The organism is Streptomyces sp. NPDC047981 (genome assembly GCF_040653315.1).
Lineage (GTDB): Bacteria > Actinomycetota > Actinomycetes > Streptomycetales > Streptomycetaceae > Streptomyces.
In genome coordinates, this window is the sequence record NZ_JBEZNQ010000023.1 from 1 (window position 1) to 111,340 (window position 111,340).

General features: G+C 72.6%; 73 protein-coding genes and 1 pseudogene. 44 read left to right on the top strand and 30 right to left on the bottom strand.

Annotation, left to right across the window (positions count from 1 at the left end; translation table 11 throughout):
• Window positions 1-187 precede the first annotated feature (187 nt).
• A complete protein-coding gene (locus AB0E14_RS16015) occupies window positions 188-1,177 on the bottom strand; it encodes an alpha/beta hydrolase family protein (protein ID WP_362417179.1) in 990 nt (329 codons plus the stop codon).
• A 335-nt stretch (window positions 1,178-1,512) separates the two neighbouring features.
• Between AB0E14_RS16015 and AB0E14_RS16020 the strand changes: the two genes are divergently transcribed.
• The 5 genes from AB0E14_RS16020 (at window position 1,513) to AB0E14_RS16040 (ending at window position 10,169) form a co-directional block, all read left to right on the top strand.
• A complete protein-coding gene (locus tag AB0E14_RS16020) occupies window positions 1,513-3,996 on the top strand; it encodes a penicillin acylase family protein (RefSeq protein ID WP_362417182.1) in 2,484 nt (827 codons plus the stop codon).
• A gap of 67 nt (window positions 3,997-4,063) precedes the next feature.
• Window positions 4,064-5,110 (top strand): alpha/beta hydrolase-fold protein, encoded by a 1,047-nt coding sequence (locus AB0E14_RS16025; RefSeq protein ID WP_362417368.1) that lies wholly within the window; start codon window positions 4,064-4,066, stop codon window positions 5,108-5,110.
• Window positions 5,111-5,268: 158 nt separating this feature from the next.
• Complete coding sequence (locus tag AB0E14_RS16030) at window positions 5,269-8,628, top strand: CHAT domain-containing protein (RefSeq protein WP_362417184.1); 3,360 nt, start codon at window positions 5,269-5,271, stop codon at window positions 8,626-8,628.
• Window positions 8,625-9,161, top strand: coding sequence for a hypothetical protein (locus AB0E14_RS16035; protein WP_362417187.1), 537 nt, complete (start codon window positions 8,625-8,627; stop codon window positions 9,159-9,161). The genes AB0E14_RS16030 and AB0E14_RS16035 overlap by 4 nt, the downstream gene beginning before the upstream one ends.
• A gap of 3 nt (window positions 9,162-9,164) precedes the next feature.
• Window positions 9,165-10,169: a hypothetical protein gene (locus tag AB0E14_RS16040; protein WP_362417191.1), complete on the top strand. Its 1,005-nt coding sequence runs from the start codon at window positions 9,165-9,167 to the stop codon at window positions 10,167-10,169.
• 16 nt (window positions 10,170-10,185) lie between these two features.
• Here AB0E14_RS16040 and AB0E14_RS16045 read toward each other — a convergent pair whose 3' ends face one another.
• The 4 genes from AB0E14_RS16045 to AB0E14_RS16060 form a co-directional block, all read right to left on the bottom strand.
• Entirely contained in the window at window positions 10,186-11,859 is a 1,674-nt protein-coding gene (locus AB0E14_RS16045; RefSeq protein ID WP_362417194.1) for a peptidase M23, read from the bottom strand.
• 74 nt (window positions 11,860-11,933) lie between these two features.
• Entirely contained in the window at window positions 11,934-12,995 is a 1,062-nt protein-coding gene (locus AB0E14_RS16050; protein ID WP_362417197.1) for an AfsR/SARP family transcriptional regulator, read from the bottom strand.
• 119 nt (window positions 12,996-13,114) lie between these two features.
• Window positions 13,115-14,044 (bottom strand): ADP-ribosylglycohydrolase family protein, encoded by a 930-nt coding sequence (locus tag AB0E14_RS16055; protein WP_362417371.1) that lies wholly within the window; start codon window positions 14,042-14,044, stop codon window positions 13,115-13,117.
• An 84-nt stretch (window positions 14,045-14,128) separates the two neighbouring features.
• Window positions 14,129-15,319 carry a cytochrome P450 gene (locus AB0E14_RS16060; RefSeq protein WP_362417200.1) on the bottom strand — a complete coding sequence of 397 codons (1,191 nt, stop codon included), beginning with the start codon at window positions 15,317-15,319 and terminating at the stop codon, window positions 14,129-14,131.
• Between the two features lie 309 nt (window positions 15,320-15,628).
• Here AB0E14_RS16060 and AB0E14_RS16065 point away from each other — a divergent pair, with 309 nt between their 5' ends.
• The 9 genes from AB0E14_RS16065 (at window position 15,629) to AB0E14_RS16105 (ending at window position 33,352) form a co-directional block, all read left to right on the top strand.
• On the top strand, window positions 15,629-16,639 hold the full coding sequence (locus AB0E14_RS16065; RefSeq protein WP_362417203.1) for a LacI family DNA-binding transcriptional regulator: 1,011 nt from the start codon (window positions 15,629-15,631) through the stop codon (window positions 16,637-16,639).
• A gap of 260 nt (window positions 16,640-16,899) precedes the next feature.
• The gene (locus tag AB0E14_RS16070; protein ID WP_362417206.1) at window positions 16,900-20,274 is read left to right on the top strand and encodes a CARDB domain-containing protein; all 3,375 of its coding nucleotides are present in this window, start codon (window positions 16,900-16,902) and stop codon (window positions 20,272-20,274) included.
• Window positions 20,275-20,384: 110 nt separating this feature from the next.
• Entirely contained in the window at window positions 20,385-24,674 is a 4,290-nt protein-coding gene (locus tag AB0E14_RS16075; RefSeq protein WP_362417209.1) for a discoidin domain-containing protein, read from the top strand.
• Window positions 24,675-24,881: 207 nt separating this feature from the next.
• Window positions 24,882-26,300 carry an extracellular solute-binding protein gene (locus tag AB0E14_RS16080; RefSeq protein WP_362417212.1) on the top strand — a complete coding sequence of 473 codons (1,419 nt, stop codon included), beginning with the start codon at window positions 24,882-24,884 and terminating at the stop codon, window positions 26,298-26,300.
• A 98-nt stretch (window positions 26,301-26,398) separates the two neighbouring features.
• Complete coding sequence (locus AB0E14_RS16085; RefSeq protein WP_362417215.1) at window positions 26,399-27,358, top strand: sugar ABC transporter permease; 960 nt, start codon at window positions 26,399-26,401, stop codon at window positions 27,356-27,358.
• A 17-nt stretch (window positions 27,359-27,375) separates the two neighbouring features.
• On the top strand, window positions 27,376-28,251 hold the full coding sequence (locus AB0E14_RS16090; protein WP_362417218.1) for a carbohydrate ABC transporter permease: 876 nt from the start codon (window positions 27,376-27,378) through the stop codon (window positions 28,249-28,251).
• Window positions 28,252-28,363: 112 nt separating this feature from the next.
• Complete coding sequence (locus AB0E14_RS16095; protein ID WP_362417221.1) at window positions 28,364-29,968, top strand: glycoside hydrolase family 13 protein; 1,605 nt, start codon at window positions 28,364-28,366, stop codon at window positions 29,966-29,968.
• 151 nt (window positions 29,969-30,119) lie between these two features.
• Window positions 30,120-32,102 carry a sigma-70 family RNA polymerase sigma factor gene (locus AB0E14_RS16100; RefSeq protein ID WP_362417224.1) on the top strand — a complete coding sequence of 661 codons (1,983 nt, stop codon included), beginning with the start codon at window positions 30,120-30,122 and terminating at the stop codon, window positions 32,100-32,102.
• Window positions 32,103-32,188: 86 nt separating this feature from the next.
• Complete coding sequence (locus AB0E14_RS16105; protein WP_362417227.1) at window positions 32,189-33,352, top strand: alpha-hydroxy-acid oxidizing protein; 1,164 nt, start codon at window positions 32,189-32,191, stop codon at window positions 33,350-33,352.
• A 9-nt stretch (window positions 33,353-33,361) separates the two neighbouring features.
• Here AB0E14_RS16105 and AB0E14_RS16110 read toward each other — a convergent pair whose 3' ends face one another.
• Both AB0E14_RS16110 and AB0E14_RS16115 read right to left on the bottom strand, forming a co-directional pair.
• On the bottom strand, window positions 33,362-34,174 hold the full coding sequence (locus AB0E14_RS16110) for an SDR family oxidoreductase (protein ID WP_362417230.1): 813 nt from the start codon (window positions 34,172-34,174) through the stop codon (window positions 33,362-33,364).
• An 81-nt stretch (window positions 34,175-34,255) separates the two neighbouring features.
• A complete protein-coding gene (locus AB0E14_RS16115) occupies window positions 34,256-35,080 on the bottom strand; it encodes a VOC family protein (RefSeq protein WP_362417233.1) in 825 nt (274 codons plus the stop codon).
• 308 nt (window positions 35,081-35,388) lie between these two features.
• Between AB0E14_RS16115 and AB0E14_RS16120 the strand changes: the two genes are divergently transcribed.
• Entirely contained in the window at window positions 35,389-36,132 is a 744-nt protein-coding gene (locus AB0E14_RS16120) for a class I SAM-dependent methyltransferase (RefSeq protein ID WP_362417236.1), read from the top strand.
• Between the two features lie 212 nt (window positions 36,133-36,344).
• Window positions 36,345-37,652 (top strand): serine hydrolase domain-containing protein, encoded by a 1,308-nt coding sequence (locus tag AB0E14_RS16125; RefSeq protein ID WP_362417239.1) that lies wholly within the window; start codon window positions 36,345-36,347, stop codon window positions 37,650-37,652.
• 117 nt (window positions 37,653-37,769) lie between these two features.
• Here the strand turns inward: AB0E14_RS16125 and AB0E14_RS16130 are convergent, their stop codons facing one another.
• Window positions 37,770-38,753 carry a LuxR family transcriptional regulator gene (locus AB0E14_RS16130; RefSeq protein ID WP_362417242.1) on the bottom strand — a complete coding sequence of 328 codons (984 nt, stop codon included), beginning with the start codon at window positions 38,751-38,753 and terminating at the stop codon, window positions 37,770-37,772.
• A gap of 122 nt (window positions 38,754-38,875) precedes the next feature.
• Here AB0E14_RS16130 and AB0E14_RS16135 point away from each other — a divergent pair, with 122 nt between their 5' ends.
• Together AB0E14_RS16135 and recQ are read left to right on the top strand one after the other, a co-directional pair.
• Window positions 38,876-40,288, top strand: a complete 1,413-nt coding sequence (locus AB0E14_RS16135; RefSeq protein WP_362417245.1) for an aminopeptidase P family protein — start codon at window positions 38,876-38,878, stop codon at window positions 40,286-40,288.
• A 90-nt stretch (window positions 40,289-40,378) separates the two neighbouring features.
• The gene (gene recQ / locus AB0E14_RS16140; protein WP_362417248.1) at window positions 40,379-42,409 is read left to right on the top strand and encodes a DNA helicase RecQ; all 2,031 of its coding nucleotides are present in this window, start codon (window positions 40,379-40,381) and stop codon (window positions 42,407-42,409) included.
• Window positions 42,410-42,488: 79 nt separating this feature from the next.
• Here recQ and AB0E14_RS16145 read toward each other — a convergent pair whose 3' ends face one another.
• On the bottom strand, window positions 42,489-43,667 hold the full coding sequence (locus AB0E14_RS16145) for a winged helix DNA-binding protein (protein WP_362417251.1): 1,179 nt from the start codon (window positions 43,665-43,667) through the stop codon (window positions 42,489-42,491).
• A gap of 101 nt (window positions 43,668-43,768) precedes the next feature.
• Window positions 43,769-44,716, bottom strand: coding sequence for a methionyl-tRNA formyltransferase (locus AB0E14_RS16150; protein ID WP_362417254.1), 948 nt, complete (start codon window positions 44,714-44,716; stop codon window positions 43,769-43,771).
• 248 nt (window positions 44,717-44,964) lie between these two features.
• On the opposite strand from AB0E14_RS16150, the gene AB0E14_RS16155 reads away from it, so the two are divergent.
• The 4 genes from AB0E14_RS16155 (at window position 44,965) to AB0E14_RS16170 (ending at window position 62,157) form a co-directional block, all read left to right on the top strand.
• Window positions 44,965-46,317 (top strand): lysine N(6)-hydroxylase/L-ornithine N(5)-oxygenase family protein, encoded by a 1,353-nt coding sequence (locus tag AB0E14_RS16155; protein WP_362417257.1) that lies wholly within the window; start codon window positions 44,965-44,967, stop codon window positions 46,315-46,317.
• A gap of 197 nt (window positions 46,318-46,514) precedes the next feature.
• Complete coding sequence (locus AB0E14_RS16160) at window positions 46,515-47,561, top strand: iron-siderophore ABC transporter substrate-binding protein (protein ID WP_362417260.1); 1,047 nt, start codon at window positions 46,515-46,517, stop codon at window positions 47,559-47,561.
• Between the two features lie 92 nt (window positions 47,562-47,653).
• Window positions 47,654-61,948: an amino acid adenylation domain-containing protein gene (locus AB0E14_RS16165; RefSeq protein ID WP_362417263.1), complete on the top strand. Its 14,295-nt coding sequence runs from the start codon at window positions 47,654-47,656 to the stop codon at window positions 61,946-61,948.
• Window positions 61,945-62,157, top strand: a complete 213-nt coding sequence (locus AB0E14_RS16170) for an MbtH family protein (RefSeq protein WP_362417266.1) — start codon at window positions 61,945-61,947, stop codon at window positions 62,155-62,157. Before AB0E14_RS16165 ends, AB0E14_RS16170 begins: the two co-directional genes overlap by 4 nt.
• Before the next feature lie 177 nt (window positions 62,158-62,334).
• On the opposite strand, the gene AB0E14_RS16175 is transcribed toward AB0E14_RS16170, so the two are convergent.
• Window positions 62,335-62,862, bottom strand: coding sequence for a hypothetical protein (locus AB0E14_RS16175; RefSeq protein ID WP_362417269.1), 528 nt, complete (start codon window positions 62,860-62,862; stop codon window positions 62,335-62,337).
• Window positions 62,863-63,044: 182 nt separating this feature from the next.
• Between AB0E14_RS16175 and AB0E14_RS16180 the strand changes: the two genes are divergently transcribed.
• On the top strand, window positions 63,045-67,109 hold the full coding sequence (locus AB0E14_RS16180) for a hypothetical protein (protein WP_362417273.1): 4,065 nt from the start codon (window positions 63,045-63,047) through the stop codon (window positions 67,107-67,109).
• Between the two features lie 238 nt (window positions 67,110-67,347).
• Window positions 67,348-69,063, top strand: a complete 1,716-nt coding sequence (locus AB0E14_RS16185) for an ABC transporter ATP-binding protein (protein WP_362417374.1) — start codon at window positions 67,348-67,350, stop codon at window positions 69,061-69,063.
• Between the two features lie 79 nt (window positions 69,064-69,142).
• On the opposite strand, the gene AB0E14_RS16190 is transcribed toward AB0E14_RS16185, so the two are convergent.
• Both AB0E14_RS16190 and AB0E14_RS16195 read right to left on the bottom strand, forming a co-directional pair.
• On the bottom strand, window positions 69,143-70,933 hold the full coding sequence (locus AB0E14_RS16190; RefSeq protein WP_362417377.1) for an ABC transporter ATP-binding protein: 1,791 nt from the start codon (window positions 70,931-70,933) through the stop codon (window positions 69,143-69,145).
• Window positions 70,934-71,160: 227 nt separating this feature from the next.
• Complete coding sequence (locus AB0E14_RS16195) at window positions 71,161-72,867, bottom strand: ABC transporter ATP-binding protein (RefSeq protein WP_362417276.1); 1,707 nt, start codon at window positions 72,865-72,867, stop codon at window positions 71,161-71,163.
• Between the two features lie 349 nt (window positions 72,868-73,216).
• Between AB0E14_RS16195 and AB0E14_RS16200 the strand changes: the two genes are divergently transcribed.
• From AB0E14_RS16200 to AB0E14_RS16225, 6 genes are all read left to right on the top strand, one after another.
• Window positions 73,217-74,209 (top strand): iron chelate uptake ABC transporter family permease subunit, encoded by a 993-nt coding sequence (locus tag AB0E14_RS16200; RefSeq protein WP_362417380.1) that lies wholly within the window; start codon window positions 73,217-73,219, stop codon window positions 74,207-74,209.
• Window positions 74,206-75,303 (top strand): iron chelate uptake ABC transporter family permease subunit, encoded by a 1,098-nt coding sequence (locus tag AB0E14_RS16205; RefSeq protein WP_362417279.1) that lies wholly within the window; start codon window positions 74,206-74,208, stop codon window positions 75,301-75,303. The genes AB0E14_RS16200 and AB0E14_RS16205 overlap by 4 nt, the downstream gene beginning before the upstream one ends.
• Before the next feature lie 11 nt (window positions 75,304-75,314).
• On the top strand, window positions 75,315-76,190 hold the full coding sequence (locus AB0E14_RS16210; protein WP_362417282.1) for an ABC transporter ATP-binding protein: 876 nt from the start codon (window positions 75,315-75,317) through the stop codon (window positions 76,188-76,190).
• A gap of 39 nt (window positions 76,191-76,229) precedes the next feature.
• Window positions 76,230-77,810, top strand: coding sequence for an amidohydrolase (locus AB0E14_RS16215; protein ID WP_362417383.1), 1,581 nt, complete (start codon window positions 76,230-76,232; stop codon window positions 77,808-77,810).
• Window positions 77,807-78,058 (top strand): hypothetical protein, encoded by a 252-nt coding sequence (locus AB0E14_RS16220; protein ID WP_362417285.1) that lies wholly within the window; start codon window positions 77,807-77,809, stop codon window positions 78,056-78,058. The genes AB0E14_RS16215 and AB0E14_RS16220 overlap by 4 nt, the downstream gene beginning before the upstream one ends.
• A gap of 164 nt (window positions 78,059-78,222) precedes the next feature.
• Window positions 78,223-78,771: a GNAT family N-acetyltransferase gene (locus tag AB0E14_RS16225; protein ID WP_362417288.1), complete on the top strand. Its 549-nt coding sequence runs from the start codon at window positions 78,223-78,225 to the stop codon at window positions 78,769-78,771.
• A gap of 85 nt (window positions 78,772-78,856) precedes the next feature.
• On the opposite strand, the gene AB0E14_RS16230 is transcribed toward AB0E14_RS16225, so the two are convergent.
• The 7 genes from AB0E14_RS16230 to AB0E14_RS16260 form a co-directional block, all read right to left on the bottom strand.
• Entirely contained in the window at window positions 78,857-79,990 is a 1,134-nt protein-coding gene (locus AB0E14_RS16230; RefSeq protein ID WP_362417387.1) for an acetylornithine transaminase, read from the bottom strand.
• Window positions 79,991-80,049: 59 nt separating this feature from the next.
• Window positions 80,050-81,030 carry an acetylglutamate kinase gene (argB, locus tag AB0E14_RS16235; RefSeq protein WP_362417291.1) on the bottom strand — a complete coding sequence of 327 codons (981 nt, stop codon included), beginning with the start codon at window positions 81,028-81,030 and terminating at the stop codon, window positions 80,050-80,052.
• Complete coding sequence (argJ, locus tag AB0E14_RS16240) at window positions 81,027-82,178, bottom strand: bifunctional glutamate N-acetyltransferase/amino-acid acetyltransferase ArgJ (RefSeq protein WP_362417294.1); 1,152 nt, start codon at window positions 82,176-82,178, stop codon at window positions 81,027-81,029. Before argJ ends, argB begins: the two co-directional genes overlap by 4 nt.
• 88 nt (window positions 82,179-82,266) lie before the next feature.
• Window positions 82,267-83,304: an N-acetyl-gamma-glutamyl-phosphate reductase gene (argC, locus tag AB0E14_RS16245; protein WP_362417297.1), complete on the bottom strand. Its 1,038-nt coding sequence runs from the start codon at window positions 83,302-83,304 to the stop codon at window positions 82,267-82,269.
• A 77-nt stretch (window positions 83,305-83,381) separates the two neighbouring features.
• Complete coding sequence (locus AB0E14_RS16250; RefSeq protein ID WP_362417300.1) at window positions 83,382-84,050, bottom strand: isochorismatase family protein; 669 nt, start codon at window positions 84,048-84,050, stop codon at window positions 83,382-83,384.
• Window positions 84,051-84,202: 152 nt separating this feature from the next.
• Window positions 84,203-84,937, bottom strand: a complete 735-nt coding sequence (locus AB0E14_RS16255; RefSeq protein WP_362417303.1) for a DUF2470 domain-containing protein — start codon at window positions 84,935-84,937, stop codon at window positions 84,203-84,205.
• Between the two features lie 172 nt (window positions 84,938-85,109).
• Complete coding sequence (locus AB0E14_RS16260) at window positions 85,110-85,517, bottom strand: RidA family protein (RefSeq protein ID WP_362417306.1); 408 nt, start codon at window positions 85,515-85,517, stop codon at window positions 85,110-85,112.
• A 98-nt stretch (window positions 85,518-85,615) separates the two neighbouring features.
• Between AB0E14_RS16260 and AB0E14_RS16265 the strand changes: the two genes are divergently transcribed.
• A complete protein-coding gene (locus AB0E14_RS16265) occupies window positions 85,616-86,005 on the top strand; it encodes a helix-turn-helix domain-containing protein (protein WP_362417308.1) in 390 nt (129 codons plus the stop codon).
• Window positions 86,006-86,015: 10 nt separating this feature from the next.
• On the opposite strand, the gene AB0E14_RS16270 is transcribed toward AB0E14_RS16265, so the two are convergent.
• The gene (locus tag AB0E14_RS16270) at window positions 86,016-86,489 is read right to left on the bottom strand and encodes a VOC family protein (protein ID WP_362417311.1); all 474 of its coding nucleotides are present in this window, start codon (window positions 86,487-86,489) and stop codon (window positions 86,016-86,018) included.
• Between the two features lie 214 nt (window positions 86,490-86,703).
• Here AB0E14_RS16270 and AB0E14_RS16275 point away from each other — a divergent pair, with 214 nt between their 5' ends.
• A complete protein-coding gene (locus AB0E14_RS16275; RefSeq protein WP_362417314.1) occupies window positions 86,704-87,471 on the top strand; it encodes a DUF6215 domain-containing protein in 768 nt (255 codons plus the stop codon).
• A 6-nt stretch (window positions 87,472-87,477) separates the two neighbouring features.
• Here the strand turns inward: AB0E14_RS16275 and glsA are convergent, their stop codons facing one another.
• The gene (glsA, locus tag AB0E14_RS16280) at window positions 87,478-88,605 is read right to left on the bottom strand and encodes a glutaminase A (RefSeq protein ID WP_362417317.1); all 1,128 of its coding nucleotides are present in this window, start codon (window positions 88,603-88,605) and stop codon (window positions 87,478-87,480) included.
• A 160-nt stretch (window positions 88,606-88,765) separates the two neighbouring features.
• Here glsA and AB0E14_RS16285 point away from each other — a divergent pair, with 160 nt between their 5' ends.
• Window positions 88,766-89,257, top strand: coding sequence for a DUF1269 domain-containing protein (locus AB0E14_RS16285; RefSeq protein WP_362417320.1), 492 nt, complete (start codon window positions 88,766-88,768; stop codon window positions 89,255-89,257).
• Between the two features lie 224 nt (window positions 89,258-89,481).
• On the opposite strand, the gene AB0E14_RS16290 is transcribed toward AB0E14_RS16285, so the two are convergent.
• The gene (locus AB0E14_RS16290) at window positions 89,482-90,576 is read right to left on the bottom strand and encodes a chemotaxis protein (RefSeq protein WP_362417322.1); all 1,095 of its coding nucleotides are present in this window, start codon (window positions 90,574-90,576) and stop codon (window positions 89,482-89,484) included.
• Window positions 90,577-90,788: 212 nt separating this feature from the next.
• Between AB0E14_RS16290 and AB0E14_RS16295 the strand changes: the two genes are divergently transcribed.
• From AB0E14_RS16295 to AB0E14_RS16310, 4 genes are all read left to right on the top strand, one after another.
• On the top strand, window positions 90,789-91,259 hold the full coding sequence (locus AB0E14_RS16295) for an SRPBCC family protein (RefSeq protein ID WP_362417325.1): 471 nt from the start codon (window positions 90,789-90,791) through the stop codon (window positions 91,257-91,259).
• A complete protein-coding gene (locus AB0E14_RS16300) occupies window positions 91,256-93,568 on the top strand; it encodes an FdhF/YdeP family oxidoreductase (RefSeq protein ID WP_362417328.1) in 2,313 nt (770 codons plus the stop codon). The genes AB0E14_RS16295 and AB0E14_RS16300 overlap by 4 nt, the downstream gene beginning before the upstream one ends.
• 103 nt (window positions 93,569-93,671) lie before the next feature.
• On the top strand, window positions 93,672-94,679 hold the full coding sequence (locus tag AB0E14_RS16305; protein ID WP_362417331.1) for a Dyp-type peroxidase: 1,008 nt from the start codon (window positions 93,672-93,674) through the stop codon (window positions 94,677-94,679).
• Complete coding sequence (locus tag AB0E14_RS16310; RefSeq protein WP_362417334.1) at window positions 94,676-95,491, top strand: family 1 encapsulin nanocompartment shell protein; 816 nt, start codon at window positions 94,676-94,678, stop codon at window positions 95,489-95,491. Before AB0E14_RS16305 ends, AB0E14_RS16310 begins: the two co-directional genes overlap by 4 nt.
• Before the next feature lie 66 nt (window positions 95,492-95,557).
• Here AB0E14_RS16310 and AB0E14_RS16315 read toward each other — a convergent pair whose 3' ends face one another.
• Window positions 95,558-96,016, bottom strand: coding sequence for a GreA/GreB family elongation factor (locus AB0E14_RS16315; RefSeq protein WP_362417336.1), 459 nt, complete (start codon window positions 96,014-96,016; stop codon window positions 95,558-95,560).
• A 66-nt stretch (window positions 96,017-96,082) separates the two neighbouring features.
• Here AB0E14_RS16315 and AB0E14_RS16320 point away from each other — a divergent pair, with 66 nt between their 5' ends.
• The gene (locus AB0E14_RS16320; protein ID WP_362417339.1) at window positions 96,083-96,718 is read left to right on the top strand and encodes a DUF1345 domain-containing protein; all 636 of its coding nucleotides are present in this window, start codon (window positions 96,083-96,085) and stop codon (window positions 96,716-96,718) included.
• Window position 96,719: 1 nt separating this feature from the next.
• Here the strand turns inward: AB0E14_RS16320 and AB0E14_RS16325 are convergent, their stop codons facing one another.
• Together AB0E14_RS16325 and AB0E14_RS16330 are read right to left on the bottom strand one after the other, a co-directional pair.
• Complete coding sequence (locus tag AB0E14_RS16325; RefSeq protein ID WP_362417341.1) at window positions 96,720-97,640, bottom strand: LysR family transcriptional regulator; 921 nt, start codon at window positions 97,638-97,640, stop codon at window positions 96,720-96,722.
• A 63-nt stretch (window positions 97,641-97,703) separates the two neighbouring features.
• Complete coding sequence (locus AB0E14_RS16330) at window positions 97,704-98,903, bottom strand: MFS transporter (RefSeq protein ID WP_362417344.1); 1,200 nt, start codon at window positions 98,901-98,903, stop codon at window positions 97,704-97,706.
• Window positions 98,904-99,256: 353 nt separating this feature from the next.
• Here AB0E14_RS16330 and AB0E14_RS16335 point away from each other — a divergent pair, with 353 nt between their 5' ends.
• Together AB0E14_RS16335 and AB0E14_RS16340 are read left to right on the top strand one after the other, a co-directional pair.
• On the top strand, window positions 99,257-99,460 hold the full coding sequence (locus tag AB0E14_RS16335) for a cold-shock protein (protein WP_033201600.1): 204 nt from the start codon (window positions 99,257-99,259) through the stop codon (window positions 99,458-99,460).
• Window positions 99,461-99,545: 85 nt separating this feature from the next.
• Window positions 99,546-100,934, top strand: a complete 1,389-nt coding sequence (locus tag AB0E14_RS16340) for a DEAD/DEAH box helicase (RefSeq protein WP_362417347.1) — start codon at window positions 99,546-99,548, stop codon at window positions 100,932-100,934.
• A gap of 14 nt (window positions 100,935-100,948) precedes the next feature.
• Here the strand turns inward: AB0E14_RS16340 and AB0E14_RS16345 are convergent, their stop codons facing one another.
• The 3 genes from AB0E14_RS16345 to AB0E14_RS16355 all read right to left on the bottom strand — a co-directional run bounded on the left by AB0E14_RS16345 (window position 100,949) and on the right by AB0E14_RS16355 (window position 104,163).
• Window positions 100,949-101,557: a hypothetical protein gene (locus AB0E14_RS16345; protein WP_362417350.1), complete on the bottom strand. Its 609-nt coding sequence runs from the start codon at window positions 101,555-101,557 to the stop codon at window positions 100,949-100,951.
• Window positions 101,554-103,194 carry a serine/threonine-protein kinase gene (locus tag AB0E14_RS16350; protein WP_362417353.1) on the bottom strand — a complete coding sequence of 547 codons (1,641 nt, stop codon included), beginning with the start codon at window positions 103,192-103,194 and terminating at the stop codon, window positions 101,554-101,556. Before AB0E14_RS16350 ends, AB0E14_RS16345 begins: the two co-directional genes overlap by 4 nt.
• Before the next feature lie 168 nt (window positions 103,195-103,362).
• On the bottom strand, window positions 103,363-104,163 hold the full coding sequence (locus AB0E14_RS16355; protein WP_362417356.1) for a DeoR/GlpR family DNA-binding transcription regulator: 801 nt from the start codon (window positions 104,161-104,163) through the stop codon (window positions 103,363-103,365).
• 151 nt (window positions 104,164-104,314) lie between these two features.
• Here AB0E14_RS16355 and AB0E14_RS16360 point away from each other — a divergent pair, with 151 nt between their 5' ends.
• Complete coding sequence (locus AB0E14_RS16360) at window positions 104,315-105,274, top strand: sugar isomerase (RefSeq protein WP_362417359.1); 960 nt, start codon at window positions 104,315-104,317, stop codon at window positions 105,272-105,274.
• Window positions 105,274-106,128, top strand: coding sequence for a class II fructose-bisphosphate aldolase (locus AB0E14_RS16365; RefSeq protein WP_362417362.1), 855 nt, complete (start codon window positions 105,274-105,276; stop codon window positions 106,126-106,128). Before AB0E14_RS16360 ends, AB0E14_RS16365 begins: the two co-directional genes overlap by 1 nt.
• On the opposite strand, the gene AB0E14_RS16370 is transcribed toward AB0E14_RS16365, so the two are convergent.
• Window positions 106,076-107,896, bottom strand: a complete 1,821-nt coding sequence (locus tag AB0E14_RS16370; RefSeq protein ID WP_362417365.1) for a VanW family protein — start codon at window positions 107,894-107,896, stop codon at window positions 106,076-106,078. The two genes, AB0E14_RS16365 and AB0E14_RS16370, sit on opposite strands and share 53 nt — an antisense overlap.
• A gap of 1,347 nt (window positions 107,897-109,243) precedes the next feature.
• Between AB0E14_RS16370 and AB0E14_RS16375 the strand changes: the two are divergent.
• Window positions 109,244-111,229, top strand: a pseudogene (locus AB0E14_RS16375) (EAL domain-containing protein); the annotation flags it as partial.
• Window positions 111,230-111,278: 49 nt separating this feature from the next.
• Window positions 111,279-111,340, top strand: a 62-nt coding sequence (locus AB0E14_RS16380; protein ID WP_362417390.1) for a hypothetical protein, incomplete at its 3' end; no start/stop codon positions are given.

The window sequence follows — 111,340 nt, forward strand, 5'->3', positions numbered from 1 at the left end:
GACCGCCCCGCGGGCGGCCGCGGCGGGCGCCGTCGCGGCCGGGGCCGGCGTGGTCGGGAGCAGCAGGGCGGCGGTCGCCGCGAGAACACAGGTCAGTGCGCGTCGGGAGAGTCCACGGAACACGGGACGCTCCTCCCCTCGGCGGTCTCGGGGTGGCTGGGACGGGGGTGCGGCGCGAGGCGCGCGGTCACGCCTTGCGCAGCCGGGCGATGACACCGTCGATGTCGCGCACCAGCATGTCGTGGCGTACGAAGTGGCCGCCGGGCAGCTCGTGCCACTCGTGCGGGATGCCCGCCTGGCCCAGGGCGGCACGGAACTCCCGCTGCCCCGCGAGCACTTGGGTCTCATTGGCGGTGTCGAACCAGCTGACCGGATCAGGGCTGGTCCCGGCGACCATGAAGACCCGCTTGTGCCGGTAGCTCTCGATCCGCTGCATCGGGTTGTCGGCGTTCACCCGGGCCTCGTCCCAGAACGGCGCGCCGTAGACCGTGCCGCCCGCCAGGTCCAGGCCGGCGGACGTGGCGTTGGCCCAGTGGACCACGAGACCGTTGTCCCGGCGCAGGCTGGCGGGTCCCGAGTGGGAACTCACCGAGGCGAAGTGCCCCCAGTACTTGGCGGCGTACTTCAGCGCGCCGAAGCCGCCCATCGAGAAGCCCGACACGGCACGTCCGTCGTACTCCGCGAAGGTGCGGAAGTTCGCGTCGATCCACGGGATCAGCTGCTCGATGTGGAACGTCTCCCAGTTGCGCGGGCCGACGTTCGAGCTCACGGGGTTGGAGTACCAGCCGGCGCTGCCGCCGTCGGGCATGACGACGATGAGCCGCTTGCCCGCGGTCCAGTCGCGGATGCGCTCGCGGTCGAAGGTGATGAAGTCCTGTCCGTGGCCGCCTCCGTGGAAGAGGTACAGCACGGGGTAGGTGCGCCCGCTCCCGTGGTAGTCGTCCGGGAGGAGCACGTTCACGGCGGGGTTCCAACCGATCGCGTTCGTCTGGAAGCGGTAGTACCACATGCGGGGGTCGGCCTCGCCGCGCTCCACGATGCGCAGACCGAAGCCGTCACCGACGGCGGCGGCGGAGGACGCGCTCGCGAGGACGCCTCCGGCGCCGAGGGCCAGAGCGGCCGAGAGGCCCCCGGCGGACTTGAGAATGCTCCTGCGGGTGGGCTGCTGCGCGGTCAACGTGTCCTCCTGGTCGGGCGGGCGGCGTGGGGTCCGAAGCGGCGGGAGACGGCCGTGGGGAACGGGCGTCTGGAAGGTAGCAACGCCGCGGCGCCGGGGGACTCCGGAAGGTTACGGACTGACAGGCGGGAGACCCGTCGGCTACGGCCCCGCCCGCACGACCGTTCCGCTACGGCCCCGCCCGCGACGACCGTTCCGCCACGACCGTTCAGCGACGACCGTTTCGCGACGGGACCGCGGGCGGTCCGGTCGGTCGGGTCATCGGTATTTCATCGCGGCTCCCTAGCGTGTCCGCGTTCGGACCAAGGCCCGTACCCCAGGGGAAGGACGGCTCGATGGCACGGAGGAGACGTGGAGCGAGGCTGCCGATGGCGGTCCTGGCCGTCGTCGCGATGATGAGCACCTTGGCGGCCACCGGATCGGAGGCCGCGGAGCCGGCCGCAGCCGAGCCGGGGTCGCTGAAGCCGACGATCCGCTACACCGAGTACGGCATCCCGCACATCGTCGCCTCGGACTGGGAGGGACTGGGCACGGGCTACGGCTACGCGGCGGCCAAGGACAACATCTGCACCCTGGCCGACACCTATCTGATGGTCAACGCCCAGCGGTCCCGCCACCTGGGGCCCGACGGCAGGGCGAGCCCCGGCCAGAACCAGAACACCACCAGCAACCTCAACAGTGACCTGTACTTCCAGCGGATCAAGGACGACCGGGTGGTGGAACGGCTCCTCGCCGCGCCCGCGCCCGACGGCCCCGCCCCGGAGGTGGTGGAGGGCATCCGCGGCTACGTAGAGGGGTACAACAGGTACCTGGCCGAGACCGGCGTGGACAACCTCTCGGACCCCGCCTGCCGCGGCGCGGACTGGGTCCGCCCGATCACGGAGCTGGACGTCTACCGGCACGCCCATGCGGAGATCATCATGGGCAGCGCCGACGCGCTGCTCGACGGCCTCGTGAACGCCGCGCCCCCGGGTGCGTCGGCCACGGCGAAGCCGGCGTCCGCGCCGGAGGGGAAGTCGGTGTCCTCACCCGCCGTCACCGCGGCGAAGATCCGTGACGCGATGGCGGTCAGCCGCGAGCAGAGCATGGGCAGCAACGCCCTCGCCGTCGGATCGCAGGGCGTGTCCGGCGGCACCAGCATGCTGCTCGCCAACCCGCACTTCCCCTGGCAGGGCAAGAACCGCATGTGGCAGAGCCAGCTGACGATCCCGGGCAAGGTCAACGTCTCCGGGGCCAGCCTGCTGGGACTGCCCGCCGTCAACATCGGCCACAACGAGAACGTCGCCTGGAGCCACACGGTCGCGACCGTCGCCCCGTTCGGTCTCTTCGACGTCCAGGTGGATCCGCTGAACCCCACGAAGTACCTGGTCGACGGCGCCTGGGAGCAGATGACCTCGCAGAAGGTCACGGTCGACGTGCGGAAGGCCGACGGCACCCTCTCCCAGATCACCAGGACCCTCTGGTCCACCCGCTACGGCCCGGTCACCACCTCCCTGCAGGGCGTACCCCTGCCGTGGGTGGTCAGCGCGCACGCGGTGCGCGATGTGAACATGGGCAACCTGCGCGCGCTGAACACCTGGTTCCGGCTCGACCAGGCCAAGGACGTCCACGAGGTCGTCGACACGCTGGAGAGCACGCAGGGCGTGCCCTTCTTCAACACGCTCGCCTCCGACCGCAAGGGCAACGCCCTGTACGCGGACATCCAGGCCACGCCCAACATCACCGACGACCACGCCCGGTCGTGTCTCACCGAGACCGGCAAGCTGCTGTTCCACCAGTCGCTGCGGCTGCCGAACGTCCCACCGATCTCCGTCCTCGACGGCAAGCGCAGCGCGTGCGACTGGCCCGACGACCCGAACGCCGTCGCGCCGGGACTCCTCGACCCGAAGAAGCAACCACGCCTGATCCGGGCCGACTTCGTGGCCAACGCCAACGACAGTCCCTGGCTTGCCAACCCCGAGCAACCGCTGGCCTTCCCCCGGGTGATGGGCGACACCGCGGCGCCCCGCTCGCTGCGCACCCAGGAGCTGCTCCTGACCGCTCAGCGCCGGATCGACGGCACCGACGGGCTGCCGGGCCGGGGCTTCACCCCGCAGACCATGGGGCAGTTGCTCTTCGCCGACAACAGCAGGGCGGCCGACCTGGCCCTCGGCGCCACGGTGTCGGCGTGCCAGAGCGTCCCCTTCGGGCTCGTCCTCGTCGACGGCAACCTGGTGAACGTGAGCGAGGCGTGCCCGATCCTGGCCGCCTGGAAGAGCCACGACTTCACCTCGGACAGCAGGGGATCCTGGCTGTTCGCCCACTACTGGTCCTTCCTGCTGGGCGGACAGGGGATCGAGAAGCTGCCGTGGCGGGTCCCCTTCGACCCCAAGGACCCGGTGCACACGCCGAATTCACTGGACTCCGGGAGTTCGGCCGTCCGGGACGCGCTGGCCCGGGCCGTCCACGCGCTGCGCACGGCGGGCGTCGCCTTGAACGCTCCGCTGTCGGACGTCCAGAAGGTCACCCGTGGTGGTGAACAGATCCCCATTCACGGCTCGATCGGTCAGCTCGGCGTGCTGAACGTGATCACTCCGGGCCAGGTCGACGGCAGGTTCGACATCGTGTACGGGTCGAGCTTCGTCCAGCAGGTCCGGTTCACCGCCGACGGCCCGCCCGAGGCGTTGTCCGTCCTGGCCTACTCCCAGTCGGCCGACCCGAACTCACCGCACTACGCCGACCAGACGAAGCTCTTCTCGGCCGGGAAGTGGGTGACCGAGCGCTTCACCGAGGAACAGATCGCGGCCTCGCCGGAACTGCGGATCAAGATCCTGAACTGACAGGAGGGAGAGCACAGTGAAGAGAGCGACAGGACGAACGAACTGGTGGCGCGTGGGGGCTGCCTGGCTGCTCGCCACCGTGGCGGCGACGGTCGCCCCCGCGGGTTCGGTACAGGCCGCCGACGACGGCACCGTACCGCCGCCGATGGCGAACGGCTTCGGCCTGACCCAGGTCGACACGGCGAAGGGCAGCGCGACCGACTTCTACCTCACGGTCACCACACCCGAGGTCGCCGGCGAGCAGCACATCAAGATCATTCTGCCGCGCGGCTACGACGACGACCCGGCCCGGCGCTATCCGGTGATGTACTTCCTGCACGGCTCGCCCGACGACCCGGTCCGGCAGAACTACCCTGCCCTGTCCATGTCGGACTCCATGATCACCGTCATTCCCGGCGGGGGAGCCCGCGGCTGGTACGCGAACTGGCTGAACCAGAAGACCGCGGCAGGCGCCCAGAACTGGGAGAACTTCCATCTCAAGCAGGTGATCCCGTTCATCGACGCCAACCTGCGGACCATCCCGACGAAGCAGGCGCGGGCCGTCACCGGTGTCTCCATGGGCGGCTTCGGTGCCTTCCACTACGCCCAGGCCCGTCCCGACCTGTTCAGTCAGACCGCGTCCCTGTCCGGCGACATCGACCTGTCGGTCAGGTCGATGGACCTACGGCTGGCCGTCGTCGCCTCGCTCATCGACGCGCAGGGCGCCATCTGCGGCTCGGCGTCCAGTGTCTGCGACCCCGACGACTCCCCGTACAAGCCCGCCGTCGACAGTGACGCCGCGTTCGGCTCGCCGTACCCGGTGTTCAACGCCGACCGGCGGTGGAACGAGGTCGACCCGTCGCAGCACATGGACCGGCTCAAGGCCGGCGGAGTCGGCGTCTCCCTGTACGTGGGCAACGGCGGCGGCTCGCCCACCGACATCGAGTTCTGGCTGGAGGGAGCGGCCAAGCACGTCAAGAACGCGATGGACGCCCTGGGCATGTCGTACCACTACGTCAACTACGGCGACGGCTCCGGCTGGGGCACACAGTGCAACGGCGGGCACAACGGAGGCTGTTGGGAGGAGTCCCTGCGGGACCTGATTCCCCGGCTGGAGCGGGCCTTCGCCTCCTGATCCGGCACCACCCCTGACCGGGCGCAGCCGGCCCAGGCCCGGCCCGCCCGGCCCCTGTGCCCCGATCGGGTCATCTGCTCCTGTGTGCCGGTTACGGGGACGGCGGGCCCCCTAGCCTGGTCGTTGGTGGATCTGCGTCCAGGCGGGGGAGTTGCACGATGTGGTTGCGCGGCCCGGATCGGCTCTGGCGCTACAGGGACGTCCATGCCGAACCCACCGGTCTGCGCGATCGGGGGTGGCGGGTGGTCCGCCTGGCCGCGGCGGCCGCGCCGCTGCTGGTCGTGGTGTGGACGGACCGCACCGCCCCAGGGTCGGCGTTCGAGGTCCTGCGGTGGGTGCTCGCCGTGCTGCTGCTGGTGCGCGCGGGCATCGGGGAACGGCGCATGCGCGTGGTGAGCCGCGCGGTGCGGCGGAGGTGGTGCCGTAAGGACGCCTTGCTGCTGGCGGCCGCGACGGCGCTCGCGGCGCAGCTGCCTCCGGGTGACGCGTCTCCCTCCCCGTGGGCGACCCTGCTGTGCGCGGTGCTCGCCGTCCTGATCACCGCCCTCGGCTGTCTGCACGACTACCGCACCTGGCCACAGGTACGGGGACTCTCGTCACCCTGGGTCCGGGGCTTCGGCGGGCTCCGGGGCTGGTTCTCGTACGGCTGGGCCCCTTCCCTCATCGCCGTGGTCCAGCCGGACGTGGGCGTGCTCCTGCCGGCGGCCACGGCCATGACCGTCCTGGAGATCGGCTTCGCCCTCTGCGCCGCGCGGAGCGGTGACTGGGCCCTGCGCGCGGACGCGGCGGTCGCACTCCTGGCGACCCGGATCGCCCGCGACCGCTACCCCCTGGGGCTGACCGCGATCGCCCGCGAGCGGTGGTGGGGCACGACGACCCGGCCACCGCACTGGCCCGACCTGGCGTTGTGGGAACTCTGGGTGCGTCACGCCGAACTGCTCTCCTCACGCCCGCAGTACGGCCTGGTCCCGATCCTCTGGCGGCCCGTGACCGCCGTACCCGCCTCGGAGGGGGAGCCGTGGATCAGCGCGGCCGAGTCGGCCGCCGAGTCGCTGCGCTGGCTCTGCCACCAGCGGGTCGGCATGAACCCCGCCCGGCACAAGGAACTGTGGGACACCACGCGCGTCGTGACGGCGATGACGTCCATGGCGCGAGCGGAAGCGAGCTGCGCCTCCGGGGAGTTCGACCACGCCATCAACAATCGTCGGCGTGCCGCCGAGCTATTCGACGCGGCCGGACTCGGCGGCAACGCGGCGGCCGCACGCTGCCTCGCCGCCGACGTGCTCCTCTTCGACCTGCGCCGACCGGACGAGGCCCGACGCGAGCTGGCGCAGGTCGACCTCCGAGGAGATCTGCCCAAGGCCGTGGTCTGTCTGGCCCTGACCCTGAAGGGGGCCGGTGGTGACGTGGCGTCAGGAGGTGCCGCCGCGCGCATGATGCCGCTCGACCTGCTGTGCGCCAAGGGGCTGTTCGACGCGTTGCCGACCTGGCTGCCGTTCGGAGGTGGTGGCCGGCTGCGGGAGGTCGCGTTCGTACGGCTGGTCGAGCAGCGTTTCGCCCGCATGGCCGAGGGACTCGGGCCGCGACTGCCCGCCCAGGTCAGCGCGTATCGCAGCATGTACACCACGGTCCTGGATCGTTACGAGCTGCCTGCCGCCCATGACCTGCGTGAGGCCTTGCGGCACGCGCGGGAGTGCGAGGCGGCCCGCTCCCCGGCCGCACGGAACATCGCCGAGGACGTGGTTGCCGCCGCCCGCTCCCTCGGAGACCTCCCGCACGAGGCGGAGGCCCGTCGGCTGCTGACCCGGCTCGCCGAGTCCGAGCGGCGCTGGGCGGACCTCGCCACCGAACTCCTGGCGCTCGTGGACCTCGTCGAGCGGCTGAGGGAACGCGTCAGTCACGGCGACACACGGATCGACCTCGATCTCACGCCCGCCTGCGCGCGGTTGATCGAGCTCATCGTCGACGGGCGGGCTCCCGCGCTCACCCCGGCCACTGCCGTCGAACTGGCCGAACGCAGCCGCTCCCGTCTGCTCCTCGAGGAGTCCGGCTCGGCTGTCGCCCCCGAACTTCCCGTGCAGCTTGATCAGTTGCGGGAGCGAGAACGGAATACGGGGAAGGGGTTGGTACGGGAGGGGGTCCTGCCCCGTCCGGTGGGGAACGACCTGTCGCCCATGGACGTCGACCCTTCGTACCAGCGGCGGTACCGGGCGGTCCGCGAAGCGGTCTGGGCGGACCTGGAGGCATCCGGGCCGCTCGGCGCCGCCTACGTCAGGCACCGGCGCGGCGCCCCCGCCACCTTCGAGGAACTGCGGGCGGTGCTGCCACCGGGCGTCGTGCTCTGCGAACTCGTCCGCCGCGAGACGCGGATGTTCGTGCTGGTGGTGCGCGCGGACCGGTCGGCGCCCACCCTCTTCGCCGTGCCCCTGGACGGGCGTCCCGAGCAGCTCGAACTGCCCGCCCCCGACGGCCCGGAGTCCTGGGGCGAGCCCCTGCGACCGCTCCTGCGCGCGGTGGCCGACCACTGCGCACCGGGGGAGACCCTGTGGCTCGTCCCCGACGGGCCCCTGCACGACCTGCCGCTGCACGCCGTCGAGGTGGACGGCGCCCCGCTCGGCGACCGCCGTCCGATGTGTGTCACCCCCAGCGCCTCGCTGTTGCGACTGCGGCTCGGCCGGACCCCGGACTCGGGCGTCCGTCGGGCGCTGATCCTGGCCGACCCCGACGGCGACCTGCCGCACGCCCGCGCCGAAGCCCATCTCGTCGGTTCCCTGCTGCCCGAAACCGACGTGCTGACCGGAGCCTCGGCGACCCGCGGGCGGCTGCTGGAGAAGCTGGGCGCGGAGCGGTACGACGTACTCCACCTCGCCTGCCACTACGGCTTCGACCGCGACCGGCCCTCCGGTTCGGGAGTCCGGCTCGCCGACGGGCGGCTGACCGTCGAGGACTTCCTCTCGGTACGCCTTGACGATTCACTCGTCGTCGTGAGCGGCTGCGAGACAGGGGCCCAGCAGCACCGGCGGGGCAACGAACTGATCGGCCTCACCAGGGCACTGCTGTATGCCGGAGCCCGTGCGGTGGTCGTCAGCCAGTGGGCCGTGAACGACGTCTCCACCGCCCTGCTGATGGCCGGCCTCTACCGGCGGCTCGCCCGCGACACACCCGTCGGAGCCGCCCTCTCCGCCGCGCGGAGCGAGGTGCGCGGGATGACCTTCCAGGACGCCGTCGAACGGTGCGAGCGGCTGAGGGACCTGCCGGCGAACCGGACCATCGCCACGCGCCTCGGCCGCGACCTCGCCCAACTCAAGCTGCGCGCCGGCGACACGACGGCAGCCATGAGCGAGATCGACGCGCTGCTGCCGCGCATCGCCCGGGGCTCCGCGGAACACCATGCCCTGATCGACCTGAAACGACAGACCCGGTTCCAGCACGGCCGGCTGCGCGCGGACTTCACGCGGCCCGCGTTCGCCTCCCCGTTCTTCTGGGCCCCGTTCACCCTGGTAGGAGACTGGCGTTGACCCTCGCCGAACTGACCCTGGTTCCCGTCGCACCGCTGCCCGAAGCGGAGACCTCCGGCTACGTCATGACGGTGGACGCGGAGGGCTGGCCCACCGCGCTCGGCAGGACGGAGGACGTGGACACCGGCCTGCCGCCGGCCGTTCTGCTGCCCGCGCCGATGACCCTGCCCGAGCTGTGCGCCGGCGGCACGCTCGACCTGCTCGCTCTCAACCCGTACGGCGCCCTGGTCCACGACCGCGGGCGCGTGCTGGGCGTGCTGGAGCAGCACACCGTCTCCGCTCACCTGGTCACCCTGTCGGCTCGCGGCACGCTGCGCGGCGACACACCGTCGCCCCTGGACGCCGTACTCGCCGGCACGTACGCCACCCCGGTCGCGCGGGTCGTCTGCCGGTGCGGCCGGCTCGCCACCCTGACCGCCTACGATCCCGATCTCCCGCCTCTCTGCCCCGGACCGGGGGCCGGACCCGCGTCGGGTCAGGGCGGCCCGGAACCGGAGGCCGCACCCCATCCGCTGGTCGTCAGGACGCGGTGACCGATGTTCACGACGACGCTGGGCGAGGCCGCCCAGTTCGCGGGCCGTCGGTTCGTCCGCGTCGCGCTGCTGCCCAGCCTGGTCTTCTGCGCCTCGCTGATCGTCGTCGCCGTCCTCGGCGGAGAGCGGCCTCCCCGTTCCGTTCTGACGGCCTGGCAGGCACAGCCCATCGAGGTCAAGGCCCTCCTCGTGGCCGGTTTCCTGACCGCCGTCCTGGTCGTCTCGGCGTTCCTGGACTCGGCGCAGCTCGCCCTGGTGAGATGCGCGGAGGGGTACTGGGGCCGGTTCGCGGACCTGTCGTTCGGACGTTTCGGCCGCAGCTGCCACCGGCTGCGGCTGCTGAGGCACGCCGACGGACCGGCCCACCACCTCTACCCGCCGCGCTCACGGCTGCACGAGGTGCGGCCGACGCGCCTGGGAAACATCCTCAAGGCCGCGGAGCTGTACCCGCAACTGCGCTACGGCATCGACGCCGTCCTCGTCTGGCCCCGGCTGTTCCACCTGCTCCCCGACGGCCTGCTCGGAGCCCTGGCGACCGCGCGGGCGGACCTCTCCGCGCTCCTGGTCCGCTCCCTCCTCTCCTGCGCCTTCGCCGTACTGGGCGCCGGCTACGTGGCCGCCCACGGCGGCCCGCCCGAACTGCTCCTGTTCTGCCTGTGGGGCGGAGTCCTGCTGGCCTGGGCGTCCTACCGAGGCGCCCTGAACGCCGCGGTCGTCCACGGCCAGCACGTCCGGGTCGCCTTCGACCTGCACCGCAACGACCTCCTGGAGGCCCTCGGCGAGGAACGACACCCCGGTGCGGAAGCCGAACGGGACCGCTGGCGGCGGATCTGCCTGTTCTGGCACCGGGGTGTCCCCACCCACCACGAGGCCCCACCGCCCGAGAGGCCCCGGACGGCTCCGGAACTTCCCGTCGGGCAGGTGGGGCACGGCTTCTCTCTCACGCAGCTGACGCTGGCGACCGCCGCCACCGCGGGCATCGTGGCGGTCCTGACACCGTACGGGTGAGACCCGTGATCAGGCCCTAGTTCATCGCCGGTCCGGAGTCGTTCAACCAGCCCCACTCCGACCAGGTGGTGAAGCCGGTCTGCCACCGGTGGTAGACGCCGGCGTGGCTGGTGCCGAACACCTCGATGCGGCCGTCGGCGTTGTTGCTCGCGCCGATCGTCGTGCCGCCGCCGCCGAACGTCTCCCACTGCGCGTACGCCGCGTTCGGGCCGGTCTGCCAGGCGTGGCTCGCGGTGGTGGCGTTGATCGCGAACACCTCGACCCGGCCGTCCACCGACCGTGAGGTGGCCAGCTCGGCGTCGGGGATCCCGCCGGTGCCCGTCCACGCGGACCAGGAGGTGGGGCCGGTCTGCCAACGGTGGAAGACACCCGTGGAGTTGGACGCGAACACCTCGAGCCTGCCGTCCTGGTTGTGGCTGACCGCGACCGCCTTTCCGCCGGTGCCGAAGTCCTCCCACGCGGACCAGCCGCCGTTGACGCCGGTCTGGTACAGGTGCCCGAACGTCGCGTCCGAGAGGGCGAACACCTCCAGGCGACCGTCCGGCGCGTTCTCCATGGCGAGGCGCGCGTTCGCCGGCCCGCCGCCCGTGCCCTCCCAGGCGGCCCAACCGCCGCTGGGCGCGCTCTGCCAGCGGTGGAACACGCCGTCGGCGTTGGAGGCGAACACCTCGATACGGCCGTCGGCATTGGTGCCGGCCGCCACTCGGTACCCACCGGTGCCGAAGTTCGCCCAGCCGGACCACCCCGCGCTGGGCCCGGTCTGCCACATGTGGTCGAAGGTGCTGTCCGACAGCGCGAACAGCTCCAGCCGGCCGTCCGCGTTGGAGGCCACCGCCAGCTGCGCGTTGCGCGGGCCGCCGGCGAAGCGCCACGGCGACCAGGCGCCGTTCACGGCCGTCTGCCACGCGTGGTACACGCCGTCGGCGCCGGCGGCGAAGGCTTCGAGACGGCCGTCCGCCGACCGTCCGGAGACCACACGGCCCGAGGCGTACGGGTGCTTGGGCCCACCACCCGTACCGGCCCACAGCGCGTTGGCGATGAGCGCCGCGTCGCCGGCTTCGAGGCCGTACAGGTGGCGCAGGTCCTCACGCGGCCGCTGGACGTTCCAGGCGACGTAACCGATCTCGTGGTCGTTCCATGAACCCCCGGGGAACTGCTGCTCCATCGCGTCGAGGAAGGCGTTGGTGGCGTAGGTCGGGTTCAGCCGCTGCTCGCGGGTGCCCCACCAGTCCTGCTGCTGGAACAGGCCGAGGCTGGTGTGGTCGACGGCCTGCGAGTAGTTGTTCATGCTCGCCTCGACGATGATCGTGGCGATGGAGATCGTCGCGGCCCTCGGGTTGAGCCCGCGGTCCTTCACCGCCTGCGTGACCATGCGGGCGCAGGACATCTTGTACGCGTCCAGATAGCCGGCCATCTTCGCGCCGAGCTGCGGGTTGAGCTGGTCGGCCAGGACGCCGTCGGTGGCCGACGGGCCGGCCGGATCACACGGGACGGTGGGGATGGCCGTGCCGCCGACCGTTCCCTCCGGGCCCATGAAGTACCGGGAGACGCCGTACCGGTCGTCTCCCGGCCGGGGGACGGGGACCGGCCCGGCGGTGGCGGACTGGGCCGTCATGGCGATGACCAGGGCCCATAAGCCGGTGATGACGGCGAGTCTGGAGAGCGCGCGGGACAAGCCGGTTCGTGTCATGGTGTGCCTCTCTGTCGTGAGGTGAGGTACATGGGACGCGGGGGCGCGGTCGGGCTACGGCCGACGGCGTCGCGTCATCGAGGCGGTGCCGTGCGGCCCCGGGCCGAGGGGTCCTCGCCGCGCAGGATCATCCGCCGCGTCCGGCGCAGCAGCCGACTCGGTGGTACGCCCAGCTCGTCGGCGAGGTGGCGGCGGGCGAGGTCGAAGACGGCCAGGGCGTCGGCCTGCCGGCCGTTGACGGACAGCGCCCGCATCAGCGTCGCGGCCAGCGGCTCGTCCAGGGGGTGGGCCGCCGTCAGGGCGAACAGCTCGGCGATTGCGTCCGCGTCCTGGCCGAGCCGCAGCTGCCCCTCGGCCTTCCGCCGGGCGAGGGCGATCCGGCGCTCGGTCAGCCTCAGCCGCTCCAGTTCGGCGAGCGGCCCCGGCAGCCCGGCCAGGGGTTCGCCGCGGAAGAGTTCGAGAGCCTGGGCGCACAGGCGGACCGCCTCGGCCGGCTCGCCCGCGCGCTCGGCCGCCCCGGCGCCCGAGACCAGCTCCTCCATCCGCGCCAGGTCGACGGCGACGGCTTCGGCGACCAGGCGATAGCCGCACCGGGTGTGCTCGATGACGGAGTCCGGGGTGTCCCCGAGGCGCAGGGCCTTGCGCAGCCGGTAGACGTAGACAGGGATCACGTTGGCGGTCGGCGGCTCCATCCCCCAGACGTCGTCGAGGAGTTCGCGCCGGGTGAGCGTCCGGCCCGCGCTCAGCGCGAGCGCCGCGAGCACGGCCTGCTGCCGGAGGTGCCCGAGCTCCAGAGGGCGCCCGTCCCGCGTGGCGGCCCGCACCGGCCCGAGCAGCGAGATCCGCACCGGTGGCCCGGACGGCGAGGACGGGCCCGCCGCACCCGAACGGGGCCCGCGCCCGGGAACGCTCAGCCCGCAGTCGAAGGCGTGCACGATGGCGGCGGCCCGGTCCCGCAGCCCGAGCTTCCCGAGGATCCGTGCGAGGTCCTCGGCCACGACGCGCTCCGGGAGCGCGAGGGCGGCGGCGACCTCGTCGTCCCGCAGACCGCACCCGACCGCGGCGAGCACCGCACGCTCCCGCCGCCCGAGCACGGCGGTGGTCGGGCGGTCGGTCGTGGCGGCGGTCGTCGGCATCACTGCTCCCCGGCTCCCTGCCGGTCGGTCCGGCGGGCGCCGCCGACAACGTAAGGGGAGTGGCGCGGGGGAAGGCATCCGGAACGCTCCGGAGTGACACGCGCCGAGGAAGCCCCGGTTCAGCCTTCCAGTCGCCGGGCGAGCCGGACCAACTCCGCGAGGCGCAGGACCCGTCCGTCGCATCCGGGGAGGGGGACGTGGAGCGGCCGGGTCCACCGCTCGGGAATCGCGTCGAGCCCGTAGTACGCCCCCGCGAGGCCTCCGGTCACGGCCGCGACGGTGTCGGTGTCCCCACCGAGATCGATCGCCGCGCGCAACGCGTCCTCGTATCCCGCTGTCGTACGCAGGGCCCACACGGCGGACCCCAGGCAGGGCCAGACGGCACCGTTGAACTCGGTCGCCCGGTCGGGGTGCCAGTCGGGCGCGAGGACGACCGCGTAGCGCTCGCGGTGGCCCGGGGGGACCAGGTCGAGGACGCCCGGGAGCGCGGCGAGCGGGTCGGCGCCGTCGAGCGTGACGCGGACGAGTTCGTGGAAGATCGCGGTGCCCTCCCAGGCCGCGCGGTCCCCGTGGGTGAGCGCGGCGATGCGGCGGGCCGCGTCCATGGTGGCCGCCTGTCCGGCCGCGGCGAAGCGCACCGCCGAGGTCGAGGCACGCATCAAGGAGCCGTTCCCTGCGGCCCGTCGGTTGATCTGGAAGTGGACCGCCGCCGCGAGGTCCCAGGGCGCGCCGTTGGTCAGCACGTCCTCGGTCTGCAGGCCGATGTCCTTCGGCTCCGCCGCCGCCCACCGCTGGAAGCGGGCGAAGATGTCGGGCAGGTCGAGCCCGCCCCGCTCCAGCAGCGACTCCGCGACCAGGACGGCCATCTGGGTGTCGTCCGTGGCCTCGCCCGGGTCCCAGCCCCCGCCCCCGCACATCTCGCCGCCGGCACCGGGCGCGGGAAACCGGGCGGAGAACGCTCCCGGTGGACCGAACTCGAAGGGCGCCCCCAGCGCGTCGCCCACCGCCGCGCCGACGATCGCGCCGGCCGTCCGCTGTGTTCGCCGCATCCGCTCCATGCGCGCAGGCTATCGATGCCTCGTACGGCGGTGGGTGAGGGTGCCCGGTGCTGCCTCACCCACCGGCGGGAGGTCTCAGGCGTCCCAGGTGACCGGGAGGCTCTTGACGCCGTAGATGTCCGCGGTCTCCGGGCGCAGCGCGACCTCCTCGGCCGGGACGGCGAGGCGGAGGGTGGGGAAGCGCTTGAAGAGGGCGGCGAACGCGACCCGCATCTCGACCCGGGCCAACTGCTGTCCCAGGCACAGGTGGATGCCGTGGCCGAAGGCCAGGTGGCCGCCGGCCTCCCGGCGGATGTCGAGCACATGGGGGTCGGCGTAGCGCTCGGGGTCGCGGTTGGCGGCGTTGTACGAGAGGACGACCGTCGTGCCGGCCTCGACGGTCACGCCGCCCACCTCGACATCCTCGAGCGCCGTCCGCATGAACGTCTTGGCGACGCTCAGGTACCGCAGCAGCTCCTCCACGGCCTTGTCGGTCAGCTCGGGGTCGGCACGCAGCGCGGCCAGCTGCTCCGGGTTCCGCAGCAGGGCGAAGGCGCCGAGGGAGAGCATGTTGGCGGTGGTGTCGAACCCGGCCGCCAGGAGGATCAGGCTGATGCCCTTCAGCTCCTCGTCGGTGAGGTCGCTGTCGGTGAGTTCGCTGAGCACGTCGTCGGTCGGGTCGGCGCGCTTGGCCACCACCAGCTGCGCGAGGTACTCCTGGGTCGCGGTGTAGGCCGCGATCAGCTCCTCGTCGCTGGTCTCCCCGTTCATGAACTTGTCGATCTGCTCCTGGAACGAGTCCCGGTCCTCGTAGGGCACACCCAGCAGTTCACAGATGATGATCGTGGGGATGGGCTTGGCGAACGCGGCCACGAGGTCCGCCGTCGGCCCGTTCTTCTCCATCGCGTCCAGGCAGGCCGTGGTGATCTGCTCGACGCGCTCGGTGAGCAGGCGCATCCGCCGCGCGGTGAACTTGCCCACGAGCGGCTTCCGGTAACGCCCGTGATCCGGCTCGTCCATGAGCAGGAACTCGCCGGGCGGCGCCGGAGGGAGCTGGAAGTCGACGACGTTCATGAGGTCCTTGCGCGAGCTGAACCGCGGGTCGGCCAGGACCGACCTGACCAGGTCGTACCCGGTGATCACATAGCCGGGTTTGCCGCCGGGGTGGGTGAATCGGCTGATGGGGCCGTGTCCCTGGGCAGCGATCAGCTCGGCCGGCGGGTCGAAGGGGCAGCCGGCCGGGCGCTCGGCCGGCAGCGACGTGACGTGGTGCAGGGTCTCACTCATGGCTGGTCCTCATCTCGCGACATAGCGTGTTTGACGTATGTCGAAAGCTACGTTGCGTTCATGGTGTCGTCAATCAGTGGCGCTGCACAACTGCAGGTCATTGGGGGTAAATTGATGCAATGACGTGTGGAGTGAACGCAATGGAGCGTTGCAATCGGAGGAGGGCGAAGGCAATGCGCGCGCGTCGGGCGGGGCGCGGGAAGGCGGCTCGTCGCCGCGGGGGTCGTCGCGTGACCGCCGCCCCGTCGTGAGCGATGCGGCGACCTGTCAGCGCAACAATCTTGCGGAATTTGCGATACTCTTGCGTTCATGACGCGACGACTTGCTCAAGTGGCCAAGAAGGTGGGAGTCAGCGAGGCGACGGTCAGCCGTGTGCTCAACGGCAAGCCCGGTGTCTCCGAGGCGACGCGGCAGTCCGTCCTCACGGCCCTCGACGTGCTCGGGTACGAGCGGCCGACGCAACTGCGCGGCGAGCGCGCCCGGCTGGTCGGCCTCGTCCTGCCGGAGTTGCAGAACCCCATCTTCCCCGCGTTCGCGGAGGTGATCGGCGGCGCGCTCGCGCAGCAGGGCCTGACCCCCGTCCTCTGCACGCAGACCAAGGGCGGTGTCTCCGAGGCCGACTACGTGGAACTCCTCCTCCAGCAGCAGGTGTCCGGCGTGGTCTTCGCCGGCGGCCTGTTCGCGCAGGCGGACGCCCCGCACGAGCACTACCACCAGCTGGCCGAGCGCAACATCCCGGTCGTCCTCATCAACGCCTCGATCGAGGGCCTCACCTTCCCCTGCGTCTCCTGCGACGACGCCGTCGCCGTGGACCAGGCGTGGCGCCACCTCGCCTCGCTCGGCCACGAGCGGATCGGGCTCGTCCTCGGCCCCAGCGACCACGTCCCCTCGCGGCGCAAGCTCGAAGCCGCCCGCGCGGTGGCCGAAGCGGCCGGCACGAAGCTGCCCGACGAGCACGTCGTCCGCTCGATCTTCTCCCTCGAAGGCGGCCAGGCCGCAGCCAACCGGCTCCTGGAGCGGGGCGTCACCGGCATCGTGTGCGCCAGCGACCCGCTCGCCCTGGGTGCCATAAGGGCCGCGCGCAGGCGCGGGCTCTCCGTGCCCGAGCAGGTCTCGGTGGTCGGATTCGACGACTCCGCCTTCATGAACTGCACGGAACCGCCGCTCTCCACGGTCCGCCAGCCCATCGAGGCGATGGGGCGCGCGGCCGTCGAGCTGCTCAGCGCCCAGATCCAGGGCACGCAGACGGACCCCACTGAGCTGCTCTTCGAGCCCGAACTCGTCGTACGGGGCTCGACGGCGCCGCCGCCGCTCGGCTGACCCCGGCACTCCTCACCCCTTCTCCCGGCTCCGGCGCCGGGGAGGCACCCCGCCTCCCCGGCGCCGGAGCCTTTTCGTGCCACGGCTGTTGACAAAGCGGTGACCTGATAGAAACCTGACACCCCGACGGCTGCAAAAGATTAACGAAAAAGCTCAATAAGTCTGTAGGTAGCCGTCATTCATTGTCAGAGTTCCGCTCGGTTCCTGGCGTGAGGTTGTTTCGGGGCGGCGCCGGGGCCCAGCACGGTGGAGAGGCCCATATGAGAGGCAAGATCCTGAGCTGGCGGTGGACGATCGGCATGCTCATAGCCGCACTGGTCGCCGTCGGACTCCTCCCGGTCACCGCACAGGCCGCGGCGGAAGCCGCACCCGACCTGGCACTCGGCAGACCCGCCGCCGCCGGCGGCGCCCACGGCGCGTACCCGGCGAGCAACGTCACCGACGGCAGCCAGCAGTCGTACTGGGAGGGCCCGGCCAGGTCCTTCCCCCAGTGGGTGCAGGTCGACCTCGGCGTCGCGACCCGCGTCGACAGCGTCGTCCTGAAGCTCCCCACCACGTGGGAGGCCCGCTCGCAGACCCTCGGCGTGCTCGGCAGCACCGACGGCTCCACGTTCACCACCCTCGTGGCCGCGCAGCCCCGGGCGTTCGACCCCTCCCAGGCGAACGCCGTGACCATCGGCCTCGCCTCCGTCACCACGCGGTACGTCCGGATCCAGGTGACCGCGAACTCCGGCTGGAACGCCGCCCAGCTCTCCGGACTGGAGGTCTACGGCGACGGCGGAGGAGGCCCCGTCGACCCGCCCACGGGGACCGACCTGGCGCGCAACAAGCCGATCGAGGCGACCTCCACCACCCAGACGTACGTCGCCGCCAACGCCAACGACGACAGCGCGACCACCTACTGGGAGTCCGCCGGCTTCCCGGCGAGCCTGACCGTGAAGCTCGGCGCGAACGCCGACGTCACGGCCGTGGTCGTCAAGCTCAACCCCGACCCGGTGTGGGGGCCGAGGACCCAGTCGATCGAGGTCCTCGGCCGGGAACAGGCGGCCGGCGGCTTCACCTCGCTCAAGGCGCGGGCCGACTACGCCTTCAGCCCCTCCTCCGGCCAGAACACCGTCACCATCCCGGTCACCGGCCGCTACGCCGACCTCCGCCTGACCTTCTTCTCCAACACCGGCGCCCCCGGCGCCCAGGTCGCGGAGTTCCAGGTGGTGGGCACCGCCGCGCCCAACCCCGACCTGACCCTCACCGACCTGACCTGGAGCCCGTCCGCCCCCTCCGAGACGGACTCCGTGACGGTCGACGCGACGGTACGCAACGCCGGTTCGGCCGCCGCGGCCGCCACCACCGTCCAGGTCAGCCTGGAGGGCGCCGTCGCCGGTTCCGCCCCCGTCCCGGCCCTGGCCGCCGGAGCCTCCGCGACCGTCCCGGTCGCCGTCGGCAAGCGCCCGATGGGCTCGTACACCGTCTCGGCCGTGGTCGACCCGAACGACACCGTCGCCGAGCAGGACAACAGCAACAACAGCCGGACGGCGGCGGCGAAGCTCGTCGTCGGCCAGAGCCCCGGCCCCGACCTGCGGGTCACCGGCATCACCACCAGCCCGGCCAGCCCCGCCGTCGGCTCCGCCGTCACGTTCACCGTCGCGGTGAACAACCGCGGCACGACCGGCGCCCCGGCCGGCACCGTCACCCGGCTCACCGCCGGGACCACCACCCTGAACGGCACCGCGGGCGCCATCGCCGCGGGCCAGACCGCCACCGTCGCGATCTCCGGCACCTGGACGGCCATTAGCGGCGGCGCCACGCTCACCGCGACCGCCGACGCCACCGGCACCCTCGCCGAGACCGACGAGAACAACAACGTCTTCACCCGCTCCCTCGTCGTCGGACGCGGCGCGGCCGTGCCCTACACCGAGTACGAGGCGGAGGACGCCCGCTACGACGGCACCCTGCTCACGACCGACCCGAAGCGGACCTTCGGCCACACCAACTTCGCCACCGAGTCCTCGGGCCGCGAGTCGGTGCGCCTCACCGCCCAGGGCCAGTACGTCGAGTTCACCTCGACCAACCCCGCCAACTCGATCGTCGTGCGCAACTCCGTCCCCGACGCGGCCGCGGGCGGCGGCGCCGACGCCACGATCAGCCTCTACGCGGACGGCGTCTTCGTCCGCAAACTGACCCTGTCGTCCAAGCACAGCTGGCTCTACGGCACCACCGACGACCCCGAGGGCCTCACCAACCGGCCCGGCGGCGACGCCCGCCGGCTCTTCGACGAGTCCCACGCGCTGCTCACCCAGACCTACCCGGTGGGCACGAAGTTCCGGCTGCAGCGCGACGCGGGCGACTCGGCGGCCTTCCACATCATCGACCTGATCGACCTGGAGCAGGTGGCGCCCCCCGCCGCCAAGCCCGCCAACTGCACCTCCATCACCGAGTACGGCGCCGTCCCGAACGACGGCATCGACGACACCGACGCCCTCCAGCGCGCCGTCACCGCCGACCAGAACGGCCAGATCGCCTGCGTGTGGATCCCCGCCGGGCAGTGGCGCCAGGAGCAGAAGATCCTGACCGACGACCCGCTCAACCGCGGCCAGTTCAACCAGGTCGGCATCCGGGACGTCACGATCCGCGGCGCGGGCATGTGGCACTCCCAGCTCTCCACCCTGACCCCGCCGCACCAGGCCGGCGGCATCAACCACCCGCACGAGGGCAACTTCGGCTTCGACATCGACCACAACACGCAGATCTCCGACATCGCCATCTTCGGCTCCGGCCAGATCCGCGGCGGTGACGGCAACGCCGAGGGCGGAGTCGGCCTCAACGGGCGCTTCGGCAAGGGCACCAAGATCAGCAACGTCTGGATCGAGCACGCCAACGTCGGTGTCTGGGCCGGCCGCGACTACTCCAACATCCCCGAACTCTGGGGCCCCGGCGACGGCCTGGAGTTCACCGGCATGCGGATCCGCAACACCTACGCCGACGGCATCAACTTCGCCAACGGCACCCGCAACTCCACCGTCTTCGACTCGTCCTTCCGCAACACCGGTGACGACGCGCTGGCCGTCTGGGCCAGCAAGTACGTCAAGGACACCTCGGTGGACATCGGATCCAACAACCACTTCCGGAACAACACGATCCAGCTGCCCTGGCGCGCCAACGGCATCGCGGTCTACGGCGGCTTCGGCAACACCATCGAGAACAACATCATCGCGGACACGATGAACTACCCGGGCATCATGTTGGCGACCGACCACGACCCGCTGCCCTTCTCCGGGCAGACCCTGATCGCCAACAACGCCCTGCACCGCACCGGCGGCGCGTTCTGGAACGAGGACCAGGAGTTCGGCGCGATCACGCTCTTCGCGCAGGGCCTGCCCATCCCGGGCGTCACCATCCGGGACACCGACATCCTCGACTCCACATACGACGGCATCCAGTTCAAGACCGGTGGCGGTGAGATGCCGGACGTGAAGATCACGAACGTCCGGATCGACAAGTCGAACAACGGCTCCGGCGTCCTCGCCATGAGCGGCGCGCGCGGCAGCGCGACGCTGACCGGCGTCACGATCACCGACTCGGCCGAGGGCGACGTCCTGATCGAGCCCGGCTCGCAGTTCGTCGTCAACCGGAACTGACCCTCCCGCACCCCCCCGAGCGGCGGTCCCGTCCCGACGGGGCCGCCGCCGCTGAGCCGTGCCTCGCCGCCGGCCGGGCGCGAGGCCGAGACCGAGGACTGAGAGGACAGATGAGCATCTTCCACCGGAGACCACGCTTCCTGAGCGCCGTGGTCGCGACGATCCTCCTGACCCTGGGGGCGCCGTTGGTGACCGCCCGGGCGGCGGGCGGACCCGACATCGCCGTGGGCGACCCCGCGGCGGCGAGCAGCGCCCTCGCCGCATACGGCGCCGCGAACATCACCGACGGCAACCAGGGCACGTACTGGCAGAGCGCGGGCAGCAGCCTGCCCCAGTGGGTCCAGACCGACCTCGGCACCACGACCCGCGTCGACGAGGTCGTCCTGAAGCTCCCCGCGGGCTGGGAGAGCCGCAACCAGACGCTCTCGGTCCAGGGCAGCGCCGACGGCACGAGCTTCGCCACCCTCAAGAACTCCGCCACCTACACCTTCAGCCCGGGCGCCGCCAACACCGTCACGGTGAGCTTCCCCGCCACCCAGACCCGGTTCGTGCGGGTCCACATCACCGCCAACACCGGCTGGCAGGCCGCGCAGCTCTCCGCGCTCGAGGTGCACGCGGCCGACGGCTCCTCCGTCGACCTCGCGGCCGGACGCACCCTGACCGCGAGCAGCCACACCCAGTTGTACGGAGCGTCCAACGCCAACGACGGCAACCGGGCCACCTACTGGGAGAGCGCCAACAACGCGCTCCCGCAGTGGATCCAGGCGGACCTCGGCTCCGCCGTCCGCGTCGACCGGGTCGTGCTCCGGCTGCCCTCCGGCTGGGAGTCGCGCAGCCAGACCCTGAAGATCCAGGGCAGCACCGACGGCGCCGCCTTCACCGACCTGACCGCCTCCCGGGCGTACACCTTCGACGCCGCCGGCGGACACACCGCGACGATCACCTTCGACGCGACCACAACCCGGCACGTCCGCGTCCTGGTCACGGCGAACAGCGTCCAGGCGGCGGGCCAGCTCTCCGAACTGGAGGTCTACGGCCCGCAGACCGGCGACACCCAGGCCCCGTCCGCGCCCGCGAACCTCGCCCTCACCCAGCCCGCCACCGACCAGATCAGGCTCACCTGGAACGCGGCCACCGACAACGTCGGCGTCACGGGCTACGACGTCTACGCGGGCGGGACCCTGCTCAGCAGCGTGGCCGGGAACGTCACCACGTTCACCGACACCCGGCCGGCCAACCAGACCGTCACCTACCTCGTCCGCGCCAGGGACGCGGCGGGCAACCAGTCGGCCGACAGCAACACGGTCACCCGCACCGGCGACACCGGGGACACCCAGGCACCCACCGCGCCCGCGAACCTCCAGCTCACCGAGCCCGCGGCCGGCCAGATCAGGCTGACCTGGAACGCCTCCTCCGACAACGTGGGCGTCACCGGGTACGACGTCTACGCCAACAACACCCTCCGGGGCGGCGTGGCGGGCAACGTCACCACGTACACCGACACCCAGCCGGCCTCCGCCACCGTCACCTACCACGTCCGCGCCAAGGACGCGGCCGGCAACCAGTCGGCCGACAGCAACGCCGTGACCCGCGACGGCACCGGGGGCACGGGGTCCGACCTGGCGGTCGGCAAGGAGATCGCCGCCTCCTCCACGGTGCACACCTACGCCGCCGTCAACGCCAACGACAACAACCTCTCGACCTACTGGGAGGGCGCGGGCGGCAGCTACCCGCAGAACCTCACCGTGAAGCTGGGCTCCAACGCCGACGTCGACCGGCTCGTCCTCAGGCTCGACCCGGACGCGGCCTGGGCCACCCGGAGCCAGACGATCGAGGTCCTCGGCCGTGAGCAGAGCACCTCGGGCCACACGAGTCTCGTCGCGGCGAGGAGCCACACCTTCGACCCGGCGAGCGGCAACACGGTCACGATCCCGGTCTCCGCGCGGGTCGCCGACGTCCAGCTGAGGTTCACCGCCAACTCCGGCGCCCCGGCCGGTCAGCTCGCCGAGTTCCAGGTCATCGGGGTCCCGGCGCCCAACCCGGACCTGGAGGTCACCGGCCTCACCGCCACGCCCGCCTCCCCGGTCGAGTCGGACCCGATCACCGTGAGCGCGACCGTCCGCAACAGCGGACCGGCCGCCGCGCCCGCGAGCACGGTCGCGCTGCGCCTCGGCGGTACCAAGGTCGCCACCGCCCAGGTCGGGGCCCTGGCCGCGGGCGCCCAGACGACCGTCGGCGCCTCCATCGGCGCACGGGACGCCGGTTCGTACGCACTGAGCGCGGTCGCCGACGAGGCGGGCGCGGTCATCGAGCAGAACGAGTCCAACAACACCTTCACCAGCCCGACCGCCCTGGTGGTCAGGCCGGTCTCCAGCTCGGACCTGGTCACCTCCGCCGTGACCACCTCGCCCTCCAGTCCAGCCGCCGGGCAGGCGGTCACCTTCAAGGTGGCCGTGAAGAACCAGGGCACCGTGGCCACCTCCACCGGCAGCCACGGCGTCACCCTCACCCTGCTGGACTCCACGGGTGCCACGGTGAAGACACTGACCGGGGCGCACAGCGGGGCGCTCGCGGCCGGCGCCACGGCCGAGGTGAGCCTCGGTCCCTGGACCGCCGCCAACGGCTCGTACACCGTGGAGGTCGTCCTCGCCGACGACGCCAACGAGCTGCCGGTCAAGCGCGCCAACAACACCTCCACCCAGCCGCTGTTCGTCGGCCGCGGCGCGAACATGCCGTACGACATGTACGAGGCGGAGGACGGCACGGCCGGGGGCGGCGCGCAGGTCGTCGGCCCGAACCGGACCGTCGGCGACATCGCGGGCGAGGCCTCCGGCCGCAAGGCCGTGAACCTGGACGCGACGGGCGAGTACGTCGAGTTCACCACCCGCGCCGACACCAACACCCTGGTCGCCCGGGTCTCGCTGCCCGACGCCCCGGGCGGCGGGGGCGTCGACTCCACGATCAACGTCTACGTGGACGGGGTGTTCAAGAAGGCTCTCCCGGTGACGTCCCGGTACGCCTGGCTGTACGGCGCCGAGACCGCGCCCGGGAACTCCCCGGGCTCGGGCGCCCCGCGCCACGTCTACGACGAGGCGAACGTCATGCTCGGCGAGACCGTGCGGGCGGGCAGCCGGATCCGGCTGCAGAAGGACGCCGCGAACAGCCAGCCGTACTACGCGATCGACTTCGTGAACCTGGAGCAGGTCGCGCCCGTCGCGAACCCGGACCCGGCGACGTACACGGTGCCGGTCGGCTTCGGCCACCAGGACGTCCAGAACGCGCTCGACAAGGTACGGATGGACACCACGGGCACCCTCGTCGGGGTCTACCTGCCGCCGGGCGACTACCAGACGGCGAGCAAGTTCCAGGTGTACGGCAAGCCGGTGAAGGTGGTCGGCGCGGGCCCCTGGTACACGAGGTTCCACGCGCCCGCCACGCAGGAGAACACCGACGTCGGCTTCCGGGCCGAGGCGGCGGCGAAGGGCTCGCTCTTCAAGGGCTTCGCCTACTGGGGGAACTACACGTCGCGGATCGACGGCCCCGGCAAGGTCTTCGACTTCGCGAACGTCACCGACATCGTCATCGACGACATCTGGAACGAGCACATGGTCTGCCTGTACTGGGGCGCGAACACCGACCGGATCACGATCCGCAACTCCCGGATCCGCAACATGTTCGCCGACGGCATCAACATGACCAACGGCTCGACGGACAACCTGGTGACCAACAACGACGCGCGGGCCACCGGGGACGACAGCTTCGCGCTGTTCTCCGCGATCGACGCGGGCGGCGCGGACATGAAGAACAACGTCTACGAGAACCTCACGTCGACGCTGACCTGGCGGGCCGCGGGCGTCGCCGTCTACGGCGGCTACAACAACACCTTCCGCAACATCCACATCGCCGACACCCTCGTCTACTCGGGGATCACGATCTCCTCGCTGGACTTCGGCTACCCGATGAACGGCTTCGGCACCGATCCCACGACCTTCGAGAACATCTCGATCGTCCGCGCCGGAGGGCACTTCTGGGGCGCGCAGACCTTCCCGGGCATCTGGGTGTTCTCCGCCTCCAAGGTCTTCCAGGGGATCAGGGTCAACCATGTCGACATCGTCGACCCGACGTACAGCGGCGTGATGTTCCAGACGAACTACGTGGGCGGACAGCCGCAGTTCCCCATCAAGGACACCGTGTTCACGGACGTCTCGATCACGGGCGCCCGCAAGAGCGGCGACGCGTACGACGCGAAGTCGGGGTTCGGCCTCTGGGCCAACGAGCTGCCCGAGTCCGGTCAGGGGCCGGCCGTGGGGGAGGTGACCTTCAACGGCCTCGAGCTGAGCGGCAACGCGGTGGACATCCGTAACACCACCTCCACGTTCAAGATCAACATCAACCCCTAGCGGGTCCGGTGGCAGTACGGCTCCGGTGAGGCCGGTGCAGGCGGCTTGCAGCTGCTTGCACCGGCCTCCTTCTGCTTTCTGTCAGCCAATTACGAAATCAGCGCGATATCTTGCGTTCACTTGTTGATGGTGGTTGAGTGTGGCGCGCCCCACACAACGCACCGGCGGTGGGGAGACCTCCACGTTCAGGCCCGAAGGGGACCACTCATGAGAAGTGCCCGGATCCGCCGTACGCGCCGCGCCGGCGCGGTCACCCTCGTCTCCGCGCTCACGCTGACCCTGCTCGCCGCCTGCGGCACGAGCAGCAGCGACAACAACAACGGCGGCGGGTCCGAAGGCGGCGGGTCGTCCGACCCCGCCGCCCCGCTGGACCCGAAGACCAAGGTGACGCTCACCATCGACTGCATGCCCCCGACGGCGAAGGCGGCCGAGCTCAAGCAGTGGAAGGAGGACGTCGCCACCTTCAACAAGACGTACCCCAACGTCACCATCGAGGGCCGCTCCACCGCCGGCCAGTGCCTCGAACCGCCCCGCTTCACCGCGATGCTCAAGGCCAAGTCCCAGCCGGACGTCTTCTACACGTACTTCACCGACCTGCAGCAGGTCCTGGACAACGACGGCGCCGCCGACATCACCGCCTACGTCAACGACAAGACCGTCCCGCTCCTGAAGGACATCGACCCGAACGTCCTCGGCTCCCTCAAGCAGGACGGCAAGCTCTACGGCCTGCCCACCAGCAACTACACGATGGGCCTGCTCATCAACCGCAGGCTCTTCCAGCAGGCCGGCCTCGACCCCGACGCCCCGCCGCGCACCTGGGAGGAGGTGCGCGCGGCCGCGAAGAAGATCGCCGGCCTCGGCAACGGCATCTCGGGCTTCGGCGAGTACAGCGCGGGCAACACCGGCGGCTGGCACTTCACCGCGCAGCTGTACAGCCTGGGCGGCGACATCGTCGACGCGAGCGGCAAGAAGGCCGCCTTCAACAACGACCTCGGCAAGCAGGTCGCGAAGAACCTCCACGCCATGCGCTGGGAGGACGACAGCATGGGCAAGACCCAGCTGCTGCAGTGGGGCGACCTGCAGAAGCAGATAGCGGGCGACAAGCTCGGCATGTTCCTCGCGGCGCCCGACGACATCGCGTACATGGTCCAGCAACTCGGCGCGAAGTACGAGAACTTCGGCATGGGGCCGATCCCCGGCGAGAAGGCCACCCTGGCCGGCGGCAACAACTACATGGTCAAGAAGGGCATCTCCGACGACAAGATCAAGGCCGCGGTCGCCTGGCTGAACTTCAAGAACCTGACCGTCGGCAAGGGCCAGTTCGACTGGTCCCGATCCAAGGCGGACGGCCTGCCGGTCGGTGTCCCGCAGCCCAACTTCTGGCTGAACGACTCCAAGGCCAAGGACGACGCCGCCCGCGTGGAGCACGCCACCATGCCCGTCGCCAACTTCAGGACCTTCATGGACAACCCCGTCGCGGGCAAGGCCGAGCCGCCGAAGGCCCAGGAGATCTACAAGGTCCTCGACACCGTGATGTCCGGCATCCTCACCAACAAGGACGCCGACGTCGACAAGCTGCTCGCCACCGCCGAGACGCAGGTCAACCAGGTCCTCGCCAACCAGTGACGGGAACCCCGGGCAGGGGCGGACCGCCCTGACGCCGCCCCGCCCGGGCCCCTCCCCGGCCCGACCCCCGGCAGACCAGCACCAAGGAGCGAGCGACGATGTCGGCCCCCAGCCTCACCCCGAGCAAGGCGGGATCCCCCCGCCCCTCCCCGCCGCACGAGGCGGACCACGCGCCCCCCGGCGGGCGGTTCGCGAGGAGCCTGCGGCGCAATCTCACCGCCCACGGTTTCCTCATCGGCGCGGTCCTCTGCTTCGCGGTCTTCTCCTGGTACCCGATGGTCAGGGAGTTCTTCCTGGCCTTCCAGAAGACCGAGAGCGGACAGACCACCTGGGTCGGATTCGACAACCTCGTCACCGTCTTCAACGACCCCGCCTTCTGGCAGGCCTGGCGCAACACGCTCCTGTTCACCGTGCTCGCCCTCGTCCTCGGCTTCGCCGTGCCGTTCGTCGTGGCGATCGTCATCAACGAGTTCCACCACGGACAGGGCTACCTCCGGCTGCTCGTCTACCTCCCCGTGATGCTCCCGCCGGTCGCCTCGGTCCTCCTCTTCAAGTACCTGTACGACCCCGGCTACGGCCTGCTCAACGAGCTCTTCCGGCTCCTTCACCTGCCCGAGCAGCAGTGGCTCCAGGACCCCGACCTGTCGATGCTCTCCGTCGTGATCGCCTCCACCTGGATGAACATGGGCGGCGCGACCCTCATCTACCTCGCCGCGCTCCAGTCCATCCCCGGCGAGCTGTACGAGGCGGCCGAACTCGACGGTGCCGGGCTCTTCCGCAAGATCTGGCACGTCACCGTCCCGCAGACCCGCCTCATCCTCTCGCTGATGCTGCTCATGCAGATCATCGCGACCATGCAGGTCTTCGTCGAACCCTTCCTCCTGACCGGCGGCGCGGGCCCCGAGGGCTCCACCACGACCGTCGTGTACCTCATCTACCAGTACGCCTTCAACTTCAACAACTACGGTGCCGCGGCGGCGCTCGGCCTGCTCCTGCTCGTACTGCTCGCCGGATTCTCGGCCGCGTACGTGAAGCTCAGCCACGCCGAGGACGAGTAGGACCGGGGGAGACCAGCATGTCGACACGCACACTCATCTCGCCGGCCCAACTCGCCCGCCCCCGCGGCCGGATCGTCTACTGGACCGTCTTCGCCGTGGTCGTCGGCGGCTTCACGCTGGCGTTCCTCGGCCCCCTGTACTGGCTGGTGACCAGCGGTTTCAAGGACGCGCAGGAGGTCATCCAGACCCCGCCGACCCTGATCCCCGGCAGCTTCGAACCGGCGAACCACGCGCGGGCCTGGGAGGTCATGGACCTCGCCACCCTGCTCTTCAACACCCTCTACTACGCGTTCGGCGCGCTCGCCTTCCAGCTCGTCCTCGACGTGGCGGCCGCCTACTCGCTCTCCAAACTGCGGCCCGTCCTCGGCAAGGCGATCCTCGGCCTGATGCTGGCGACCCTGATGATCCCGGCGACCGTCCTCGTCGTACCGCAGTACCTCACGGTCCTCGACGTGCCCGTCATCGAGCGCAACCTGCTGAACACGCCCTGGGCGATCTGGCTCCCGTCCGTGACCAACGCCTTCAACATCTTCCTGCTCAAGCGGTTCTTCGACTCGATCCCGAGGGAACTCCTGGACGCGGCCTCGATGGACGGCGCGTCGCCGCTCCGCGTCCTGTGGTCGATCGTGCTGCCGATCTCCCGGCCGATCCTGGGCGTGGTGTCGATCTTCGCCGTCGTGGGGGTCTGGAAGGACTTCCTCTGGCCGATGCTCACCCTCCCCGACCCCGCGACGCAGACGCTCAACGTCGGCATCTACTCGCTCTCCAACGGCGTCCCCGTGAACGTGCTCATCGCCGCGCTCACCATTGCCTCCGTGCCGACCCTGCTCATCTTCCTGGTCTTCCAGCGCAACATCATGAGCGGTCTCACCGCCGGCGGGCTCAAGGGCTGACCGCGCCCGTCCCCGCCTCCGCACCCCCAAGAGCTTCGCCGCCGGCCCGTCCAACGCCCCGCAGCAACCGGGCCGGCGGCGAAGAACCCGACCTGCCCGAAAGGACCGTCACGTGGCAGCCCCTCACACGCACCGCACCGACGACTGGTGGCGCGACGCCGTCATCTACCAGGTGTACCCACGCAGCTTCGCCGACGGAGACGGCGACGGCACCGGGGACCTCGCGGGCGTCCGGGCGAGACTGCCCTACCTGGCCGAACTGGGCGTCGACGCCGTCTGGTTCACCCCGTGGTACCTCTCACCGCTGGTGGACGGCGGCTACGACGTCGCCGACTACCGCACCATCGACCCCGCCTTCGGCACCCTCGCCGAGGCCGAGAAGCTGATCGCCGAAGCCCGCGAGCTCGGCATCCGCGTGCTCGTCGACATCGTCCCCAACCACGTCTCCGACCAGCACGCCTGGTTCCGCGCGGCCCTGGCCGCGGGCCCCGGCAGCCCCGAGCGCGAACGGTTCCACTTCCGCCCCGGCCGCGGCGAGCACGGCGAACTCCCGCCCAACGACTGGCCCTCGCAGTTCTCCGGCGCCACCTGGACCCGGGTCGAGGACGGTGAGTGGTACCTCCATCTCTTCACCCCCGAGCAGCCCGACCTCAACTGGGCCCACCCGGAGGTCCGCCGCGAGCACGAGGAGGTCCTGCGCTTCTGGTTCGAGCGCGGCGTCGCGGGCGTCCGCATCGACTCCGCCGCCCTGCTCGCCAAGGATCCGGCCCTCGCCGACTTCGTCGAGGGCGTCGACCCCCACCCGTACATCGACCAGGACGAACTCCACGACATCTACCGCTCCTGGCGCGCGATCGCCGACAGCTACCAAGGGATCTTCGTCGGCGAGGTCTGGCTGCCGGACTCCGAGCGCTTCGCCCGCTACCTCCGCCCCGACGAGCTGCACACCGCCTTCAACTTCAGCTTCCTCTCCTGCCCCTGGGAGGCGGACCGGCTCCGTCGCACCATCGACGACACCCTGGCCGAGCACGCGCCCGTCGGAGCCCCCGCGACCTGGGTCCTCTGCAACCACGACGTCACCCGTACCGTCACCCGCTACGGGCGGGCCGACACCGGCTTCGACTTCGCCAAGAAGGCCTTCGGCACCCCCACCGACCTCCGCCTCGGCACCCGGCGGGCCCGTGCCGCCGCGCTGCTCACCCTCGCGCTGCCCGGATCGGTCTACGTCTACCAGGGCGAGGAGCTGGGACTCCCCGAGGCCGACATCCCCCTCGACCGCATCGAGGACCCCATGCACGCCCGTTCCGGGGGCGTCGACCCCGGCCGCGACGGCTGCCGCGTCCCGCTGCCCTGGACCGCCGAAGCGCCCTGGTTCGGCTTCGGCTCGACGTCCGAGCCGTGGCTGCCCCAGCCTCGGGACTGGGCGCGCTACGCGGTGGACCGCCAGGACACCGACCCGGAGTCGATGCTCGCGCTCTACCGGACGGCCCTGGCGCTGCGGGGCACCGAGGCGGGGTTCGGCGACGGACCCATGACCTGGCTGCCGGCCGGGGAGGGGGTGCTCGCCTTCGCCCGCCGGGACGGCCTCGTGTGCGTCGCCAACCTGGCGCCCACGCCCGCCGCCCTCCCCCCGCACCAGCGGATCCTGCTTTCCAGCGGCGTGCTCGACGCGGAGGGGCGGCTGCCCCAGGACACGGCGGTATGGCTGCGGGTCTGACCTGCCCAGAGGTGGGTGCGACTGCACCCGTTCGCTTCGGTGCACTACTGTGCCGCAAAACTTTCGTCGATTTCTGTTATCAGCGGGATACCTCGGGGTCTCCCAACTGCCGGCATCGACAACAGGCGGGACAGGCAGAGTGAACCAGGGCATGGGAACGCAGCACGGCACGCAGCACGGCGCGCAGCACGGGACGGAGCTCGTGAGGGCGGCGCAGAGCGGGGACCTGTGGGCACAGGACCAGCTCATCGCCGCCTATCTGCCCCTCGTGTACAACATCGTGGGCCGGGCCCTGAACGGCCACCACGATGTCGACGACGTGGTGCAGGAGACGATGCTGCGGGCGCTCGACGGGCTGTCCGCCCTGCGCGCCCCGGACAGCTTCCGGTCCTGGCTCGTGGCCATCACCATGAACGGGATCCGCGGCCACTGGCACAAGCAGCAGACGCGCCTCGCCATGGGCGTCCTCGACGACGCCCGTGACGTCGCTCACCCCGGCGCGGACTTCGTGGACCTCACCCTGGTCAGCCTGCACCTCTCGGGGCAGCGCCGTGAGACCGCCGAGGCCACACGCTGGCTGGAGCCGGACGACAGCGCGCTGCTGTCGCTGTGGTGGCTCGAGTGCGCGGGCGAACTGACCCGCTACGAGGTGGCGGCCGCCCTCGGCCTCTCCACCGAGCACACCGCGGTCCGGGTCCAGCGGATGAAGGCGCAGCTCGACACGGCCCGCGTCGTCGTACGGGCCCTGATGGAGAACCCGCCGTGCCCGACCCTCCGTGGCGAGCTCGGAACCTGGGACGGCCGCCCGTCCGCCCTGTGGCGCAAGCGCATAGCCCGGCACGCCCGCGGCTGCGCGCACTGCGGCGGCCTGTGGAGCAACCTCGTCCCCGCCGAGGGGCTGCTCGCGGGTCTGCTCCTGGTACCCCCGTCGGCGTGGCTGCTCGCCGCGGTCAGGGACGGCGCGGGCTTCGGTCTCACGACGGCGGCGGCGAACGCCGGGTACCCGGCGCAGCACTACGGGGGCTACGAGACGTACGGTGCGAACGAGGCGTACAGCGCGAACGAGACGTACGGAGCGAACGAGGCGTACGGCGCCAACGGGATGTACGAGACCAACGGGATGTACGAGACCAACGGGGCGTACGGGGCCGACGGGGCGTACGGGATACCTTCGCAGTACCAGCCGGTCGAGCAGCCACAGACCTCGTACGAGCAGTACCAGCCGTACGAGCCCACGACGCCGTACGACGCCACGACGTCGTACGACACCACGGCGGCGTACGAAGCGGTGGCGCCGTACGAGGCGCAGAGCACCGTCGCCTCCGTGTCCGCGGCGCGTGCGGCGGGCCCCCGAAGCTCGCGCGCCGCGCGGCGGCGGAGGGAGGCCGAGCAGCGGCGTGGCCGGCGCAGGGCCGTCGTCGCGGCGGGCATGGCGGTCGTGGCGGTGACCGGTGGCGCCTTCTATCTGAACGCCGGCCCCGACGGGGAGGGAGACGCGGTGGACGCGAACCGCGCCGCCGCTCCCGGTCCCGACCTCGCCGGCGGGCAGGATCCGACCACGCTCCTGGAGTCCCCCTCCGCCTCGGCGTCGGCCTCGGCATCGGCGAGTGCGACGGCGACTCCGTCGGCCCGTCCGAGCCGCACCGCGAAGGCCACGCCGTCGAAGACGGCGGCCCCACGCACCTCGTCGCCCTCGGCGAAGCCCAAGCCCAAGCCGAAGCCGAAGGTGACGCAGACGACCGCCCCCACCGGCTCCGACTCCACGGCCGATCAGGTCATCAGTCTGGTGAACGCCGAGCGGGCCAAGGTCGGTTGCAGTCCGCTGACGGCGAACTCGCAGCTCACCAGGGCGGCGCAGGGGCACTCCGACGACATGGCCGCCCGCGACTACTTCGACCACACCAACCCCGACGGCGCTGGGCCGGGCGAGCGCGTCACGGCCACCGGGTACCCCTGGTCGACGTACGGCGAGAACATCGCCATGGGGCAGAGCAGTCCGGAGCAGGTGATGGAGTCCTGGATGAACAGCCCGGGCCACCGGGCGAACATCCTCAACTGCGACTTCAAGGAGATAGGGATCGGCATCCACGACCAGGGCGGCCCCTACTGGACCCAGGTGTTCGGCGCCCGCTGAGGGCGGTCGGTGTCTCCTCTGGACCCCCGGCGAGCCGACGGCTTGAATCACCCGTACCGGTCTTGTCGAGGGAGTGGGAGCACGGTGTGGGCGCGTTCGGTGAGTACCAGAACGAGATCTACCTCAACGGGTTGGGCGGGGTCCTGCCGCGATTCCCCATGACGTACGAGGGGTGGGAGGAGCGGGCGCGCGCCGCGATGTCCCCGTCGGTGTGGTCGTACGTGGCCGGAGGGGCCGGCGACGAGCACACCCAGCGGGAGAACGTCGCCGCCTTCGGCCGCCACGGCGTGATTCCGCGGATGTTCGTGGGCGCCAAGGAACGGGACCTGTCCGTCTCGATGTTCGGTCTGTCCCTGCCGTCGCCGCTGATGATGGCTCCCATCGGGGTGCTGGGCCTGTGCGCGCAGGACGGGCACGGTGACCTCGCCGCCGCGCGCGCCGCGGCGGCCACCGGCGTGCCGATGATCGCCTCGACGCTGTCGGTGGACCCGCTGGAGGACGTCGCCGCCGCGTTCGGCCCGACCCCCGGGTTCTTCCAGCTCTACACGCCCACGGACCGGGACCTGGCCGCCAGCCTGGTGGAGCGGGCGGAGAAGGCCGGATTCCGGGGCATCGTGGTCACCCTGGACACCTGGGTGACCGGATGGCGCCCGCGGGACCTCGCGACGAGCAACTTCCCCCAGTTGAGGGGGCACTGCCTGGCGAACTACACCAGCGACCCGGTCTTCCGCGCGGCCCTCGCCCAGCCCCCGGAGGAGAACACCGGCGCGGCGGTGCTGCACTGGGCGGGTGTTTTCGGCAACCCGCTGACCTGGGACGACCTCCCCTGGTTGCGTTCGCTGACCTCGCTCCCGCTGATCGTGAAGGGCCTCTGCCACCCCGAGGACGTGCGCCGGGCCAGGGCCGGGGGAGTGGACGGCGTCTACTGCTCCAACCACGGCGGCCGGCAGGCCAACGGCGGCCTCGCCGCACTCGACGCGCTGCCCGGGGTCGTCGAGGCGGCCGACGGGCTGCCCGTGATCTTCGACTCGGGCGTCCGCAGCGGAACGGACGTCGTCAAGGCACTCGCCCTCGGCGCGACCGCCGTCGCCGTGGGCCGCCCGTACGCCTACGGCCTCGCCCTCGGCGGCGTCGACGGCCTGGTGCACGTCCTGCGCTCGCTCCTCGCCGAGGCGGATCTCCTCATGGCGGTCGACGGCTATCCGACCCTCGCCGACCTCACGCCGGAGGCCCTGCGCCGGGTCGGATGACGGGGTGCCTCAGGTGCCCGGGGCGCGGGGCGTGAGCTGGAAGTCGAAGGCAAGAGTGCCGGGGTCGAGGGCGGTCGCGCCGCCGTCCACCGTGAGGACCGCTCCGTTGACGAACGACGCGGCCGGGGAGAGCAGCCACGCGATCGCCTCGGCGACCTCGCGGGGCTCACCGGGGCGGCCGGTCGGGAGCACGCGCGTCACCTCGCGGTACGCCGCGTCGACGCTGTCGAGGCCCGCCTCGTCGGCGAAGCGGCTCATCCGGCGGTCCGCCATGTCCGTGCGCACCCAGCTCGGGCACACCGTGTTGGCGCGCAGGCCGGCCGCCCCGTAGTCCACCGCGAGCGAGCGGCAGAGCTGTAGGAGGGCCGCCTTGGACGTCGCGTAGGCCGCGTTGCCGACGCCGTTGCGCAGGGCGGAGACCGAGGCCACGGCGACCACCGCGCCCCGCGCCTCGAGCAGGTGCGGGAGCGCGGCGCGCAGCAGGTGGAAGGGGCCGGTGAGATTGGTCCGCAGCACCGCGTCCCAGTCGTCGAGCGTCACCTCGCCCACGCCGCCGCCCCGCCCGATGCCGGCGTTGAGGACCACCCCGTCGAGGCGGCCGTGCGCGCCGACCGCCGCGTCGACGAGCGCGCGCACAGCGTCCGGGGCGCTGATGTCGGACGGGACGGCCAGCGCCCCGGTCTCCTCGGCGACGAGCCGCAGGGGTTCGGGGCGGCGTCCGGAGACCACGACGTGGTGACCGGCCTCGGCGAGCAGCCGGGCCGTCGCCGCCCCGATGCCCGTTCCGCCGCCGGTCACGAGGTACACACGCTGATTCGCCATCGGTCGTCGGGCCCCTGTGGTCGTGGTTGTCGCGTAGCCGCCTTCCCGCCGATCAGTTGATCACATCGCGGGGAGCCCGGGTCAGGGCTTTTCCGGGGTCAGCAGGACGAAGTCCGCGTTCGACGGGTCCACGCACACGGCCAGCCGCCCGACGCCCTCGGCGTCGTCCGGGCCCATCTGGACCGTTCCGCCGTTCGCCTTCACCCGGGCGACCGCCGCGTCGCAGTCGTCGACGTCGAAGACCGGGTGCCAGTACGGCTTGCCGCTGTTCAGGGTGAGGTCCTCGGCGCGCATGCCCATGATGCCGCCCTGCATCCGCTCCTCGGCCAGGCCCGCAGGGGTGACCAGGGAGTACGTACCGCCGCCGCCCGGCAGTTCCATGTCGCTGTACCACCAGCCGAGGACGTCGGTGTAGAAGCGCTTGGCCGCCGCCGCGTCGGTGGTGTACAGCTCCGTCCAGGAGAGCGAGCCGGGCGCGTCCACCAGCTCCACCCCGCTGTTCGTACCGGGCTGCCAGGCGGCGAACTGCCCGCCCAGCGGGTCGGTGAACTGCGCCATCCGGCCCCACTCGTCGAGGTCCATCGGAGCGACCCGGACCTTCCCGCCCGCCTGCTCGACCGCCCGGGTCGTGGCGTCCACGTCCTCGACGCTGTAGTAGATCATCCAGGCCGAGCGCGCTCCCGCCTCGGTGAGCTTGCCGAGCCCCGCGACGATCTTGCCGTCCTTGCGGAACATCCCGCCTTCCATCTCCTCGCCGCCTCCGCCGGTCTCCCCGGCGTCACCGGCCTCCATGGCCTCGTACTCCCAGCCGAGCACGGAGCCGTAGAAGGCCGCAGCGGCCGGTACGTCGGGTGCCCCGAGGTCGAGCCAGCAGGGGGTGCCGGGAACGGGGTCGGTGGTGATCATGGTTCTTCCCTTCCGAGACGGTCTGTCGCCAGCCTTGCACCGGGGCGTCGGTCGCGCACGACGGGCGACCGGCGATCGGCAGCCGTCCGGCGACGGTGCTGAAGGGTGGACTCCGTACGGCCCCGGAACTCATCGCGGCCCGGCACGGCCGGGTGCGTCCGGCAGGCTCGGCTTGGGCGATGGGCAGGTCGGCCGGCCCGCATTTCGTGCCTTTCGCCAGTACGGCCGTCGCTCGACGGCGGAGGAGACTCGTCGCCACGGCCGCCCGACGGCCGGATGAAACGTGCGGGAACATCCAGGGGGAACACATGACGGTGGATCAGTACGACGCGATCGGTGAGGCGTTCGAGGGGTTCAAGTCCCTGCCGCTGACGCGTTACGGCGAGGTGCCGAGCGTCCTGGGCCTGGTGGGCGACGTGACCGGCAGGTCCGTGCTCGACGTGGCGTGCGGCACCGGGTTCTACAGCCGGGAGTTCAAGCGGCGCGGCGCCACGGACGTCTTCGGTGTCGACATCTCCGTCGAGATGATCGCCGCCGCGCGGGACATCGAGCGCCGCGAGCCGCTCGGCGTGCGCTACGAGGTCGGCGACGTGGCCGAACTCGACGCTCCCGAAGGCGGCTTCGACCTCGCGCTCGCCGTGCAGTGTCTCAACTACGCCGAGGACATCGCGACGATGGAGCGGATGTGCCGCAACATCCACCGCAGCCTGGTGCCGGGGGGCGAGTTCTTCGTGTTCGCCCAGAAGCCCGACTACGCGTTCGACTGCGCCTCCCTGGAGACGTACGGATTCCGCTGCGAGCCGACCGGCGAGGAGGGCGGGACCGGCCCGCGGGTGCGGGTCACGGCGCTCCTCGAACCGCAGCCGATCTCCATCGTCGCCAACTGCCCGCGCCGCGAGGTCTACGAGGAGTCCCTGCGGGCGGCCGGGTTCAGTGAGCTGGAGTGGGTGCCGCTGCAGGTGTCCGAGGAGGGCATCCGCGCGTTCGGCGAGGAGTTCTGGGCCGACCTCCTGGCGAGCCCGCCGCTGGAGATGCTGCGCTGCCGCGCCTGAGCCGCCGGCCCGCCCGGCGGCCGCGGTGAGCCGCCAGGCGGGTCGGAAGGGCGTGCTCCGGAACCCGTGGCCCGTGTCAGGAACCTTTCTCGGCCGTTGGCACTCATGATCCATGGGTTCCGGAGACGGCGCGCACCGCGCGCGGACCGGCCGGAGCCTCGCGGCACACCGCTGGCCGTGTGCCGCGCAGTCGAACGAGTCGAGGAATCCACGTGCACCTGCCGTCGCAACGACGCCTTGCCGTCAGCGCCACCCTGGTCGCCGCACTCGCCGCCGGTGTCGCGCCCGCCACCAGCGCGGTCGCCGCTCCCGCCGGTCCCACCGCCGCCCGCGCCGCCACCGACCCGCTCCGCGCGGTCGACGCAGGCCCGCGCTCGCTGGGCCGGCTCCCCGACATGGAGGGTGTCGCCGCGGCGCTGAACGACGCCATGGCCAAGGGCGCCCCGGGCGCCATGGCCCGCTACACCGGACCGACGGGCGTCAAGGCGCGCGCCCTCGGGGTCCGCGACCGCGCCTCGGGCGCGGCCATGGACACCCAGGCGCGGTTCCGTATCGGCAGCGTCAGCAAGACCTTCTCCGCCGTCGTCCTGCTCCAGCTGGTGGACGAGGGCAAGATCGAGCTCGACCAGCCGGTCAACCGCTACCTGCCGGGGCTGCTGCCCGACGATCGCATCACGGTGCGTCACCTGCTCACCCACCGCAGCGGGTTGGCGGACTACACCAACGCCATGTTCAACCAGACGGTCCCCGGCTTCGAGGCCGTCCGCAACCGGGTCTTCAGCTACCAGGAGCTGGTGGACCTCTCCCTGAGCGAGCCGCGCACCACCGAGCCCGGCGTGGCGTACAAGTACTCGAACGCCAACTTCGTCGTCGTCGGCATGCTCATCGAGAAGCTCACCGGCAAGCCGGTGGCCCAGGAGTACGAGCGCCGCATCTTCAAGCCGCTGGGCCTGCGGAACACCTCGTACGTCCACCCCGACACCAAGATCGCCGGCCTCCAGGTGCGCGGCTACCTGCACCCCGACGAGGCCGGCGGCGCGCTCGTGGACTCCACGGAACAGACCGTGTCCTGGGCGCAGTCGGCCGGTGCGGTCATCTCCACCCCGGCGGACCTGAACACCTTCACCGGCGCGCTGATGCGGGGCCGGCTGCTGTCGCCGCGCATGCTGGAGGCGATGACGACGGTCACCCCGACCGACGCCACCAACACTCGGTTCTACGGCCTCGGCCTGCGCCGCTACGACCTCTCCTGCGGGACCCAGGTCTTCGGCCACACCGGCACCGTGCAGGGCTTCTACACCTACGCCTTCTCGACGCGTGACGGCCGCCGCAGCCTCTCCGCGATGGCGAACACCTCCAACCGCGGCGAGGCCAACACCGCGCTCGGCGCCTCGCTGGAGGCCGCCTTCTGCGGCAAGAAGCCGGCCCCGGCGGCGAAGTCCACGTCCCGCGCGGCCACGCTCGACGCCCAGGCGCCGGCGGCGCTCCCGGCCGAGCAGGACCTGCCCGAGAACCGCTGATCCACGGGCGCGTGCCCGGGTGCGTCCCGGGCCGCGCCCACGGACCGGCCCCGAGGGCCGCCGCGTCCCCAGTGACCGGCGGCCCTTGCCCGTACCCGGGCTGATGGCTGGAGACAGCTAGAGCCAGCCCGCCCGCTGGGCCTGGAGCGCGAGCTGGAAGCGGTTCGCCGCGCCGAGGCGGGCCATCAGGATCTGGAGGCGGCGGAAGAGCGTGCGCCGGCTGATCCCCAGCTCGCGGGCGACCGCCTCGTCGCTCGCGCCGCCCGCGAGGAGCCACAGCAGGCGCCGGTCGGCGGGGGGAAGCCCGCCCGGGCGGGTGGTACGGCCGTGGAACGGCAGGGCGCTGCGCCAGGACTCCTCGAACAGCGCCACCAGGGCCGAGAGCAGCCCGCACGGCTGCACCACCAGCATCGTGTGGTGCACGTCCGCCTCCCGGATCGAGAGCGACACCAACGCGTACGCCTCGTCGATGATCACCAGCTTGACCGGTACCGACGGCAGCACCCGGGCCTGCTCGCCGGCCTCGCCGGCCGGTTCGATGGCCTCGCTCAGCCGGCCCGGGTACTCCAGCGACTCGCGCGAGTAGATGACGCGCTGGGTCACCCCGCGCGCCAGCGTGGCCAGCGCGTCGTCCGTCGCTCCCGGGGTGGGGAAGTACGGCGGCGACTCGAACTGCCGGATCTGCTCGCGGGCGCTCGCCCACGCCTGGCGCAGCCGGGGACCGACCGCCTCCCCCGTGACGACCTCCACCAGCGGGGCGTCGTACGCCGCGAGCCGCCGCCGCCGGAACGACTCGAAGGCGCCGCCGACCGCGAGCCGGGACGCCTCCAGCTCGGCCGCCCGGTGCCGGGCCAGGATCTCCAGACCGGCCGCCGGCGGCACCGGGGCCACCCCGTCCGCGCCCTCGGCCGCCGTGCCGGCCAGACCCGCGTCGGCCAGTTCGCCGTAGGCCGCCGCGAACTCCTCGCCGCCCAGCCCGGTCGCCTCCCCGATCGCGTCCAGCGGCGCGGGTGCCAGGTCGAGGAGCGCCAGATAGACCCGCACGGCGGGCTCGCCGACGCCGAGCAGCCGGAGCGCCTCACCGAGTTTCGCGTTCGTCATGCCTCGCATTATCGGCAGCGCCGCGTGGCCGATCAGTGCCACTGGCACTCCTGAGCACCCGGCGCCCGCCCCGGGGGCTACCGTCCGTCCGCGACGGCACCGCACGGACGAAGGGACCTGACATGGCCAAGGGCCGGAAGAACGGTCTGTACACGGAGATCTCCGACGAGCTCTCCGCCCTCATGCGCACGGGCTGGGCGGACACCGAACGGCACGACCTGGAGCCGGACGAGCAGGCCCCGTACGCGGCCCGCCGCAGGGCCGCCCTCTCCGCGCGCTTCCCCGGCGAGCGGCTCGTGATCCCCTCCGGCAACCTCAAGGTCCGCTCGAACGACGACACCTACCCCTTCCGCCCGTACACCGGCTATGTGCACATGACCGGCGACCAGGCACGGGACGGCGCCCTCGTCCTCGAACCCCGCGCCGACGGCGGCCACGACGCGTACTGCTACCAGCTGCCCCGGGACGGCCGGGACGACGACGAGTTCTGGACCGGGCCCACGGCCGAGCTGTGGATGGGCCGCCGCCGCTCCCTCGCCGAGTCCGCGCGGGTCCTCGGCCTGGACTGCCGCGACGTCCGCACGGCGGCCCGCGACCTCGCGACCGCCGCCTCCGTCCCGACCCGGATCGTCCGCGGTGTCGACCCGGCCCTGGAGGCCGCCGTCACCAGCGACGCGGAGCGCGACGAGGAACTGGAGGAGGCGCTGAGCGACCTCCGGCTCGTGAAGGACGCGTGGGAGCTGGCCGAGATGCGCAAGGCCGTGGACTCCACCGTGCGCGGCTTCACCGACGCGATAGGCGAGCTGTCCCGCGCCGTCGCCTCCTCCGAGCGCTGGATCGAGGGCACCTTCTTCCGTCGCGCCCGGTTGGAGGGCAACTCCGTCGGCTACGGCTCGATCTGCGCGGCCGGCGAGCACGCCACGATCATGCACTGGACGGACAACGACGGCCCGGTGCGCCCGGGGGAGCTGCTCCTGTTCGACGCCGGGGTGGAGACCCGTACCCTCTACACCGCCGACGTCACGCGCACGCTGCCGATCAGCGGCACGTTCTCTCCCGTGCAGCGGAAGGTCTACGACGCCGTCTACGAGGCGCAGGAAGCGGGCTTCGCCGCCGTGAAGCCGGGCGCCGCCTACCGCGACTTCCACGAGGCGTCCCAGCGGCACCTCGCGGCCCGGCTCGTCGAGTGGGGCTTCATCGAGGGGCCCGCCGAGCGCGCGTACGCCCTCGGTCTGCAGCGCCGCTTCACCATGGCCGGGACCGGCCACATGCTCGGTCTCGACGTCCACGACTGCGCGCAGGCCCGCAACGCCGAGTACGTCGACGGGGTCCTGGAGCCCGGCATGGTGCTCACCGTCGAGCCCGGCCTGTACTTCCAGGCCGACGACCTCACCGTGCCCGAGGAGTGGCGGGGCATCGGCGTCCGGATCGAGGACGACCTGGTCGTGACGGCCGACGGGCACGAGAACCTGTCGGCGGGCCTGCCGCGCACGGCGGACGAGGTCGAGGCGTGGATGGCCCGGACGGCGGGCTGAGCGTCGTCCGCGGGTGAGCCCGTGCGGCGGTTGTCCACAGGTTCACCCGACCGGGACGGGAGTGTCGGCCGCCCCCGTTAGGCTTCTGGAATGGTCCTTCCGGAAGCTTCCCCCGCGACCCCCTCCGAGGCGTCGGAGGTGCTGCACCGTGTCTTCGGCTACAGCTCCTTCCGCGGCGCCCAGCAGGAGATCGTCGAGCAGGTCGTCGGGGGCGGCGACGCTCTCGTCCTGATGCCCACCGGCGGCGGCAAGTCGCTCTGCTACCAGATCCCGGCGCTGGTCAGACCGGGCACGGGCGTCGTGATCTCACCGCTGATCGCGCTGATGCAGGACCAGGTGGACGCGCTCACCGCCCTCGGTGTGCGGGCCGGATTCCTCAACTCCACGCAGGAGCCGTACGAGCGGCAGTCGGTCGAGCAGGCCTTCCTCGCCGGTGAGCTCGACCTGCTCTACCTGGCCCCCGAGCGGCTGCGTTCGGAGGGGACGCAGCGGCTCCTCGACCGGGGCACGGTGTCGCTCTTCGCGATCGACGAGGCGCACTGCGTCGCCCAGTGGGGCCACGACTTCCGGCCCGACTACCTCGCCCTGTCGATGCTGCACGAGCGCTGGCCGAAGGTGCCGAGGATCGCGCTGACCGCGACGGCGACGGAGGCCACCCACGCCGAGATCGCGGCCCGGCTGGGGCTCCAGGAGGCCCGGCACTTCGTCGCGAGCTTCGACCGGCCGAACATCCAGTACCGCATCGTCCCGAAGAACAACCCGCTCAAGCAGGTCCTGGAGCTGATCCGCACCGAGCACGACGGGGACGCGGGAGTCGTGTACTGCCTCTCCCGCTCCTCCGTGGAGAAGACTGCCGCCTTCCTGGTGGAGCAGGGCATCGACGCCCTGCCGTACCACGCGGGCATGGACGCCCGGACGCGCGCGGCGAACCAGGCCCGCTTCCTGCGCGAGGACGGTGTCGTGATCGTCGCGACGATCGCCTTCGGCATGGGCATCGACAAGCCGGACGTCCGGTTCGTCGCCCACCTCGACCTGCCGAAGTCGGTCGAGGGGTACTACCAGGAGACCGGCCGGGCAGGCCGCGACGGCGAGCCGGCCACGGCCTGGCTGGCGTACGGACTGCAGGACGTGGTCCAGCAGCGCAAGCTCATCGAGGGCTCCGAGGGCGACGAGACGCACCGCCGGTCCCTGGCCACGCACCTCGACGCGATGCTCGCGCTCTGCGAGACGGTCGACTGCCGCCGGGTCCGGCTGCTCGCCTACTTCGGGCAGCAGGGCGAACGCTGCGGCAACTGCGACACCTGCCTGACCCCGGCCGAGTCCTGGGACGGCACGGTCCCGGCGCAGAAGCTGCTGTCCACGGTCTGGCGGCTGGCGAAGGAGCGGCGCCAGAAGTTCGGCGCCGGCCAGATCATCGACATCCTGCAGGGCAAGCGGACGGCCAAGGTCATCCAGTTCGACCACGACGGCCTGTCGGTCTTCGGCGTCGGTGCCGATCTGTCCACCGCCGAGTGGCGCGGGGTCGTCCGCCAGCTCCTCGCGCAGGGGCTCCTCGCGGTGGAGGGCGACTACGGAACGCTCGTGCTGACCGAGGCGAGCGGAGAGGTGCTCGGCGGCCGCCGCGAGGTCCCGATGCGGAAGGAGAAGGCGCCCGCCGCGAGCTCCCGTACGAAGGAGAGCGGTTCGCGTGCGGGGAAGGGCGCCCGTGTGCCGGTCGACCTGCCGGCCGAGGCCGTCCCCGTCTTCGAGGCACTGCGGGCCTGGCGGGCCGCGACGGCGCGCGAGCAGGGCGTTCCGGCGTACGTCGTCTTCCACGACGCGACGCTGCGGGAGATCGCGACGCTGTCCCCCACGACCGTCCAGGAGCTGGGCACCGTCGGCGGCGTGGGCGAGGCGAAGCTCGCCAAGTACGCCCAGGGCGTCCTCGACACCCTGGCCGAGAGCCGCGCCCCCGGGGCGGCGGCGGCCGCCGCCCCGGAGTCACAGCCGACGGTCGCGTCGCCCCCGGCGCCCGCGGCATCCCCGAGGCCCGCGTCGCCCGCGGCGCCCCGAGCGGCGTTCGACGAGGAGCCGCCGCCCTTCGACCCGGAGGAGGAGCCGCCCTGGGACGACTGGGAGTGAGCGCCCCGGGCGGTCTCCGGTGGTCGGGGCCGGCCGTGTCGGGACTGACCGCGTCGGGCCGGCCGAGTCGGGCCGGCCGTCAGGGACGGTCGGCGAGGAGCGCTCCGGGGGAGGGGAAGTACTCCTCCGCCGCGACCTCCTGGCCCGCCTCGGTGCGTAACCGGCCGAGCACCAGGCCGGGTTCGGCCGCCGTGGCGGACCTCGGCCCCGTGACGATCACGACGCCCTCGTCCTCCCGGTGGACCACCAGGCCGGGGGCGCCGGAGTAGGTGCCCTGGGAGACCCGTGCCCCGAGCAGTTCGAGCCGCCGCCCGTCGTGGTGGGTGTAGGCCGTCGGGAAGAGATGGCGCCGGTCCTCGACGAGCCGGGCGATCTCCGCGGCCGGACGCGTCCAGTCGATCCGGCCGTCCTCGACGGAGCTCGCACGGGCGGGTGTCTCGTACCGCGGCTGCTCGTGCACCACGCCGGCCGGGGCGGGTTCGAGGTGCCGGTGGACACGGCGGAGCAGCGAGCCGAGCAGCTCGCGTTCCTCCGCGCTCAGCGGCGCCAGGACCTCGTCGTCGGTCGACGCGATCTCCGCGTTGAGCGCCCCGAGAAAGGCCCTGCCGGCCGGGGTCAGGCGTACGACCACGCGGCGCCGGTCCGCCGGATCCCGGCCGCAGTCGACATGGCCCGTCTTCACCAGATCGTTGACGATCTTCACCAGGTCGCTGGCGTTCATGTCGAGCCGGGCCGCGAGGACCGTCTTCATCTGCGGGCCCAGATCGGCGACCATCGCCATCACCGTCAGGTGCCACAGGCGGAGTCCGTGCGCCGAGAGCTTCTCGGTGAGTCTGCGGCGGGCGGCCTTGCCGAGCGCGTACAGCAGGTAGGCGTTGAGGTTCAGCACGCTGGGCGGTGTCGTGCTCAAGGAGCGCGGGCCCAAGGGGTGCGAGGCGCCGCCCAGTTCGGCCGGTCCGCCGGACCGCGCGAGCCCCTCTCGGTTCGCGGGCCCCTCCTGCTGTTGCTCCGCGTGTCCCGTCGGCTCCGCGGGTCCCGCGGGCACAGGGGGCTCTCCGGGACGCGCGGGTCCGGAGGGGGACGGGGCGGCGGCCAGGAGGGCGGAGAAGCCGCCCGGAGCGGAGTCGCTGGTCAGATCGGCCTCGGCGAGCGAGCTGAAGACCCGCGCCCAGTCCGTCGGGACGTTCGATATGCCGACGACGGCGAACCTGGTGCCGTTCGCGTCGTGAGCGGTGCCGGAGGTCACCCGGTGTTCCATGGATTTTCCTGTTCCCCGTACGAGTTAGGTGAACCTAACCCAGTCATTCCGTGTGGAGCCGACGCCCCCAGGACCGTCTGGGGGCGCCGGAGTTCGGGAGGTCAGGGGCGGCTGGTGAGGTAGCCGCCCATGGAGGTGAAGTACTCCGTCGCGGGCAGCTCCCGGCCGTCCTCGGTCCGCACGCGGGTGATCGCCAGGCCGTGGTTGCGGCCCGTGCGGGCGTCGGCGCCGGCGACGATCACGACGCCCTCGCCCTCGCGGTAGAAGATCCGGCCGGGCGTGCCGCCGTAACGGCCCTCGGAGACCACGGCCGAGAGGATCTCGAGGCGCTTGCCCTTGTGGAAGGCGAAGGCCGCCGGGTACGGCGCGGACTGGGCGCGCACCAGGCGCTCCAGGACGTCGGCGGGCCAGTCCCAGTTGACCCGGATGTCTTCCTCGGAGCGCTTGTGGAAGAAGCTGGCCTGCGAGCGGTCCTGCTTGGTGAACTCGGTCTGCCCGGAGGCGATCAGGCCCAGCGCGCCGATCGTGACGGGGGCGATGAGGTCGACCGTCTTGTGGAACAGGTCGGTGGCGGTGTCGGTGGGGCCGATCGGCACCGCGCGCTGGTCGACGATGTCGCCCGCGTCGAGCACCTCGTCCATCATGTGGGCCGTGACGCCGACTTCGGACTCGCCGTTGATCATCGCCCAGATGATGGGGGAGAAGCCGGCGTACTTGGGCAGCAGGGAGTCGTGGATGTTCAGCGTGCCGTGCCGGGGCAGCGTGTAGATCCGCGGCGGGATCCAGGTGCGCCAGTTGTTGGCCACGATGATGTCCGGGTCGGCGTCCTTGAGCGCCTGGAACAGCTCCTCGTCGTCGGGCCTGTTGCGGATGACGACCGGAACGCCGTGCTCCTCGGCCAGATCGGCGACCGAGTCGCTCCAGATCTTCTCGTACGCGTGCTCGCTCTTGGGGTGCGTCACGACCATCACCACGTCGTGCTCGGAGTCCAGGAGTGCTTTCAGGGTGGCGTGCCCCCAGGTCTGGTAACCGAACATGACGACCCGCATGGGGTTCCTCCTCAGAAGAGCGAATGACCGCGCCAAGTAAAGCAAGGCTTACCTAAGGATGCAACGGGCCCTCATTTCAAGGACGTTCACCGCCGTCATCTCTCGCTTGTCCGTTTTGCCCAGTCGACAGTTCAAGCCAGGTCAGGTTAGCTTTACCTAAGTTCGGCTGGCCGAGGTCCACGGCGAGGTCGGCACACCGTCTTTTCATCCACGCCTCACTGGCGGCTGTCCCGCACGATGGGAGTGACATGTCACAGGTTCTTCCTGGCGACACACCTCTGGTTCATGACCTCATAGGCATCGGCTTCGGGCCGTCCAACGTGGCCATGGCGATCGCGCTGAGCGAGCACAACGCTCGCGTCGGCAGGCAGGAGGCGGTCACTGCTCACTTCTTCGAGCGCCAGGCGAGCTTCGGCTGGCACCGCGGCATGCTCATCGACGACGCCACCATGCAAGTCTCCTTCCTCAAGGACCTGGTGACGCTCCGTAACCCGTCGAGCGAGTACACCTTCCTGCGCTATCTGCAGAGCAAGGGCCGGCTGATCGACTTCGTCAACCACAAGAACCTCTTCCCGCTCCGCGTCGAGTTCCACGACTACTTCGAGTGGGCCGCGGCCAAGGTCGACGACATGGTCTCCTACGGCCACGAGGTCGTCTCCGTCGAGCCCGTGGTGCGCGACGGCGTGGTGGAGTACCTCGACGTCACCGCCCGCTCCGGCACCGAGACCGTGGTCCACCGGGCCCGAAACCTCGTCATCGGTACGGGACTTCGCCCGCTGATGCCGGAGGGCGTCGAGCGGACCGAGCGGGTCTGGCACAACTCCGACCTGCTCGCCAAGGTGGACGGCCTCGAGGGCACCGACCCCCGCCGCTTCATCGTCGTCGGCGCCGGCCAGAGCGCCGCGGAGAACGTGGCGTACCTGCACCGCCGCTTCCCGCAGGCCGAGATCTGCGCGGTCTTCTCCCGCTACGGCTACAGCCCCGCGGACGACAGCAGCTTCGCCAACCGGATCTTCGACCCGGCCGCCGTCGACGAGTACTACACGGCGCCCGACGACATCAAGCGCCGCCTGATGGACTATCACGGAAACACCAACTACTCGGTCGTGGACATCGATCTGATCGACGACCTGTACCGGCAGGCGTACCAGGAGAAGGTGCTCGGCAACGAGCGCCTGCGCTTCCTCAACATCTCCCGGCTGACGGGCGTCGAGGAGGCCGGGGACACCGTCAGGGCCACCGTCACCTCCCTCGTCACCGGCGAGGAGAACGTCCTCGACGCCGACGTGGTCGTCCTCGCCACCGGCTACAGCCAGGCCGAACCGCTCGGCCTCCTCGGCGACGTCGCCGAGCGCTGCCACCGCGACGGGCAGGGCCGGGTCCGGGTCGAGCGGGACTACCGGATCGCGACCGACCCCGAACTGCACTGCGGCATCTACCTGCAGGGCGGCACCGAGCACACCCACGGCATCACGTCGTCGCTGCTCTCCAACACCGCGATCCGGGTCGGCGAGATCCTCGACTCGATCCTGGGCCGGAAGCCGGAGCCCGCAGCGGGCGTGGCCCACCAGGTCGCCGACGGCATCGGCTCGGTCCGCTGATCCCACAGGGCTGCTGACGCACCGTCGGTCGACTCGGCCGGCCCGTCCTGCGCGGCCGTGGAAGGGCCTCTCCTCCCCAGGGCCCTTCCACGGCCGACGGCCCCCACCCAAGCCCCCACTCGCTCCACCCGCCGCCTCGCGTCGTCGTACGCGGCGGGCGGGGCACGCACTGTGTCATCCCCGTGAAAGGAACATCCGTGTCCACTGGTACGCGCCCCGCTCTGACGCGCTTCGTCAGATACGTCCCCAGGGTGGCCGTCGCCACCGTCGCCGCGCTCGCGCTGTCCGCCTGTGGGGGTGGCGGCGAGAAGACGGAGTCCAAGCCCTCGGGCGAGGCGAAGCCCTCCGCGTCCACCGCCTTCCCGGTGACCGTGGAGCACAAGTACGGCAGCACGACGATCGAGGCGGAGCCGAAGAAGGTCGTCACCCTGGGCCTGTCGGACCAGGACGCGGTTCTGGCGCTCGGGATCAAGCCGGTCGGAGCGGTGGACTGGTTCAAGGAGACCCCGTACGGCAAGTGGCCGTGGGCGAAGGACAAGTGGGGGACCACGAAGCCGGAGATCGTCGGCGAGCGCGACGAGTACAACATCGAGAAGATCGCGGCGCTCAAGCCCGACCTGGTGATCGCCCAGTACTCGGGCATGAAGAAGGAGCAGTACGACACGCTCTCCAAGTTCACCAAGGTCGTCGCGCAGCCCAAGGACCTCCCCGACTACGGAGCCTCCTGGCAGGTCATGACGCGGCAGATCGGCAAGTCCCTCGGCAAGTCCGCCGAGACCGAGAAGCTGATCACCGACATCGACGCCCGCTTCAAGGCCGTCCGTGACAAGCACCCCGAGTTCGCGACGAAGACCATCGCCGTCGCCGACAGCTTCGAGGCCGGCAAGTACTCCGCCTTCACCAAGACCGACCCGAAGGCGATCTTCTTCAACGAACTCGGCTTCAAGCTGAAGCCCGAGATCGACACCCTGGCCAAGCCGGGCTGGAACGTCGCCGAGCTGAGTGCCGAGAAGCTGAACGTGCTCGACGTCGACCGCCTCGTCTGGGTCACCTCCAGCACCGAGGCCAACGAGCGCATCAAGGCCGAGCCGCTCTACAAGAAGCTCAAGGTCAACCAGGAGAAGCGCGACCTGTTCGTGCCCTACCAGGACCCGGACATCGGCGCGGCGTTCTCCTTCAACACCGTCCTGTCGATCCCGTACGCCATCGACGAGGTCGAGCCGCTGATCGCGGCCATCAAGTAAACGCCGGCACTCCGGCATCCCGCCCGTACGCCGAGCTCTCGCGGACGGGCGGGCCTCACTGACGTACCACCAGGGAAAGGCCCATTCGAACGATGTTTGACGTCGCGTCGGACCGGACGTCCGCTTCCGGAACACCCGTCACCGGCGGGCAGTCCGGCATCTGGCTGGCCCAGCAGATCGACCCGGACAGCTCCGCCTACAACATCGTGTTCGCCCTGGACCTGCGAGGCGACGTCGACCTCGACCGCCTCGCCGCCGCCGTGCGCCAGTCCGTCGACGAGGCCGAGAACCTGCACGTGCGCGTCACGGCCGAGCACGGCACACCCCGTCAGACGGCCCACCGCACCCCCTACGACCTGCCCGTCGTCGACCTGCGCGGCGCCGAGGACCCCGCGCGTGAGGCCGAGGCCTGGATGGCCGCCGACCGCGAGCGCACTCTGGACCTCGCCCGGGACACCCTCTTCGGCCACGCCCTGCTGCGCCTCGCCGACGACCACGTCCTCTGGTACCAGCGCTACCACCACATCGTCACCGACGGCATGGGCGTCGCACTCGTCACCCGCCGGGCCGGCCGGCTGTACACCGCGGGCGACGACGCCCCCGCGCCCCGCGACTGGGCGCTCGACCGGCTCGTCGACGCCGACCGCGCCTACCGCGCCTCCACCGCCCACCAGGACGACCGGGCCTACTGGCTGGACCGGATGGCCCACCGCGCCGAACCCGTCCGCCTCGTCGAACGCGCTCCGCTGCCGATGACCCGGCGGCTGCGTCGCACCTCGGAGCTGCCCGCCGAGCTGACCGGACGCCTCCACGCTGCCGCCGAGCGCGCCGGCACCCGCGTCTCCCGCGTCCTGGTCGCGTCCGTGGCCGCCTACCTCCACCGGGTCAGCGGCGAGCAGGACCTCGTCCTCGGCCTGCCGATCGCCGCCCGCCAGGACCCCGCCTCCGCCGAGATCCCCGGCATGGTGTCGAACATCGTGCCGCTCCGCCTGGCCGTCCGCCCCGGCACGACCGGCACCGAACTCCTCACCGCCGTCCGGCACGCGGTCGGCGAGGCGGTCGCCCACGGGCGCTACCGCGCCGAGGACCTGGCCAGGGAGCTGGGCCTCGCCGACGGCGTCAACGAACTCGTCGGCCCCACCGTCAACGTCCTGCCCCGCCCCGAGGACCTCCGCTTCGGCGACCACGCGACCGAACTCGAACCGGTCTGGCTCGGTCCGGTCAGCGATCTGGCCGTCAGCTTCGCCGAGTGCGACGGCGGGCGCGGCCTGCGCGTCCACCTCGACGCCGACGCGGCCGTCTGCGACGCGGAGGCCCTCCGGGGCCACGAGACGCGCCTGCTCGCCGTCCTCGACGCCTTCTCGCAGGACCTCGACCGCCCGGTCGGCCACATCGAGCTGACCTCGCCCGCGGAACGGTCCCTGCTCCTCGACGAGTTCGGTGTCGCACCGTGCGAGTCTCCCGAACTGACCTGGCCCGAGGCCTTCGAGCGGCAGGTCCGCCGTACCCCCGACGCCACCGCCCTCGTCTGCGAGGAGGTGGAGCTGACGTACGCCGAACTCGACGCGCGCGCCAACCGGCTTGCCCGGCTGCTGCTCGCCCGGGGCGTCGTCGCCGAGGACGTCGTCGCCGTCGCCGTCCCGCGCTCCGCCGAACTGGTCGTCTCCCTGCTCGCCGTCATGAAGACCGGCGCCGCCTACCTGCCGCTGGACGCCGACCACCCGCAGGACCGGATCGCCTACATGCTCGCCGACGCGGGCGCCCGCACGGTCCTCACCACGTACGAGCTGTCCGCCGCGCTCCCGGACGCCCCCGGCGTCACCCACCTGCTGCTCGACGACCCGTCGGTGGCCGCCGAGTGCGCCGCACTCGACGGCGCCGACCTGGATGTGGCGATCGCGCTCGACCAGGCCGCGTACGTCATCTACACCTCGGGCTCCACCGGCCGGCCCAAGGGCGTCGTCGTCTCCCACGACGGCGTCGGCAGCCTCGTCGCCACCGCCACCGAACGCATCGGCATCACCGCCGAGAGCCGCGTCGTCCAGTTCGCCTCCGTCGGCTTCGACGTGACGGTCTGGGACCTCATCATGTCGCTGTGCGTCGGCGGCCGGATCATCGTCGTGCCCACCGAGCGCCGCGTCGCCGGGCCCGCCCTCACCGACTACATCGCCCGCCACCGCGCCACCCACATGATCCTCCCGCCGTCCCTGGTCTCCGCCCTGCCGCAGGAGTGCGAGCTGCCTGACGGCGCGGTCCTGATCGTCGGCACCGAAGCGGTCCCGAGCGAGCTGATCGCCCGCTGGAACGGACGGCTCCAGGTCGTCGTCGCCTACGGCCTCACCGAGGCCACCGTCAACTCCACGCTCTGGGTCGCCACGCCCGACCGGCCCGGTCCCGCGCCCATCGGCCAACCCGACCCCAACACCCGCGCCTACGTCCTGGACTCCGCGCTCCGGCTCGTGCCCGTGGGCGCCGAGGGCGAGCTGTACGTCGCCGGGCGCGGTCTCGCCCGCGGCTACCTCGGCCGCCCCGGCCTCACCTCCGAGCGCTTCGTCGCCGACCCGTACGCGGAGGAGCCCAGCGCGCGGATGTACCGCACGGGTGACCGCGTCCGCTGGGGCGCCGACGGCAACCTGGAGTTCCTCGGCCGCTCCGACGGCCAGATCAAGATCCGCGGCCACCGCATCGAGCCCGGCGAGGTCGAGAGCGCCTTCATGGCCTGCGACGGCATCGCCCAGGCCGCCGTCCTGGTCCGCGAGGACCACCGCGCCGCCAAGCGCCTCGTCGCCTACCTGGTCGCCGAGGCCGGTACGGACCCCGAGGCCGCCGTCGCCGCGGCCCGGACCCGGATCGCCGAGGCGCTGCCGGACTACATGGTCCCCTCCGCCGTCGTACGCCTCGAAGGACCGCTGCCCCTGACGCCCAACGGCAAGCTCGACGCCCGGGCGCTGCCCGAGCCCCGGTGGACCGCGACGACCGGCGGCGACGCGCCCACCACGCCCGCCGAGACCGCGCTCGCCGCGCTCTTCGCCGAGGTGCTCCGGCTGCCGTCGGTCGGCGTCCACGACAGCTTCTTCGAGCTCGGGGGCGACAGCATCGTCGCCATCCAGCTGGTCAACCGCGCCCGCGAGGCAGGGCTCGCGATCACCCCGCGCGACGTCTTCCGGCAGCGGACCGTGGCGTCGCTCGCCCGGACCGCCGACGCGGCCGAGGCCCCCGCGGACGCTCCCCGTACCGTCGTGCTCGACGAGGACGCGCTGCCGGTCTCCCCGCTCCAGGAAGGTTTCTTCTTCCACGCGGAGTTCGACCGCGACTCCGCCGACCTCTACGTCGTCCAGGAGCTGATCGACCTCGGGGGCCTCGTCGACCCGGCGCGGCTCCGCGACGCGCTCCAGCTCCTCCTCGACCGGCACCCGCTGCTGCGCGCCGCGTTCCGCCAGCTGCCCGGCGGCCAGGTCGTCCAGCGCGTCGCCGACCGGGCCGAACTGCCCTGGAGCGAGGCCGACACCGCACACACCCCGCTCGCGGAGGTGCTGCGGCGGGACCGCGCGGAGGGCTTCGACCTCGCCACACCGCCGCTGATGCGGGCCACCCTCCTCCGGGACGGGCAGCGCCACCGGCTGCTGCTCACCCTGCACCACATCATCGCCGACGGCTGGTCGGTCTCCGTCCTGCTCCGCGAACTCACCTCCGCCTACCGGGGCGACGCCCTGCCCGAGCCGCCCGCGCCCGAGCCGTACCTGACCTGGCTGGCGAGCCGGGACCTCGACGCGGCCCGCGAGGCATGGCGGGTTGCCCTCGCCGGCCTGGACGGCCCGACCCGGCTGCCCGCGCTCGCCACGGGCGCCCACGAGGACGCGCCCGCGGCGCTGCCCGAGCACGTCGACGTCCGGCTCCCCGAGTCGCTCACCGCCGAACTCACCTCCCGCGCCCGCAGCCACGGACTGACCCTGTCGACCGTCGTCAACGGGACCTGGGCGCTCCTCCTCGGGGGCCTCACCGGCAGCCAGGACGTCGTCTTCGGCACCACCGTCTCCGGCCGCACCACCGAGGTCGAGGGCCTGGACACGGCCGTCGGCCTGTTCATCAACACCGTGCCGGCCCGGGTCACCCTGCGCGCCGACGAGTCGCTCGCCGAACTGCTGCTGCGCGTCCAGGACGAGCACGCGGGCCTCCTGGACCACCAGCACCTCGGCCTCGCCGAGATCCAGCGGATCGCGGGCGCCGGCGGTGGCGGGGTCGGGGGCGGCGAACTCTTCGACACCCTCGTCGTGTTCGAGAACTACCCGACCGGCGATCTGTCCACCGACGCCGACCCGGCGGCCCTCCGCCTCACCGGCGCCGAGGTCCTCGACGCCGTGCACTACCCGCTCGCCCTCATCGTCGAGCAGGGCGGCGACGGGCTCGCGCTGCGCTTCAAGTACGACGCGGCCCGGCTCGACCAGCTCGCCGTGGCCGTGATCGCCCACCGCTTCGAGGCGCTCCTGCGGACCCTCGTGGCCGACCCGGCCCGCCCGGTCGCGCGGGTCGGGCTGCTCTCCGAGCGCGAGGCCGAGCGCCTGACCGCCCTCAACGCCACCGCGCACGCCCTGCCGGACGAGGACGCCACCCTCGCCTCCCTCTTCGCCGCCCAGGCGGCCAGGACGCCCGACGCCCCGGCCGTCGTCTTCGAGGGCGCCACCCTCACGTACGCCGAACTCGACCGCCGCGCCGAGGCCCTGGCCCGGCGGCTGCGGGCGCGCGGCGCGGGACCCGAGCGGTTCGTCGCCGTCGCCGTGCCCCGCTCGGCGGAGCTGATGGTCGCGCTGCTCGCCGTCCACAAGGCGGGCGCCGCCTACCTGCCCGTGGACCTCGACTACCCCGCCGACCGGGTCGCGTTCATGCTCGCCGACTCCGGCGCCCGTACGGTCCTCACCACCGCCGACGCGGCCGGCCGGCTGCCCGCCGCCCCGGACCTGGAACACGTCCTGGTCGACGGGCCGGCCGAGGAGGTCCCCGGCACCGAGGCGACAGCCGCCCGGCCCGACCACCCCGCGTACCTGATCTACACCTCCGGCTCCACCGGCCGCCCCAAGGGCGTCGCGGTCACCCACCGGGCGATCGTCAACCGCCTGGCGTGGATGCAGGACGCGTACCGGCTCGACGGCGACGACCGCGTGCTCCAGAAGACCCCGTCCAGCTTCGACGTCTCGGTCTGGGAGTTCTTCTGGGCCCTGATCGAGGGCGCCACCGTCGTCCTCGCCCGCCCCGACGGCCACCGCGACCCGGCGTACCTCGCCGAACTGATCCGTACCGAACGGATCACCACCCTGCACTTCGTCCCCTCCATGCTGGCCGCCTACGTGCAGGTAATGGAGGCGGCCGGGCCCGGCGCCCCCGCGTGGGCCACGAGCCTGCGCCGGGTGTTCTGCAGCGGCGAGGCGCTCACAGGACCCGACGCCCGCCGCTGGTCCGAGCTGACCGCGCGCCGCGGCGCCGCGGGCCCCGTGCCGCTGCACAACCTCTACGGCCCCACCGAAGCGGCCGTCGACGTCACCTACTTCCCGTACGAGGGCGGCACCGAGCTCGCCGTACCGATCGGCCGGCCCGTCTGGAACACCCGCCTGTACGTCCTCGACTCCTTCCTGCGCCCCGTCCCCGACGGTGTGCCGGGCGAGCTGTACCTCGCGGGCGTCCAGCTGGCCCGCGGCTACCACGACCGGCACGGCCTGACCGCCGAGCGGTTCGTCGCCGACCCGTTCGGTGAGCCCGGCGCGCGGATGTACCGCACCGGCGACCTGGTCAGCCGGCGCGCCGACGGCGCCGTCGAATACCTCGGCAGGACCGACCGCCAGGTCAAGGTGCGCGGCAACCGGATCGAACTGGGCGAGATCGAGGCCGCGTTGGCCGCCCTGCCGGGCGTCGCCCGCGCCGCCGTGATCGTCCGCGACGGCGCCCTCATCGGCTACGCGGTGCCGGCCCCCGGCGCCGCCCCCGACGGCGAGGCGCTCCTGGCCGCGCTCGCCGGGGCGCTGCCCGCGGCCATGGTCCCGAGCGCCGTCACCACCCTCGACGCACTTCCGCTCTCGCCCAGCGGCAAGCTCGACCAGAACGCCCTGCCCTCGCCGTCCGTCGCGCCCCGGGCAGGCGGACGCGCGCCCCGCGACGAGCGGGAGCGCGCCCTCTGCGAGATCTTCACCGACGTCCTCGGTCTGCCGGGGATCGGTGCCGACGACGACTTCTTCATGCTCGGCGGCGACAGCCTCAGCTCCATCTCCGTCGCCACCCGGGCCCGTGAAAGGGGACTGACCATCAGCCCGCGCGATGTGTTCGAGCACCGTACGCCCGCCGCGCTCGCCGCGACGGCCGCCGACGTGCCGGACGAACCCGCCGCCGAGACCGCCCCCGAGGCGCCCGCCGCCGCGGTGACCGTGTCCGCGGCCGACGCCGGGCAGGCCGCCGCCGCCCTGCAGGCGATGCTCGCCGCCCAGGCCCAGTCCGGCGCCGCCGTCGACCCGGCCCTGCAGGCGCTGCTCGACCAGCTGACCGCCGGCGCCGCCGCCCCGGCGGAGCCCGAGGCGCCCGCGCCGCTCGGCGGCCTCGAACTGACCGAGGAGGAGACCGCCCGCGTCGAGGCCGTCTCCGGCCACCCGGTCGCCGACATCTGGCCGCTCTCCCCGCTGCAGGAGGGCATGTACTTCCACGCCACCTACGACACCGGCGACGCCCTCGACGTCTACCTCTCCCAGGAGACCCTGGACCTCGACACGTCGCTGGACGTCGACCGGCTGCGCGCCGCCTGCCGGGCGCTCCTGGAGCGCAACGCGAGCCTGCGCGCCGGATTCACCAGCGACGGCCTGCCCCGGCCCGTGCAGTTCATCGCCGACGGCGCCGAGATCCCGCTGACGCTGACCGACCTGACCGGGCTCCCGCCCAAGGAGCGGAACGCGCGGATGGAGGAACTGCTCGCCGCCGACCGCAGGCAGCGCTTCGACCTGTCGGCGCCGCCGCTCTGCCGCCTCCACCTCATCCGGCTCGGTGAAGGCCGCGACCGGCTCGTCGTCACCCATCACCTGATCCTCTGGGACGGCTGGTCCGCCTGGCTGTTCCTGGAGGAGCTGTTCGGGCTGTACGAGCGGTCCGGCGACGCCACAGGACTGCCCGCCCCCGGCTCCTACCGCGACTACCTGGCGTGGCTCGACCAGCAGGACACGACCCGGGCGCTCGGCGCCTGGCGCGACGCGCTCGCCGGCTTCGACGAACCGACCCTGGTCGCCCCCACCGGCCGCGACGCGGGCCCCGTCCTGCCGGCCGACCACGACGCCGTCCTGACCCGGGAGACCAGCGACCGGCTCCGCGCGGTCGCGCGGCAGCACGGCCTCACCCTCAACACGGTCCTCAACGCCGCCTGGGGCCTGGTCCTCTCGGCGACCACCGGCCGTTCGGACGTCGCTTTCGGCACGGCGGTCGCCGGCCGGCCCGCGGACGTGCCGGAGGTCGCCGGCATCATCGGCATGTTCCTCAACACCATTCCGGCCCGGGTCGCCTTCGCCCCGGACGAGCCGCTGCTCGACCTGCTGCGCCGCATGCAGTCCGAGCGCGCCGCCGTCATGCCGTACGAGTACGTCGGCCTCGGCACCCTCCAGCAGGAGACCGGCCACCGGCGGCTCTTCGACACCCTCTTCGTGCTCCGCTCCGCCGACGGCGAGGACCGGGCCGCCGCGCTCCGGCAGCGCCACGGCATCACCGACGTGTCGAACGTCGACGGCACCCACTTCCCGCTCACCCTGATCGTCACCCCCGAGACCCGGCTGCGGGTCACCCTCGCCGCCCGGCCCGACCTCTTCGACGCGGAGGCGTCCGCCACCGTCCTCGGCCGCTTCACGACCGTCCTGGAGCGGATCGGCGAGCTGCTCGCCGCCCCCGACGCCGCCACCGCCCGCACGGTCGCCGTGGACCTGCTGCTGCCGACCGAGCGGGCCGCGCTCACCGCCGAGTGGGCCGGCAGCCGGGAGCCGGTCCCGAACGAGACCATCGCCGACATGCTGACGGCCCAGGTCGCCCGCACCCCGAACGCGGTGGCCCTCGTCTTCGGCGAGCGCTCCCTCACCTACGCCGAACTCGACGCCCACATCAACCGGATCGCCCGGCTGCTCCTCGCCCGGGGCGCCGGACCGGAGAAGGCCGTCGCGCTCGCGCTGCCCCGGTCCATCGACATGGTCGCCGCCCTCTTCGCCGTCCTGCGCACCGGCGCCGCGTACCTGCCGCTCGACCTGGACCACCCGGCCGACCGGCTGCGGCTCATGATCGAGGACACCGGACCCCTCTGCGTGGTCTCCACCGAGGCCGTCGCCCCGACCCTGCGCGCACCCGGCGCGAGCGCGGGCGGGGACGCGGTGCCCGAACTCCTCCTGGACGACCCGGCCGTGGCCGCCGAGCTCGCCGCCCTCCCCGGCGGGGAGATCACCGACGCCGAACGGCCCGCCTTCGCCCACGACCTCGCGGACCGGCTCGAACACCCCGCGTACATCATCTACACCTCCGGCTCCACCGGCCGGCCCAAGGGCGTCGTCACCCCCTACCGGGGCCTGACGAACATGCAGCTCAACCACCAGAAGGAGATCTTCGACCCGGCCATCGCCTCGGCCGGCGGGCGGCGCCTGCGCATCGCCCACACCGTCTCCTTCGCCTTCGACATGTCGTGGGAGGAGCTGCTCTGGCTCGTCGAGGGCCATGAGGTGCACGTCTGTGACGAGGAGCTGCGCCGTGACGCCGAGGCGCTGGTCGCCTACTGCGACGAGCACCGGATCGACGTCGTCAACGTGACGCCCACGTACGCCCAGCTGCTCATCGAGGAGGGCCTGCTCCGGGACGAGGAGTCCGGCCCCGGGCACCACCGGCCCGCGCTCGTCCTGCTCGGCGGCGAGGCCGTCTCCGACACGGTCTGGACGACCCTCGCCCGCACCCCGGACACGTACGGCTACAACCTGTACGGGCCGACCGAGTACACCATCAACACGCTCGGCGGCTCGACCACCGACAGCCGGACCCCCACGGTCGGCCGGCCCATCCGCAACACCCGCGCCTATGTCCTGGACGCGATGCTGCGCCCGGTCCCGCCCGGTTGCCCCGGTGAGCTGTACATCGCCGGCACCGGTCTCGCCCGCGGCTACCACGACCGTCCCGGCCTGACGGCCGAACGGTTCGTCGCCGACCCGTTCGGCGAGCCCGGCGAGCGGATGTACCGCACCGGCGACCTCGTCCGGGAACGGTACGACGGCCTCCTCGACTTCCTCGGCCGCACCGACGACCAGGTCAAGATCCGCGGCTACCGCATCGAACTGGGCGAGATCTCCACCGCGCTCTCCTCGCACCCCGAGGTCGCGCACGCCGCCGTCGTCGTCAACGAGAGCACCGGCACCAAGCGGCTCGTCGGCTACTTCGCGCCCGAGGCCGGCACCGAGCCGGGGGAGGAGCTGATCCAGCGGCTCCGCGACCACCTGAAGGCCGGGCTGCCGGACTACATGGTCCCCTCCGCGCTCGTCCCGGTGCGGACGCTGCCGCTCACCGTCAACGGCAAGCTCGACGTACGGGCCCTGCCCGCACCGGACTTCGCGGGCAGCGGCACCAGCCGCCCGCCCCGCACCCCGCGCGAGGAGACGCTCTGCGCCCTCTTCGCCGAGGTCCTCGGCCTGCCCGAGGGCAGCGTCGGCATCGACAGCGACTTCTTCGACCTGGGCGGCCACTCGCTGCTCGCCACCCGGCTCGTCAGCCGCGCCCGTACCGCCCTCGACGCCGAACTCGCCATCCGCGACCTGTTCGAGGCACCCACCGTCGCCGAACTCGTCGAGCGGGCCGACCGCGCGGGCGGCGCCTCCCGGCCGGCCCTGACCGCGGGGGAGCGTCCCGACGAACTGCCGCTCTCCCACGCCCAGCAGCGGCTCTGGGTCATCCAGCAGATCGAGTGCACCTCGGCCGCGTACAACTTCCCGCTGGTCATGCGCCTGCGCGGGGCCTTCGACGCCGATGTGTGGGCGAGGGCGGTCGGAGACGTGACCGCGCGCCACGAAGCCCTCCGTACCGTGTTCGTCCAGCGCGACGGCCAGGCGTTCCAGAAGGTGCTGCCCGCCGACCGGGCCCGGCAGCCGGTCGAGCGGATCCAGGACGTCACCGAGGAGCAGCTCCCCGACCTCGTCGAGACCCTCGTCAACCGGCCCTTCGACCTCGCCGCCGAACTTCCCGTCCGCACCACGGTGATCGGACTCGCGCCGGAGGACCACGTCGTCGTCCTGCTGCTCCACCACATCACCACCGACGAGTGGTCCGACCGCCCGTTCCTCCGCGACCTCGCCACCGCCTACGCGGCCCGCCTCACCGGCGCGGCACCGGAGTGGGAGCCGCTGCCCGTCCAGTACGCCGACTACGCCCTGTGGCAGCAGCGCCTGCTCGGCGACCCGGCGGACGCCGACAGCCTGGCCGCCCGCCAGCTGGAGTACTGGCGCACCACCCTGGACGGCGCCCCCGAGGAGCTGGAACTCCCCACGGACCGCCCCCGGCCCGCCCGCCCGGCGTTCACCGGCGCCGAGCTGGACCTCGCCTTCGACGCGGACGTCCACGAGGGGCTGAAGCGGCTCGCCCGCGAGAGCGGCGCCAGCATGTTCATGGTCGTCCACGCCGCCGTCGCCGCCCTGCTGCACCGGATGGGCGCGGGGACGGACATCCCGCTCGGCTCGCCGATCGCGGGGCGCGGCGACGAGGCCCTCGACGACCTGGTCGGCTTCTTCGTCAACACCCTCGTGCTCCGCACCGACCTGAGCGGCGACCCGTCCTTCACCGAGCTGCTCGCCCGGGTCAGGGAGACCGACCTCGCCGCCTTCTCGCACGCCGACGTGCCCTTCGAGTCGGTCGTGGAGAAGCTCAACCCGACCCGCTCGCTCTCCCGGAACCCGCTGTTCCAGGTGATGGTCGGCTACCACGCACGCACCGGCGACGGCTTCGAACTGCCCGGCCTGAGCGCCGACTACGTGCCGTTCCGCATCCGCTCCGCCAAGTTCGACCTGGTGTTCAGCTTCACCGAGCACACCCCCGCCGACGGCTCCACCGGCTCCCTCGCCTGCCGCCTGGAGTTCGCCACCGAGCTGTTCGACCACGAGACCGTCGAGCGCCTCGGCGCACGCCTCACCGCGCTCGTCGCGGCCCTGGTCGCCGCACCCGAGGCGCCCGTGTCGCGCGCCGAGATCCTGGCCGACGACGAACGGCACCTGGTCCTGGAGGGCTTCAACGGCACCGCCCGCGAGGTCGACGAGGAGACGTTCCCGGCCCTGTTCGCGGCGCGCCTCGCCGAGCGCCCCGACGCGGTCGCCGTCGTCGACCGCGACCGGACCGTCACCTACGCGGAGCTCGACGCCCGCGCCAACCGGCTCGCGCACCTGCTCGCCGCGCGCGGCGTCGGAGCCGAGAGCGTGGTCGGCGTGGCCGTCCCCCGCTCGGTCGACATGGTCGCCACGGTGCTCGCCGCGCTGAAGCTGGGCGCCGCGTTCCTGCCGCTCGACCTGGTCCACCCGGCCGACCGGCTCACGTACATGATCGAGGACTCGCGGGCCGCGCTCGTCGTCGGCACCGAGCCGGTCGCGGGCAAGATCCCGCAGGTGGCGGGCGTCCCGCTGGTGCTCCTCGACGAACCGGCGGTCGCAGCCGAACTGGCGACGCGGCCCGAGACGCCGGTCGAGACCGCGCCGGTGCTGCTCGACCAGGCCGCGTACGTCATCTACACCTCCGGCTCGACCGGCCGGCCCAAGGGCGTCGTCGTCCCGCACGAGGGCATCGCCAGCCTCGTCGCCACGGCCGTCGACCGCATGGGCCTGGAACACGACAGCCACGTCCTGCAGTTCGCCTCGATCGGCTTCGACGTCTTCGCCTTCGAGCTGTCGATGGCGCTCTGCCACGGCGGCCGCCTCGTCCTCATCACCGACGAGGCACGGGTCGCGGGCCCGGCGCTCACCGACTTCCTGGCCGAGCAGGCGATCAGCCACATGATCCTGCCGCCGTCGCTCGTCTCCGCCCTGCCGCCCGGCTGCGCGCTGCCCGAGGGCTCGACCGTGCTCGTCGGCACGGAGACGGTGCCGCCGGACGTCTTCGAGCGGTTCGGCGCCACGGCCCACCTGATCTGCGCCTACGGGCTCACCGAGGCGACGGTCAACTCCACGCTGTGGCCCTCCCGCGAGCACGGCGGGCGCCCCACCGGCCGGGTCCCGATCGGCCGGCCCGACCCCAACACCCGCGCCTACGTCCTCGACGACCACCTGCGGCCCGTCCCGCCGGGTGTCGTCGGCGAGCTGTACGTGGCGGGCCGCGGCCTCGCCCGCGGCTACCTCGGCAAGGCGCCGCTCACCTCCGAGCGGTTCGTCGCCGACCCGTACGGCCCGGCCGGCGGCCGGATGTACCGCACCGGTGACCGCGCCCGCTGGCGCGCGGACGGCAACCTCGACTTCCTCGGGCGCGTCGACACCCAGGTGAAGGTCCGCGGCTTCCGCATCGAGCTCGGTGAGATCGAGGCCGCGCTCGCCGGACACCCGTCGGTGGCCCAGGCCGCCGTGGTGCCCGACCGCGACGGCGACATCGTCCGCCTGGTCGGCTACGCGGTCCCCGAGACCGGCGAGGTGGACCCCCAGGAGCTGCGCGCCCACGTGGCCGGGCAGCTGCCCGAGTACATGGTCCCGGCGCTCGTCATCGCCCTCGACGGGCCGCTGCCGCTGACCCCCAACGGCAAGCTGGACCGCAAGGCGCTGCCCGTACCGGACTGGGCGGCGATGACCGGCGACGCGAAGCCCGTCAACGCGACGCAGGCACATCTCGCCGAACTGTTCTGCGAGATCCTCAAGCTGGAGAAGGTCGGCGTCCACGACAACTTCTTCGCGCTCGGCGGCCACTCCATGGCCTCCATGCGGCTCCTGGGCCGGATCCGCACCGAGTTCGGCGTGGAGCTGAGCATCCGCGACGTCTTCGACGCGCTGACCGTCGCCGGGATCGAGGGCAAGCTCAAGGGCGCGGCGACGGCACGCCCGGCGCTGCGGCGGGAGGAGGGCCGCCCCGAGCTGCCCGCCGAGGCGGCTCCGGTACAGCGCTGGCAGTGGGACGCCCACCACGGGCGCGGCCGTTCCGCGGCCTTCGACCACGCGCTGGTGCTGCGCTCGCCCGGCGGTGGCCTGGACGCCGCCGTGCTGTCCGCGGCGCTCGCCGACGTGGCCGAGCGCCACGAACCGCTGCGCACGCGGTACAGCGAGGAGGCCGGCACGCTCCACCAGTACGCGTCGAAGCCCCTGGCCCTGCGCACCGAGACGACCGACGACCTGGAGGCCCGCCTCGCCGAACTGGCCGCGGGCGCGCCCCGGGCCGACCGGGAGGTACCGGTCGGCGCCCACCTCCTGACGGCCGCCGGCACGGGGGCGCAGGCGCTGCTCCTGACCATGCAGTACCTGGTCGTCGACGAATGGTCGGTCGTCCCCCTCTTCCGCGACCTGACGTCGGCCTACCAGGCCCGCACCGAGGGCCGGGCACCGCAGTGGCGGCCGCTGCCGGTCGCGTACCGGGACTACGCCCGCTGGGCCCGCGAGGTCCTCGGCGACCTGCGGTCCCCGGAGACCCTGGGCGGTCGCCAACTGGACTACTGGCGTACGACGCTGGACGGCGTCCCGCCGAGGATCGCCCTTCCGGCGGACGGCCCGCGCCGGGCGGGCGCCTCCGGCGCGGACCACGTCGGCTTCGTCCTGGACGAGGAACTGCACGCGGCCGTCGACGAGCTGGCCCGGGCGACCGGCACCAGCATGTTCATGGTGCTGCACTCCGCGCTCGCCGCGGTCCTCACCGCCCATGGCGCGGGCACCGACCTGCCCATCGGCACCATGGTCGCGGGCCGCACGGACGACCAGCTGACGGACCTGGTGGGCTGTTTCTTCAACACGGTCGTCCTGCGCACGGACACCGGGGGAGACCCGACCTTCGCGGAGCTGCTGTCCCGCGTACGGGAGACCACGCTCAGCGCCCTCGACCGGCAGGACCTCCCGTTCGAGGAGGTCGTCCGGGCGACGGGACTGCCGCCGAAGGGCCCGCAGGTGATGGTCATCCACCACGAGCAGGCGGACCTGGAGCGCCTCGAGGGCGGCATCGGCTCCCTCGACGCCGTACCGACCGGCTCGACCCGGGCCGACCTGACCCTCAGCTTCTACGAACCGCAGGGCGACGGGCCGGTCCACTGCGGCCTGATCCACGCCACCGACCTGATCGGCACCGCCAAGGCGCGGAAGCTCGCCGACGAACTGCAGAGGCTGCTGCGCACCGTGGCCGCCGACCCGGAGCAGCCGCTCTCGGAGCTGTTCACCGCCATGTCCACAAGGAGTGACAACGCATGAGCACCAACCCGTTCGAGGACCCGCAGGGCGCCTTCCTGGTCCTGGTCAACGACGAGAACCAGCACTCGATCTGGCCCTCGTTCGCCGAGGTCCCCGCCGGCTGGCGTACCGCCTTCGGCGAGGCCGACCGCGACGCCTGCCTCGCGTACGTGGAGCAACACTGGACGGACCTCCGCCCGTCCTCCCTCACCACGGCCCAGCAGGCCTGACACCCCCCTCGGACCACACCGAAACCGCCGCCCGTGGAGCAGGACCCCACGGGCGGCGGCGGTCTGAGAGGCCGGAGACAGAAGACGCGTGCGGGGCGACCGGGAGGCCGCCGAGCACTCACACAGCCGCTCCGACCCTGACGTGGCCGAGCGGCACCATGAGCGGAGCAGCGCTCCTCAGCTCAGCCACTCCCGCAGCAGCTCCTCCCGTTGGGCGGTCCTGGGTGAGCTGCCTTCCCAGGTGCGGCCCCATGCCGACATCGCGGCCAGCGTCGTGGCCATCGTCGCGGCGCCGTCCGTGAGGCGGGACAGGAGGGCCTGGGAGAGGTCGGCCTCCGTCTCGGTGTAGCCGACGGCGGCGGCCGCGTAGGCCGACAACGCGCGGTCACCGTCGGGTGTCTCCACCCGCAGGGCCATCATCGCCGGGCCCCCGCCCGAGGGCCCCGGGCCTCCCGGCAGCGCGAGGTTCACCACCGCGTCCAGCGCCAGTTCCGTGACCGCGCCGATCTGACGCTTCAGGGTCTTCACGGGGACGTCGGCCATGGTCAGAGCCCGTACGTCCTCCCACAGGAAGAGGCCGGCCTGCCCGTCCCCGAGAGCGAGCACCCCCTCGGGGGTCAGCCGGACCCCGGGAGCCGAACCGGTCGGCTTCGCGCCCACGTACACATCGCCCTCGGCGATCCAGAACAGGCCCACCATGGCCATCGGTTGCCCACTTCCTCCGACGACCGCGCCGCCGCCGTCGACCTCCACACCCACACCATCGGAACGCCTCCGCAACGCGTGCACGAGCGGGGAAGTTCCCTCCGCCCGCCTCCGCCGCGGCGTTGTCAGTGACGCCGCGTAGCGTAGGGGGTGTCGATCAACAGCACGGGGGAGAGCGGCGCATGGGCACGCGTGTCGAGAAGAACGGCTACACCGCGGAACTGACGGACGACCTGGAGGTCGTCTACCGCAACCCGCACGGGCGGAAGCTGAAGAACGTCCCCGAAGCCCTCGCCGGAGCGCCCGATCTCCGTCTGATGCTCACCACGTGGACGCGATTGAAGAAGCAGCGCGAGCTGTGCCGGCAGCAGGCCCGTGCGTGGGCGGACGCAGGGGTCAGCGTCCCGCGCGCGCTGGCCGACGCCGATCCACTGTGGCGGGAGGCCCTGGAGGCCGAGGCCGTCGGCCTCGCCGACGAAAGGGGCGAGGACGGCCTGTGGGCGCGTACGTACACGGGGTTCGACGGCCGTGCGTTCACCCAGCTGCTCCCGGAGCAAGTCGTCCCGTACCGCGACCGCTTGATGCGCGAGGAGCACTGGGAGCCGGACGGCTGCTTCGCCACCGACATCCCGGACCCTTCCGACGGGGAGCTGCCCTTCCCCGAAAGGGTCCTCGCCGCCCACCCGGGCTTCGCGGACCTGGCCGCCCAGAAGCTCGTCGCCCTGCGGGACTGCACGAGCGGGTGGAGGTTCGTCTTCAAGTCCGACATCGACGCGCTGCTGCACGGGCTGCAGGAGTCGGCTCCCGACCTGCTGATCACCCTCCTCGACGAGATGGCCGACCTGGCCCTGCGCGAGCGTGAGCAGCTGACCGCCGCCGCCTGGTTCGGACGCGCCCGCACCGCCGAGCGGACACAGGCGCGCAAGGTCGACCACGAGTGGCTCGTGGGCCGCTACCTCGCGTACGCCGACGGTGACGCGCTCTCCGCCACGGTGCTGCGCGCCTGGGCCCGCGACCTCGCCGCCAAGGGAGCGGCGACCGAGGCCGGCCTCGCCGCCTTCCGCCACGTGGTCGTGCGCCGCGTCCGCGCCTCGCGGGAGCTGTACCCGCAGCTGGCCGCCGACGTGCGCAGGATCGCGAAGGCGGCCCGCCTGGATCCCGAGAAGGAACTGGCCGTGCTCCTCGGCGAGGTGTGCGCGGCCGGGGCGATCTCCTTGAGCGACGAGGCGTTCTGGACCGACTGCTTCAAGGGCTCGGCCATGGAACTCCTTCGCGAGCACGCCCCGGTCGTGGCGCACCAGGTCCTCGCGCTGCGGCCCCGGCACTTCGGCGACAAGGCCGCGATCTGGCGCGAGCTGCTCGAACGCACCGGTGCGCTGGCCCTGCTCACCGGGGAGACCGGCGGGCTCCCCACGGGCGAGGCGGCGGCCTGGCTGTCCGCGTGCGTCGAGTCGAACAGCAAGCGGAACGGCCCCTGGGCGGTCATGTACGAGATCGCCGAGAAGCTCGCGCCGAGGCTGGCCGCCGACGGTGTCCCCGTGGAGTTCTCGTACGACACCTTCGACCGGCGGACCGACAGGAGGACGCCGCTCGACCTCATCGACGTGCTCCTCGAGCACGGCGCCCCGGTCGCCGACCCGCCGGAGCTCCTCGGCCCGTCCGAGCTGTACCACCTCATGCTCGCCCGTCGGCCGAAGCTGGAGCACCTGCGGGCGGACGAGCGCTTCGCCCGCGAGCTGCGCGCCCGGGTGCGGGCCGACCTGGAGATGACCACCCGGAGCCAGGCCACCAACAGCTGGTACCAGCCGCAGGACACCAAGGGCTGGGGCCAGATGCCCGCACTCTTCGACAACCCGATCGGGCACGAGGAGATCCGCGCCTGGTCCGCGCGCGAGCGGGCGAAACTGCGCGCTGGGGTCGACTTCGAGGAGCTGGTCCTGCTGCTCGGCCGATACGCGCACGTGGGCGTGGTGGCGGACCTGCTCCTCAAGGACGCCGACGCGGCAGCGGAGTTCGCCGCGGTGGACGTCCTGCGCCCACTGATGAAGGAGCTGCCCGACACCGTCTCGCGCGCGCAGGTGGAGGAGCTGCTGGGCCGGCTCGAGCCGTACCACGTGGACCGGGACGGGGTACGAGGCCCCAACCGCGGACCGATCATGGAGGCCCTGCCGCAGCTCGGCGAACCCATGCACAGCCTGGCCGCCCGCGCCCTGGTGATGGCCGCCAACTGCCGTGACGGGCTCGCACGGCTTGTGCGCCGCCTCACCCCCGTCGAGGACGCGCCGACGCCCATGGCGGCGCCCGAGCCCGGGGCGGACGATCCCGACATCCGGATGAGTCGACGGCTGATGCAGGTCGCCGAGCACGGCACCACGGTCTGGGGAGGCGACCTCGCGGAGGCCGACGCCACGCTCGACGACCTTCCCCGTGACAACAGCTTCCGCCACGCCCACGCGCACGCCGCGCCGCTCGCGCTGTGCGCCGTCTCCTCCAGGGCGGGCGCCCGCACCGGGCGGACGCTGACGGCCTACGCCGCCCACCCCGCCGTCGCCGGGGTACCGGGCCGATGGCGGATCGGCCGGTTCGAACTGCCCGCGGAGCGCCCGGACATCACGCTGCCCCTCCCCGGGAAGGTCTACCGCACGGCGACGTCCGCATCCGTCGTCCTGGGCGGCGGCAGGTCCCACCGCATGCTGTGGGAGTACGCCCCGGACGGCAACTTCTCCGAGGACGGCCCCCTGGCTCCCGCCGGCCTGAAGCTGACGCATGCCCACGTGCTGGAACCCGCCCGCCCCGGCAGCTGGTTCGCGCGCTTCGCCCGGCTGTACAGCGAGCGCGGCGCGGCACCCGCCCGCCCCGAACTCGCGGCGGCCTTCGCCGAACGGCTCGGACTCACCACGGCGGAGGCCGCCGTACTCCTGATGGCGCACGTCCCGTGCGCGCCGCATCAACTGGACGGGGAGGACGGCTACCTCTCCCGTCACCCCAGCACCGACCTGGAGCCCTGGAAGATCGGTCGGACGGAGGCGGAGGACGCCGTGGGCGCCCTGACCTCCGGGCTCGACGCCCGGTTCGTCGCGACCCTCTACGACAAGCTCCTTCCCGACGACCCCGAGGAGCTGTGGACCACCGGCCCCGACGTCGATCGCGCCGCCGACTGGTGGGTGCGCGAACTGGGCGAGCCCCTGCCGGTCCCCACGGCGATGCTGCCCCTCGCCGCGAAGGAGACGCTCCTTCCCAAGGGCGAGCGGGCTCTGCACCGCGTGCACACCCGCGATTCCCGGGCCTGGTGGCCCCACCTGCGGCTGCCGGCCCTGCTCGGCCGGCTCGCCACCGGGGCGCACTGTCTCGACGCTCTCCGGTCGGGCCTCGTGGGCGAGCCCCACCTGCTCGCGCTCCCGAGGGCGGCCGCCTGGCTCGCCTACCGCACCCCGGCCGGCGATCCGCTGCGCCCGGTGGTCGGCGCGGCGATCTCCCGACTCCGCGAGCACCTGGCCTCGGGGCCGGGCCCCCTCACCCTCTTCTCCCTCCAGAGCAACTACCTGATGGGAGAGCCTCCGTCGACCGAGGCCGTCACTGCCCATCCGGCGGTCACGGAGGAACCCGACCCGGTGTTCGACATCCGCCATCTCCAGGTGGACCCCGCGGCCCTCAAGGGGGCCGACGATCCCCTCCTGGACACCCTCGACACGTACCTCGACTCCGTCCTGCCCTCCCAGTGGCTGCCCGCTCCGTCCGGGCTGCCCGCCCTCGCGGACCTGCGGCTGCTGCTCAGCGACGATTTCGCCGCACTCGGTGAGCACCTGGCCGGCGACGGCGAGCGGGACCCGGGCTGGGAGCAGGACCCGGCGCGCTCCGTTCCGCGGCTCGTCGAGGAGTGCGCGCGGACGTACGGACTGGGCCAGGACGCCGCGGCCCTCTACCTCATGCTGCTCGCCCTGCCGGACCCGTCGGACCGCAACGTCAAGGCGTGGACCGGCTGGAAGTCCCCGCGCTTCAAGGAGGCCGAAGCCGAACTGGGCGCCTCGGGCCGTGTGCTGCGCGCCGTCCGGCCACGCGCCGGCCGCTCGCTCTTCCTGCCGGGCGCCTGGCAGGAGCGCAAGCCCCCGCGCCTGCCGATCGAGGCGTCGAAGCTCGGGCTGCTCCCGCTGGCCAGGGAGCACCGCTCGACGTCCCATCTGGCCGCGGTGCCCTCCGCTCCGCTGCCCGCACTGTTCACGCGCGCGTGGGAGGCCCGCAGGAGCTGACCGCGTCAACCATCGGCATCACCGACGCGTCTGACGTCCATGCCGCCCGACAACAGCACGCCGGCACACCGACACGCCCGAACGCCGACAAGCCGGCACGACAGCACGCGAACACGCCGGCACGCCGGCACGACGAGGAGCACGCGTGGCCACCACGGCAGAGTCCGCCACAGAGTCCGCTACAGAGTCCGCCCCACCACTCACCCCCTCCACCGAATCCGAAACGCCCGCGTGGCGCATGCTCCTCGGCTACGTGCGCCCGCACCGCTGGACGCTGCTCGGCGGGGCGGTGCTCTCGCTGATCACCGGGGCCACCGGGCTCGCGCTGCCGCTGGTGGCCAAGCACCTCATCGACGCGCTCTCCGAGGACCGTTCCATCACCGGCGCTCTGCTGCTGATGTCCGCCCTGGTCCTCGCCAACGCGGGGATCGGCGCGCTCGGCGGGTACGTCCTGCGGCGCACCGCCGAGTCCGTCGTCCTCGGCGCACGGCGCACTCTCTCCTCGTACCTGCTGAGGCTGCGCATCGCCGCGGTGGACCGGAGCGAACCCGGTGACCTGATGGCCCGCGTCACCTCCGACACGACCCTGCTGCGCGAGGTCACCACCGACTCGCTCGTGGGTCTCGGCACCGGCGGTCTGACGCTGGTCGCGACGCTGGTGATGATGGGTCTGGTCGACCCGGTCCTGCTGGCGGTCACCCTCGGCGTGGTGCTGGGCGCGGGAACGGTCATCGGCGTGATCGTTCCCCACATCAACAGGGCCAGCCGGCAGGCGCAGGACGCGGTCGGGGCGATGGGCGCGTCCCTGGAGCGCACCCTCGGCGCCCTGCGCACCATCAAGGCGTCCGGCGCCGAGCGACGCGAGGAGCAGGCCGTGCACGCCGCGGCCGATGAGTCCTGGCGGCAGAGCGTACGGGCCGCCAAGTGGTCCGCCCTGGCGGGCAACACGGCCGGGCTGTCCATGCAGATCGCGTTCATCACCGTGCTCGCCGTCGGCGGCGCCCGGGTGGCCACCGGCGCGATCGACGTGGGCACGCTCGTCGCGTTCCTCCTCTACGTCTTCTACCTGATGTCCCCGATCCAGCAGGTCGTCGGGGCGGTCACCCAGTACCAGGCGGGCGCCGCGGCCCTCGCCCGGATCCGCGAGGCGCTGCGGCTCCCGGCCGAACCCCCGGCCGAGCCCGCGCCCCTGCCCGCACCCGGCGCCGAACCGGCCTCGCTTGCCTTCGAGGACGTCCGGTTCCGGTACGCCCAGGACCTTCCGTACATCCACCACGGCGTGAGCTTCTCGGTCCCGCCGCGCGGCATGACCGCCTTCGTCGGCCCGTCCGGTGCGGGCAAGACCACCGTCTTCTCTCTCATCGAGCGGTTCTACGACCCGGACGCGGGACGCATCACCTTCGACGGCCGCGACCTGGCCGTGTGGGACATTCCCCTGCTCCGCTCGGCGATCGGTTACGTGGAGCAGGACGCCCCCGTCCTCTCGGGCACGCTCCGCGACAACCTCCTCCTCGGCCACCCGGACGCGACCGAGGACGAGCTGCTCCGCGTCCTCGGAACCACCCGCCTCGACGGTCTCGTCGAGCGGCTCCCCAAGGGCCTGGACACCCTCGTCGGCCACCGCGGCACCAAGCTCTCGGGCGGCGAGCGCCAGCGCGTGGCGATCGCCCGCGCCCTCCTCCGCCGCCCCCGTCTGCTCCTCCTCGACGAGGCCACGAGCCAACTCGACGCCGTCAACGAGGCCGCCCTGCGCGACACGGTCGCCGAGGTCTCCCGCACCACGACCGTCCTGGTCGTGGCCCACCGCCTCTCCACGGTCACCATGGCCGACCGGATCGTCGTCATGGACACCGGCCGCGTCCGCGCGATAGGCACCCACGGCGAACTCGTCGCGACGGACCCCCTCTACGCGGAACTCGCCGCCACCCAGTTCCTGGCTACCGCCGACACGTGAGCACCGCCCGGCAGCCCACCAACGCCGAAGTCCCCGTCCGACCCGGGGGAGTGGAACGGGGACTTCGGCGTTCAGGGTGCTACGCCGGTACCGCCGGCTCGCGGCGGCTGTCGGACCAGGCCGACCAGAGTTCGGCGTAGCGGCCGCCCGCGGCGACCAGTTCGGTGTGGGTGCCGGTTTCCACCACGCGGCCCTGGTCGAGGACGACGACGCGGTCGGCCGTCGCCGCCTGGGGGAGGCGGTGGGCGACCATGAGGCCCGTGCGGCCCTCCAGGGCGCGGAGGGCGGCCGTCTCCAGGACGCGGGCGCCCGCGCTGCCCGCGTCGGCGGTGGCCTCGTCGAGGATCGCGATGGGCGGGTCGGTGAGGACGAGCCGGGCCAGGGCCAGGTGCTGCGCCTGGGTCACGGTGAGCCGGTGGCCGCCCTCGCCGACGACCGTGGCCAGGCCGTCGGGCAGCGCGTCGACCCAGTCGAGGGCGTCGACGTGGGTCAGCGCGGCCCGCAGGTCCTCGTCCGTCGCTCCGGGCCGGGCCAGCCGCAGGTCCTCGGAGAGCGGGCCCGCGAAGACGTGGACCTCCTGGCTGATCAGGGTGACCGCGCGCCGGACCCCGGCCGGACCCAGCTCCCGCGTGTCCACCCCGCCCAGGGCGATGGAGCCGGCCGCCGGATCGTGGACGCCCGCGATCAGCTTCGCCAGCGTCGTCTTGCCCGCGCCGCTCGCGCCGACCAGGGCGACGCGTTCACCGTCCCTGACCTCCAGGTCCACCGCCGAGAGCACCGGGTGGCCGTCCACGTACGCGTGGCCGAGGCCGGAGACCTTGACCGAGCCGTCCACCGGTGAAGCGGCGCGGCCGTCGGGCTCCCGCTCGGCCGGGAGGCTGGAGACCCCGACCAGGCGGGCGAGGCTCGCGCCCGCGGACTGTGCGTCGTCGATCAGGAACAGGGCCGCGTTGATCGGGTTGAACAGGCCGTGGAAGTACAGCGCCGCCGCCGTCGCCGTACCGATGCTCACCGCGCCGGCGTCGACCAGGAAGAACCCGGTCAGCAGGATCGACGTCATGCCGATGAACTCGGCGATGTTGAGGCGGGAGAAGAAGCCGGAGACCAGGTGCATGCCGCGCGCCGCCAGGCCGACCGCGGCCTGCGAGCGCTGCTCCAGGAGGTCGGCGTGCCGGCCGTTCAGCCGGAACGCCCGTACGGTGCGGACGCCGCCGACACTGTCGAGGAGCTGGTGCTGGAGGGCGCCGGTCGCCACCCGGTGCGCGGCGTAGATGGTCGCGGCGCGCGGGATGTACCAGCGGACCGTGAGGACGTGGACGGGGACGGCCACGAGGACCGCCGCCAGGAAGCGCCAGTCGAGGACCGTGAGGCCCACCAGCGTCAGGATGATCGTGAGAAAGGCGCCCGCGAACTCGGGCAGCGCCTGCCGCACCGCCTTCGCGATCAGCGTGACGTCGCCCGTCACGCGCGAGGTCAGGTCGCCGGAACCGGCCTTCTCGACCCGTTCGAGCGGAAGCCGCAGAGCCCGCGCGATGAACCGTTCCCGCAGGTCCGCGAGGACCGTCTCGCCCAGTCGGGCCACGAGGGACTTGCCGATCGCCGTCGCGACACCGCGGGCGACGGCGACCGCGAGCAGGAGCAGCATCGGTACGGTCAGCGCGCCCGCGCCGCTCTTCTCCACGACCAGGTCCACGATGCGCCCCAGCAGCGGCGCGGTCAGCAGACCGATGCCGGTGCCGACGACGAGGACGGTCACCGCCGTCACCGCGAGGAGGCGGTGGTGGCGCAGGAGTTGACGGACGACGGCGAAGGTCTGCGCGCCGGTGGCGGTGGGCAGAAGCTCACGTTCGGGCGTGCCGGGTCCGCTCATCGTCCGTCCTTCGTCCTGCTTCGTGTCCTGCGTAGTGTCCCGCGTAGCGTCCTGCTCAGAGTCCGGCCTCGTGCTCGGGTCCATGTCCGGCTTCGTGTCCCGGTCCGTGCCCGGCTTCGTGTCCCGATCCATGCCCGTCTCCATGTCCGGCTTCGTGTCCCGGTCCATGCCCCGCTTCATGTCCGGCCCCTCGTCCGGGGATTGCCCGTCGCCGTCCCGCGTGTCCGTCATGCCAGCACCGCCGTACGGTACGACTCGTGCGCGGCGACCAACTCCGGGTGGCTGCCCTCGGCGGTCACCCGGCCGTCGTCCAGCACGACGACGACGTCCGTGCCGGCGAGGAGGGCCGGGCTCGTCGTGACCAGGACGGTCGTGCGGCCCTTGCGGAGGTCGCGCAGCCGGGACGCGATACGGGCCTCGGTGACGGTGTCGACGGCCGTCGTCGGGTCGTGGACCACGAGCACCGGCGGGTCGGCCGCCAGAGCCCGGGCGAGCGCGACGCGCTGGCGCTGGCCGCCGGAGAGCGAACGGCCGCGCTCGGTGAGGAGGGTGTCGACGCCGTCCGGGAGCGCCTGGGCGACGTCGTCCGCGGCGGAGGCGGCGAGCGCGGGCCCCACGTCGACCGCGTCGGCTCCCTCCGCGGTCCCGCCCGCCCGTACGTTGGCCAGGAGGCTGTCCTCGAAGAGGTCGGCGTCGTGGTGGGCGACCAGGATCGCGCGCCGCGCGTCGTCCGGGCCCAGGCCGGTCAGCGGTACGCCGTCCAGCTCGACGCTCCCCTCGGCCGGGTCGAGTTCGCGGCCGAGGCAGAGCAGCAGGTCGTTCGCGGCCGCCGCGTCGCGGGTGACCACACCGACGAGGCTGCCGGCGGCGATGTCGAGGTCGACACCGCGCAGGGCGCCCTGGGTCACATCGCGCAGCCGCAGCCGGCCGGCGACCCGCTCGGGCAGTTCGGCGGTCCCGGCGGCGACGGCCGGCGGAGAGGCGAGCACCTCGGCGATCCGGTCGGCCGAGGCACGGCCCTGGGCGAACTCGCCGTTGACGTAGGTGAGGAGTTGGAACGGGCCGAGGAGGTACTGGGCGAGGCCGACGGCCGCCACCAGCTCGCCCACGGTGATGCTGCCGTTCATCGCGAGGTGCGCGCCGACGAGGCCGATGGCGGCGATGAAGATGCCCGTCAGGGCGAGGATCGCCCCGTCGTGCCAGGCCCGGCTGGTCGCGGCCCGCAGGGCGGACGCCAGCGAACTGCGGCTGGTCTCCCGGTAACGGTCGACCGCGGCCGCCTCCGCGCCGATGCCCTTCAGTACGCGCAGGCCCCCGACCAGGTCGGCGGCGACTCCGGAGGCGTGGGCCGCGTGCTCCTGCTCCGCCTCGCTGCGCCGCTCCAGCGGGCGGCTGATGACATGGCCGAGCCACAGCAGCGGCGGGACCCCGAGCAGGACGAGCAGGCCGAGGGGCACGGAGATGCGGAGCAGCGCCACCGCGCTGACCGCGAGACCGGCGATCGCGGAGAGCGTGTACGGCAGCGCGGCGGCCACCGAGCCGACGCGCCGGGCGTCTCCGGTGGCGACGGCGGTCAGCGCGCCCGGCAGCCGGCCGGCGTCGGCGCCGCCCCGAGGATCGAGGACCCGGGCGCCGAGGTCGAGGCGGATCCGGTGCGCGGCGGACTCGCCGGCGCCCTCGGCGAGCCGTGCGGAGTTCCGGTAGCAGGTCGACAGGATCAGGAAGAGACCGGCGAGCACCAGGAGCCAGCGCAGCAGCGCGCCCGAGGAGCCGGTGGCCACCGCCTGGTCGATGACCAGACCGATGACGACGGGGACGAGAGCCTCGCACGCCTGGTGCGCCATGCCGAGGAACGAGGCCACGGTGACGCGGCGGCGCTGATCGGCGAGCGCTCTGCGGAGGACGGAGCCCCCCGTTGGTCCTCCAGCGGGCATGCGGATCCTCCACAGAAAGGGGGTGCGATAGTTAGGTAAGGCTACCTTAAACACGGCTGGTGCCAAGGGTGCCCGGCACCCTCGGGAGCATCATCCCAGCGTGGGCGGCGATCGGGGTCGCACCCTCGCGTTGACCGCGTCCGGACTCTACGGTTAGGCTCACCTAAGTTCCATCGAGGGTGTGTCATCTCGCGTGCCACACAACCGTGTTCAACGCTTCGCGCGGCTCGCGGGGCGCTCGATTCCGCCGCCAGGGGAGTGGTCGTTGTCCGTCGAAACCCGGGCGGCGCCCGGAACCGAGACCGGTGGCCCTGCCGGTCCCGTCGTGCCCGCGGCCCGTCCGGCCGCCGTGGCCCTCCGCAGCCTCGGCCTCCTCGTGACGGTCGGCGCGCTGGTCCTCGTCTCGCTCGTCAGCGTCTGGGTCGGTACGCGAGGCATTCCGTTCACCTCGATCTGGCACCTCCTGTGGGCGCCCGACGGCTCGGAAGCCTCCGTCATCGTCCACGACTACCGGATCCCCCGCACGGTGCTCGGCCTCCTCGTCGGCATGGCCCTCGGTCTCTCCGGCGCCCTGATGCAGGCCCTGACCCGCAATCCGCTCGCCGACCCCGGCCTGCTCGGTGTGAACCTGGGCGCCTCCGCGGGCGTCGTCGTCGCCATCGCCTTCCTCGGCGTGGCCGCGCCGCTCGGCTACGTCTGGTTCGCCCTCGCGGGCGCCGCCGCAGCCTCCGTGGGCGTGTTCCTGCTCGGCTCCTCCGGACAGAAACTGGCCACCCCTGACCGGCTCGTCGTCGCCGGAGCGGCCGTGACGGCCGTGCTGTACGCCTTCAACTGGGGCGTCCTGCTCTTCGACCCGGAGGCCTTCGACCAGTTCCGCTACTGGACCGTCGGCTCGCTCGCCGGCCGGTACGGCGACATCGTGTTGCTCATGCTGCCGTTCGTCGTCGTCGGCCTGGTCCTCGCCTTCGTTCTCGCCCCCTCCCTCAACGCCCTGGCCATGGGCGACCAGATGGGGCGCGCCCTGGGCGTCCACGTCGGCCGGACCCGGGTCCTCGCGGCCGTCGCCGTCATGCTGCTCTGCGGGGCGGCCACCGCCGCCGCGGGCCCGATCGGCTTCGTCGGCCTGGCCGTCCCGCACGTCGCCCGGTTCCTCGCCGGAGCCGACCAGCGCTGGGTGTTCGCGTACTCGACGCTGCTCGCACCGGTCCTGCTCATCGGCTCGGACGTGCTGGGCCGCGTGCTCGGCGCGCCGGGCGAGGTGCAGGTCGGCATCGTCACCGCCTTCCTCGGGGCGCCCCTGTTCATCGCGCTGTGCCGCCGTCGAAAGCTGGTCATGCTGTGAGCGCCGTACGGGAGGCGCAGGCCTCCACCCCCAGGACCGGGCCCCACCCGCCCGTCATCAGCGGCCGGTTCGTCCGGGCCGGCAGGCGCGGTCTCTCGCTGCGCTTCCAGGTCCGTACGGTCGTGGTGACCGCCCTGCTGTTCCTCGCGCTCGTCACCGTCATCGGGATCACGCTGACCACCGGCGACTTCCCGCTCACCGTCGGGGAGGTCGTCGGCGCCCTCACCGGAAACGGCTCGGGCGCCGCCGACTTCGTCGTCAACACCCTGCGCATGCCCCGCATCCTGACCGCGGTCTTCGTCGGCGCGGCCCTCGGCGTGAGCGGCGCGATCCTGCAGAGCCTCACCCGCAACTCCCTCGGCAGCCCCGACATCATCGGCTTCACCAACGGTTCGGCCGTGGGCGCGCTCGTCGTGATCATCGTGCTGCGCGGCAGCATGACCGAGATCGCGATCGGCGCCTTGATCGGCGGCCTCGCCACGGCTCTCGTCGTCCATCTGCTGCTGATCGGGAGGGGGTTGCAGGGGTTCCGGCTGGTCGTCATCGGCATCGGCGTCAGCGCCCTGCTGCTCGCGGTCAACTCGTACCTGATCACCCGGGCGACCTTCCAAGAGGCGCAGGAGGCTCAGGCGTGGCTGATCGGCAGCCTCGGCAACCGGCTGTGGATGCACGCCAACGCCATCGGCATCGCCCTCGCCGTCCTCCTGCCGCCCGCCCTCCTCCTCTCCCGCCGCCTGGCCATGGTCGAGATGGGCGACGTCACGGCCACGGCGCTCGGCGTCAACGTGGCGCGGACCCGCACGATCCTCTTCGTCATCAGCGTCGCGCTCGCCGCGTTCGCGACCGCCGTCACGGGTCCCATCGCGTTCATCGCCCTCGCGGCGCCACAGGTGGTCCGCACCCTCACCCGCTCCTCCGGGCCCGTCCTGATCTCCTCCGCCCTCATGGGCGCCTTCCTGCTGGCCCTGAGCGACCTCGTCGTGCAACGGGCCTTCGCCCCCGCGCTGCTGCCCGTGGGCACGGCGACCGGCGCCGTGGGCGGCGCCTACCTCATCTGGCTGCTGATCACCGAGTCGCGAAAGAGCCGCGCATGAAAGAGCCGCGCATGACTGGAACGAACGTCCCCGGACCCCGGCTGCGCGCCGAGGACCTCACGCTCTCCTACGACCAGCGGACCGTCGCCGAGCAGTTGAGCGTCGACATCCCCGACCACTCCTTCACGGTCATCCTCGGGCCGAACGCCTGTGGCAAGTCGACCCTGCTCACGGCGCTCGCCCGGATGCTCAAGCCCAAGGCCGGGCAGGTCTACCTCGACGGCGCCGCCATCGCCTCGTACCGCTCCCGTGAGGTCGCCCGCCGGCTCGGCCTGCTCCCGCAGTCCTCCAGCGCGCCCGGCGGCATCACGGTCGGCGACCTCGTGGCCCGCGGACGCTACCCGCACCAGCGGCTGCTCAAGCAGTGGTCCGCCGAGGACGAGACGGCCGTGGTCGAGGCGATGCGGCAGACGGGCGTCCTGGAACTCGCCGACCGCCCCGTGGACGACCTCTCCGGCGGTCAGCGGCAGCGGGTCTGGCTCTCCATGGTGCTCGCCCAGCAGACCTCCATCCTGCTGCTCGACGAGCCGACCACTTTCCTCGACATCGCCCACCAGGTCGAGGTGCTCGACCTCTGCGCCGAACTGCACGCCCGCAAGGGGCAGACCGTCGTGGCGGTCCTGCACGACCTCAACCAGGCCTGCCGGTACGCCACCCACCTCGTCGTGATGCGTCCCGGCGGCGTGATCGCGGCCCAGGGCGACCCGGCCACCGTCATGACGGCCGAGCTGGTCGAGGACGTGTTCGGCCTGCCCTGCCGGATCATCGACGACCCCGAGACCGGCACGCCGCTGATGATTCCGGCCGCCCCGCGCCGCTTCGCCCCCGAGCCCGATCCGGCCGTGGGCGTCGCGGACGAGGCGACCGTCCTCGCCGAGACCCCGTAGGCCGACTCTCCCCAGCCCCCCAGGAACGGACCACCCATGATGCTCTGCACGAGGCTGACGAACGCCCGCTTCCTCACCATGGACCCGGACCATCCGGTCGCCCACGACCTGGGCATCTGGCAGGGCAGGATCGTCGGCCTGGACGAGGCCGTCACCTCCCTGCCCGCCCGTGAGGTGATCGACCTCCAGGGCGCCACGGTCCTGCCCGGGTTCGTCGACAGCCACGTCCACCTCGCGTGGACCGGGCTCAAGGCGAGTTCCCCGTCCCTCGCCGGCCTCGCGCGGATCGAGGACGTGCTCGACGTCGTGGCGGAGGCCTGCACCCGCAGGAACAGCCCCGGCGCGTGGGTGAGCGTCGGCGGCTACGACCAGCGGGCCCTCGGCCGGCATCTGACGGCGGCCGAACTCGACCGGGTCAGCCAGGGGCACCGGGTGTTCGTGATGCACCAGTCCGGCCACGCCTGCGTCGTCAACACGGCCGTCCTCGACCTGCTCCCGGCGGACGTCCCGCACGAGGACGGCGTCCTCGTGGAGAGCGCGATGGGCGCCGTGCGCCGGCTGCGGCTGCCGTACTCCCAGGAGGAGCTGGCGGACGCCATCGCGTACGCGGCCCGCGAGTGCCTGACGGAGGGCATCACCGCCGTGGCCGAGGCCGGAATCGGCGGCGGCCTGCTGGGCCACAGCCCCGTCGAGCTCGGCGCGTACCAACTCCTTCGCGACCAGGGCAGGCTGCCGCTGCGGGTCCAGCTCATGCCGGGCGGCGACACGCTCCGGCAGGTCGGCGCGCACGAGCGGGACGGCATCCCGCGCGGCCTCGACCTCGGCCTGCGGACCGGGTTCGGGGACGACTGGCTGTCCGTCGGCGCGCTGAAGATCTACACCGACGGCGGGATGATGGCCCGCACCGCGGCGCTCACGGCGCCGTACGAGGGCTCGACCCACACGGGTCAGCTCCAGGCCGACCCGGAGCACCTCACCTCGCTCATCGTCGACGGCCACCTGGGCGGCTGGCAGCTCGCGGTCCACGCGATCGGCGACCGGGCCGCGGACCTGGCGCTCGACGCCCTGGAGCGCGCGCAGGAGCTGCGCCCCCGCGCCGACGCGCGCCATCGCATCGAGCACGCGGGCCTCATCCGGCCCGACCAGCTCCCGCGCTTCGCCAGGCTCGGCCTCAGCGCCGTCGTCCAGCCCAACTTCCTGCGCTACTTCGGCGACGACTACGCGACGATCATGGGGGAGGAGCGCGCGCCCTGGATGTACCGGGGCCGGGGCTTCCTCGACCACGGCGTCACCCTGGTCGGCAGCTCCGACCGGCCCGTCACGGACGGATCGCCCCTGCGGGCCGTCCAGTTCATGGTCGAGCGGGCCTCGGTGTCCGGGCAGCTCATCGGCCCCGACGAGGCGATCACGGTGGACGAGGCGCTGTACGCGTACACGGTCGCCGGGGCGTACGCCTGCCGTTGGGACGACACGGCCGGAAGCCTCGGCCCCGGCAAGCGGGCCGACCTCGTCGTCCTCGGTGACGACCCGCGCGACGTCGACACCTCGCGGATCGGCGACATCGAGGTCGTGGCGACCTTCGTCGACGGGCGCGAGGCCACGGACGGGAAGAAGCTGTGAGCGGTCCCGCGGACCCCCGGGAGCCCGGTCCCGCGGATCCCCTGGAGCGACACGCGGCCCTCTGGCGGGGTGCCGAGGGGCCGTCGCGCTGGGTGATCTGGCACGCGGGTGACGGCGAGGACATCGTGTTCGACCGGGAGTTGAACGTACCGGCCGACATCGAGGACGCCGAACTCGCCGAGGTCGTCCGCCGGATGCGCCGGGCCGGAGTGCCGGAGAGCGACGACTACCCGGGTCGCCCCTGCTGAGGCCGTCCCGCCCGAGCGGGACAAAGCCGAGCGGGACAAAGCCGAGCGGGACCGGCCGACTTGGCGGTCAACTCAAGTAAGGCTAACCTTAGTTCGACTGATCCGCCGATGGGCGCGAGGAGCCGATCGTCCCTTCGCGCACGGTGGACCGAGGAAGGAAAGCCTTGACCACGGCCCCGCCGCGCCAGGCCCCGCCGTCGCCGCGCACACGCGATCCGCTCACTCTCCCCACCCTCTCGGAGTCTCCCGGCCTTCCCGGCGGCGGGGCACGGGTCCGGACCGCGCTTCCCGGGGACGCCGAGGCGCTCGCCGCACTCTCCTCGCCGTTCGTCCGCTCGGGAGCGCTCCGCGAGCGCCCGCTCTCCCTCTACGCCGACCGGGCGTCCGACTTCCTCCTCGCGGAGTCCCCCGAGGGCACCCTCGACGGCTGCCTCGGCCTCCGCGCGTACGGCGCCGAACGCGCGGGCGTCCTCTACAACTTCTGCGTGGCCGGCCACCGCCAGGGCTGCGGCACCGGGGCCCGACTGCTGCGCGCCGCGCTGGCGAAGGCCGGAAGCCGGTCGCTGCGCACCCTGTTCACGGCGACGACCGGCGGCGGCGACCTCTTCCTGCGCCACGGCTTCACCGTCGGCCACCCGGCCCTGGCGCCCCAGGCCTGGGCCCGGTCCCTGGACCCCCGCCGCAACGCCCGCATTCTGGCCCGCACCGTCTAGGGCCCCACCTGGGCAGCGCGAAAGGGCGGGCCGGGAGCCGATCGAGGCTCCTGGACCGCCCTTTCGTCACGCAGGACAGCGCGGGTCAGACGGAGAGGACCTCCGGGAGGGCCTTCACCAGCTGGTCGACCTGATGGTCCGTCACCGTCAGGGCGGGAGCCAGGCGCACCGTGGACGGGCCGGCCGCGTTGACGAGGAAGCCGGCCTGCTGCGCCGCCTGTTGGACGGCGGGGGCGACAGGCTCCGTGAGGGCGACCCCCAGGAGCAGACCCGCGCCACGTACCTCCGCGACCCGGGGGTGCGCCAGGTCCTCGATGCCCCGGCCCAGACGGTCGCCGACCCGGACCACGTGGTCCAGCAGTCCCTCCGCCTCGATGGTCTCCAGGACCGCGAGACCGGCCGCGCACGCGACGGGGTTGCCGCCGAACGTGGAGCCGTGCGCTCCGGGCCCCAACAGCTCGGCCGCCGCGCCGAAGGCGACCGTGGCGCCGATCGGCAGCCCGCCGCCCAAGCCCTTGGCGAGCGTGACCACGTCCGGATCCACGCCGGGGACGGCCTGGTGCGCGAACCAGTGGCCCGTACGGCCGATCCCGGTCTGCACCTCGTCGAGGACGAGCAGGCTCCCCGTGGACCGGGTGAGCTCGCGGGCGGCCCGCAGATAGCCCTCGGGCGCCGGAACGACCCCCGCCTCGCCCTGGATCGGTTCCAGGACGACCGCCGCGGTCTCCTCGGTCACGGCCGCGCGCAGCGCCTCGACATCCCCGTACGGCACGTGCGTGACCTCGCCCGGCAGCGGCAGGAAGGGCTCCCGCTTCGCCGGCTGGCCGGTGAGCGCGAGCGCCCCGAGCGTGCGCCCGTGGAAGCCGCCGCCCGCCGCGACCAGGTGCGGCCGTCCCGTCCTGCGGGCGATCTTGAAGGCGGCCTCGACCGCCTCCGCACCGGAGTTGGCGAAGAACACCCGGCCCCGCTCCCGCCCGAACAGACCGAGCAGCCGCTCGGCCAGCTCGACGGGCGGCCCGGCCACGAACAGGTTCGAGACATGGCCCAGCCGGCCGATCTGTTCCCGGACCGCCGCCACCACGGCGGGGTGGGCATGGCCGAGGGTGTTCACCGCGATGCCGCCCGTGAAGTCCGTGTAGGCACGGCCCGACTCGTCCCAGACCGTGCTGCCCTCGCCCCTGACCAGCGCCAGCGGGGGAGTGCCGTACGTGTCCATCATCACCGCGCTCCAGCGGCGCGTCAGGGCGGGGGCGGCGGCGCCGGTGTCGGCCTCCGGGGTCACGTGCGGTCCTCCTTCGTCCCGTCGCCGGGCTCCTCGTCCGGGACGACGGTCGTGCCCGGTCCCTCCTCGGCGAACACGCCCCGCAGCAGGGCGTGCGGCACCCGGCCGTCCAGGACGTGGGCGCGCCGCACACCTCCGCGTACCGCGCGCAGACAGCCCTCCATCTTCGGGAGCATGCCGCTCGCGAGCCCGGGCAGCAGCGTGTCCAGTTCGGCCGCCGTCAGCCGGTCGATCACCTCGGTGCTGTGCGGCCAGTCCGCGTAGAGCCCCTCCACGTCGGTGAGGACCACCAGCCGTTCCGCGCCGAGCGCGACGGCGAGCGCCGAGGCGGCGAGGTCGGCGTTGACGTTGTAGACCTCCCCGTCCTCGCCCCGGGCCACGGGCGACACCACGGGGATACGGCCCTGGTCGAGCAGGGTCCGTACGGTTCCGGGCGACACGGACACCACTTCGCCGACCAGGCCGATGTCCACCGGCCGGCCGTCCACCCAGGCGGGGCGCCGTACGGCCGTCATGGTGTGCGCGTCCTCGCCGGACATGCCCACCGCGAACGGGCCGTGGGCGTTGAGCGCGCCGACCAGGTCGCGCTGCACCTGGCCCGTGAGCACCATGCGGACCACGTCCATCGTCTCGGGCGTCGTGACCCGCAGACCTGCCTCGAAGCGGACCTCCAGATCCAGGCGGTCGAGCATCGCGCTGATCTGCGGTCCGCCGCCGTGGACGACGACCGGGCGAAGGCCCGCGTGCCACAGCTCCACGACGTCCTGGGCGAACGTCCGGTGCAGCGCGGGGTCGATCATCGCGTTGCCGCCGAACTTGACGACGACCGTGCGGCCCTGGAGTTCCTCCAGCCACGGCAGATCGGCGGAGGTCAGCCCGGCGGTCGACCCGGATGCCGGGCCGGAAGCCGGGCGGCCGGCGGTCGGGCCCTCGGTCGCTCCGGCGGTCGGGCCGGTCACGGTCCCCTGCCCGCTCATGAGCTGTACGCGCTGTTCTCGTGGACGTACTCGGCGGTGAGGTCGTTGGTCCAGATCACCGCGGTGGACTCGCCCGCGCCCAGGTCCACCGTGAGGGAGATCCGGCGCCCCGACAGATCGACCTTCTCCCTGGACTCGCCCGCGGCGCCGTTCCGGCAGACCCAGACGCCGTTGATCGCCACGTCCAGGCTGTCGGGATCGAAGACCGCCGCCGTCGTACCGATCGCGGACAGCACTCGGCCCCAGTTCGGGTCCTCGCCGTGCAGCGCGCACTTGAGCAGGTTGTTCCGGGCGATGGAGCGGCCCACCTCGACGGCGTCCTCCTCGGAGAACGCGCCGACGACCGTCACCGTGATCTCCTTGGACGCGCCCTCGGCGTCGGCGACCAGCTGACCGGCCAGGTCCAGGCAGACCGCGTGGACGGCCTCGTCGAACGCCGTGGGGTCGGGGACGATTCCGGAGGCGCCCGAGGCGAGCAGCAGGACGGTGTCGTTGGTGGACATGCAGCCGTCGGAGTCCACCCGGTCGAAAGTGGTGCGCACCGCACGCCGGAGCGCCGCGTCGAGCGCGCCCGCGTCGACGTCGGCGTCGGTGGTGAGCACCACGAGCATGGTCGCGAGCCCGGGCGCGAGCATGCCCGCGCCCTTGGCCATACCGCCGACCGTCCAGCCCTCGCGGGTGACAGCGGCCGTCTTGTGCACCGAGTCCGTCGTCTTGATGGCGCGGGCCGCGTCCTCCCCGCCGTCCTCGGCCAGCCGCTCGGCGGCGGAGTCGATGCCGGCGGTGACTCGGTCCATCGGCAGCATTACGCCGATGAGGCCGGTGGAGCAGACCGCGACCTCGTGCGGGTCGGTGTCCAGGGCGCGCGCCGTGCGCTCGGCCATGAGCAGCGCGTCGACCGCGCCGGCCTGTCCCGTACAGGCGTTGGCGCCACCGGAGTTGAGGACGACGGCCGCGAGTCGGCCGTCGGCGACGGCGCGGCGGGTCCACCGTACGGGCGCGGCCTGCACGCGGTTGGAGGTGAAGACGCCGGCGGCCGCGCGGGACGGGCCTCGGTTCACCACCAGCGCGAGGTCACGGTCGCCGGACTCCTTGATGCCGGCGGCGACACCGCTGGCGAGGAATCCACGGGCAGCGGTCACACTCACTCTGCGTTCTCCTTGGCTTCTGCGCCCACCTGGGTCGGTGGTGCGGGCGTCGTCGTCGGCTGCCGGCCGGTGGCCGGGCGCGGGGCGCTCACGGGGCCACTCCGTTCGTGGGCAGGCCCTCGCCCTCCGGCAGGCCGACGGCGAGGTTCATGCACTGCACCGCGCCACCCGCGGTGCCCTTCACCAGGTTGTCGATGGCGCTCACGCAGATCAGCCGGCCGGCCTCCGGGTCGACGGCGAGCTGCACCTGGGCGGTGTTGGAGCCCAGGACGGCGGCGGTCGACGGCCACCGCCCGGGCGGCAGGAGCCGTACGAACGGCTCGTCGGCGTAGGCGGCCTCGTACACGGCCCGCACCGCGGCCTCGCCGCCGGTGGCGGCCTCCGGGCGCAGCCGGGCCGAGCAGGTGGCGAGGATGCCCCGGGGCATGGGGGCCAGGGTCGGCGTGAAGGAGACCGTCACGTGTTCGCCCGCCACCAGGGAGAGGGTCTGCGTCAGTTCGGGGGTGTGCCGGTGGCCGCCACCCACGCCGTACGGCGTCATGGCGCCCATCACCTCGGCGCCGAGCAGGTGCGGCTTGAGCGCCCGGCCGGCCCCCGAGGTCCCGCTGGCCGCGACGACCACCGCCTCCGGCTCGACCAGCCCCGCCGCGTACGCGGGGAAGAGCGCGAGCGTGACCGCCGTCGGAAAGCAGCCCGGCACCGCGATCCGCGGGGCGTTCTTCAACTCCAACCGGGTACCGGGGAGTTCGGGGAGTCCGTACGGCCAGGTCCCGGCGTGCGCAGAGCCGTAGAACCGCTCCCAGGCCTCCGGGTCGCGGAGCCGGAAGTCCGCCCCGCAGTCCACGATCACCGCGTCGAGGTCCAGCTCTTGCGCGAGCGCCGCCGACTGCCCGTGCGGCAGGGCGAGGAAGACCACGTCGTGGCCGCGCAGGGTCTCCGCCGTGGTCTCCGTCAGGACCCGGTCCGCGAGCCCGGGCAGATGCGGCTGTACGGACCCGAGCCGGCGGCCCGCGCTGCTGTGCGCGGTGAGCGCGCCGATCTCCACGCCGGGATGCGAATCCAGCAGGCGCAGGAGTTCCCCGCCCGCGTAGCCGCTGGCACCGGCCACCGCGACCCGTACGGTCATCTTCTTCTTTTCTCCCTGTCCGTGTGGGGGCTGCGGTCACAGGATCGGCGCCGCAGGTCGCCGTCAGGGGGACTCGGTCACGCGTCCCGGCGAACGGCAGGTTGCGCCCTGCTGAGAAGGAGGTCGCGCAACAAGGACTCGGTCGTGCACACGACACCGCTGCGCGCGGCCCAGCGCAACGCCATCGCGTGCTCCTCGGGGGAGAAGTCCGCCACGGCGTCCGCGACGACGAAGGGCTGGATGTCGTTCATGAACGCGTCGGCCGCCGTGAGCAGGACGCCGAGATGGGCGTAGACCCCGCAGATGATCAGCTGGTCGCGGCCCTCGTCGCGCAGCAGTCGTCCGAGATGGCTGCGGAGGAAGGCGTTGTGGCGCACGTTGGCGAGCAGGTGCTCGCCGGTTCGCGGTGTGAGCGGGGCGACGATCGCCGCGGCGTCGGGCTCGTCCCCTATACCGGGGCCCCATACGTCGGCGACGAGACCGCGCTGGCCGGGCCGCTGGGCGGCCGGCTCGGCGCTGAAGACGACGGGCATCCCGAGGGTCGCGGCGAGTTCGCGCAGGGCCGCGATGTTGTCGACGAGCTCGACGACCGGACTCTCCCCGGCCGGGAACGTCGCCACGAAGTGGTTCTGCATGTCCAGGACCAGGAGCGCGGCGCGCGCGGGGTCGATGGACCAGGAGACGCAGGACCGGGGGAGCGCGGCGCGGTCGGGCAGGGGGTAGGGGCCGACGGTCGGCAGGCCCATGCGTGGTTCCTCCCCCCGGGTGGTGGGCACGGGTCCGCGCCGACCACCCCTGACGTGTGATTTAGCTTAGCCTAACCTAAGTGAGACGGATCCGGGCAGTGCCAACCCCGCATCGATAGCGCGGAGTTGACTCTGACGGGACCGAGCGGAGGTCAGGTGCGGGGCGAAGGGTGCCGGTGGTGGGAGCAGGAGGGTGTCGTCAGGATCCGCCGGACCTGCTCGCCGGCCTCGGCCGCGTCCCGGGCCTCGACGGGGAAGGGGATGCGCAGATCGCAGTGGCCCTCGCGGTACTCGCACCGCAGGGTGATGCCGTACCGGTCCACGGCCAGTGGCAGGGCGCGGACCACGCCGTACGGCAGGCGCGATCCGGCGAGGACGACGAGGTCGGCGACCATGTCCGCGTGGGCGTCGGCGAGATGCGTGAGCATGGCGGCCTCCTCCACGGCGAGCGCGTCGGGGCGCGCGAGGGTGTAGGCGTCCAGGCTCACCTCGTGCGTCCCGGCGGCGGTCCGCAGGGTGACGCGCGCGAGGTCGAGCCGGAGTCCGCCCTCTTCCTGCTCTCCGCCCGCCGGGTCGGCGGGGGTCAGCCAGCCCGAGATCGTCACCCGGGCGCGGACCCGGTCCCGGAGAGGCGTCGGCGCGATGTCGGTGAACTCCAGGAGGACGGCCAGGCTGCCGTGGGGAGCCGAGGCGACCTGGGCGGTCAGCGGGCTGTCGGGCTGGGCGGTGACGGTGATCCGCCCGGCGGGTCCCACGGTGTGCATGCCGATGAGGTCGTAGCACTGCCCGTCGGTGGTCAGCGAGAGCGAGACGGCCTGGGCCAGCACGGAACGGACGCGCTCCGCCGCGGCCTGCTCGGACGGGGCGGTGACGGTGACGGCGCTCAAGGCAACTCCTCGCGGGGCGGCGGGCATCGGGACGCCCGATGCGGCTTAGGTAAGGCTAACCTAAGTCACCTTCGGGGTGCTGTCCAGCCCGCCGCGCGTCTCCTCCCGTGTACCGCCTCCCCGCGTGTCACCTCTCCGTCCGTCGCCTCCACGTCTGCCGCCTCCCCGCGCGTCAGTCGATGACCGCGGTCGCCTCCACCTCGACCAGGTGCTCCGGGATGTCGAGTGCCGCGACGCCGATCATCGTCGCCGGCGGCGTCGTGGTGATCCCCAGCGTGGCGGTGGCCCGGGCGACTCCTTCGAGGAGGAGCGGCATCTTGTCGGGGGTCCAGTCGACGACGTGGACGGTCAGCTTCGCCACGTCCCGGAAGGAGGCGCCGACCCCGGCCAGGGCGGTGGCGATGTTGACGTAACAGTGCTCGACCTGGGCCGCGAGGTCGTCCTTGCCGACGGTGACCCCGTCGGTCCCCCACGCGACCTGACCGGCGACGAACACCAGCTTCGAGCCCGTCGCGACCGACACCTGGTGGTAGACGGGGATCTCGGGAAGGCCGGCGGGGTTGGTGAAGGTGATGGCCATGAGGGGGCGCCTCTCGTGCTCTCTTGTGGTTACTCAGGCACCGTAGGAGAGTGTTCTCCGACAGGGAAGAACGCACTTTTCAGTGACTGGGGAACCCGATGGTGACCAAGCAGCTCAGCGGCCTGCCGGAGGACGCGGACGTGACGCGCGCGGACTCGCTCGGGCGGGAGATCTTCTCGGACGTCGCCAACAAGTGGGCGCTCCTGATCATCGAGTGCCTGGGCGAGGACACCGTCCGTTTCAGCGCGCTGCGGGACGCCGTCGAGGGGATCAGCCACAAGATGCTCACCCAGAACCTGCGCATGCTGGAGCGCAACGGCCTGGTCGAGCGCACCGTGCACCCCACGGTCCCGCCGCGCGTCGAGTACGCCCTCACCGAGCCCGGTCTCGCCCTCCGGGTCACGATCGAGGGCCTGTGCGGCTGGACCCGTACGTACCTCCCCGCCATCGAGGCCAGCAGGGCCGCCTTCGGGGCCCCGCCCGCCTGACACGCGTGACTCAGGCGGCGTCCGGCGAGTCCATGGCCTTCTCGGCGCGCTCGGCCATCTCCGCCTCCGAGACGTCCTCCACGTGCGTGGCGACGCTCCAGCGGTGGCCGAAGGGGTCCTCGAACTGGCCGATGCGGTCGCCGTAGAACTCGTTCGTGACCGGCTTCAGTTCCCTGGCGCCGTGCGCGAGGGCCTTGGCGAAGACCGCGTCGACGTCCTCCACGTACAGGTGCAGGGTGAGCGGTGTGCCGCCCAGCGCCTTCGGCGAGCGGAAGTCGATGTCCGGGTACGGGTCGGCCAGCATGAGGAGCGAGTCGCCCACCTCCAGCTCGGCATGGCCGATGGTGCCGCCGGGCGCCGGCATCCGCATCCGCTCGGTCGCGCCGAGCACGGCCACATAGAAGTCGATCGCGGCCGCGGCGCCGTCGACACTCAGGTACGGCGTGAGGCTCGGGTATCCCTCGGGAACGGGCTTGACGCTCACTGGACTTCGGCCTTTCCGGGAACGGGGCGACCACCGCCGACCGCCTCCTGCGACCACTGATATCCCGTACGGGCGGGCTGCCCGCCCCCGCCGCGCGGCAGCCGCCCGCCCGGATACCCCGAAGGGCGGCGGCCGGACCTTGTCCGCGTGGTGATCACGGGTTACGGTGCCCCGTCACGCAGGGGGATCTTGAAAAGGTGGGGGATCAGGGGACATGGCCGACGACATCGAAGGGCTGCCGAAGGGCTCGGGCGTGTGGGGGCAGGTCGTCGCCGGGCTGTTGCTGGTACCCGCGCTCGGCGCGGCTCTCTGGGCGCTCGGCGAGGTGACCGGTACCTCCGGTACCGCTGGCGGCGAACGGCGGCCCGCCGCGTGCTCGGACGACGCCGACGCCACGCAGCCCACTGCGCAGCCCACTCCGCCGGTCACGGGTGCGGCGAAGTCGGCGGACTCGGCGGACGCGGCCGCCGAACGCCGCCTGACCGGGCACCAGCTGTGCCTGGCACTCAACCGCCCCGACCTCGCCCGGCTCCTCGGCACCCCGGAGGAGACGGCGACGTCCGCGAGCGGCAGCGACGCCTCGCTCAAGCTGGCCGGCGGCAGCCTCGCGGACCTCTCCACACCCACGTCCCAGGTCGAGTTCGAGACGTACACCGTCTCCCTGGCGGTCACCTACGACCGGCTTCCGGTGAAGGGCTCCGAGGCCGGGCTGGTCTGGGACGACGCACGGCCGCGGTCCGTCCTCGGCCGCCCGGCGGTCGTGCACTCCGAGGCCACCGTCGCCGTCAGCTTCCGCCTCGACGGCAGCGACGCGTACACCGGGACCGGCGCGCCGGCCCGCGTCCTGTCCGTGGCCAAGGACGCCCGCGACAGCGGCGGCTCCTTCGAACTCGCGATCTGGCGCGAGGACGGGACCGCGCCGGACGACGCGGTCCTGCTCCGTGTGGCGGAGCAGGTGCTGCCGACGATCCCCGGCTGGTAGCCGCCGTCACCGTGTCTTCGGGTCCGACGGCGCCGCCCGGGCCGCGCGCGGCGCCCGGTCCACGGGCGCGGAGGCGAACAGGTTGAGGCCGAGCGTCCGGGACAGCCGGCGCGCCGCCCGCTGCCCGCGCACGCTGTTGCCCGCCGTGTCGAGCGGCGGGGAGAACGAGGCCAGGGCGCACTTCCCCGGCGCCACCGCGACGATGCCGCCCGACACCCCGCTCTTGCCCGGCAGTCCGATGTCGTACAGCCAGTCGCCCGACCGTTCGTACAGCCCCGACGCGGCCATGGCGGCGAGCACCCGGCGGCAGGTCCCCGGCCGCACGACCTGGACGCCCGTGAGCGGGTTCATCCCGCCGTCGGCCAGAGTGGCGCCCATGACCGCGAGGTCCCGGGTGGTCACCGTGAGGGCGCACTGCCGGGTGTAGACGTCCGTGCTCTCCAGCGGATCGAAGGGCAGCCGGCCGTAGCTCTCCAGGAGCCGGGCGATGCCGCGGTTGCGCTGGTTGGTCGCCGCCTCGGACTCGTAGACCGTCACGTCGAGTTCGAGGCGTCGTCCGGCGAACGCCGACAGGCCGTCCTGGACGAAGGCCCACTTGGCGGCCGCGCTCTCCCCGGGCACCAGACCGGTGGTCACCAGCGCGCCCGCGTTGACCATCGGATTCATCGGGGAGCCGCCGTTCAGCTCGAGCGCCATGACCGAGTCGTAGGGCAGCCCCGTGTTGTTCACCCCGACGGCCTCCCAGGCGGCGCGATGGCCGAGCCGCTCGCAGACGAGCGCGAAGACGAAGACCTTGGAGATCGACTGGATGGAGAAGGACCGGTCGGCGCAGCCGACGGCGTGCACCCGTCCCCGGGTGTCCGCGAGGCTCAGGGCGAACCAGGAGCGGTCCGCCGCCGCGAGCGCCGGTACGTAGTCGGCGATCCGGCCCTCGTCCGAGGGGAGGTAGCGGGCGTGCGTCTCGCGCAGCAGCGCGTCCACCGCGCTGGCCTCGGGCAGCGAACCGGTCGAGATCGCCGCCCGCCCCAGCTCGTCGCCGAACTCGGTGTCACCCCGCTCCAGCTCGGGCGGCACGGCCCGGCCGGCCGGGCCGTGCGGTTCGACCGGCCCGTCCCCCGGCTCGCTGGTGCGCATGGACGCCACTCTCCCCGCACGTCGCGGCCTCCGCGCGCGCGGGGGACCAGCCAGGTGAAGCGTGAACGGGAGCGGCCCACCCCTCCGCGCCGCTGATGCCCGCCCTCGGATGCGGGCATATCGTGCGAAACGAATGGTGTGACGGCGAAGGAGACAGAGCATGTCCGAGCTGATCGTGATCGGATACGACGACACGGCCGTGGCGAAGAAGGCCTTCAAAGCGGTGCAGGAACTCCAGAAGGGTCATGTGGTCGACCTCAACGGGCTCGCGGTCGTCTCGGTCGACGAGGACGGAGAGACCCATGTCGACACCCCGGCCAAGAGCGAGAAGGTGGCCGTGTCGGCCACGGCCGGCGCCCTGTGGGGCATGGTCTTCGGTCTCGTCATCCTCACCCCGGCCATGGGTGTCGTCGGAGCGGCGGTGGGAGGCGTGATCGGCAAGCTGAGCCAGATGGGCATCGACAAGGACTTCCGGGAGAAGGTCGACTCCCTCCTCAAGCCCGGCTCCGCGGCCGTGGTGATCATGGCCTCGAAGGTCACCGAGGACAAGTTCGCCGCCGCCATGCAGCCCTTCGGCGGCACGCTGCTGAAGACCTCCCTCAGCGAGGCGGACGAGAAGGCGCTCGGCGAGCAGCTCGCCGGCGCGGAGTAGCCCCGGGGGTACCTGACCCGACACCGGCGGCAGGCGGTACGAGTTCCGGGCCGGTACGTCTCCGTGGCGGTACGAGTCCGGGGCCGGTACGTGTCCGGCGGTACGAGTCCGGGCCGGTAGGAGTCCAGGCTGATGCGAGTCCGGTCCGGTGCGAGTCCGGGGCGGTACGGAGACTCTCCGTACCGCCCCGGCCGCTCGTCGCCCCGCCCCCGAACCGCCCGGCCTCAGTACCGCAGGACCGCCGCGATGCGTCGCGCGTCGGGCAGGGTGTCGTCAGGGACGAAGCGCACCCCGGCCCCGGTGCCCAGGGCCTGCTCGACGACCTCGTCCACGATGTCGTCGCGCGCGTCGAGGTCGGCCGGCTCCGCGGGTTCGAGGTGGTCGCCGTAGTCACGGACGACCGCCCGGTAGTGCTCCTCGACGGCGAGGAGCCGGACCCGGCCCTCCTTCGCGGCCTCCCACACCTCGTCGAGGCCGCCCGCGAACTCGCGCCTGCCCCGCGCCGAGTCCAGCTCGGAGACGACGGCAGCCGTGTCCGCCGCCTCGCGCGCCGCCCGCAGGGGCTGGAGCACCCGCCAGACCTCCGCCGCCGGACCCGCGGCGAGACCGCCGGCCGGGACGGCCGTGACGTCCTTGCCCAGCGCGCCCAGCTCGTCCAGGAGGGAGAGCGCGGGCGCGTCCCCGATCAGGTACAGCGGCCGGGGGGCCGAGCTGAGGACGACACGCATCGCCTCGTGCGCCTCCCGCAGGAACTGGCGGGTCTGCTCGTCCCTGAAGGTGCTCGGCAGGTCGCCGATCTGCTCCTTGCGCTCGGCGTCCGGGTCCTCCAGGCTCCGCGCCAGCGGAAACCCGCCTTCCGCGCTCTCGGTGACCCGCTCGGCCTCGCCGTTCCAGAGGGAGACCCGGTCGGCCGCCACCGCCAGCGCCCAGAAGGGTTGCTCGGCGGCCTGGGCGGCCACCAGATTGCGGGTGAGGAACGTGTCGCCGAGGACGACCCGCTCGGGCACCGTGCGGGCCGTGGACCAGACATGATGCTCGCCGGGGGCCGCGTAGATCACGAGGCCGTCCTCGGCGTGGGCGAGGTCGACCTCGCCGAGGGCCAGCTCCAGCTGGCTCAGGACGTCCAGCCGCCGCTCCCGGGTCACCGCCGGGTCCTGCTCCAGCGCCTCCCCGGCCCGGGCCACGAGGTTGCGGAGCCGCACGGGGTCCTGGGTGTTGTCGGGCTCCCTGCGGTGCGTCGGCATGAGCAGCGACACGGCCGGATACGGGCGGGGCTGACGCAGCTTGGCAAGCAGTTCGGTGCTGAGCGCGGGGTGCATGAGAACCGGCCTTTCGGGTCGATCGCGAGAGTGCGGCGGTCGCGCGAGGGAGGATCGTCATCGATCCTTGAGGAACGATATGTCCGAGTTCGCGGGGAGGCGCGTCGCGACCGCGCCGCGCGGGCCCGCCATCCGTTCGGTCCTGCCGGACTGCGGGGGTGGCCGTGCGGCACGAGGCTGGGGCCGACCCCTCCGGAAGGAGCGTGATCGGCGTGGCCCGGAACCGCCGTCTGATCCTCAGCTCGCCGCCCGAGGTCTGGCGTCTGCTCTCCGACGGCCACCGCTACGGAGAGTGGGTGACGGGCACGCAGGAGATCCTCTCGGCGGACCCCCACTGGCCGGCCGTGGGCGCCCGGCTGAAGGTCCGCGTCGGCGCCGGCCCGCTGACCCTCGACGACACCTGCGTCGTGCGCGTCTGCGAACCGGAGCGCCGGCTGGAACTGGAGGCGAAGGCGGACCCCTTCGGCGCCGCCCGGATCGCCATGAACCTGATGCCCTGGGGCGAGAACACCCTCTTCACCCTCGACTGGCACCCCCTCCGAGGCCCCGGCACCCGGATGCACGGACTCCCCGTGGACTACGTCATGGCCGTACGCAACGGCATGATGCTGACGAAGCTGGCCCGGATCGCGGTACGTGAACACACCGTCGCGAGCCCGGCCGGCGAAAGGGCGGAAGCATGAGCGCCAACCCGGAGGAGCGGGAACGGACCGAGGCGAGGGTGGGTCCCGAGCCCACCGCCGAGCCCGAGTACGCGCCCTATCACCACCCGGCCGCCGGCTGGGGCGCCGCCAACAGCGTGACCCGGTTCATGATGCGCGAGGGCGCGCTCGTGGACGGGCCCCGGGCGATCATGCGGATGAACCACGAGAACACCGGCTTCGACTGCCCCGGCTGCGCCTGGCCCGACGACACCAAGGGCCTGCACCTGGACATCTGCGAGAACGGCATCAAGCACGTCACCTGGGAGATGACCCGCAAGCGGGTCGACCGCGCCTTCTTCGCCGCCCACTCGGTGACCGAGCTGGCCGGCTGGAGCGACTACGACCTGGAGAACCAGGGCCGGCTGACCGAACCGATGGTCTACGACCCCGACACGGACCTCTACACCCCCATCAGCTGGAAGGACGCCTTCGAGCTGATCGGGCGCACCCTGCGCGCGCTGGACTCCCCGCACCAGGCCGCGTACTACACCTCGGGCCGGCTCGGGAACGAGGTCACCTTCCTCTACCAGCTCATGGCCAGGGAGCTGGGCACGAACAACCTGCCCGACTGCTCCAACATGTGCCACGAGGCCAGCGGCCGGGCCCTGCAGGCCTCCCTCGGCACAGGCAAGGGGACCGTCGACCTCAAGGACTGGGAGACCACCGACGCCCTGTTCATCCTCGGCGTCAACGCCGCCTCCAACGCGCCCCGGATGCTGACCGCCCTCGCGGAGGCGTACCACCGGGGCGCCCAGGTCGTGCACGTCAACCCGCTCGTGGAGGCGGCCGCCGGCCGCACGATCATCCCGCACGACTTCAAGGACATGGCCACCTTCCACGCGACCCGGACGAGCACGCTCAACCTCCAGCCGCGCATCGGCGGCGACATGGCACTCGTACGGGGCATGGCCAAGGCGATCCTGGAGCAGTCCTCCGCCGATCCCAAGGCGCTCGACCGGGAGTTCATCGAGCGGCACACCGCCGGGTTCGAGGAGTACCGCGCCCTGTGCGAGGCCACGTCCTGGGAGGACATCGAGCACCAGTCAGGGATCGGCCGCGCCGACATCCTCAAGGCGGCCCGTGTCTACCGCGAGGCGGACCGCTCCATCGTCAGCTGGTGCCTGGGCGTCACCCAGCACGAACACGGCGTCGACACCGTTCGGGAGATCGTCAACCTGCTGCTCCTGCGCGGCAATCTGGGCCGCGAGGGCGCCGGACCCTCCCCGGTGCGCGGCCACAGCAACGTCCAGGGCAACCGTACCTGCGGCATCGACCACCGGCCCGGCACGGAGTTCCTCGACCGGCTCGCGGAGGTCTGCGGCATCGAACCGCCGCGCGAGCACGGCCTCGACACCGTCCGCACCATCGAGGCGATGCGCCGCGGCGAGGTGAAGGTCTTCGTCGGCATGGGCGGCAACTTCGCCCTCGCGGCGCCCGACACCCCCGTCACCCACGAGGCGCTGCGCGCCTGCGAACTCACCGTCCAGGTGAGCACCAAGCTGAACCGAAGCCATGTCGTCCACGGCCGGCAGGCGCTGATCCTGCCCTGCCTCGGCCGCACCGAGAAGGACCAGCAGCGCACGGGCCCGCAGAGCACCTCCGTCGAGGACTCGATGAGCATGGTGCACCTGTCCTCCGGCATGAAGCGCCCCGCCTCCCCGCACCTGCTCTCCGAGCCCGCGATCGTCGCGGGCATGGCCCGCGCGGCCCTCCCCGACAGCGAGACGCCGTGGGAGTGGTACATCGAGGACTACGACCGCATCCGCGACACGATGGCCCGCGCGCTCGACGGCTTCGAGGACTTCAACCGCCGGGTACGGCTGCCGCTCGGCTTCCGCATCAAGCAGCCCGCGCGCGAACTCGTCTTCCTCACCCCGTCCGGGCGCGCCGAGTTCTCCACCGCCGAACTGCCCGACGTCGTCCCCGCCCCCGGCACCCTGGCCCTGGGCACCATGCGCTCCCACGACCAGTGGAACACCACGATCTACTCCGACAACGACCGCTATCGGGGGATCAAGAACCTGCGCACGCTGGTCTTCATGAACGAGGACGACATGCGCGAACGCGGCATCGCGAAGTTCGACCCGGTCGACATCACCAGCACCGCCAGGGACGGCAGTACGCGCCGTCTGCCCGGTTATCTCGCGATCCCGTACGACATCCCGCGCGGCTGCGCGGCCGGATACATGCCCGAGATGAACGTCCTGTGCGCGCTCGGCGACTACAGCACACAGAGCGACCAGCCGATCATGAAACACGTCCGGGTGACCATCGACCCGGCCGCCTGACCGCGCGGTCCCGCCGGGCCTCGGCCGCCACCACGCCCTGTCACCCCCACGCCCTGTCCCCCTCCCCACGCCCTGCCCACCCGTCACGTCCGCCGGGAGCCCCATGCCCACCCCGCAGCCCGTCGTCGCACCGCCCTCCAGAGCAGCCGTGTTCCTGGTGGCCACGGTGAACCCCGGCGGGGAGACCGCCGTACGCGAGACGCTCGCCGATCTGGCGGGGCTGACGCGATCCGTGGCCTTCCGCTCCCCGGACGACCGGCTCAGCTGCGTCGTCGGCATCGGCTCCGCGGGGTGGGACCGGCTCGTCGGCGGACCCCGCCCCCGCGAACTGCATCCCTTCCCGCCGCTCACCGGCCCCCGGCACCGGGCCCCCGCCACGCCGGGCGACCTCCTCTTCCATCTGCGCGCCCGGCGCATGGACCTCTGCTTCGAACTCGCCCGGCTCCTGATCGACGCCCTGGGCCCCGCCGTCACCGTCGTCGACGAGACCCACGGCTTCACGTACTTCGACGAGCGCGACCTCCTCGGCTTCGTCGACGGCAGCGAGAACCCCGAGGGCGAGGCGGCGGCCGAGGCCGTCCTCGTCACCGCCGCCGAGGACGATCCGCCCTTCCACGGCGGCAGTTACGTCGTCGTCCAGAAGTACGTCCACGACATGACGGCCTGGCAGGCGCTCACCGTCGAGCAGCAGGAGCACGTGATCGGCCGTACGAAGGCGGCCAACGTCGAACTCCCCGACGACGTCAAGCCGGCCGACTCCCACGTGGCGCTCAACGCGATCGTCGACGAGGACGGCACCGAGCGGCAGATCCTGCGCGAGAACATGCCCTTCGGCACCATCGGCCGGGGCGAGTTCGGCACGTACTTCATCGGCTACGCCCGGACCCCCGAGGTGACCGAGCGGATGCTGCGCAACATGTTCCTCGGCGATCCGCCCGGCCGCACCGACCGGATCCTCGACTTCTCCACCGCCGTCACCGGCGGCCTCTTCTTCGTCCCCAGTGCCGACCTCCTCGACGATCTCCCCGCACCGCCCGCAGCCGCCGCAGCCGCCGTCCAGCGGGACGACTCCCTGCGCATCGGCAGCCTCAAAGGAGCCCGAGCGTCATGACGATCCCCGCCACCACCGGCAACCTGCACCGCGAACTGGCCCCCATCACCCCCGCCGCCTGGGCCGAGATCGAGGAGGAGGCCGCCCGTACCTTCCGGCGGCACGTCGCCGGACGCCGGGTCGTCGACGTGCCCGAACCGGGCGGCCCCGGACTCGCCGCCGCCGGTACCGGGCACCTCTCCACCATCGACCCGCCCGCCCCCGGCGTCACCGCACGGCTGCGCGAAGCCCGGCCACTGGTCGAACTCCGCGTCCCGTTCACCGTGAGCCGCTCCGCCGTGGACGACGTCGAACGCGGCTCCCACGACTCGGACTGGCAGCCGGTCAAGGACGCGGCACGCGCCATGGCGTTCGCCGAGGACCGTGCCGTCTTCGACGGCTACGCGGCGGCCGGCATCGAAGGGCTGCGGTCCCGCTCCTCCAACCCGGAGCTGAGCCTCCCGCCCGAGCCGCGCGACTACCCCGACGCGATCAGCCGCGCCCTGACCGCGCTGCGCCTGGCCGGGGTCGACGGTCCGTACGCGCTGCTGCTCGGCGCCGACGCGTACACGGCGGTCAGCGAGACCTCCGACCACGGCTATCCGATCGCGGCGCACCTCGGCCGCATCCTCGGCGGCGACCCGATCTGGGCCCCCGCCCTGACCGGTGCGTTCGTACTCTCCACCCGGGGCGGGGACTTCGAGCTGCTGCTCGGCCAGGACCTGGCGATCGGCTACACCGGGCACGACGCCAAGGGCATCGAGCTGTACTTCCAGGAGACGCTGACCTTCCTGACGTACACCGACGAGGCGGTCGTCTTCCTGACGCGCTGAACGGCGGTACGCGCTGAACGGCGGTAGAAGGGTGGTACGCGCTGAACGGCGGGCGATGCCGCAGGTTCAGCCGAGGGAGACCACGGTCGCGCTCGCGTCCCCGTCCGGGGTCCGGTAGGTCACGGTGTCCCCGGCGCGGTGCCCGAGCAGCGCCCTCCCGAGCGGGCTGTCGGCCGTGACCAGGGTCCGGTCCAACTCCTCGGCGACCTCGCCGAGCTGGAGCGTCGACTCCGCCCCGTCCGCGAACCGTACGGTGACGGTGCTGCCCACGCCGACCACCTCCGTGGACGGCGGCCCGGCCACCGAAGCCTCCCGGATCCGCCCCTCGATCTCGTCGATGCGGCGGTCCAGGCGCGCGAGGTCCGAGGCGCGCTGCAACTCGTCGGCCTCGTCCGCCCGGTCGCCGACCGGGTCCTCGTTCCGCAGCGTCGCCGCCACCTTCGCCCGCTCGGCGCGCAGCTCGTCGAGGTCCTTCCGGAGCGCCCGCAGAGCCTCGGCGCTGATGGGTTCGGGTCCACCGGTCATGGGTCCATTACCCCACCGGCGGGGAACACCGGCAAATCGCACATCGCACGGTTACGGTAACGAACCATGACACGGTGGTTGCCACAGTCCGCGGTCGCCCGGCTCGCCCTCTCGGTCGTCGCCGGAGCGGCGGTCGCGTCGCTGGTCGCCGTCCTCGCCGACCCGCCGCTCGGCACCCTGGCCGGAATCGCCGCGACGGAGGCCGTGTTCGTCGTGACGGGCTGGCTCGTCCTGTGGCCCATGGACGCCGCCACCACCCGGCGCGACGCCCGACGGGAGGACTTCAGGCCGGCGGTCGACGAGATCGTCATCGTCGCCGTGGCGCTGTGCGGGCTCGCCAGCATCGTCGTCCTGCTGCTGCGCGGCGGCACCGACACCGGCCACGCCGCTGCCGCGACCGCGCTCAGCGGGGTGTTCATGGCGTGGGCCGCGCTCCATCTGATGTACGCCACGCGGTACGCCTACCTCTACTGCGGGACGTCCGAGGGCGGCATCGACTTCAACTCGAAAGAGCCGCCCGCGTACCGCGACTTCCTCTACTTCAGCTACAACCTGGGCATGACCTACCAGGTCTCCGACACCGACGTGTCCGACCGGCGGATCCGCGCGGTGGTACTGCGCCACTCCCTGCTGTCGTACGTCTTCGGCACCAGCATCCTCGCCACCGCCATCAACCTCGTCGTCGGCCTCGTCACCGGCTGACTCACGGATCGCCCGGGACCCGCTCGAGCGCGGCGGCCACATCGGTCTCCCGGGCCACGGCGGTCAGGGCACGGGCCATGACCGAGCCCGGCTCGCGCGCGTGGACCACGAGGCCCACCGGCACGGTCCGCTCCGGTCCGACCAGCGGCACCGCGCGCATCCCGTGCGGGACGCCGAAGACTTGCAGCCAGGTGTGCGGCACGACACTGGCCCACCGGCCCGTGCGGACATGGGAGAAGAGGGCGCCCACCGAATCGGTCTCGACCCGGGGCGAGGGCCGCACCCCGGCCTCCTCGAACACCTCGTCCAGCACCCGGCGGCCCTGCATCGCCCCGCCCAGCAGGCAGAGCGGCAGCCGTGACGCCTCGGCCCAGGTCGCCGTCGCGCCCTGCGCGGTCCGGTCCGCCACGCCGGTGAGCAGCACGTACCGCTCCTCGTACAGCGGGAGGGCCGAGAAGCCCTCCGGGAGCTGTCCGTCCAGGTACAGCAGGCCGGCGTCGATCTCGAAGTCCCGCAGCCGACGGAGGATCTCCTCCGACCGCAGGTCGGCGAGGACCTCGACGGTCACCAGCGGGTGCGCGGCGCAGAGGGGAGCGGTGAGCAGGGAGACGGCGCCCGACGCGTTCGGGACCGTACCGATCCGGATCCGGCCGCTGAGGCCGGTGCGCAGCGCGCCGATCTCGTCCTTGAGCGCGTCGCGGTCGGCCAGGATCCGCTGCGCCCACACCACGATCCGCTCACCCTCGGGCGTCAGCCCCTCATAGCTGCGGCCGCGCCGGACGAGCGGCACGTCCAGCTCCTCCTCCAGCTTCCGGACGGCCTCCGAAAGGGCGGGCTGGGAGACGTAGCAGGACTGCGCGGCCCGGGCGAAATGACGCTCACGGGCGAGGGCGACGAGGTACTCGAGTTGGCGGAACAGCACGTCACGGGTCTACCCGACCGTCCACGGCCACGCCAATCGGCCCCGCCCGGCCGATGCCCGCCCTCATGCCCGGGGCAGGTGCCGGCGGCTGAACCGCGCCGTGACCGTCAGACAGAACAGGCCGCCGGCGGCGAGGCCCGCGAGCAGGGCGGCGTAGGGCGCGGCCCCGGCGGTGACGGCGAGCAGCAGCGGAGCGAGGAAGCCGCTGTAGGCCGCGCCCTGGTGGACGAAGGCCGTGGAGGGCCGTGCGGCCGGCGGCGCGAGCCGTTCGATCTCCCGCAGCCCCGACGCCAGGGTGAGGCCGTAGCCGCCGCCCAGGAGGACCGCGGCGAACACCACCAGGCCGACCGAGTCCCCGTACGCGGCGCACGCGCCGACCAGGAGACCGCCGATCACGGTCACCATCGCCACGAGCGTCGCCCGCGCGCTGTGCGCGTGGTCGAGCCGGTCGGCCAGCGGCCGCACCGCGAGGCCCACCGCGAACGTCAGCGCCGCGACGAGCCCGCTGAACACCGGTTCGTATCCGGGTATCCGGTCGGCCACCAGGGGCGGCAGGACGACGTACGCGACGGTGGAGGCGCCGAACACCGCGGGACTCGCCGGAAGCACCACCCAGAGGAAGCGGGGGTGCGCGAGCAGGGCCCGGCCCGAGGCCGTGAACCGCGGCTGCGCAGCGGCGGCGACCGTCGTCGGCGGTGCCCCGGGAACCCGTGCGGTCGCTCCGAGCGCCAGCAGGGCCACGGCGGCGTGGACGAGACCGGGCAGCACGGTGGGTCCCGGCAGCCACTCGGCCAGCGAGCCCGCCGTGAGCGCCCCTGCGGCGAAGCCGCCGCCGGTGGCGTACGCGGCGCGCACCGCCCCGGCGTCGGGTCGGCCGGCCCCGGCGGACAGCTCCCGCAGCCAGGCGGTGCCCGCCGTCAGCACGAGACCGGCCGCGAGCCCGGTGGCGATCCGGCTGACGTACACGGCCGCCTGGGACACGGCCGCCGCCGCGAGGACGACGCTGGCGGCGGCGGACAGGGCGAGCGCGGACCGCACCACCCGCCGCCGCCCGGCCCGGCGCGCGGCCGGGCCGCCGAGCAGCAGCCCGGGCAGGAGCCCGAGGAGGTACGTGGTGAACATGGCGGCGACCGGGACGGCGGGCCACCGCTCCTGGGTCCGGTACACCACCGAGAGCGGGGCGAACTGGTTCGCGCCCCACCCGGCGACGAACAGCGCTGCCGCCACCGGAATCCAGCCGCGCACGGCGCGGGAAACGGGCATGGCGGAAGGCGCCTTTCTGTCGGGGGGTCGCAAATGAGCCTCCGACAAATTCCCGGGGCGCGTCAAAGAGGGCTTTCCGATGACGTGATAGGCGCCGCTTGTCACCCCACCTGCCTGCCCCGACGGCGCCGCGCGCGCCCAGCGCCACGTGTTCCGTGCACACCCGACCACTCCGTGCTACAGTCGAGATCAGTTGCAGTTGTGGTTCCCATAAACTTCAAGTGCCTTTGGCGAATTCCATTCGCCGGGCACTTTTTGTATTTTCGGCGCTGTTTCCGGACGGGGCAATCATCACGGCGACGCCGGGATGCGCACAGTGCGCACCCCGGGTAGTGCCTCGAAGGAGATATGACATGGCTACTGGCACCGTGAAGTGGTTCAACTCGGAAAAGGGCTTCGGCTTCATCGAGCAGGAGGGTGGCGGCCCGGACGTGTTCGCCCACTACTCCAACATCGCGACCTCCGGGTTCCGTGAGCTCCAGGAGGGCCAGAAGGTGACCTTCGACGTCACCCAGGGTCAGAAGGGCCCGCAGGCGGAGAACATCCTCCCCGCCTGACGCCGAGCCTTCCGACGCAGCTGGGGTCCCCACCCATCGGGTGAGGACCCCAGCTCGTCGCGTGTTCCGGACGAGGTCATCACTCATGAACGCTTTCGCATCGCAGGACCCCCGCATCCCCGCGCTTCCCCCGGTCGCCTCCTTCGACGAGCTGGATCTGCCCGTTGAGGTACGGGAGGTGCTCACCGAACTCGGTGTCTCCGCGCCCTTCCCCATCCAGGCCGCGACGCTGCCGAACGCCCTCGCCGGACGCGACGTCCTCGGGCGCGCGCGCACCGGGTCGGGCAAGACGCTCGCCTTCGGGCTGCCCCTGCTCGTGCGGACGGCCGGCCGCCGCGCCGAGTCGCGCGCGCCGCGCGCCCTGATCCTCGTCCCCACCCGTGAGCTGGCCCAGCAGGTCGCCGACGCCCTCATGCCGTACGCCCGGGCCCTGAAGCTGCGCCTGACCACCGTCGTCGGCGGTCTCTCCATCGGCCGGCAGGCCGCCGCGCTGCGCGAAGGCGCCGAGGTCGTCGTGGCGACGCCCGGGCGCCTGAACGACCTCGTCGCGCGCAAGGACTGTCGCCTGGACCGGGTGGACATCACCGTCCTGGACGAGGCCGACCAGATGGCCGACCTGGGCTTCCTCGACCAGGTCACCGAGATCCTCGACCTGGTGCGCCCCGACGGCCGGCGCATGCTGTTCTCCGCCACCCTCGACCAGGACGTCGACCACCTCGTCGAGCGCTACCTGCACGACCCGGTCAGGCTCTCGGTCGACCCGTCCGCCGCCGCCGTCGCCACGATGGAGCATCACGTCCTGCAGGTGCACGGCGCCGACAGGTTCGCCACCGCCACGGAGATCGCCGCCCGCGACGGGCGCGTGATCATGTTCCTGGCCACCAAGGCCGCCGTCGACCGCTTCACCGCCCACCTGCGCGGCAGCGGCGTCCGCGCGGAGGCGCTGCACGGAGGCAAGTCGCAGCCGCTGCGCAACCGCACCCTGGAGCGCTTCAGGAGTGGCGAGATCACCGTCCTGGTGGCCACCGACGTGGCCGCGCGCGGCATCCACGTCGACCAGGTGGACCTGGTCGTCAACGTCGACCCGCCCGCCGACCCCAAGGACTACCTGCACCGCGGCGGCCGGACCGCCCGCGCCGGCGAGTCCGGCAGCGTCGTCACCCTGGTCGTGCCGGACCAGCGCAAGGACGTGGTCCGGCTCCTGGGCGAAGCGGGGATCCGGGTCCAGGTGACCCAGGTCCGCTCCGGCGAGGCCGAGTTGACGCGCATCACCGGAGCCAGGAAGCCGTCCGGCGTGCCCGTCGAGGGCAGCGCGCCGAGCACCGAGCGCGCCAAGCGGGGCGGCGCCGCCTTCCGCGGGATGGGCACGGTCCCGGGCAAGCCCGGCCGCGCCAAGAACGAGTCCCGGCGCGCCGCCGAGGCCCGCAAGACGGCCGAGGCCCGCCAGGCGGCCCGTGTCCGCAAGGGCCGCTAGGGCCCGCTGTGGACCTACCCGCAGCGGTAGGTGAAGCGGGTCTCGGCGGTGTGGCGTGTGGGGGAGACGACGACGAGCCGGGCCGTCGCCCGGTGTTCGCCGGGGCCGTGGAACGTCCAGAGCAGATGCAGGCGCGCCTGCGTCTGATGCAGGGCGAGCCGTTCCTTCAGCAGCCCGGACGCGGTGCCGTCGCTGCGCTCCCAGCGGTACGTGACGGTGCCGGGCCGTCCGTCGGTCTCCAGGACGGCCACGATGTCGGCGGTGCCGTCGCAGCCGGGCGGCCGTGCGGGGGCGGCGACGGTCACGCCGCGTACCGCGACCTCGGGCCCTAGCCGCTGCCAGGCCAGAAAGGCCAGGACGGCCAGCAGGACCACGGCGGGCAGCGCGTAGCGGCGCAGTGTTCTGCGGCGGCGCGGCAGGGTCTCGGGCGGAGCCGCGTGCCAGAGCTGCGCGGTGGTCGGTCCGACGGTCAGGCGATGGCCGGCCGCGGGCGTGACCCCGGGTCCGAAGCGGAGGACCTCGCCCTCCACCCGGTCCGGCGGCACGTCCTGCGCCGGTCCTTCGAACCAGTGACTGCCGAGGACCGTGGCGCTGTAGTCGTCGTTCGTGTCGCGATCGCTCATGAGATCGTGCACCGCCTGGTGAGGATCTGTCGGGTGGAACCGCCGTTCGCGGCGGCCGGGGACGTGGTCGCCCTGACGCCCCAGTAGCAGCCGCCGCCCCGGAAGGTGTGCGTCAGCGTGATCGTGTACCGCGTCGCTCCGCTCCGCTCCACGCGCTGGGAGCCGTCGGACACCTCGCCCTTGCCGTCGGTCGTGAACCAGGAGAGGTCGAGCACCACGGGTCCTGTCCCGTCCGCCACGACCTCGAACGAGGCCTCGGCCGTGGTCGACCCCGTCTGGCGCAGCCCCGTGACGGCGACCGACTTCACGCCGACCGGACGTGTCGTGGGCGGTGTGGTCGGTGGCGTGGTGGGCGGTGTGGTCGGAGGCGTGGTCGGCGGGTCCGTCGTCGGCAGGGTGGCCGTCGGGGTGAGCGCGGGCGTGGGCACCAGGGTGGGCACGAGCGTCGGCGTCGTCGGCGGAGCGCTCGACGGGGTCGCCGACTCGGACGCCGAAGGCGTGGCCTCGGGAGACGGCGTGCTCGTGGGCGACGCGGCCGTCGGGGACACCGAGGCGGTCGGCCGTGTGCTCGTCGTGGCGAAGGACTCGGCCGTGGAGCCGCCGCCTCCGTCGTCACCGGCCCGGGCGGCGACGGCCGCCAGGAGGGCGAGGATCAGCGCCGTCAGTCCGGCCGGGACGACGAGGTCCGGCCACAGCCGGCGCCCGCGGCCCGCGGGCCGGGGCAGGGTGGTCGTGGCCAGTGCGGTCGTGCCCGTGGCCGGCTCGCCGCCGGAGGAGGGGAAGAGCAGGGGGAGAAGAGCGGCCAGCGCGGCGAGCCTGCCCCGCCCGCGCTCCTCCCAGTCCTCGCCGTACGCGGCCGTGGCGACCGATTCGAGCTCCGCCACGAAGGCCGTCGCGTGCTCGGGGCGCTGCCCAGGGGCCTTCGCCAGTCCGCGCCGGATCAGCGGACGCAGCGGCTCCGGGACCTCGGCGTCCGGTACGGGCGCGTCGAGGTGCTGGAGGGCGAGTTCGGCGATGTTCTGCCCGGTGAACGGCTTGCGACCGGTCAGGCACTCGAAGAACGTCGCGGTCGCCGCGTACACGTCGGCGGCCGGTGACGCGGGCTCGCCGTTCCACTGCTCCGGGGCCATGTACGCGGGGGTGCCCGCCACCCCCGGCCTGCTGCCGTGGTCCGTGGCGATGCCGAAGTCCACGAGCGAGGACGTGCCGTCGGCCGCGACCAGGACGTTCTCCGGCTTGTAGTCCCGGTGCACGACCCCCGCCCGGTGCGCGGCGGCCAGGCCGAGGAGCGAGCCCTTGAGCACCACGAGAGCCGCCTCGGGGCCGGTGGCGCCCTCCCGGGCGAGCAGGGCGCGCAGGGCGATCCCGTCGACCAGCTCCATGACGATCGCCGCGCCCCGCGGAGACTCCACGTACTCGTAGAGCCGGACCACGTGCGGCGTGTCGAGTGCGGCGAGCAGCCGTGCCTCGGCCCGGAACCCCCGCACGAACGCGGCGTCCGTGCGCAGGCGTTCGCCGAGGTACTTCACGGCGACCGGTACACCGGTCGCGTCGTGGACGGCCAGCACCACGCGCCCGCCGGCGCCCGCCCCCAGCTCCCGGGACTCCGTGTACCCGGGTACCACCCATGCGTTCATACCGCCCCCAGCCCCCAGCCCCCTGACCCCAGTCCCCTGTCCCCAGTCCCCGTCCCCCTCCATGGGGACAGATTCCGGCCACGACCGGTTCCCGGCAAGAGCGCGCGCGTGGGGTGCGGGCGGCGCGTGGACGTGCGCCGAGTGTACGGCCCCTTCGTCGGCGTCCCGTCAGACGGTGACGACCTCGACGCCCGCGTCGGTCAGCCGCCGCACCGCGTCGTCGGGCATGCCTGCGTCGGTGACGAGGACGTCGACGCGATCGAGCCCGCAGATCCGGGCGAAGGCGCGCCGTCCCATCTTCGAGGAGTCGCCGGCCACGACGACCCGGCTCGCGCGCTCGGCGAACAGCCTGCTGATGCCGGCCTCGTCCTCGTGGTGGGCCATGATCCCGAGTTCCGGGTCGATGCCGTCGATGCCGAGGACCACGACGTCGAGCACCACCTCGTCGAGGACCCCGGCGGCCAGTGGTCCGACCAGCTCGTACGTCTGCGGACGGGCCACACCGCCCGACACGACGATCTTGATCTGCGGGCGGACGGCCAGTTCGCCGGCGATGTTGAGCGCGTTGGTCACCACGGTGAGCGCGGGCGCGGGCGGAGTGCCGGGGGACTCGGTCCGTCCGCCGCCGAAGCGCAGGGCGAGCGCCCGGGCGACCTCGGTGGTGGTCGTCCCGCCGTTGAGGCCCACCACCTCTCCCTCGCGGACCAGTTCGGCGACGGCCGCGGCGATGCGCTGTTTCTCCGAGGCGTGCCGGGAGGACTTGTAGCGCAGCGGCAGCTCGTAGGAGACCCCGTGCGGGACGGCGCCGCCGCGGGTGCGGACCAGCAGCCGCTGCTCGGCGAGTTCGTCCAGGTCGCGGCGGATCGTGGCGGGGGAGACGTCGAGCGTCCCGGCGGCCTCCTCGACCTCCAGCCTGCCGGTCGCGGCGAGCAGTTCAAGGAGCGTGTTCCACCGCTCGTGCTTCGACATGATCGCGATTTTAGCGCCGCGCGGCGGCCGTGGGCCCTGGACCGTACGCCCCGGCTGATGGATACTACGCACCGTACTGTTGCTCGAAGATGCTCGAAAATAATCTGTTACGAGCAAGACCGAGCATCCTGTGTCTGTGAAGGAGTCGCACGTGCCCATCCCGGGACCCTCCCGCACCGCCGCCGAAATCGCCTCGCAACCGGCCTCCTGGCGCCGGGCCGCCGAGACCCTGCCCCAGCACCGCGCGGCGCTCCCGGTGCGCGGCGAGCGCGTCGCCGTCGTCGGCTGCGGCACCTCCTGGTTCATCGCCCAGGCCTACGCCCAGCTCCGGGAGAACGGCGGACACGGCGAGACCGACGCCTTCGCCGCCTCCGAGTTCCCCCTCGGCCGCCGCTACGACCGGGTCCTCGCCCTCACCCGCTCCGGCACCACGACCGAGGTGCTCGACCTGCTGCGCGCCGTCAAGGGGACCGTGGCCACCGGCGCCCTCACCGCCGACCCCACGACCCCCGTCATGACGGCCGCCGACGCCGTCGCCGTCCTCGACTTCGCCGACGAGGAGTCGGTGGTGCAGACCCGCTTCGCCACCACCGCCCTCGCCCTGCTCCGTGCCCACCTGGAGGCCGAGGACGCCCTCCCGGCCGGGGTCCGCACCGTCGAGCGGGCCGCCAAGGACGCCGAGCGGGCCGTCGCCGAACCCCTAGGCGGCGACGTCACCGGCGCGGAGCAGTACACCTTCCTCGGCACCGGCTGGACCTACGGACTCGCCCTCGAAGCCGGTCTGAAGATGCGGGAGGCGGCCGGCGCCTGGACCGAGGGCTACCCGGCCATGGAGTACCGCCACGGCCCCATCAGCATCACCGCGCCCGGCCGCGTCGCCTGGTCCCTCGGCCCCGTCCCCGCGGGCCTCGCCGACGACGTCGCCCGGGTCGGCGGCACCCTCGTCGCAGACTCCGGCGACACCGAGGCGGAGCTCGACCCGATGGCCGACCTCATCCGCGTCCAGCGGCTCGCCGTGCTGCTCGCCGAGGCCCAGGGCCAGGACCCCGACCGGCCCCGGAACCTCACCCGGTCCGTCGTGCTCGCGCCCGCCGGGACGGAGGAGAACTGATGCCCCTCACCTCCACGGGCGAGATCGTCCTCGGCGCCCGCGAACGCATCGCGGGCGCGGGGGCGTTCAACGTCATCCAGATCGAGCACGCGCAGGCCATCGTCGCCGGCGCGGAGGCCGCGGGGCTGCCCGTCATCCTCCAGATCAGCGAGAACACCGTCCGCTACCACGGCTCCCTGGAGCCGATCGGACTCGCCACCCTCGCCATCGCCCGCCGCGCCGCCGTTCCGGTCGCCGTCCACCTCGACCACGCCGAGTCGCCCGAACTCGTCCACGAGGCCGTCGCCCTCGGCTTCCCCTCCGTCATGTTCGACGCCTCGACCCTCCCGTACGACGAGAACGTCGCCGCCACCCGTGCGATGACGGACCACTGCCACCGCCACGACGTCTGGCTGGAGGCCGAACTGGGGGAGGTGGGCGGCAAGGACGGCGCCCACGCGCCGGGCGTGCGCACCGACCCGGACGAGGCGCGCGCGTTCGTCGCCGCGACCGGCGTCGACGCCCTCGCCGTCGCCGTCGGCAGCTCCCACGCCATGCTCACCCGGGACGCCGTCCTCGACCTCGAACTCGTCGCCAGGCTCCGCGAGGCCGTCGACGTCCCCCTGGTCCTGCACGGCTCCTCGGGCGTCCCGGACGACGAGCTCGGCCGGGCGGTCCGGGCCGGCATGACGAAGGTGAACGTCGCCACCCACCTCAACAAGGCGTTCACCGGCGCCGTCCGGACCCACCTGGGAGAGAACGCCTCGACCGTCGACCCGCGCCGCTACCTCGGCCCTGCGCGCACGGCCGTCGCCGAGGCGGTCACCCACCTTCTTCAGGTGCTGGCGGCACAGGCTCCGCTGGTTCGCACGTGACGCGGTCGCGCGGGGTGTAGTGCGTACGGAAGGTCTCCCGGCCGACCTCCGCCCCGCCGTCGCGGAAGACCCGGTCCACCGTGATGTCGAAACCCTCCAGGGGGTCCTGCGGCTCGCACTTCGGGCCGGTGCCGGTCCGCTCGGCGGGCTCCGTGAGGTTGGTCCGGGGACCTTCCACGGCCTCGACCGCGTCGTACTTCTTCGTGCCGAGGAAACTGACCGTCACGGAGGAGTCCGTCGCGGTCGCCTTGACGTAGATCCAGGCGTCCGAGTTGTTGCGGAACTTCAGGTCGAGGGTGCCCCAGGCCACGGTCGCCTCCCGGCCCGGCGGGTACCGCTCGATGTAGAACGAGTGCGCGCCGTACTCGACCGGCTTGACCCCGGCGAAGAAGATGGCGTTGAAGACCGTCGTCGCGACGGCGGACACACCGCCGCCCGGCGCCGAGTGGTACTGGCCGTCCAGGATCATCGTGCCGTCCACGAAACCGTTGGCCTTGGTGCGTTCGCCGACGGTCCGGTTGAAGCTCCACACCTCGCCGGGCTTCACCAGCGAGCCGTTGATCAGCTCGACCGCCCGGCCGATGTTGATCGTCCGGTAGGGCGCGGTGGGGAAGTTGACCGTGAAGCTCGACATCTGCTCCTTGATGCCCATCCGCGCCACCGATTGCCGGGTCAGCACCGGCTGGATCAGCTCGGTGGCCACCGGCCCGGTCCTTGCGGCCTCGCCGCGCTTCGGGAGCAGCGGCATCACCGCGTCGCCCAGCGCCTCCGCGGTCACCTCGTGGCCCGGCCTGCCGTCCGAGAGGACCACGACCCGGCCGTTCTCCACGCCGAGCCGTGCCTCCACCGGGCCGGTCGCGATCGCGTCGAGCGGGCGCGCCACCGCCGGGTCGCGGAGCAGGCCCTTCTCGTCGAGCGTCGGCACCAGCCGGCCCTCGGCGTCGGCCTTCACGGTGAGATGCGCGCCCAGCGTCGTCGGCGTGATCCGGAGGCGTTCGCCGTCCACGGTCAGGGTGACCGGACCCGACATCGCGGGCGTCCCGAAGGTGTTGAGGAAGCCCGCCGTCTCGGCCTCGCCGACCTCGGGCGGGGACACGGCGGTCGGCAGCGGCACCGGATGCGGGGATTCGGGCTCGGGGTAGTTGGCGCGCAGGGTGTCCACGGAGCCGTCGACGTCCATCTTCTGGCCGTCCCTGGGCTGCACGGTCACCGCCTGGCCGTTCTTGAAGGAGACGGCTCCCTCCACGGTCGTACGGTCATGGGTGCGGGCCGTCTCGACCATCGCCGCCCGCGCCTCGGTCTCGTCGAAGCGGACGACCGGCTCGACGTTCCGCTCGCCCGAGGAGAACAGCCGCCCTATCACCGTCACCGGATCGCGGGCCGGATCGGCGGCCTTGTCGACGGTCTTCGCCACGTCGACGCTCAGCCCGGCCGTCGCGGGGGCGACCGTTCCGGTGCTCTCACCGATCCGCACCGGTATCGGTGCGGTCCAGGACGCGGGGGCCGACGACGTCAGCTTCGCGCGCGCCTCCTCGCGGCTCATGCCACCGATGTCCACCCCGTCCACCCGGGTGCCGTCGGATATCTCGTCCCCGGTCGCGATGAGCCCCGCCGCGTACAGCCCACCGGCGGCCAGCAGTGCCACTCCGGCCGCCGTCACCGCGAGCCGGACGCGCCGACGGCGCCGGTCGTCGGAGGACGACGGCGTCGCGTCGTCCTCCCCTGAGGAGCCGAGGTCCCTGGAGTCACCGTTCCTGGAGTCGCGCACGCAACCTCCCGTTGCGGATCGGGGTACCCGAGATCCTTCCGCGACGTTACGCCGTGTGGGTGTGCCGCGCATGTCGGAAAGCCCTGACCTGCGCCGACGGGAACACGATGGGGCGGGATCCGATCGGCGCCGGGGGCCGAAGGCCTTCGAGATGCACCAGCGGTCCCCTGTACGGAGAATTGGGTGGGTACAGGGTCCGCTCCGCCACCGGGCGCCAACCAGGCAAGGGGGCGGTCGACGATGCCGCCGCGACAGCAGATCCGGGTTCCCTTCCGGCCCGGGACGCTGAAGAGCTGGACCCTGGTCTACGTGGTGGTCGTGTCGGGGCTCACGGCCGCCTACCTCACGTATCCCGAGTGGCACGCGCCGCTGTGGGCGCTCATCGGGCTCGGCGGTGTCGCCGCGATCCTCACGGGCGTCCATCTCCACAAGCCGGCCAGACGCTGGCCCTGGCTCGTGCTCGCGGCGGCCAACTTCACCTTCGTGGCGGGTGACACGGCGTACAACATCCTGGAGAGCCTGTTCGACCAGACCAACCCCTTCCCCTCGGTGGCCGACGCCCTCTACCTGGCGACGTATCCCCTGTTCGCCATCGGGCTCTTCGGGTTCATCCGCTACCGCGCCGCCTCGCGCGACCTCGCCGTGGCGCTCGACGCCCTCATCCTCACCTCCGGACTCGCCCTGCTCTCCTGGGTGAACCTGATCACCCCGCTCGCCAAGTCGCCCGACATGACGTGGATCGAGAAGGCCATCTCGATCGCCTATCCGCTCGGGGACGTCCTGATGCTCGCGATGCTCGCCCGACTCCTGGTCCCCGGCGGACTCAAGTCCCGTGCCGTACAGCTGCTCACCATCGGAACCTGCGGCATCCTCGCCTCCGACGTCATCTACGGCACGCTCCAACTGCGCGGCACCTGGCAGGTGGGCACCGGCTGGGACATCGGCTGGGTCCTCTTCTTCACCGCCTGGGGCCTCGCGGCGCTCCACCCCTCCATGACCGGACTGACCGAACGCGCCCCCGAGCCGCCGTCCGTCATCGCCGAACGGCGCCTCGCGCTCCTCGCGGCCGCCTCGCTCGTCGCCCCCGTGCTGCTGCTCTACCAGTCCCTGCGCGACGACCGCGAACAGGACATCGCCGTCATCGCGGTCTTCTCCGCGATCATGTTCCTGCTCGTGCTCACCCGGCTGTGGAGCATGATGGCCGAACACCGCCACGCCGAGGAACGCGAGCGCAGCCTGCGCGTGGCCGCCGCCTCACTGGTGGCCGCGCTGAGCCCGCGCGAGGTCGCCAGCGCCGTCGAGGTGTCCACCGCGACACTCGTCGGACCGGGCACCCCGCACAAGAGCATGCTCCTGGCGCGGGACCGCCGACGGCTCCTCAACGCCGTCCCCACCGGCCACCTGCCCTGGAACTTCCGGGGCACCCAGCTCACCGGCCCGCACAGCGCCCCCTGGTCCGAACTCCTCGCCGACGGCGGCAGGCTCGTCGCCACCGACGAGCTCGACCCCTCCGTCGCGCGCGCCCTCGGCCCGCTCTCGCACGCCCTGCTCTGCCCGCTCGCCCTCCAGGCGCCCGCCGCGGGGGAGTCCCTGCTCGGCGTCCTGCTGCTGGCCGCGCCCGAGAAGAAGCTCCGCGCGATCGCGGGACCCGCCCAGTCCCTGGCCTCCCAGGCAGCCCTGGCGCTCGAACGGTTCGGGCTCAGCGAGGAGGTCAACCGCCGTACCAGCGAGGCGTACTTCCGCACCCTCGTGCACAACACCTCCGACGTCATCCTGATCATCGACGACGACGACACCGTGCGGTACGCCAGCCCCTCGGCCGAGTCCATGTTCGGCCACTCGCTGCTGCCCGGCACCCCCCTCACCGAACTGCTCGCGCCCGGCGACGCCGCCGGTGCGCTGCGGATCCTGGCGGGCGTCCGGCGCCGCGGCGACGGAGACGCCAGGGACGACTGGAAACTGCGCCGGGGCGAGGCCACCGACCTGCACGTCGAGGTCCGGTGCAGCAACCTCCGTGACGAACAGACCGTCCACGGCCTCGTCCTCACCCTGCGGGACGTCACCGAGCAGCGGAAACTGGAGCGCGAACTGACCCACCGCGCGTTCCACGACTCCCTCACGGGCCTGCCCAACCGCGTCCTGCTCCTCGAACGGATCGAGCGAGCCCTCCTGCGCGGCCGCCGCGAATCCACCCTGACCTGCATGCTCTTCGTCGACCTCGACGACTTCAAGGTCGTCAACGACACCATGGGGCACTCCGTCGGCGACGAACTCCTCGTCGCCGTCGCCCGCAGGCTGACCTCCGTGCTGCGGCTCAGCGACACCGCGGCCCGGCTCGGCGGCGACGAGTTCGCCGTCCTCATCGAGGGGGCCAAGGAACCGGGGGACGCCGAGGCGCTCGCGGCCCAGATCGTGCACACCCTCAGCCAGCCCTTCCACCTGACCGACGGCGCGGTCTCCGTCTCGACCAGCGTCGGGGTCGCCACCGTCCTCGACAGCGCCCACGCCGAGGAGCTCCTCGGCCACGCCGACCTCGCGCTCTACGCGGCCAAGGCGGCCGGCAAGAAACGCTGGCGGCGGTTCCGGCCCGAGCTCCACTCGCGCCTGGTCGCCCGGCACGAACTCCAGGAGAACATGGACACGGCCATCGCCGACCACGCCTTCGCCCTGCGCTACCAGCCGATCATGGAGGTCGCCGGCGGGGCGGTCGCCGGCTTCGAGGCGCTGATCCGCTGGCCGCACGGCCGCCGGGGCATGGTCCCGCCCGACCAGTTCATCGCCCTGGCCGAGGAGAGCGGCCACATCATGCCGCTCGGTGCCTGGGTCCTGGAGCACGCGGCGCTCGACGTCGCCCGCTGGCAGCGCGCCCGGCCGGGTCCTGACCCGCCGATGCGCGCCAACGTCAACGTCTCCGCACGGCAGTTCCGCGATCCCGGCCTCCTCGACGACGTCCGCCGCACCCTCAACTCCTCCGGGCTCGCGCCGGGCTCCCTCGTCCTGGAACTCACCGAGACCGTGCTGATGCGCAGGGACGAGCAGATCCGCACGACCATGCGGGCCCTGCGCGACCTGGGCGTCTCCCTGGCCATCGACGACTTCGGCACCGGGTTCTCCTCGCTCAGTTATCTGCGGGAGTTCCCCATCGACGTCCTCAAGGTCGACAAATCGTTCATCGACGACATCACCACCGACCGGCAGCAGATGGCGCTGGTCGAGGGCATCGTCCGGATCGCCGACGTCCTCGGGCTCGACGTCGTCGCCGAGGGCATCGAGCACGAGGAACAGCGCGAACTCCTCGCCGCCATGGGCTGCCGGTACGGCCAGGGCTTCCTGTTCGCCCGGCCGATGACCGAAGGAGGCCAACCCCTGGGCCCTGCACGGCATCGCGGAGCGCCTCCTGGAGGCCGAGTCGCGCGGCATGTGGGAGAAGCCGGACCCCGAGAC

What these genes read in the sequence shown, in the direction of transcription:
- AB0E14_RS16340 (WP_362417347.1), top strand. Translation starts at nt 99,546, where the DNA reads ATGAACGCTTTCGCATCGCAGGACCCCCGCATCCCCGCGCTTCCCCCG.
- AB0E14_RS16320 (WP_362417339.1), top strand. Translation starts at nt 96,083, where the DNA reads ATGACACGGTGGTTGCCACAGTCCGCGGTCGCCCGGCTCGCCCTCTCG.
- AB0E14_RS16115 (WP_362417233.1), bottom strand. Translation starts at nt 35,080, where the DNA reads ATGATCACCACCGACCCCGTTCCCGGCACCCCCTGCTGGCTCGACCTC.
- AB0E14_RS16045 (WP_362417194.1), bottom strand. Translation starts at nt 11,859, where the DNA reads ATGACACGAACCGGCTTGTCCCGCGCGCTCTCCAGACTCGCCGTCATC.
- AB0E14_RS16060 (WP_362417200.1), bottom strand. Translation starts at nt 15,319, where the DNA reads ATGAGTGAGACCCTGCACCACGTCACGTCGCTGCCGGCCGAGCGCCCG.
- AB0E14_RS16085 (WP_362417215.1), top strand. Translation starts at nt 26,399, where the DNA reads ATGTCGGCCCCCAGCCTCACCCCGAGCAAGGCGGGATCCCCCCGCCCC.
- AB0E14_RS16150 (WP_362417254.1), bottom strand. Translation starts at nt 44,716, where the DNA reads ATGCGGGTCGTCATGTTCGGTTACCAGACCTGGGGGCACGCCACCCTG.
- AB0E14_RS16330 (WP_362417344.1), bottom strand. Translation starts at nt 98,903, where the DNA reads ATGCCCGTTTCCCGCGCCGTGCGCGGCTGGATTCCGGTGGCGGCAGCG.
- AB0E14_RS16190 (WP_362417377.1), bottom strand. Translation starts at nt 70,933, where the DNA reads ATGAGCGGACCCGGCACGCCCGAACGTGAGCTTCTGCCCACCGCCACC.
- AB0E14_RS16335 (WP_033201600.1), top strand. Translation starts at nt 99,257, where the DNA reads ATGGCTACTGGCACCGTGAAGTGGTTCAACTCGGAAAAGGGCTTCGGC.
- AB0E14_RS16310 (WP_362417334.1), top strand. Translation starts at nt 94,676, where the DNA reads ATGACGATCCCCGCCACCACCGGCAACCTGCACCGCGAACTGGCCCCC.
- AB0E14_RS16110 (WP_362417230.1), bottom strand. Translation starts at nt 34,174, where the DNA reads ATGGCGAATCAGCGTGTGTACCTCGTGACCGGCGGCGGAACGGGCATC.
- AB0E14_RS16175 (WP_362417269.1), bottom strand. Translation starts at nt 62,862, where the DNA reads ATGGCCATGGTGGGCCTGTTCTGGATCGCCGAGGGCGATGTGTACGTG.
- AB0E14_RS16275 (WP_362417314.1), top strand. Translation starts at nt 86,704, where the DNA reads ATGGCCGACGACATCGAAGGGCTGCCGAAGGGCTCGGGCGTGTGGGGG.
- AB0E14_RS16020 (WP_362417182.1), top strand. Translation starts at nt 1,513, where the DNA reads ATGGCACGGAGGAGACGTGGAGCGAGGCTGCCGATGGCGGTCCTGGCC.
- argC (WP_362417297.1), bottom strand. Translation starts at nt 83,304, where the DNA reads ATGACCGTACGGGTCGCGGTGGCCGGTGCCAGCGGCTACGCGGGCGGG.
- AB0E14_RS16070 (WP_362417206.1), top strand. Translation starts at nt 16,900, where the DNA reads ATGAGAGGCAAGATCCTGAGCTGGCGGTGGACGATCGGCATGCTCATA.
- AB0E14_RS16040 (WP_362417191.1), top strand. Translation starts at nt 9,165, where the DNA reads ATGTTCACGACGACGCTGGGCGAGGCCGCCCAGTTCGCGGGCCGTCGG.
- AB0E14_RS16365 (WP_362417362.1), top strand. Translation starts at nt 105,274, where the DNA reads ATGCCCCTCACCTCCACGGGCGAGATCGTCCTCGGCGCCCGCGAACGC.
- AB0E14_RS16185 (WP_362417374.1), top strand. Translation starts at nt 67,348, where the DNA reads ATGCTCCTCGGCTACGTGCGCCCGCACCGCTGGACGCTGCTCGGCGGG.
- AB0E14_RS16355 (WP_362417356.1), bottom strand. Translation starts at nt 104,163, where the DNA reads ATGTCGAAGCACGAGCGGTGGAACACGCTCCTTGAACTGCTCGCCGCG.
- AB0E14_RS16305 (WP_362417331.1), top strand. Translation starts at nt 93,672, where the DNA reads ATGCCCACCCCGCAGCCCGTCGTCGCACCGCCCTCCAGAGCAGCCGTG.
- glsA (WP_362417317.1), bottom strand. Translation starts at nt 88,605, where the DNA reads ATGCGCACCAGCGAGCCGGGGGACGGGCCGGTCGAACCGCACGGCCCG.
- AB0E14_RS16165 (WP_362417263.1), top strand. Translation starts at nt 47,654, where the DNA reads ATGTTTGACGTCGCGTCGGACCGGACGTCCGCTTCCGGAACACCCGTC.
- AB0E14_RS16300 (WP_362417328.1), top strand. Translation starts at nt 91,256, where the DNA reads ATGAGCGCCAACCCGGAGGAGCGGGAACGGACCGAGGCGAGGGTGGGT.
- AB0E14_RS16130 (WP_362417242.1), bottom strand. Translation starts at nt 38,753, where the DNA reads ATGACGAACGCGAAACTCGGTGAGGCGCTCCGGCTGCTCGGCGTCGGC.
- AB0E14_RS16090 (WP_362417218.1), top strand. Translation starts at nt 27,376, where the DNA reads ATGTCGACACGCACACTCATCTCGCCGGCCCAACTCGCCCGCCCCCGC.
- AB0E14_RS16075 (WP_362417209.1), top strand. Translation starts at nt 20,385, where the DNA reads ATGAGCATCTTCCACCGGAGACCACGCTTCCTGAGCGCCGTGGTCGCG.
- AB0E14_RS16260 (WP_362417306.1), bottom strand. Translation starts at nt 85,517, where the DNA reads ATGGCCATCACCTTCACCAACCCCGCCGGCCTTCCCGAGATCCCCGTC.
- AB0E14_RS16195 (WP_362417276.1), bottom strand. Translation starts at nt 72,867, where the DNA reads ATGCCCGCTGGAGGACCAACGGGGGGCTCCGTCCTCCGCAGAGCGCTC.
- AB0E14_RS16290 (WP_362417322.1), bottom strand. Translation starts at nt 90,576, where the DNA reads ATGCACCCCGCGCTCAGCACCGAACTGCTTGCCAAGCTGCGTCAGCCC.
- AB0E14_RS16250 (WP_362417300.1), bottom strand. Translation starts at nt 84,050, where the DNA reads ATGGGCCTGCCGACCGTCGGCCCCTACCCCCTGCCCGACCGCGCCGCG.
- AB0E14_RS16055 (WP_362417371.1), bottom strand. Translation starts at nt 14,044, where the DNA reads ATGCGGCGAACACAGCGGACGGCCGGCGCGATCGTCGGCGCGGCGGTG.
- AB0E14_RS16135 (WP_362417245.1), top strand. Translation starts at nt 38,876, where the DNA reads ATGGCCAAGGGCCGGAAGAACGGTCTGTACACGGAGATCTCCGACGAG.
- AB0E14_RS16100 (WP_362417224.1), top strand. Translation starts at nt 30,120, where the DNA reads ATGGGAACGCAGCACGGCACGCAGCACGGCGCGCAGCACGGGACGGAG.
- AB0E14_RS16050 (WP_362417197.1), bottom strand. Translation starts at nt 12,995, where the DNA reads ATGCCGACGACCGCCGCCACGACCGACCGCCCGACCACCGCCGTGCTC.
- recQ (WP_362417248.1), top strand. Translation starts at nt 40,379, where the DNA reads ATGGTCCTTCCGGAAGCTTCCCCCGCGACCCCCTCCGAGGCGTCGGAG.
- AB0E14_RS16080 (WP_362417212.1), top strand. Translation starts at nt 24,882, where the DNA reads ATGAGAAGTGCCCGGATCCGCCGTACGCGCCGCGCCGGCGCGGTCACC.
- AB0E14_RS16030 (WP_362417184.1), top strand. Translation starts at nt 5,269, where the DNA reads ATGTGGTTGCGCGGCCCGGATCGGCTCTGGCGCTACAGGGACGTCCAT.
- AB0E14_RS16215 (WP_362417383.1), top strand. Translation starts at nt 76,230, where the DNA reads ATGCTCTGCACGAGGCTGACGAACGCCCGCTTCCTCACCATGGACCCG.
- AB0E14_RS16210 (WP_362417282.1), top strand. Translation starts at nt 75,315, where the DNA reads ATGACTGGAACGAACGTCCCCGGACCCCGGCTGCGCGCCGAGGACCTC.
- AB0E14_RS16170 (WP_362417266.1), top strand. Translation starts at nt 61,945, where the DNA reads ATGAGCACCAACCCGTTCGAGGACCCGCAGGGCGCCTTCCTGGTCCTG.
- argB (WP_362417291.1), bottom strand. Translation starts at nt 81,030, where the DNA reads ATGAGCGGGCAGGGGACCGTGACCGGCCCGACCGCCGGAGCGACCGAG.
- AB0E14_RS16145 (WP_362417251.1), bottom strand. Translation starts at nt 43,667, where the DNA reads ATGGAACACCGGGTGACCTCCGGCACCGCTCACGACGCGAACGGCACC.
- AB0E14_RS16155 (WP_362417257.1), top strand. Translation starts at nt 44,965, where the DNA reads ATGTCACAGGTTCTTCCTGGCGACACACCTCTGGTTCATGACCTCATA.
- AB0E14_RS16350 (WP_362417353.1), bottom strand. Translation starts at nt 103,194, where the DNA reads ATGAACGCATGGGTGGTACCCGGGTACACGGAGTCCCGGGAGCTGGGG.
- AB0E14_RS16180 (WP_362417273.1), top strand. Translation starts at nt 63,045, where the DNA reads ATGGGCACGCGTGTCGAGAAGAACGGCTACACCGCGGAACTGACGGAC.
- AB0E14_RS16315 (WP_362417336.1), bottom strand. Translation starts at nt 96,016, where the DNA reads ATGACCGGTGGACCCGAACCCATCAGCGCCGAGGCTCTGCGGGCGCTC.
- AB0E14_RS16120 (WP_362417236.1), top strand. Translation starts at nt 35,389, where the DNA reads ATGACGGTGGATCAGTACGACGCGATCGGTGAGGCGTTCGAGGGGTTC.
- AB0E14_RS16230 (WP_362417387.1), bottom strand. Translation starts at nt 79,990, where the DNA reads ATGATGGACACGTACGGCACTCCCCCGCTGGCGCTGGTCAGGGGCGAG.
- AB0E14_RS16285 (WP_362417320.1), top strand. Translation starts at nt 88,766, where the DNA reads ATGTCCGAGCTGATCGTGATCGGATACGACGACACGGCCGTGGCGAAG.
- AB0E14_RS16065 (WP_362417203.1), top strand. Translation starts at nt 15,629, where the DNA reads ATGACGCGACGACTTGCTCAAGTGGCCAAGAAGGTGGGAGTCAGCGAG.
- AB0E14_RS16265 (WP_362417308.1), top strand. Translation starts at nt 85,616, where the DNA reads ATGGTGACCAAGCAGCTCAGCGGCCTGCCGGAGGACGCGGACGTGACG.
- AB0E14_RS16345 (WP_362417350.1), bottom strand. Translation starts at nt 101,557, where the DNA reads ATGAGCGATCGCGACACGAACGACGACTACAGCGCCACGGTCCTCGGC.